The organism is Pararhizobium qamdonense (assembly GCF_029277445.1).
In the GTDB taxonomy this organism is placed as follows: Bacteria; Pseudomonadota; Alphaproteobacteria; order Rhizobiales; family Rhizobiaceae; genus Pararhizobium; species Pararhizobium qamdonense.
In genome coordinates this window covers 660,054-770,000 of sequence record NZ_CP119566.1, presented here as the reverse complement: position 1 = coordinate 770,000, position 109,947 = coordinate 660,054, and the positions used below count along the sequence as shown (strand labels likewise).

The window sequence follows — 109,947 nt, the reverse complement described above, 5'->3', positions numbered from 1 at the left end:
TCAAAGCGGCCCGCTACGCCTTCGATTCCGGGCCCTGGCCGAAATTCACCGGCGCCCAGCGCGCCGTCTATCTGCGGGCTATTTCCGCGAAAATCATCGAAAAACGCGAATTCCTCGCCAGGCTCGAAGTCGCTGACAATGGCAAGCCGCTGCCGGAAGCGCTGTGGGATATCGACGATGCCGCCGGTTGTTTTGCCTATTACGCCATTCTGGCGGAAGAGCTCGACCAGCACCCGGAAGAGACCATTCCGCTCAGCGAGCCGCGTTTTTCCTCAAGGGTCGTGCGCGAACCGCTCGGCGTGGTCGGCGCGATCACACCGTGGAACTACCCGCTCCTGATGGTCGCTTGGAAAGTCGCCCCGGCTTTGGCTGCCGGCTGCACCATCGTGCTCAAACCCTCGGAACTGACGCCGCTGACCGCGCTCGAACTCGGTGTGATCGCCGAAGACATCGATCTCCCGGCTGGCGTGCTCAACATCGTCACCGGCACCGGAATGCAAGCCGGCGAACCTTTGACCGAACATCCGCTTGTCGACAAGCTCGCCTTTACCGGCTCGGTCTCCACCGGCCGCAAGGTGATGATGGCAGGCGCCCAGGACATCAAGACGGTCAGCCTGGAACTGGGCGGCAAATCGCCTTTCGTGATCTTTGCCGACAGCGATATCGAAAAGGCCGTCGAATGGATCATGTTCGGCATCTTCTGGAACCAGGGCCAGGTCTGTTCGGCAACGTCGCGCGTACTGGTCGAAGCCGGGCTTTACGACGCCGTCGTTTCGCGTCTCTGCGAGGAAGCGGCCAGGATCAAGATCGGCAACGGTTTAGAGGAGGGCACGCAGCTTGGGCCGATCGTCTCGAAGGGCCAATATGACAAGATCACCTCGGCAATAGACCGCGCCCGCATCGATGGCGCCGAGGTCGCCTATGGCGGGGGCCGCCCGGCCGGTTTCGAGGCCGGGTATTTCCTGGAGCCGACGGTGCTCACCGGCATGAGCGAGGACAGCTATGTCTGGAAGGAGGAGATTTTTGGCCCGGTCGTCTGCATCAAGCCGTTCAAGGACGAGGACGATGCCATCCGCATGGCCAATGACAGCCGCTTCGGGCTTGCCGCCGCCGTGATGTCGAAGGACGTGATCCGCGCCGAACGCGTCGCCGAGGCTTTTCGCGCCGGTATTGTCTGGGTGAATTGCTCGCAGCCGACCTTCGTCGAGGCGCCCTGGGGCGGATACAAGCAATCCGGTATCGGCCGCGAACTCGGCCGATGGGGTCTGTCGAACTATCTGGAAACCAAGCAGATCACCCGCTTCAACAGCGATGAGCCCTGGGGCTGGTATATCAAGGACTGAAATTGGTTTTGTGAAACGGGCAGGACAATAACGCCCTGCCCCTCGTTAAACTCTGCAAAAGCTCGTCGATCAATACGGCGAGATGCACTGACGGCGGCCGCCATTATAGGGCTGGTACGTGTTGTCATAGGCTCTATAGGAGCGGTATCGCGCAGAGCACCAGTCGGCATGCGAACCGCCGGTGCGGTAATAACGGCGCTCACCGCCATAGTAACGCGGCTGGGCCAGCATACCGCCAATGATGGCGCCCGCAGCCAAGCCGCCAAATGCCCCACCGAAATTATCGTCATATCCGCGATATCCGCCGTAATAACGCCTGTGGTGGCGATAACCACCGTAACGGTAGTAGCCATCGTGGCGATAATAGCCGCCGTTGCGATAATGCCGCCTGATATAGGGGCCACGATGCCCGTAATGGCCGTGGCGCCAGGAATGGCGATAGTAATCGACCTGTTGAACATCGGAAACCTGGGGTTTCGGCCGCTCGATGGAGGGGAATGCCTGTGCCGGCAGAACGCTTGAAAAGGCGGTCGCCAGCGACAGACCAATGATTGCAAACATCTTCATGTGAATCACCATTTACCTTTCCTTGCGGAAACGTTTGAACGGTGATTTTGTGCCATGCGCGGTGAAATAATTTCCATCCGCCCAATGCGCTTGCGAGAGACGAACCCGCAGCCGCCGTCAATCCCGCCGCTTGAACGTCAACTTGAAGCTATAGTCGCCATTGCGCTTCACCTTGGCCTTGGTCCGCACCGTGACCGGACCGCCCAGCGCGATTTCCGCATCCTCGAACGCCTGGCGCACGCCGGCCATCGCCTGGTGATAGGCGCTGTTGTCGCGTTTTGGACTATCGGCGATCGCTTTCAAAAGGGCGATCGTGTCGAGCTTATCTTCGGCCATGAATTCCCGCCCCCGCTGTCGCAAGTCCACCCTCGAAGATCGGGGGCATTCTCTGATTCGTGCCACAACCGCACCGGCCGGATCAGTATCCCAACCAGTCTGGTGTCCTCAAGACAAACATCTGCGGCAAACATCAGGCTGCCGATCTATTGCCGGCGGGAAAAATATGTCACCAAGGCCCTCATGCATTCGCAATCAAACCGGCGCGTATCAATGATCCCTTTTCAAGGCCCCCATCCCGTCCGTTCCAATCTGTGCAGGATGGCGATCGTGTTGACAGCTGTTTTACAGCTTGCGGCCTGCGCGTCGCGTCCGACGGATGCTGTCTTGCAGCCGGAAAGTGCTGCGGGCGGCGAACGGCAGATTACGCTTTTGACGGCGACCGACAGAACCAAAGATGGGCAGGGCTTTGCAAGCGGCCGTGCCCAGTCGATGGCATTCGAGAAATTTTCGATTTCGATTCCGCCAACCCATCAACCGTCGAAAATCGAATGGGCAAAAGGCAAGCCCAATGCCAAGCGCGACTTCGTGGTGACGAAGCGGACCACGCTTGAGCGGCCGGCATTTTTGGCCTTGGCGGGAACGCCGGGCACCGACGGCTCGGTTGGCCTGTTTGTTCACGGCTATAATTACAGCTACCAGGAGGGCCTGTTCCGGCTGGCGCAGATCGCCGCAGACGCAAAGACCGGGGCGACACCGGTCCTGTTTTCATGGCCGTCAGAAGCCACCGTGACCGGCTATGTGGCCGACAGGGACGCGGCCTTGTTTGCGCGCGACGACCTCGTGGCCGTCATCACCGAGATGTCGCACCAGCCTAAGGTGAAGAAATTCGTTCTGTTCGGGCATAGCATGGGCGGCTTCCTGATCATGGAAGCGCTGCGGCAGCTGAAGCTCGAGGGTCGCGGCGAGGTGCTGGCCAAGCTTGTCGTCATCCTGGCTGCGCCCGATATCGATGCCGATGTCTTCCGCAAGCAACTGACGGTTATTGGGCCGCTGAAGACACCGCTGACGCTGTTTGTGTCCAAGGATGACAAGGCGTTGAGGATTTCCAGCTTTCTCGGCGGCGAACGGCAGCGCGCCGGCAGGCTGGATGTCGATGATCCCGTCGTTGAGGACGCGGCCGCGCGCTACGGCATCAAGGTTATCGATATCACCTCGGTCAAGGCGGACGACAGGCTTGGCCATGACCGCTACGCCAATCTCGCCGCCATCGGCCCGCAGCTCGTTTCCATCGAGCAGCGCGATGGCGTGTCGTCCAGACAGACCGGAGCCTTCGTTTTCGACGCCGCAGCCTCCGTGATTTCCAGCCCGTTCAGGCTGGCGGGCCGGGTGATCGCAGGGCAATGATCTGAATTTGTGCTCCATGGCGGGCGGGGGCGGTCGAATCGAAACCGCCCCCGCGCGTGCGCAGAAAGCCTGACGCTACTCCGCCGCTTCCACCCTTTGCACCGGCACATAGTTCAGGATCGGCCCCAGCCAGCGCTCGACATCAGCGATCGGCATATCCTTGCGTGCCGCATAGTCCTCGACCTGATCGCGCTCGACCTTGGCGACGCCGAAATAATAGGCGTCGGGGTGGCCGATATAGATGCCGGAGACGGAGGATCCCGGCCACATGGCAAAGCTCTCGGTCAGCGTCACGCCGATTTCCTCTTCCGCGTTCAAGAGATCAAACAGCGTTGCCTTTTCGGTGTGATCCGGCTGGGCCGGATAACCGGGCGCCGGCCGGATACCGGCATAGGGTTCGCCCGCCAGTTCGCCGGGCGCGAAGGTCTCTCCTGCCGCATAACCCCAGAGTTCCTTGCGGACATATTCGTGCAAGCGCTCGGCAAAGGCCTCGGCGAAACGGTCGGCGAGCGCCTTCACCATGATCGAGGAATAATCGTCATTGGCCCGCTCGAAGCGCTCGGCAATCGCCACTTCCTCGATACCGGCAGTGACGACGAAGCCGCCGAGATAATCCCGCTTGCCGCTATCGACGGGAGCAACGAAGTCCGACAGCGCCACGTTCGGGCGGCCGTCGCGCTTGGCCATCTGCTGGCGCAGCGTGAAGAAGGTGGCGCGTTCCGTTGAACGGCTCTCGTCGGTAAACAGGCGGATATCGTCACCGGCAACACCGGCCGGCCAAAAGCCCACAACGGCCTTCGGTGCGAACCATTTTTCAGTGATGACCTTGGCCAGCATCGCCTGGGCATCGGCAAAGAGGGCACGGGCAGCTTCGCCCTGGCGCTCGTCGTCCAGGATTTTCGGGTAGACGCCCTTCATTTCCCAGGTCTGGAAGAACGGCGTCCAGTCGATATACTCAGCCAGCTCCGCCAGGTCCCAATTCTGGAAAACCCGGGTGCCGAGGAAGGACGGCGTCTTGGGCTCGTAGAAATCCCAATCGACCTTCTGCGCATTGGCGCGGGCTTTGGCGAGCGGCAGACGCTGCTTTTCCAGCTCGTTGCGGGCATGCGCATCCGCCACCTTCTTGTATTCGGCCCGGACGGTGTCGATATAGCCGCCCTTCATCTCAGGCGACAGCAGGCTGGACACCACGCCAACCGCACGGCTGGCATCGGTGACGTAGATCGCCTGGCCCTGGTTGTAGCGGGGGTGGATCTTGACTGCGGTATGGACCCGGCTGGTGGTGGCACCGCCGATCAGAAGCGGGATATTGAACCCTTCGCGTTCCATTTCGGCCGCCACATGCGCCATCTCGTCAAGCGACGGCGTGATCAGGCCGGAGAGGCCGATAATATCGACATTCTTTTCGCGGGCGACCTCCAGAATCCTAGCCGAGGGCACCATGACGCCAAGGTCGATGATCTCATAGTCGTTGCAGGCGAGAACAACGCCGACGATATTCTTGCCGATGTCGTGCACATCGCCCTTCACCGTCGCCATCAGCACCTTGCCGGCGCTCTTGCGCTCGCCAAGGCCGCCACCGGCCAGCCGTTCGGCTTCCATATAGGGCAGGAGAATGGCCACCGCCTGCTTCATCACGCGGGCGGATTTCACCACCTGCGGCAGGAACATCTTGCCCGCTCCGAAGAGATCGCCGACGACGTTCATCCCGGCCATCAGCGGACCTTCGATGACGTGCAACGGCCGCTCGGCATTCTGACGGGCTTCTTCCGTATCGGCCTCGATGAACTCGGTGATGCCGTTGACCAGCGCGTGTTCAAGCCGCTTTTCGACACCCCAGTCGCGCCATTTCAGGTCCCGCTCCTTGGCTTCCTTGCCGGCGGTGCCCTTGAAGCGTTCGGCAAGCTCCAGCATGCGCTCGGTCGAATCGGCACGGCGGTTGAGAACCACGTCCTCGCAGGCTTCCTTCAGTTCCGGCTCGATCTGATCGTAGACCACCAGCTGACCGGCATTGACGATGCCCATGTCCATGCCTGCCTGGATGGCGTGATAGAGGAACACCGCATGCATGGCTTCGCGCACCGGCTCGTTGCCGCGGAAGGAGAAGGACAGGTTGGAGACGCCGCCGGAAATATGCACATGCGGCAGGGTGTCGATGATCTCGCGCGTCGCCTCGATGAAATCGACGCCGTAATTGTTATGCTCCTCGATACCGGTGGCCACGGCAAAGACGTTGGGGTCGAAGACGATATCTTCCGGCGCGAAATTGGCCTGTTCGGTGAGCAGCTTGTAGGCGCGGGTGCAGATCTCGACCTTGCGTGCCTGCGTGTCCGCCTGTCCCTGTTCATCGAACGCCATGACCACGACAGCGGCGCCATAGGCGCGGCAAAGCCGGGCATGGTGCAGGAAGGCTTCCTCGCCTTCTTTCATCGAGATCGAATTGACCAGCGGCTTGCCCTGCACGCATTTCAGGCCGGCCTCGATGATCTCCCATTTGGACGAATCGATCATCACCGGAACCCGGGCAATATCCGGTTCGGCGGCAATAAGATTCAGAAACTCGACCATCGCCTGCTTCGAATCGATCAGGCCTTCGTCCATGTTGATATCGATGATCTGGGCGCCATTGGCCACCTGGTCGCGGGCGACATCGAGTGCCGCCGCATAATCGCCAGCGGTGATCAACTTGCGGAACTTGGCCGAGCCCGTAACGTTCGTGCGCTCGCCGACATTGACGAAGGGAATATCCTTGGTGAGCGTGAACGGCTCAAGCCCGGACAGTTTCATCAGCCGCGGCACTTCGGGGATGGCGCGGGGCGCGTGTTTTGCCACGGCCTGCGCAATTGCGCGGATATGCGCCGGCGTCGAGCCACAGCAGCCGCCAACGATGTTGACAAGGCCTTCGCGGGCAAAGCCCTCGATCTGGGCCGCCATTTCATCCGGCGTTTCATCATACTGGCCGAACTCGTTGGGCAGGCCGGCATTCGGATAGGCGCAGACGAATGTATCGGCGACGCCCGAAATTTCGGCGAGATGCGCGCGCATCGCATTGGCGCCGAGCGCGCAGTTGAGGCCGATGGTGAAGGGATCGGCATGACGCACCGAGTGCCAGAACGCGGTCGGTGTCTGGCCCGACAGCGTGCGGCCGGAGAGGTCGGTGATCGTGCCGGAGATCATGACGGGCAGCCGGATGCCCATTTCGATGAACACTTCCTCGGTGGCAAAGATCGCCGCCTTCGCGTTCAGCGTATCGAAGATGGTCTCGATCAGCACGATATCCGTGCCGCCGTCGATCAGGCCGCGCAGCTGCTCGGCATAGGCGATGCGCAGGTCATCGAAGGAGACGGCGCGGTAGCCGGGATTGTTCACATCGGGCGAAATCGACGCCGTGCGGTTGGTCGGGCCTAAAGCGCCGGCAACGAAGCGGCGCCTGCCATCGACCTGCTGCGCCCGCAATCCGGCGCGCCGCGCCAGCCGCGCGCCATCGCGGTTGAGCTCATAGACCATCGCTTCCATGCCGTAATCGGCCTGGGCAATCGAGGTGGAGGAAAACGTGTTGGTCTCGAGGATATCGGCGCCGGCAATGGCGTAGTTATAATGGATTTCCTCGATCGCGCCCGGCTGAGTCAGCGTCAGAAGGTCATTATTGCCCTGTAGATGACATTCGCAGGCAACGAAGCGGTCGCCGCGAAAATGGTCTTCGCCAAGGCCGAGCTGCTGGATTTCCGTGCCCATCGCACCATCCATGATCAGGATGCGCTCGCGGGCGGCTGCTTTCAGCGCGGCCATGACTTCGGACCCGTCCGGTTTGGGTAAAACGGCACCGAAAAGTGCATCAATGGCGGACATGGGAAATCTCCCGTTCTGAAAACGACAATAAACTGCAAATCAGCAATCACATAAAGATATCTTTATGTCAATATATGAGTTTGCCCATCGATGTTTTTCGAAACTGAACGGCCCGCCTCTGTTCGAAGCGGGCCGCACCAAAAACATTAGTAGTCGCTTGGACTTACAATCGCTTCAGGCAATCGTCCAATTCGTAGATGGCGCACAGGATGTGATAGAAACTGCTGGCCGGGGCCGGCTCTTCGACGAAAACCCCATCCGCCTGCTGCTTGTCCCGCCAGAGGCCTTCGACCGGTGTATCGAGGAAGCTTTGCAATGCGGTTGCGGCGCGTACGGCAGAACGCAGGTAGCGCTCGCGCTCCTCTCCCTGCGTCAGCGCAGCAAAACGGATGGCCGATTTCAGCCATTCCGTCTGCGGCCAGAGCCGGGCAATCGGATCCGCCACCGAGAAATCATCCAGCAACGTCATGACGGCGACATCGCGCGGCTGGGCGATGCCATATTGCTCGCCGATTTCAAACAGCCGCCGCGCCTTGACCAGACCGTCGGCATTTCCGCGCCGCTCGGCCCAGCGCAACAGAAGCCAGGCCCATTCGAACTGATGGCCGGGCTCGACGATGCGGCCCTTGTCACCAGGCATCGGCGCCCAGTCCTGATCGAAGAATTCGCGCAAGGCGCCGGTTTCGCGGTCGATGAAATGATCCATGCAGAGGAATGCGATTTCATCGGCCAGATTGGTCCAGGCCACCGTGTCGAAGCCTTCGACCGTCTCGCTGGCAAGGCATGCCTCAAACAGATGCATATGCGGATTGGAGCAGAGCGGCAGTCGCGGCGGATTATCCTCCTCGAACCCCGCCACCGGATGTTTGCAATGGGCTTCAATCCGCGCGCGCAATGCATTGCTGCGCTCGATCATCTCTGCCTTGCGGCTGGGGAAAACCTGCGCCAGATAGGCAAAGGCCAAGAAGGCGAAGGCCTGATTGTAGAGATCGAAGGATGGATCGACAAGATTGCCATCCGCATCCGCCAGCGCGCCATAAAAGCCGCTTGGCTGCAGGTAGACCCGGTCGAAATAGGCAAGCCCATGGGTCGCGGGCGTCTGCCAATCGCCGGACCATCCGCGCCGTCCAGCCTCCGCAAAGCAATAGACCTGCCGCGGCTGGACGCGCGCGCGCCGGTTGGCCCGCGTCGACTGCCCCGCCATGTCGATCGTCTCGACAAAGCCGCCGCCGGCGCCGTCAAAGCCCTTGTCACGCCAGAGCGGCAGCGCCTTGTTGGCAAGCCATTCGTTCAGTTTTTCGGAAAACCCGGCAATATCCATTGAAATCTGTCCGTCCACACTCATTCGCCGAGTTTCAGCCCATCGATATCCTTGCCAAGCAGCGTGGCAAGGGCTTCGACCACCATGATGTGATCGTCACGCTGGGGCAAGCCCGAAACAGTGACGGCGCCGACGCAGCCGGTGCCCCTGACAACGATCGGGAAACTGCCGCCATGCGGCGCGAATTCCGCGTCCGGCAGGCCGAATTTCGCCTGCAGCGTGGTCTCCTGCTTCGCAAGCGACAAACCTACCGCATAGCTGCTTTTCAAAAAGCGGAACACGCTGTTGCGCTTGCGGCGCACCCAGTTCGGATTGTCCGGCGTCGAGCCTTCCAGTGCCGTATAAAACACCGGCATGGAAAACAGCGTCACGTCGATAACGACCCCCAGCTTGCGCTCCACGGCCATTTCACGCAGCAGCGATCCGAGCGCCCAGGCCGTTTCCAGACTGAAACTGTCGAATTGCAGCTCCTTTTCCTGAAGGGCAATCCGCTCCAGATCCGCGTCAATACTCATTCTGCATTCCCCTTCTACCCTCAATCTTTCCAGAGCCAGGCCGCCCCGCGCACCCCGGAACTATCCCCATGCACCGCCTTGCGGATCGGCGTCTCAAAACTGTCGCCGAAGATATATTGGACGATCAGGTCGGGCAATTCGTCGTAGATCTCATCGACATTCGACATGCCGCCACCCAGCACGAAGACATCCGGATCGATAATATTGGTCAAAAGCGCCAGGCTGCGGGCAAGCCGGTCGACAAAGCGTTCATAGACGGCAACTGCCACCGGCTCGCCATTGCGCTTGTCGGCGATGATGTCGCGGCCGCGCCGGTCAACGCCCGTGGTCAGCCGGTAATCCAGCTCCACCCCGGTGCCGCAGGCATACATGTCCAGGCAGCCATGTTTGCCGCACCAGCATTTATGGCCGGGATATTCATCCCTGGTCATCCAGGGCAGCGGATAATGGCCGATTTCGGCGGCAATGCCCTGATAGCCGGCATGCACATGCTTGCCGATTGCAAGCCCGCCGCCATGACCGGTGCCGACGATGACGCCGAACACCGTATGCGCATCCTTGCCGGCGCCATCGACCGCTTCCGAGATCGCCAGGCAATTGGCATCGTTGGCCAGGCGCACCTCGCGGCCAAGCGCCTGCCCGAGATCGCGCCCGAGAGGCTGGCCATTCAACAGCACGGCATTGGAATTGCGCACGATGCCGGTGCGCGGATTGGGACTGCCGGGAATGCCGATGCCGATCGTCCCAGTTTCCCCCGCCATCTGCTCGGCAGCCGCGACAAGCTCCTGTACGGCGCGGATACAGGCGTCATAGCCGCTGGTGGGCGTGGCGATGCGGTGCCTTGCCCGTGTTGTGCCATCGCGATCGAGCGCGATGACTTCCATTTTCGTGCCGCCCCAATCAATTCCAATGAACATGCCGGATCAAACTCTGTGGGTTTTCATCAAAAGCGGCGCCGTTACGGCCGGGTCTCCTCCCCGTTTCGCCGCACACTGCTTAACATCGGAAAAGCCTCCGGCGCCAGCCCCGGCCGGACATCACGCACATCGGAAAACCCTGTTCGGTGAAATGCATCAAAAGCGAGCCGGAAAACACTTGCCTTCCCGGAAAACACTTGGCTTCCGGCTGCGCCTTTTGTAAGTGTTCTTCCGGCTGGTCCCATAGCTCAGCAGGATAGAGCGCAGGATTCCTAATCCTGAGGCCGATGGTTCGAATCCATCTGGGATCACCACGCACCACAGATATCAAAATGCGGTGCAGGCAGATCCCCGGCAATAACGCTCGCTATCGGACCTTAATAGTTGATCCGCACACCGCCCGGATCGGACGCGCCGAAATCGGGCACCGGGCTATAACCCTGATACTGGGCATAGGTGGTGTTGGTGCCGCCCGTGCTTGCGCATCCGGAAAGAGCCAGGATTGCCAGCGCTGCAACGGCCATCAGAGATTTAAGGGGCATGGGTTTCTCCTGTCGAGGGGATCGGCCAGCGGGCCGGACGGCCTTGGCAAATGTTTATCCAGAGTATCTGTCCAGATCATCTGCCATGACAAGTAGGGCCATCTCAGCGAAAGGCGAGATACAAACGACAGCGTTAATGCAATTTGAAAAGAAACCGAGCGGCAGGAACCGCCGGAGCGCGCGCCCAAAGAAAAAGGCCGGGTAAGAACCCGACCTCTCCGACCCGTCTCGACAGCCATTGCCAGTACATCCGTGGTCAACCGCTGGAAACGAATTCCATGGGTGCAATATGGCAAGGGAATGTAACCATTTCAAGACAAAGCGAAAATTAAGAAAAAAATCGTTGCCCCCTCAAGCTGCGTCCAGCGCGATGGTCAGGTCGGCAATCAGATCGTCGGGATGTTCGATACCGATCGAAAGCCGGATGGTTGATTCCAGCACACCGATCCTTTGGCGAACGTCCAGCGGCACGCCGGAATGGGTCATGGTGGCCGGGTGGCTGGCGAGCGATTCCGTGCCCCCGAGACTGACTGCCAGCTTGAAGATCTGCAGGGCGTTCAGAAACTTGAACGAGGCCGGCTGGCCACCGGCGATATCGAACGAAAACGTCGATCCCGCGCCGGTGCATTGCGCGGCATAGGTCTTGCCGAGCGGCGACTGCGGATCGTGGTAGGGCAGATAGTGAATGCCCTCGACCTTCGGATGATCGCGCAGGAAATTGGCAATCTCGAGCGCATTGCTGTTGGCCTTCTCCATGCGGATCGACAATGTCTCCAGAGACCGGCCAAGCATCCAGCAGGAATGCGGATCAAGTTGCGTGCCGATGGCACCGCGCAGCGCCTTGACCTGCTTCATCACCGATTTTGCGCCCAGAGCCGCCCCCGCGATCAGATCCGAATGACCGCCGACATATTTGGTCAGCGAATAGAGCGAGATATCGGCGCCATGCTCGATCGGCCGCTGGAAGACCGGGCCAAGCAAGGTATTGTCGCAGGCGACAATCGGCGTATGCCCCTGTTTCGCACCGATCGCATCGGCAATCCTGCGGATCATCGCGACATCGACAAGGCTGTTGGTGGGGTTGGCCGGTGTTTCGATCAGGATCATCGACACCCGGCCTTTCGCCATTGCCTCTTCTGCCGCCGATTGCACGGACGCCTCGTTGACGCCGTCGGCAAACCCGACTGCCGCGACGCCCATGTTGAGAAACGTCTTTGCCAGCAGTGTTTCCGTTCCGCCGTAAAGTGGCTGCGAATGCAGAACGGCGTCTCCCGGCCGCACGAACGCCAGAAGCGTCGTTGCGATCGCCGACATGCCGGAGGAAAACAGCGCACAGCTTTCCGTGCGCTCGTAAACCGCAAGCCGGTCTTCGACGATCTCGCTATTGGGATGATTGAAACGCGAATAGACCAGCCCGGCGCCGGTGCCCTCCGGCGGTTCGCGGCGGCCGGACACGAAATCGAAGAAATCGCGCCCCTCCTCGGCCGACTTGAAGACGAAGGTGGAGGTCAGAAACACCGGCGGCTTGACCGCGCCTTCGGAGAGCTCCGGATCGTAGCCGTAGTTCAGCATCAGGGTTTCCGGATGCAGTTTGTGGTTGCCGATATGGGTCTTGGAGGGATGTGGAGCGGTCATGGCGATCTCCCGGATTTGCTGCGATTGCAGCAGTCTACATCACTTTTCGCCACGGCTTATTGCCATTTTCCGGGATTTTTCATCCGAAAATTGCGCTGCCGCTGCTCATGAGAGCCAAAACGCGGAAATGTCGGAACCGGAGCCAATGAACGGTGACGTCATCTCCGGCCCAACCCCATCAGCTGGCCGCGCCGCCCTGGACAATGCCGGGCACGTTCATCTTCTTGCGTTCGCGGGCCATGTCGCTGACGGCGGCGCGCAGGCGCGGATGCCGCGCCATGAAAATATTGAAATCCCGCCGGTCGAGTTTGAAGAAATTGCAGAAATCAACAGCGATCACATCGGCCGTGCGCAATCCGCCGCTGAGCAATGCCATCTCGCCGAAAAACGCCCCCGCCTCCAGCCGGATCGCATTGCCCGGCAAGCGGACCTCGGCGGCACCGGACGAGATGAAATACATCGCATCGCCCCGCTCGCCGACCCGGATGACCTTGTCGCCGGGCGAGGCGGAGGCTGGACGGAACAGCAGCAGAAGCTCCTCCAGCGCATGTTCATTGACCTCGGAAAACAGCGGGAAGGTATGGACCAGCTGCTGCTTTTTCAGCTGCTGCTTGCTTTCCTTCTCCTCGACGCGAGCCTTGATGATATCGAGGTCACGGGTCAACAGTTTGATTTTCCGTGCGCCATAGACCGGCGCAGCCCCACCCATTGCCGTCTTCAGCTTTGCCGCCGCCCAGAAGATCAGCGGATTGAGGGTGATCGACAGGATGGCACCGGCAAGAATGAGGTCGTAGCCCTCCTGCGACATGAGGCCCAGGGAAACACCAAGCCCCGCGACGATGAAGGAGAATTCGCCGATCTGGGCAAGGCTCGCCGCCACCGTCAGCGCCATCGACAGGGGATAGCGCAGCATCAGCACGAAACCGGCGGCAATCAGCGATTTTCCAACTGTGATCAGCGCCAGGATGGCAAGAACGGCCAGCGGCTGCTCGATCAGGATTTTCGGGTTGAACAACATGCCGACCGAGACGAAGAACAGGACCGAAAAGGCATTTTGCAGCGGCAGGGAATCAGCGGCCGCCCTGTGGCTGAGATGCGATTCGCTCATGACGACACCCGCGAAAAAGGCGCCAAGTGCAAACGAAACCCCGAACAGCATCGCCGAACCGAAGGCGATGCCAAGCGCGATGGCAAGAACGGTGAGCGTGAACAGTTCGCGCGAACCGGTGCGGGCAACCAGCGTCAAAAGCCAGGGAACGATCCGTGGTCCCAATACGATGGCGAGGACGGCGAAGGCGCCGAGCTTGACCAAAGTCAGCACGATCGTCAGCGCAACCGGCGTCGTAGCGCCCTCCGCCGCATGCGCCGCAGCCCCTTGAGCGCCCAAGACCTCGGCAACGATCGGCAGGAGAACGAGCGCGAGCACCATTGCCAGGTCCTCGACGATCAGCCAGCCGATCGCCACCCGTCCATTTGGCGAGTTGACCAGGTTGCGTTCCTCCAGCGCTTTCAAGAGAACGACGGTGCTGGCCACGGAAACGCTGAGCCCGAAAACCAGCCCCGCGCCGAGATCCCAGCCCCAGAGCGTACACAGGCCAATGCCAAGAAGCGTTGCCAGGATGATCTGGCCGATGGCCCCGGGGATCGCCACGCCACGCACGGCGATGAGATCTGCGGCGGAAAAATGCAGGCCGACGCCGAACATCAAAAGAATGACGCCGATCTCGGCAAGTTGTGTGGCGAGCGCCGTGTCAGCGGTAAACCCCGGCGTAAAAGGCCCCATCAGAATGCCGGCAAACAGATATCCGACCAACGGCGGCAGGCGCAGCCGGTCCGCAAAATAACCGCAGGCCGCCGCCAGAACGAAGCTGATTGCGACAGTTGCCACCAATGCCATATCGTGATGCACGCACTAACCCCCCGGCTGCTTTTCGTGTGCCAATCTGATCTATTGGCATCGTAGGCTGCCAGCAAGTCCTCAAACCAGTCAAAAAAGCCGGATTATCTTTCTTGCTGTCCAAACCGGGCTGCACAGCCGCTTCTGCAATCCGGCAATCTGCGGGTCTGCTTATGGAACAAGCCTTGCCTTCATACGTTTCCAGCGTGCTTAAACAGGAACAGTCCTATGCAAATGTCCATGCGCGCCGTTGTCTTCGTCATCGTCGGTTCGATCCTCAGCATCCTTGTGATCAAATATGCAGATAACGATCTGAGCGCTGCCGTGCCGATGATGGACCCGGCCACGGCGGCAGAGCCCGCCTGATCCCATCGCGATAAAAAACCGCCACAATCAATCGTCACTCGTATCGATCAACCGTAGCGCAAGCCTTGCCGAACGGTGATGCCGGCAGGTCCGGTGTTACCCGGCAACAGGAGACGAAGCATGACGAAATGGCGCAACGAGCCGATGCTCCCCGATCACGTGCAGCTCTGCCAGCGAGTCTTCGACCGTGCAAGAGACGCCCGCAAGATCGCGCCCGACAGCGACGCCAACGACCCGGTGGCAGCCCTGGTGCTGACCCTCTATCGCCACGGTGTCCGCGATGAGGAAGAACTGCTGACGCGTGTGCTTCTTGCGCTCGATGAGAAGTCCTGACATCACCCGCCACGATCCTGTCTAGGTTTATCAACACGGTAAAGGCTTGACCGTCGGATAATATTGATAAAAACTGTAGACTATCAAACGGCCAGCCAAGAAACGAAGACCAAGAAAAACGGCGAGACGAAAGGTGTCATGAACCAGTTGATCGTCACCCCGATGACATTGTCCGGCGCAGCCTCCGGCGACGTGCCGAACAAATCGCAGCCTGCGGTGGTCGCCATTATCGGCGGCGGCGTGTCGGGCGCGGCAACAGCCTTTCACCTCGCAAACGCAGCTGCAACGGCAGCCGCCACGATCGCTGCGCCCAAAATTATCGTCTTTGAACCGCGTGAAAACCTCGGCAAGGGGCTCGCCTATGACACGGCCGAACCCGCCCACCGCATCAACGTTCCCGCTGCGCGCATGAGCCTTCTGTCCGATGATCCCGAGCATTTCCTGCGCTGGATCGCCGAGCATGCGGCCACGGCTGGTGATAGCGACGCGCTGCGGCCCGACGGCACGTTGTTTCCCCGCCGCAGCGTGTTCGGTAATTATGTCAACGCCATGCTGCAGCCGCTGATCGCAAGCGGCGGTGTCGAGCATCGCCGCGCCGCCGTCGCACATGTGCTGCGCGATGGTGCGCGCTGGCTGATCATCGACGGCGATGGCACTGAAACCTGGGCCGATATCGTCGTGATTGCCACCAGCCACCCGCCACCGGTGGCGCCGGGACAGCTTCAGGCGGTGCTGAAGGACCATCCCCGTTTCGTGCCAGACCCGACCAGATCCGGTGCGCTTGCGGCCATCCGCCCCTTTGACCGGGTGCTTGTGGTCGGAAACGGCCTGACCTCGGCCGACGTGATTGCCGCGCTCGCCCTGAAGGGCCATGAAGGCCCGATCACCGCGATTTCGCGGCGGGGATTGCGCTCGCGCGGCCATGCGGCGGTGGCGCAGGACCCCGCCGGCGATTTCCTGGCGCAACCGGCTTTCACGGCGCTCACACTCCTGAAAAACATCCGCGCGGAAATCCGGCAAGCGGCTCTGGAGGGCCGGACCTGGCACGGCGTCATCGATCAGGTGCGGGCGCAGGGGCAAGCGCTGTGGCAGATTTTGCCGCTTGTTGAACGCCAGCGCATCGTCCGGCATTTGCGGCCGTTCTGGGATGTGCACCGGTTCCGGGTCGCGCCGCAGGTGGAGGCGGCGCTCGACGCGGCAATTGCGCAAGGGCGCCTTGAAATCCTGTCCGGCTCCGTTGCCGCAAGCCGTATCGAGGCCGATGCAATCCACTGCACGCTGCGTTTGCGGCGGTCTTCCGCAACCGTCGAGAAAACCTACGATGCCGTGGTGGTGACCACCGGTCCCGGCCATGGCGGCATTCTTGCAAGCCAGCCTTTCCTCGCCGAACTCACGCAAAGCGGCTATCTCGAACTCGATCCGACCGGGCTGGGACTATCCTGCACCCGCAATTCGGAAGCGATCGGCCCCGTGGCCGGTATTACGCCGTCCTTGTTGATCGCCGGACCGCTGGCGCGTGGCACGTTCGGCGAGTTGATGGGCCTGCCGCAGGTGACCGACCATGCCGTGTTTGTGGCAGAGGTGATCGCCAAATGCTTGCAGACCCAAACGCTACCGACGGCGCAAAACCCGCTTTAAGGAAAGACTTTTCTTAGTCCAGTCGATCTATAGAAATTATACTCTTATCTTTCCGCCCGACTTCTTCCACCCATGTTCCGTGCAAAAGGAGCGTGCGATGGAAACCATCTTGCAGTATCAGCCAATCGTCAAACAAACGGCCGGTCGCCTCCGCAGCGATTTTGAAGCCATCGAGACCGCCCGTGCGCTGGCCGCTGATTTCGCCATCCGCGCATCCGAGCGCGATGCCAATCGCACTTTGCCCTATGACGAACTCGATGAAATCGCCCGGTCCGGTCTTCTGGCGATCACCGTCCCTGCCGAATATGGGGGGCTGGATGTCTCCAATGCCATCCTGGCGGAAGTGACGGCCATCCTCTCGGAGGCAGACGGGTCGATCGGCCAGATCCCGCAAAACCATTTCTACATCCTCGAGGCACTACGGGTTGATGGCAGCGAGGAGCAGAAGCGCTTTTTCTTCGGCCGCGCCCTGGCCGGCGACCGGTTCGGCAATGCGCTCTCCGAGCGCGGCACCAAGACGGTCGCCGATTACAATACCCGCATCACGCCGGAAGGACCGGGCTACCGCGTCAACGGCCAGAAATTCTATTCGACCGGCGTGCTCTTTGCCGATTGGATCACCGTGTTCGCGCTCGATCCCGAAGAGCGCCTGACCATGTCCTTTCTCGCCAAGGGAACCGAGGGCATCGAGATCGTCGATGACTGGGATGGTTTCGGCCAGCGCACGACCGGCAGCGGCACCACCATTTTCAACGACGTCTACGTCAATGCCGATGCCATCGTCTTCCATCACAAGGGCTTCGAGCGGCCGACCACGATCGGTTCGGTGGGCCAGATCATCCATGCCGGCGTCGATCTCGGCATCGCGCGGGCAGCCTTCGCCGAAACCCTGGAATTCGTGCGGACCCAGAGCCGCCCCTGGAAGGATTCCGGCGTCGAACGCGCCGCGGACGACCCCTTGACCATCGCCAGGATCGGCGAAATCGCCATCAAGCTCGAGGCGGCAACGGCGCTGATCGAGCATGCCGGCCGCAAGGTCGATATCGCCCAGATGGATACGACCGAAGCCAATGTCATCGACGCCACCCTCTCGGTTGCCGCCGCAAAAGTGCTGACCACCGAAGTCGCCCTCGCCGCCTCCACCGCCCTGTTCGAACTGGCCGGCACATCCGCCACCCGCATCGGCCTCAATCTCGACCGCCATTGGCGCAACGCCCGCACCCATACGCTGCACGACCCGGTGCGCTGGAAAGCCCATGTTGTGGGCAATTATCACTTGAACGGGGTGGCACCCCCGAAGAACGGGGCTTTGTGAGGGGGAAGCGGAGGCGTTCTGCCCGATTTTATTACGAGAGTGGCAAACCACTCTCCTCAGTTTCCACCTTTGGAATTGTGACCGCAATCGCCGTCTTCCAAGGCATCGATTCGCCCACTCGAAACTTGACTGCAGCCAGAACCCGCTGGTCTATTTCCTCTGGTTATCTGCTATGGAGTGAAGGCCTTTCAACGATCTCCCCCTTCTCCCCAGCGGGGAGAAGTGCCGAGCGAACGCGAGGCGATGAGGGGGCGGTTCGGCACATTCCGAGCGTTTGGCCCCCTCATCCGCCCTTCGGGCACCTTCTCCCCGCTGGGGAGAAGGGGAAGCACCCTCATCAACTATACAGGCTCACCACCGGCACCTTGTCGTTCAGCACGAACTCGCCGACTTCCTTGGCCTTGTAAAACACCGGATCATGCAGCGTATGGGTCCGCACATTGCGCCAGAAGCGGTCGAACCGGTATTTTTCGGCGGTCGAGCGGGCGCCGGTCACTTCGAAGACACGGGCGGTGATGTCGAGGGCGACATGGGTGGCGTGGACCTTGGCGGCATAGGCTTCAGCGGCTGCTTCGCCGCGTTCGCGCGCGGTCACATCGTGGCCCTTCGCAAGCGACGTTTGCACCACGAGGGCGGCACTGTCGGCAAGCGCAACAGACGCTTTCAGCGCTGCGGTGAATTCGCCGACACGTTCGAGAATATAGGGATCGTCGGCCGCGCGCTCGACGCCCGATGTTACCCAGGGTCGTGTGGTGGTGCGGATATAATCGACAGCAGCGGCCAGCGCCCCTTCGGCGGCGCCCAGATAGAAATTGACGAAGACCAGCTGGATCAGCGGCGTGTTGAATGTCGCCAAAGCCGGCGGCGGGACATCTTCATTGGCCGGCGGCGCAATGAAATCCTCTTCGTAGACGGGAAAATCATGGAACTCGACGCTGCCTGAATCAGACAGCCGTTGGCCAAAATTGTCCCAATCGTCATTGGCGACATAACCGGGCCGGTCGGTCGGTACGGCAAAATTGGCGATCTTGCCCTCCAGCGTCGCATTGGCATTGATATAGTCGGACACCCGGGCCGCGGTGGAGAAGGATTTGCGGCCGTTCAGCACGTAGCCGGTGCCACGGCGCGTCAATGTCAGGCCGGGATCGCGCGGGTTGACCGCAGCTCCCCAGTAAAGGTTCTGCGAGACGGTTTCAGCCCCCAGAACCTGCGCGCGCGCCTGATCCGCAAATGACCAGTAGATCGACTGGCTGTTGACATAGTGATAGCCGAGCAATTGCCCGATGGAGCTTTCGCCGCGCGCCAGGATGCGAACGAGTTTCAGGCCATCGACCCAATCCAGCCCGCCACCGCCGATCTCGCGCGCATGCAAGGCGTTGAGCAGGCCGGCCTTCTTCAGCTTGACGATCTCGCCGATCGGCGGGCGTCCGTCCCGGTCGAGATCCGCCGCATGCAGCGACAGGTCATGGGAGATTTCAGCAGCGCTGGCAAACAGGCTGTCGCGCGTGACGCCGAGACCGGCTGCATAGACGACATTGGATTGGCTCATGAGGAGATGCTCCAGTTTCAACGAAGGAAAGCGGCGGATCCACCAGCGGCTCCGCCGTCGCACTGCAAAGGATCAGAACAGCTTGGCCGGGATCCAGCTTGCCGTAACGGCATCGCTGGCGCTGAAGGCCGGGATCTTGGCGGCAAGTTCCTCGATGGTTTTGACACCGGCGTCGCGCAGGCTTTTCTGGGTCAAAAGCGTCGGCTCGACGGTGATCTGGCGGGGAACCGGCTGCCCGGCAATTTCAAGCGCTGCGGCACGGATCGAGACCGCGCCCACCACCGCCGGATTGGTCGCAACCGTTGCGACCCAGGGGCTGCCTTCCTCGACGATCTCCTGGATATCAGCAGTCGAAACATCGGCCGAGTAAATCTTCAGCTTGCCGGAAATGCCAAGATCGGCCGCCGCCAGCTTCACGCCCCGGGCAAATTCATCATAGGGCGCGAAAACCACGGTAATATCAGGATTGGCCCGCAGCGCCGCCTTTGCCTGATCGGCCGTGCTGGTTGCCGTCGTGTCGCTGACATTGCCGAAGCGCGCCTTTTCGACGACACCCTTGTTTTCCGCCTTGAACGTGTCCCAGACCTCGTTGCGGCGATCGAGCGGCGCAAAGCCGGCGACATAGACGTAACCGGCATTGAAGCTGGTGCCATTGTCTTTGACGGCCTGCTCCAGAGCCTGTTTTGCCAGCGCATGGTCGCTCTGCTCGACCTGCGGCACCTTCGGATTGTTGAGATTGACGTCGAAGGCGACGACCTTGATGCCCTTGTCCAGCGCCTGCTGCACGACATCGCCAAGCGATTCGGGCACGCCGTGATCGACCACGATCCCTTCAACGCCGAGATTGATTGCCTGCAGGATCTGCTCGCGCTGTTCGGCCGCGTTCTGGCGGCCGGGGAAGACCCGCAGATCGATCCCAAGCGCCTTCGCCTGCGCCTCGGCGCCGGCCTGATAGGCCTGGAAGAAATCGCCGGCGGAAATATAGCTGATCAGTGCCAGCTTGACGCCGCCCTTGTCGAACGGGGCAGGCGCGCCGGCCACGCCATCGGCCTTGGCCGCTGAGACGAACAGGAAGGGAATGAGAGCGGCGGTTGCCGCCAGACGGAGAATGGTTTTCATGACGGCGTTCCTTCTGAAGACAATCGAACACGTCTCCGGCAAGCAGCCAGCCCTTCTCGGGACGCAGCATCTATTAGATATTCAATCCATAATTTTAATAGACTAATTAGTCCCATTTTTGCCGATTGGGGAGAAACCTGTTTCGCGCCAACTGGCCTGCGCGGCAAAGTCCTACCGGCGCCGTGCGATATCACTGGTTCTTAGTCAGGCGGCGCGAACGTTCTGTCTTCCCCTATCCGCCCGCAAAGAAATTACCGCCGCAGCCGGTTGTTCGCAAAGCTGTTCCGCCGCAACGGGTGTCATCCGCAACTGATATATGACAAATTATATAGACTATAAGTATTTCAGGATTTCCCGCCATGCCGCTGCTCCAGGTCGATGCGCTCAGCCGCAGCTTTCAGTCCACGCGCGCTCTCGCGAACGCGACGCTGACGATCGATGCGGGCGAGATCGTCGCGCTGATGGGGGCGAATGGCGCCGGCAAATCGACGCTGGTGAAAATCCTCTCCGGCGTCCTGCCGGCCGATAGCGGCACGATCACGCTGAACGGAAAGGCCTATACGCCACGCACCCCCGCAGACGCTGCCGCCGCCGGCGTGGTCACGGTTCATCAATCGACTGACCTGGTCGGTGCTGCCGGGCTTACTGTTGCAGATACGCTGCTTCTGACGCGCTTTACCCAGCGCGGCCAGCCGTTCTTCGTCTCCCGCGCCGGTATCAGACGTCAGGCGCAGGCGATCCTCGACACCGCCGGTTTCGATCTGCCGCTGGACCGGGACTTCGCCGATCTGACCGCCGCAGACCGGCAACTGGTGGCCATAGCCCGCGCGCTCGCCAACCGGGCAGACCTGCTGATCCTCGACGAACCGACGGCAAGCCTGTCGATCGCCGAAAGCCGGCGCCTGTTCGACATTCTCAAGCGCCTGCGCGACGGCGGCCTTGCCATTCTCTATATTTCGCATCGCACTGCCGATCTGCAGGCGATCGCCAACCGGGTCCTGGTGATGCGCGGTGGCGCGGTCGCCGGTGCTTTCCAGCATCCAATCGATTTCAACGCCGCCATCGAGACGATGATCGGCCGCAAGCTGCAATCGGCCCGGCCCGGCATACGTATTCCAGAGGGGCCGCCGGTCTTTGAAATGCGCGATGCGCAGCTCAGGCCCGGCGCCATTCCTTTCGATCTTACCGTCCATACCGGCGAAGTGGTGGCGATCACCGGCGTGCTGGGCGCTGGCAAGAGCCGCCTGCTCTCGGCCATCTTCGGCGCCGGCCGGCTTACCGCAGGAGAGATGTATCTTCATGGCCGCAGGCACCGGCCGGAAACACCGGCGCAGGCTATTGCTGCCGGCGTTGCCATGGCTGCGGAGGACCGGCACCGGTCCTCGCTGATGCCAGCCGGCTGGCCGGGAAGTTCTCTGGCAGCCACCATCAGCCTGCCGCATCTGGCAAAATGGTACCCGCACGGCCTGTTGTTCGGCGGCCGCGAACAGTGTGAGGCGGAAAAAGCGATCGACCGCCTGCGCATCAAGGCATCCGGACCGCAGGCGCCGATCGGGTCGCTGTCCGGCGGCAATCAGCAAAAGGCGGTTCTTGCCCGCTGGGAAGCGGAACCGAGCCTGCTTCTATTGCTCGACGAACCCTTCCAGGGCGTCGATGTCGGCGCCCGCCACGATATCATCCAGGCAATCCGCAGCCGCAACGACCGCGCCACCCTGATCGCCACCTCCGACCCCGAGGAGGCCTATGAGGTTGCCGACCGCATTCTCGTCATCGATCACCACAGCCTTGCCGCAGCGCCCAACGGCGCGCCATCCCGCCTCCCCCAGGAGAGACATGCATGACCTCGATCAGTGACGAAACCGCGCCGCCTGAGCCGCGCAACGCAAACAGCTGGGCCCGGCTTGCAGACCTCGGCGCGGCCTTGCGATCCGGTGCCGTCTTCATCCTTCTGGCAGCACTGCTCATCGGCTTTTCTGCGGCCGAGCCCGCCTTCGCCAATCTCGGCAATCTGATGAGCATCCTGCAGGCCGTCGCCGTCGTCGCCATCCTGGGGGCCGGCGTTACCGTCACGCTGGCCGTCGGCGGTTTCGATCTGTCGATCGGGGCGATTGCCGCCTCCAGCGTCATGGCCGCCAGCTATGCCATGATCGTCTGGGGGCTCGATACATTTGCCACCGTACCGCTGGTTCTCGCCTTTGGAGCGCTGATCGGTCTCGTCAACGCCTTCCTGATCGTCCGGCTGCGCGTTCCCGATCTGCTGGCAACTTTGTCGATGATGTTTCTGCTTTCCGGCCTGCAGCTCATCCCGACCGCCGGCCGCTCGATCTCCGCCGGCCTGATCCTGCCGGATGGCACGACGGCCACCGGCGCCTATGATCCCGCCTTCCTGCTGATCGGCCGTTCCAGCCTGTTCGGCATCGTGCCGGTATCCGTCGTGCTGATGGCGCTCGTCGCCGTCGCCCTGTTCGTGCTGACGGAGCGCACCCGCATTGGGCGCCTGCTGTTTGCCACCGGCGGCAACGAGGTCGCCACGCGGCTGGCGGGCGCATCGACGGCGCGGCTGAAGACGCTCGCCTATGTCATCTCCGGCACGCTTGCCTCCCTCGGCGGCATCGTCATTGCCGCCCGCGTCGGGCGCGGCGATGTCTCCTCCGGCGGCTCTCTGCTGATGGACGCGGTGGCAGCCGCGCTGATCGGCTTTGCGGTCCTTGGAAAGCGGCGGCCGAATGTGCTCGGCACCATCGTCGGCGCTGTCTTCGTCGGCGTTCTGCTCAACGGTCTGACCATGCTCAATGCGCCCTATTACACGCAGGACTTCGTCAAGGGCGCCGTCCTCGTCGGTGCCCTGGCGCTAACCTATGGCACGGGGCGCAGCATCTCGTCCTGACATTGTCCGCTGCCGGGATTTCGCGGTCTGGCGGCTTGCCCGGCCAAGTTTTCCGGCCGCCGCGCCATCTTTGGAAATTTCTTCCTCGGCTTTGGCAACAATGCACTTATTCTATAGACATTATTTAATCGGGGATTGACCATGACACAGGAAAAAGCGGCACCAAACGTCGGCCGCCGCGACCTTTTGAAACTCTCGGCCGTGGCGGGTGCGGCACTGGCCGGTGCGAGCCTGATTGGCAACCGGACAGCGGCAGCAGCGGATGGAGAGCTTTCGCTCAAGGGCAAGCGCATCGGCATCAGCGCCACCGGCACGGATCACTTCTTCGACCTTCAGGCTTACAATGCCCAGATCGAGGAAGTGAAGCGTCTCGGCGGCGAACCGATCGCAGTGGACGCCGGCCGCAATGACGGCAAGCTCGTCTCGCAGCTGCAGACACTGATTGCCCAGAAGCCGGATGCGATCGTCCAGATCCTTGGAACGCTCAGCGTCATCGATCCCTGGCTGAAAAAGGCGCGCGACGCCGGTATTCCGGTACTGACAGTCGATGTCGGTTCCACCCATTCGATCAACAACACCACCTCGGACAATTGGGGTATCGGCAAGGACCTGGCGCTGCAGCTGGTTTCCGATATCGGCGGCGAAGGCAATATCGTCGTGTTCAACGGCTTTTACGGCGTCACGCCCTGCGCCATCCGCTACGACCAGCTGGTCAATGTCGTCAAATATTTCCCCAAGGTGAAAATCCTTGAGCCGGAACTGCGCGACGTGATCCCGAACACGGTTCAGGACGCCTTCACGCAGATCACCGCACTTCTCAACAAATATCCGGAGAAGGGCTCGATCAAGGCGATCTGGTCGGCTTGGGACATTCCGCAGCTTGGCGCCACCCAGGCCCTGACCGCGGCAGGCCGCACCGAGATCCGCACATACGGCGTCGATGGCAGCCCGGAAGTACTTCAGCTGGTGGCCGATCCGAACTCGCCGGCCGGCGCCGACGTGGCGCAGCAGCCGGCCGAAATCGGCCGCACGGCCATCCAGAATGTCGCCAAGCTTCTCGCTGGCCAGACATTGCCGCGCGAAACCTACGTGCACGCGCTGATCGCCAACAAGGCGAATGTCAACGAAGTCACCAAGAAGCTCGGCATCGGCTAACGCCATCATGTCTCATGGCGATCCGGACAAGTTCCGGGTCGCCTTTCCAAACGGGGTCGATCATCAGGATATTCGCCATGAGCGCAGCTTCACGAGACGGAACCGGCGATGCCATTCATCTCGACCGGATCGTCAAGCGCTTTGATGGCGCGCTGGCGCTCAACCATGCCTCCTTGCGCGTCAAGCGCGGCACGGTCCACGGCCTGGTTGGCCAGAACGGTGCCGGGAAATCGACGCTGATCAAACTGCTGGCCGGCCTGCATCAGCCCGACGAAGGCCGCATCGAAATCGATGGCCAGACCTATGACAAGCTGACCCCGCACCGCGTTGAAGAACTCGGCATCCATTTCATCCATCAGGACCGCCTGCTCGTTCCGACCTTCACGATCGGGGAAGCCCTGTTCCTTGGACGCGAACCACGCATTGCCGGCACGCCTTTTCTCGACCGGCGCCTGATGCAACGCCGTGCCGGTGAAATTCTCGACGATTATTTCGGCGTCCGGCTGCCCAACAGCGCCCTGATCAGCGAACTCTCCACCGCTGAAAAACAGATCGTCCAGATCACCCGCGCGCTGCTCGACCAGCCCAAAGTGCTTGTTTTCGACGAGCCGACGGCAGCCCTTGTGCGCCGCGAGGCCGATATCCTCTTCCGTCTGATCCGCCGCCTGCGAGATGAGGGCGTGACGATCATCTACATCTCGCATTATTTGAACGAGATCGAAGAACTCTGCGACACCGTCACAGTGCTGCGCAATGGCGAAGATGTCGCCACCCTGCCGCTTCGTGAAACCTCGGCTGCGGCGATCGCGCGGCTGATGGTGGCGCGCGATATCGCCGACATGTTTCCAAAACGCAGCGTCCCGCCCGGCACGGACATCCTTGCCCTCAAGAACCTGTCGTCGCATGGAAAATACCAGGATATTTCCCTGACGCTGCGGCGGGGCGAGGTTCTCGGCCTGACCGGCCTTCTCGGCTCCGGTGCAAAAGACCTGATCCGCACCCTGTTCGGTCTGGAAAGCGCCACATCCGGCGCGATCACTATCGACGGCAAACCGGCACTCTCCGCAAACCCCGCACAGGCCGTTGATCAGCACCTCGCACTTGTTCCGGAAGACCGGCGCGGCAACGGCGTGGCGCTCGATCTCAGCGTCACGGAAAACATCACGCTCTCGTCGCTGAAGCGCTTCACCCGCCTCGGCTTCCTGGATTTCAACAGCGAACGGCAGGAGGCGGATGAGTTGATCCGCCGCCTTGAGATCAAGACATCGGGCCGCGATGCGCTGGTGCGCACGCTCTCGGGCGGCAATCAGCAGAAGGTAGCAATCGCCAAATGGCTGAGCCGCCATTCTGAAATCTACCTGCTGGACGAGCCGACGGTCGGCGTCGATATCGGCTCGAAGGTCGAGATTTACAATCTCATCGGCGATCTCGCCGCCCGCGGCGCTGGCATCATTGTACTGTCATCCGACCTGTCCGAACTGATCGGCATTACCGATCGCATACTCGTGCTTTTCCGCGGCAGCATCATCCGCGAATTCGTCTCGTCGCAGACCGCGCCGGACGACCTGCTGGCTGCATCCACCGGCGCTTCAGAGGCTCTTCGTCATGTCGGTTGATATCCAGCTTGCCCCCGCCATCCATTTCAAAGCGGGCGAACCATCAGCCAAGCCGGGCCGGGGTGGCACCCTCGCCGCCAGCGCGTTACGCGCCGGGTCCCTGCTTGCCTTCGTTGCCATCCTGCTCGTGTTTTCGCTGACCGCGCCCTATTTTCTCAGCGTCGGCAATATCGGCAATGTGCTGGGACAGTCGGCTATTTCGGGCGTGCTTGCGATCGGCCTGACCATCGTGCTGATCGCCGGCGGCTCCAATGTCGTCACCGGCGGCATCGACCTGTCGCTCGCCGCCAATATGGGCCTGAGCGCCGCCGTCTATGCGACGGCTGCACAACTCGGCTATGGCGATGCGGCGGCAGTTGCGGCAGCGCTTCTCACCGGCCTCCTGATCGGCGCGGTCAACGCCATCGCCGTTGTCGGCGCCGGCATCGTGCCGCTGCTCGCAACGCTCGCCGTGATGAATATCGTCGCCGGCCTCGAACTGGTGCTGACGCAGAATACCGTCATTCCGGCCTCGACGCCGCTGCTGAACGCGCTGTCCTCATCCGGTCCTCTGGGCATTCCGGCACTCGCCTATGTGCTTCTCGTCTTCACCCTGATCGCAGCCGCCTTCGTGCAATACACGCCGACAGGGCTGCGGCTCTACGCTGTCGGCGAATTTCCAGATGCAGCCCGCGCCGCCGGCCTGCCGGTTCGCCGGCTGGTCGCAGGCGCCTTCATCGCCAGCGGCCTCTGCGGCGGGTTTGCCGGTGTTTTGTCGGTCTCCAATCTCAGCGGCAGCACGACGGGCTCCGGCGAAATGCTGCTGCCCGTGGTGGTCACGGCCCTGCTCGGCTCGGTCTTCTCGCGGCGGCTTGTGCCGACGGTGACCGGCACTCTCCTATCGGCGCTGTTCGTCGGTTTCCTCATCAACGGTTTCCAGCTTCTCAACATTTCAAGCGTGCTGGTGAGCGGCGTCCAGGGCGTGCTGATCCTGCTCGTCGTTTCGGCAACGACCTTGCTGCGCAGGCAGGAGGCCTGATTCCATGACCCTGCAGACCCCGGCGCTCGAAGCACCCACACCCTTTCGCGCCGTCGCCGGCGTGATCGTCAACAATGCGCTCGTGCTCGCCCTCATCACGGTGTTTGCGATCTTCTCCTTCGCAAGTCCGACATTTCTGACCATCGCCAATCTTCAGAGCATTCTCGTCAACAACTTCACGCTTCTGGCCATCGTCGCCATCGCCATGACCTTCGCTGTCTCCGTTGGCGGCATTGATCTGTCGGTCGGCACGGCCGTCGATTTTGCAAGCTTCGCCTTTGTCTCGCTTGTCCTTGCCGGTCAACCGGTCGCCGTCGCAGCCCTGGCCGGTCTTGGCGCGGGCGCAGCGGTCGGCGCATTCAATGCAGTCCTGATTTCCGGCATCGGCATTTCGCCGTTTCTGGCCACGCTCGGCACGCTGTTCATCGGCCGCAGCATCCAGCAGCTTTTGACCAATGGCGGCAACCCGGTCTACCTGCCGCCATCCGGCGTTCCCGAAGCCTTTCGCTTTCTCGGGCGCGGCGCCATCGCCGGCATTCCGGTTCCGCTCATCATCGCCGCCATCATCATCATCGGTGCCACCGTGGTCCTCACCCGCGCCCGCTTCGGCCGCGTCGCGCTTGCAATTGGTATTCAGGCAAGTGTCGTGCGCTATTCCGGCATTGCGGCGCGCGCCCATGTCGCCGTCGCCTTCATCCTTGCCGGGCTGATTGCGGCGGTGGCCGGCCTGATCCTGTCTGCAACGGTCACCGTCTACATTCCCTCGTCCGGCAGCGCCTTCCTGCTCAACGCGATCGGCGCGACCTTCATCGGCACGACCCTCTCGCGCCTCGGCCGTCCCAATATTCCAGGCACCGTGCTCGGCGTGCTGCTGCTCGGCATCGTTGCCAACGGCCTCCTGCTCACCGGGCTTAACTTCTATTGGCAACAGGTCGGCACCGGCCTCTTGATCTTTGCCGTCCTTGCCCTGAGCTTCATCACCCGCCGCAAGGCCTCGTCCTGACGGGTTTATTCCACTTTCGAGCAGGCGATGCCTGGGTCGTTGTCGCCCTTGATCGTGTCGATCAGCGTCACATTCTCGCCTTTCGTCCACCAGACATATTGTCCGCCGGCATATTTCGCACCCGATCCCGAAAGCACGTTGGAGGCGACGACGAACTCGCTGCCGATGGTCAGCGTCACCAGCGAAACCGGACCGGCATTGATATAGTCGGCGGCAACGGCCTGGCCCGCACAATCGTAACTCACGGCTTGCCGCTCGACAGTGCGGGCGCCGGGAATATTGATCAGCACATCTGAGGACACGGTATGCGGCGCAAGCCGCAGTGCCGTCTTCGCATCGGCCGTTTTCAGAACCAGCTTCGTGTCTTTAATCTTGAACGAGAGGCCGGCCGTCAGGGCCGCAAAAAACTTCGTCTCCTGGTCCATCACCGCCAGCACGCACATTTTGCGTGTCGCACCCGCCGGCGCAAAAATGATCTCGCCGCCCTTCAGGTCGAATGTACCGGTGTAACTGTTGCAGCCGGCAAAGCCGGAATAGGTTCCGTCATCATTGATTTCCAGCGTCGTCTGCAGAAAATCGATGACGCCGCCGCCGCCGATATCTTCGGCGAGCCAAGTGCCGACCAGTTCGGACGGCACCGATTCGGCAGCAACGGTGGAAACCGATGTCGCATCGATCAAGACGCAGGAACAGGAAAGAAACAGCGCAAGTTTCAGCATAAGGACATCCTTTCCGGCAAAGAGCAGGATCCGCCCCACCCTGCGCCCGTGATTCGCAGCACCTGCGACCCTATCGCCCCCACCCGGAGCGAGGCTACCCTTGTTGGCATCGGCTTTCACCTGTAGAGGCTAACAGGAAAACAAAAATAACGGGATTTGGCCATGACCTCCGGCGCGCAAGGCAAACGCCGCTTGACCATTCTGGGCTCGACGGGCTCGATCGGCACCAACACGCTCGACGTCATCCGCCAGCTTGGCGGACGCGATGCATTCAATATTGCCGCCGTGACCGGCAATGGCAATATCGCGCTCCTGGCGGAACAGGCGAAGGTAAGCGGCGCCGAACTCGCGGTGACCGCCGACGAGACCCAGTATCATGATCTGAAAGCCGCACTTGCAGGCACCGGCATAGAGATCGCGGCGGGGCGCAGCGGCCTGATCGAAGCGGCCGAACGCGATGCCGGCTGGGTGATGGCCGCCATCGTCGGCACGGCGGGCCTCGCCCCGACGCTGGCTGCAGCCCGGCGCGGCGCCGACATCGCGCTTGCCAACAAGGAATGCCTGGTCTCCGCCGGCGATCTCTTCGTGGCCGCCGTCCAGGCCGGAGGCGGCAAGCTTTTGCCTGTCGATAGCGAACACAATGCCATCTATCAGGTGCTGGAAGAACATCAGCGCCATGCGGTCGAGCGCATTATCCTTACCGCATCCGGCGGCCCCTTCCGTCGCTCCACGCTGACCGAGATGCGCGATGTTACCGCAGCCACGGCGCGCGCCCATCCCAACTGGTCGATGGGCCTGAAAATCTCGATCGACAGCGCCTCGATGTTCAACAAGGCGCTCGAGATGATCGAGGCCAAGCATCTTTTCGGCATGCGGCCGGACCAGATCGAAGTGATCGTCCATCCGCAATCGGTCATCCATTCCATGGTCGGCTATAGCGACGGTTCCGTGCTGGCACAGCTCGGATGCCCGGATATGCGCACCGCCATCGGCTATGCCCTGTCGCACCCGTCGCGGCCGTCTCTCGATGTCGAGCGGCTGGATTTTGCCAAACTGTCGCGGCTGGATTTCGAAGCGCCCGACGAAGAGCGTTTCCCGGCCTTGCGTCTTGCCCGGCTGGCGATGCAGCGCGGCGGCATGCAGAGCGCGGTGCTGAATGGCGCCAAGGAAGTGGCCTTGGAAGCCTTCATCGACGGCAGCGTCGGCTTCCTGCAGATGGCGGAAATCACCGAAACCGTGATGGAAGCGCTGGTCGCAGCGCCGGCAGCAACCGGAATGGACGATGTCTTTGCGGTTGATGCCGAAGCCCGCCGGATCGCCAAAACCATCGTCGAAAGCGACGTGGCCGCAGCGTAAGACGTCACGCGGCGTAGACAGCCTCGACGATCCGGCCGGGGAATTCGCCCATGCAGCCTTCCAGCGCATTGTTGCTCATGTTGAACACCGTCAGTCCATTGGCCCGGTCGATGAACCAGTTGTGCCCGTAGACGCCACCCCAGCGAACGGTCCCGGCCGATTGCGGCGTGGCCGCCTCGGCAGGATTATCGACCACGGCGCCGAAATAGCCGAACGAGCAGCCGGGATCCGAGACCAATCCGCCAATCCGGTTGGAAAGGCCAAGATGCACCGTTTGCGGCGACAGGACAGCACCGCCCCCGGTCCGCAATGTCTCCAGGAAAACCAGGAAATCGCCCGCCGTTCCCACCATGCCGGCTCCGCCGGACTGAAATGCCTTGGGATTGAAAATACGCGACGGCGAGAACCCGAGCGTCCAGCCTGCCTCTCCCGGCGCGTAATAGGGATCGGTCATCCGGACCGCGGCTGGGTACGCGTCGGCATAGGGCGCGGCAAGGCGCGCGGGGTCGGTAACGTGAAAACGGCTGTCGGCCATCCCCAGCGGACCGGCAATATAGGTCACCACGGCATCTTCCAGCGACCCGCCATGAACCCTGGCAATCACCGCGCCCAAAATATCGGTGGCAAAGGAATAGGACCAGGCGGCGCCCGGAGCAAATGCCAGGGGCACGGCGTTATGACGGCTGAAATTGGCCTCGAAATCGAGATCGGTGTCCAGCAATCCGCAAGTGATGGCTTGTCCATCAGGAAGATGCTCAAGCGTCACATCATAGACCAGACCCGACGTGTGGGTCAGCAGATGGTGAACGGACATATCGGCCACGACGCCATCCGGCGTCTTCGGCTGGAACCAGGGCAGATGCGCGGCAACGCTATCGGATAAAGACATCAGCCCACGATCGATCATCGCAAGCGCGGTTGCCGCAACGATGGGCTTGGTCAGCGAAGCAAAGCGAAAGATCGTGTCGAATTCAACCGGCCTGCCCGCTTCCCGGTCGGCATAACCTGCGGCGCGGCGGAAAAGCGGTTGGCCATGCTGATAGGCAAGCACCACGGTCCCGGTGATTTTCCCCGATTCGAGAAACTGGTCGATGACCTGATTGAGCCTGCGCTCGATGCCCATGCGAAGTCCCCTTGAAAGCCTGCCAAGAATCAAAAATGCGGATCATCTTTCGACAATCCGCATTCCAACTTCAAGCCTTTGGCAGTTGTTTTACGCAACCGCCCTTGCCAGCGCACAGCGCGACCAGAGCTGGTGCAGCGCGCCGACCAGATGGTCGATATCGGCATCCGAATGCAGCGGCGTCGGGGTGATGCGCAGACGCTCGGTCTTCTTCGGCACCGTCGGATAGTTGATCGGCTGGACATAGACGCCGCAATTGTCGAGCAGAAGATCGGAGATCCACTTGCACTTGGACGCGTCGCCGACAATCACCGGTACGATATGGCTGGGATTGTTGAGGTGCGGAATACCGTTCTTGTCGAGCAGGTTGCGCAGCCGGCGGACACGCTCCTGGTGGGCGAAACGTTCGACCTGGCTTTCCTTCAGATGACGGATCGACGCAACCGCACCGGCAGCAAGCGCCGGCGGCAGCGCCGTCGTGAAAATGAAGCCGGAAGCAAACGAGCGGATGAAATCGCACAATGCGGTGGACGCAGCGATATAGCCGCCCATGACGCCGAAAGCCTTGCCGAGCGTGCCTTCGATCACCGTCAAACGGTGCATCAGGCCTTCGCGCTCGGCAATGCCGCCGCCGCGCGGACCGTACATGCCAACGGCGTGCACTTCATCGAGATAGGTCATCGCGCCATACTTGTCGGCGAGATCGCAGATGTCCTTGATCGGCGAGATATCGCCGTCCATCGAGTAGACCGATTCGAAAGCGATGATTTTGGGCGCACGCGGATCGGCGGCCTGCAGCTTGGCTTCGAGGTCTGTGAGCGAATTGTGCTTGAAGATGACCCGCTCGCATTTGGAGGAACGGATGCCTTCGATCATCGATGCATGATTCCCGGCGTCCGAAAAGACGATCACACCGGGAATCTTCGAACAGAGCGTTCCGAGCGCTGCCCAGTTAGACACATAGCCGGAGGTGAACAACAGCGCTGATTCCTTGCCATGCAGATCGGCAAGTTCGCGCTCGAGAAGCACGTGGTAATGGTTGGTGCCCGAAATATTCCGGGTGCCCCCAGCACCCGCGCCACACTGGTCGATGGCGAGTTTCATCGCCTCGGTGACCTTGGGATGCTGGCCCATGCCCAGATAGTCGTTGGAACACCAGACGGTCACGTCCTGTTTCTCGCCGGCCGAATTGTAACGGGTCGCCTTGGGAAACTGTCCACTCTGGCGCTCCAGATCGGCAAAAACGCGGTAGCGGCCTTCCTGATGCAGGCCGTCCAGCTCACCTTTAAAGAAACTCTCGAAATCCATCATTGTCTCCAGAACCTTGCCGTCTTTTTGATCCAAAGCACGGCGGCGTCAACCTCTTCAAAGGTTATCGCGGCCATCTGCGGCAAAAGGCCCCTAATTTTGAACAGTTCCAAACTATCCGTCATGGATTTCATTCCACTTAACCTTGATCTGTGTCAAGACCGCGCGACAGGGATGGAGTATCCCGTCCTTATATTCTGTTTCAATCGGATCAGCGGTAATCGTCATGCGCAGCAGGGCCTGGCGGGCGGGAAAACGCACCGGCCTGTCACGCAGGGAACAGCCTTCAGCTTCCGTTCAGGTTGAATAGCATTACTTGGCACCACGGGGATTGTGCGGGATGTCTGTAGACTTTCACAGACAGGCATTTATCTTTCGAAGGTGCAAGTTCGACCGGAGGGGGGACCTTAAAGTCCAGCTTCCATTCCTGGGGAGAAACGGACGGCGGGGAACTTGCCTCTCGCGTCCAGAATTTGGAGAAACAAATGAAGAAGGCCATCGTGCTTGTCCTGCTCGCTTTATCCGTCGCGAGCTGCACGCAGACTGAAAAGGGTGCCGGTATCGGGGCGGTTTCCGGCGCAATCATCGGCGGCGCCATCACCGGCGACGTGCGCGGTGCAGCCGTTGGCGCTGCGATCGGTGGCGTTTCGGGCGCCGTGATCGGCAACGTTTCTGAGCAGCCCGGCCAATGCTACTACCGCGACCGCTACGGCCGCCGCTACATCGACGACTGCCCGCGTTGATTGCAGGCGCGACCGGGAAAAGGCAGGCAGTTCGCCGCTTTTCCACGCTTAACCCCGGAGAAATCCGGGGTTTTTTGTTCCCCTCATGCCACACTTCAAGGGGTTTTCTATAAAAAGAGGGCAAAAAGCCTTCATCCTCCGGTCAATGCTGTGTAGGGTCATCGTTAACTAACGGCAAACCTTGTCATGCGATTGTGCCCCTGCCGTGATGGCAGGCAGGTGTTCGAAGTGGCCTGAACAGCGGAATGCGGAAATTATGCGTTTGCCGACAATGAGTGTTGCGTATCGGAAGGTTGGTGCTGCTTTTGCGGTCGCGGTTCTGGCTGCCTGCGGACCCCTGTCGGTGACCGACGCCTATGCCTTCAAGATCTTCGGCATGCGGTTTTTCGAAAAAGACGAAGAACCCAACGACATCGTCGATCCCGTCAATTTCACCCTAACACTGAACGAATCCTCCGCCGATCCAGACCTGAAAGAGGCGCTGGAAAACAGCTCGCGGCTGTTTCAGGACAAGGACAAGCCGGTTTCCGGCGATCTTGGCCTGGCCATCAAAGCGCGCGACGACCGCGACCGCCTGCTGGCAGCGCTTTACGAACAGGCCCGTTACGGCGGCACCGTCGCCGTCAAGGTCAACGGTCAGGATATCGACACGCTGCCGCCCGATCCCGTCTTTCCGGACGGCGCACCGGTGCCCGTCGAGATCACCGTGACCCCCGGCCCTGTTTTCACCCTTGGCGACGTCGTTCTGAAAGGTGACGCCGTCGGCCGCCGTCCCGACGAATATCTGAAGTCCGGCGCCAGGGCAGATTCGACGCTGATCATCAAGGCCGGCGAGAAGATCGTCGAGGATTTGAAGGAAGAAGGACGCCCGCTTGCCAAGCTGGTCGAGCGCAGCGTCGTCGCTGATCACGCCACCAACACCGTCGATGTCACGATCGCAGCCGAAGGCGGCCCCGTCGCTCCGGTGGGCACCGTCACCGTCAACGGCACCAAGACCGTGGACCCCACTTTCGTTGCCGATTATTCCCGTCTGAACGGCGGCAAGCCCTATTCTCCGGAAGCCCTGCGCAAGGCGTCCGACCGGTTGCGCCAGCTCGGTGTATTTTCCAGCATCACCATCAAGCAGGCAAACGAGCTTGCTCCTGACGGCACCATTCCGATGACCATCGAGGTTTCCGAAGGCAAGCAGCGCTATTTCGGCGCCGGCGCGCAATATTCCACCACGGACGGCTTCGGCCTGCAGGGATATTGGGGGCATCGCAACCTGTTTGGCCGGGCCGAATCCCTGCGCCTGGAGGGTTCGGTCAGCCGCATCGGCGAGACAACCGATGTCGGCAGCCTCGATTATTCCGCCGGTCTTCTGTTCGCCAAGCCCGGCGCATTCGGGCCGGCCTCCACTTTCAATGCCAGCCTGAAGGCGCAGCTGCTCGATCCCGACGCCTACAAGGCGACGATTTTCACGGGCGCGGCGGGGGCGACGTTCGAGCTGTCCGATACTGACACGGTCTCGGCCGGTGGCGAGCTTTCCTGGGCCGATGTCGAGGATGCGTTCGGAAAGAACGAATATCTGACCGCATCGATCCCGATCGAATATATCCGCGATACCCGCGACAATAAGCTCAATCCCACAACCGGCTACCGCGCCTCGATCAATGCCAAGCCGAGCTACGAGATCAACGGCCAGAGCTTCTTCAGTTCGTTTGAAGGGTCGGCGGCGGCCTATGTCGGGTTGGGTGCGGAAAACCGTTTCGTTCTCGCCGGAAGGCTCGGCGCCGGTGTGATTGCGGGTGGCGATGGCCTGGCTTCCATCCCCGCAAACCGGCGTTTCTATCTCGGCGGCGGCGGCACCGTGCGCGGCTATTCCTATCAGGAGATCAGCCCGCGCAACGGCGACGATGAAATCCTCGGCGGACGCTCCTATGTCAATGGAACGGTGGAAGCGCGCATCGGCATTACCGACACGATCGGCATCGTTCCCTTCATCGATGCGGGAACGGTCTCGGCCAAGACGGCACCGGATTTTTCCGATATCCGCGCCGGCGCCGGCATCGGCTTGCGCTACAATACGCCGTTCGGGCCGATTCGGCTGGATGTCGCCGTGCCGCTGAATCCCTATCCGGGCGGCACGAAATATGGAATCTACGCCGGTATCGGCCAATCCTTCTGATTGCCTGAGGCAGTCACCACGGCCTGATTCCGGATGCAAAGCGCCGGTTTTGGGGAACCGCAATTTCACCGCAACGCGACTTGCGCTATGGATGAACAATGAATCGTTTGCTCCGTTTTCTGAAAATCGCGTCGCGCTGGCTGGCTTATGGCGCAAGCTTTGCCCTGATCGCCCTCGTGCTTCTGGTCCTATTCGCAGGCTTTACCGCGCCCGGCGCGCGTTTTGTCGCCGCGATGATCGAGAAATATGCCTCGACCCCGGACCAGATCGTTCGCATCAACGACCCGAGCGCACTCCTGACCGGTGATTTCACCGCCTCCAGCGTAACCCTGTTCGACAGCAAAGGCGTCTATGCGGAAATCCGTGAAGTCAAGATCGACTGGTCGCCGACAGCTCTGTTCTCCAAGCGCTTTGATGCGGCAAACGTATCGGCAGGGTCCGTGCGCCTTGAACGGCTGCCGATCCCCTCGCAGGAAACCAGGGAAGTCCGCCAGTCTTTCGCCTTGCCGCTCGAGGTCAAGATCGATGCCTTTGATCTGGAAGAAATCATCATCGGCAAGGATATTGCCGGCGTCGATCAGTTCCTGAATGCGCAGGGTAAGCTGAATGCGACCAATGCCAGCATTGCCGCAGCTCTTGCGGTTGCGCAGCGCGACCGGCCGGAGGCCAAGGCGATTGCCGATATCGTCTTCAATCCGGCCGCCAACGAGCTGAAGCTCGAAACCACGATCAACGAACCGAAGGGCGGATTGCTGGCAAAGGCCATGCGCCTGCCGGGCGAACCGGCGGTCAGCATTTCGGTCACCGGCGATGGTCCGCTGACGAAATGGACGGGCACGGCCACCGCAGCACTGGACGGCAATGAAGTGCTGAAGGTGGACGGCGAGCACACGCTGGCTCCGGATGGATTTCGCACCCTGTCTCTGAAGGGCGGCGGCACATTCAGCGATCTCTTGCCACCCGCCTTCCGGCCGCTGTTTCAAGGCACGACCGACATCGATTTGTCGGCAGCGCTCGATGGCACGACCATGCGCATCAACAGAGGCAAATTCTCCACCGCCGCGCTGACATTTGCCGCATCCGGCACCTATAGCACAGCCGGTCAAAACGACCTGCAGGCAAGCCTGACGGGTACCAATGGCCCGATCGACTTCCGCCTGCCGCTGGCAAAGGGCGAGGCGCAGCTCTCGATCAACAATGCCAGCGTTTCGCTGATCGGCGAAGCCCAGGCCGCCGTCCTCGACATCGGCGCCGATATCGGCAAGGCAACGCTGCCGCAGGGCGAGATCGAGGCGATCAAGCTGCATGCCTTCAGCGACGGCTTCAATCTCTCGACCAAGACCGGCCCCTTGAAGACAGCGATCGAGACGGGCGCCACGCGCTTCGTCAGCGCCGATATCGACCGCCTGGTCAAAGGCCCCGTGAAAATCGACGGTACATTGTCGGTCACCCCCGAAACGGTCTCCTTCGATCCGTTGACGCTGGAGAGCGCCAGCATTGGCGGAACGCTCACCGGCTCCTACACCATCGCGGAAAACACATTTGCCACCGGCTTCAAGCTCTTCGCGCTGCCAGCCGTTCTCCCCCCGGCGCTTGCGGCAAAATTTGATACGACCATTGCGCTGACCGGCAATCTCGGCACCGGGGCGAATGGCAATGTCACGGTGAGCGATCTCGCGCTGAAGTCCGGAACCATCGAGGCAATGGGATCGGCGGCACTTGAAACCGGAAACCTGACAGCGGCCATCAGCGGCGTCGTCCCGGAAATCGGCAGGTTCCTTGCAGACGCCAAGGGTGCGGCCAATTTCAAGGCGGATGTCAGCGGCCCGCTCGATGCTTTGGCGATCAAGGCCGAGGTGACGGCGAATGGCGCAACGCTTGCCGGACGCACGCTCAACGATCTGGCAATCAACGCCGACGCAACAGTCGGCCAGAACGGCCCGAATGCGACAGTGACCGCCACCGGCGCTCTGGATGGACAGGCCATCAACGCCAAGGCCGAAATCGCGTCTGCCAAAGGTGCGACCAGCCTTCCCTCGATCGAAGCGACAATCGGCCAGAACACGCTGACGGGGGCGCTCGACCTGACGGCGGATTTCCAGCCGAACGGCGCGCTCACCTTCAACTTCCCCGACCTCGGATTGCTTGCCGCCATGGCGGGCCAGACCGCGTCCGGAGACCTTGCGGGCACGGCCAGCATCACGTCTGACAACGGCGTCACCTCGGTTGCCGTCAAGGCCAACGGGTCGGGCATCACGCGCGGCGATCTCGTCATCAGCAAACCCGCAGCCGACATTACCATCGCCGATCTGAAGGCGCTGGCGATCAAGGGCGCAGTCACCGTCGAAGAGATCAGCCAGGGCGACACGCGCCTTGCCGGGCTGAAGCTCGGCTTCGAGCAACAGGGGCCAAAGACGAACTTCGCCCTCGACGGCACCTATGACGCGGCCCCCCTGACAGCGCGCGGCGACCTTGAGAGCGCTGGCGGCAAGACGACGATCAATCTCCAGTCGTTTGCCGCAGCACCGAAGAAGATTCCGCTGCAACTGGCAGCACCAACGACGATCACGATCGAAAACGGCGCGGTCAATCTGCAGGAGCTGGCGATCGCCGCGTCCGGCGGCACGGTGACCCTGAACGGCAGCGCCGGTGAAAAGCTCGATATTACCGCGGCACTCGCCGGCATCGACGCACGCCTGCCGCTGGAAAACGGCGAGGCGCATGTCGTGCTCGATACCGGCACCGCATCGATCACCGGCAGCATGCAGTCCGCCATACTCGACGTCCGCGCCGATATCGGCCAGCTCGCCCTTCCGCAAGGCCGCATCGAAGCGATCAGGCTGACGGCTCGCAGCGACGCCTTCAACTTGTCGACCCAGACCGGCCTGATCAACACCCGCATCGAGACCGGCAATACGCAACTGACGAGCGCCGATCTCGACCGTCTGGTGAAAGGACCGTTGAAGGTCGAAACCGTTCTCGATGTGTCTCCGAACCGGATCGGCTTTGATCCCGTTACCATCGACAGCAACCATCTTGGCGGCACGGTCAACGGCGCGTACGAGATTGCTGCAAAGTCGCTGAATGCCGGGTTCAACCTCTCCATTCTCCCGGCCGGCCTTCCCACATCCGTTTCCACCAAGTTCGACACCCCAATCACATTGTCCGGCATGGTGACCACCGGTGCGGATGGTGCAGTGGATGTCAGCAGGCTGGCCGTCGGTTCCGGTACGATCCAGGCCGCCGGCTCCGTTGGCCTCAAGGATGGCGCTCTCACGGCCGCTTTGACCGGCACCCTGCCGGATCTCGGCAAGGTACTGGCGGATGCAAGTGGCATCGCCGATTTCAAGGTCGATGCCACCGGCCCGCTCGACAATCTCGCCATCAAGGCCGAAGTCACATCCAGCGGCGCGACGCTGGCCGGGCGGACCCTGAGCGACCTTCAGCTCACCGCCGATGCGACCGCCAACCCGGACAATCCGCAGGCAAAGATCAAGGCCACCGGCGCGCTGGGCGGCCAGGCGATCAACGTCAATGCCGACCTCGTCTCCGAGAATGGCCGCACCAGCCTTCCGGTTCTGCAGGTGCAGATCGGCGACAACAGGCTGAACGGCAAGATCCAGTTCACCACCGATTTCCTGCCGCAGGGCAATATCGACTTCACATTCCCCGATGTCGGCCTGCTGGCCGCCATGGCGGGCGAGAAAGCTTCCGGCGATCTGGCCGGATCGGCTTCGATCAACAGCGAGAGCGGCAAGACCTCGATTGCACTGAAAGCCAGCGGTTCGGGCATCAGGCGCGGCGATCTCGTTATCACAAAGCCCGTCGCAGACATCACGATCGCCGACCTCAAGGCTCTGGCGATCAAGGGCAATCTCTCGGTCGAGGCCTTTGCGCAGGGTCAAAACCGCGTCAACGGCCTGAAGCTCGACTTCACCCAGCAGGCTGGCAAGACCGACGTGACGCTCGACGGCCAGTATGACGGTGCGCCGCTCAACCTGCGGGCCGATATCCAGACGGCAAACGGCAAAACGACCGTCAATCTGGCGTCCTTCTCCGCCGCGCCGCGAAAAATCCCGGTCAAACTGTCGGCGCCAACGACGATCACCATCGAGAACGGCAGGGTCAGCCTGCAGAAGCTGACGATCGGCGCTTCCGGAGGTACGGTCGCCGTGACCGGCTCGGCCGGAGAAAAGCTCGATCTCGACGTCAACCTCAATGCTTTGCCCGCAAGCCTCGCCAACACATTCGTGCCGTCGCTCGGGGCCGATGGTGCCATCAGCGGCAAGGTCGATGTCACCGGAACATCGGCAGCACCTGTCGTCGCCTATGATCTGCGCTGGGCAAATGCCGCAATCGCGCAGGCGAAATCCGCTGGCGTCGGCGCGCTCGATATCGCAGCGAAAGGCCAGTTTGCCAACAATGTTGTGACGCTTGACACCACGCTGAATGGTGCAGGCGGCCTCGCCTTCAAAGCCGGCGGCAAGGTCGGCATCACCGGCAATATGCCGCTCGACATCAAGGCATCCGGCAATCTGCCCTTCGGCCTTGCCGCAGACCTCCTGGCCGCACAGGGCTTCACCCTGACCGGCGCGGCCAATGTCGATCTGTCCATCACGGGTGCCGCCACCGCACCGCAGGTTACCGGCACGATCTCCACATCAGGCGCACGCTTCGTTGATGTCCGGCATAATGTGGCGATCACCGATCTGACCGCCAATGTTGCGCTCGATGGCAGGCAGGCAAATATCCAGAAGCTTTCCGGCAAGCTCGCCAGCGGCGGCACGCTCGATGTCACCGGAACGGTCGGCATCGCCCCAGGATCCGGCTTCCCGGCCAATCTTGCCATACGCTTGGCCAAGGCAACCTATGTCGATGGCAGCCTGTTCACAGCCAGCGTCGATGGTGCGTTGACGTTGACGGGTTCCTTGACCGCAACGCCGGTGCTGGGCGGCAAGGTGACGATCAGCAAGGCCGCGATCACCATTCCGGAAAAGCTTCCCGCGTCGCTGTCGGAGATCGACATCAAGCACAAGAACGCGCCTGCCAAGGTAAGGCAGATGGAAGCGGACGTCCGCAAGGATACGGGCAGCGGCGGCAGCACCAAAAGCGGCGGCATTGCTTTCGATCTGGCCGTCAGCGCACCGAGCAAACTGTTTGTGCGCGGACGCGGTATCGATGCCGAACTCGGCGGCGACCTGACCATTCGCGGCACCGCAGCCGAACCCGCCGTCTCCGGCGCTTTCGAAATGCGGCGTGGCCGGCTGGAAATTCTCGGCAAGCGTCTCACCTTTGCCGATGGCACGATCAGCTTCGGCGGCAATCTGGTGCCCACTCTCGACCTCGACGCTACTTCCACCGCCGGATCGACGACAGTCACCGTCAACGTCGCCGGCCCGGCCAACAATCCGGCCATCACGTTCTCCTCGTCGCCTGCCTTGCCGCAGGACGAAATCCTGGCGCAGCTGATCTTCAACCGGTCGCTGTCCAATCTGTCGGCCCTGCAGATCGCGCAGCTCGCCAGCGCGGTGAGCGAACTGGCCGGCGGTGGCTCCAACTCGCTCTTGAGCGGGCTGCGCAACAAGCTGGGTGTGGATGATCTCGACGTTTCGACGGACGCGACCGGCGGCGCCACAGTGACGGCCGGAAAGTATCTCAACGACCGGACCTATCTCGAACTGCAATCGGGAGCAGAGGCCGGTGGCGGCAAGGCGATCATCAATCTCGATGTCGGCCGGGGCGTCAAGCTGCGCGGCGAAGCTGGCGCCAGCGGCGCTGGCGGCGGTATCTTCTATGAGAAGGAATATTGAGCGGCAAAGCCGCTCGATACCATACTGATTAAACCGCTGCTGAAATCTTGCTGGTCTTCAGGAGAATGTTCGTTTCCGTGAGGTTGATCCCGTCGATCAGCCGGATGAGGCGCAATGTCTCGTCGAATGTCGCAAGATCCTTGTCCTCCAGCTCCGCAATGAAATCCCACCGGCCATTGGTCGAGTGAAGCGCCCGCACCTGCGGCAGGCCGCGCAGCTGCATGGCGACACGGTCGGCCATCTTGCCGTGGATTTCGATCATGACGATAGCGCGCACGCCGCTGCCGGAAAGCTCCGCCCCGGTCCGGATGGTGAATGCGGCAATGGTGCCGGACGCCACCAGACGGTCGATGCGGGCAGCGACCGTCGCGCGTGATGCGCCGGTGGTCGCGGCAAGGGCGGAAACAGGCGTGCGGGCATTGTGACGCAGCGCACTGATCAGGGAATGATCGAGATCATCGAGACTTATCATTCTGTCCACTCGCGCTTCTCATACTGTCAATTATAGCTGCCTATTTGCCAGTTTTCCATCTATTTGCCAACGAACAAACCCGTATAATCCGCGCACAAACCGGGCAAACCGGCATCACGCGAACTTGCGGGGAAGATCATGGCTGAATCCAACAAGAACATTGTGCTCATCGGCGCACCACTGGAAGAAGGCTCCGGCCGCCGCGGCGCGGCCATGGGTCCGGCGGCCCTGCGCATTGCCGGTCTCGACACCATCCTGGCCGGCCTTGGCCACAACGTGACCGACGAAGGCGACCTGAGGCCGCTTCCTGCCCGCGATCTACCCAATCATCCGAAAGCCAACAATCTGCAGATCGTCGCGGCCATCACCCGCGCGCTCGATGAATCGGTGCATCAGGCTGCCCGCGCCGGCAAATTCCCGGTAATCCTCGGCGGCGATCATGCCCTGTCGATGGGCTCGGTCTCCGGCATGGCGCGCTATGCCAAGGAGCAGGGCCGTCCGCTCTTCGTCCTCTGGCTCGATGCCCATGCCGATTTCAACTCGCCCGCAACATCGCCGTCCGGCAACATGCACGGCATGCCGGTGGCTTTCTTCTGCGGCCAGGCCGAATTCACGCCGATCCTCGACAAGGACCGGCCGATGGTCGATCCGAAGAACGTGTTCCAGGTCGGTATCCGCTCGGTCGATGACCGCGAACGCGAGGAAATCGCCGCGCATGGCGTCAATGTCTATGACATGCGCGCCATCGACGAGACCGGCATGGCCCATATCATGCATGAGATCATCGCCACGATCAAAGCCGCCAATGGCCTGCTGCATGTCAGCCTCGACGTCGATTTTCTCGATCCCGAACTGGCACCCGGGGTCGGCACAACGGTTCCCGGCGGCGCGACTTTTCGCGAAGCGCATCTGATCATGGAAATGCTCTGCGACAGCGGCCTCGTCTCCTCGCTGGATCTGGTCGAGCTCAACCCCTTCCTCGACGATCGCGGCAAGAGCGCCCGCATCCTCGTCGAACTGACAGCCAGCCTGTTCGGCCGCCGCATCCTTGATCGCCCGACCCGTAGCGCCTGACCCAAACAAACGACCGGAGGAACCATGAACACGACCAACGCACTGATCGAAACCGAATACCGGCTGGGCGCACATAACTACAAACCGATCGACGTCGTCCTGTCGCGCGGCGAAGGCGTTTATGTCTGGGACCTCGACGGCAATCGTTACCTCGACTGCCTGTCGGCCTATTCCGCCGTCAACCAGGGCCATTGCCACCCGAAGATCCTTGCCGCGATGGTCGAGCAGGCAGGCAAGCTGACGCTGACGTCACGCGCCTTCCGCAACGACCAGCTCGCGCATTTCTACGAGGAACTGGCAGCCCTGACCGGTAGCCACAAGATCCTGCCGATGAATTCCGGTGCCGAAGCCGTCGAAACCGCCGTCAAGGCGGTGCGTAAATGGGGTTACGAGGTCAAGGGCGTTGCAGAGAACAAGGCCGAGATCATTGTCTGCTCCAACAATTTCCATGGCCGCACCATGGGCATTGTCGGCTTCTCGACCGATCCGGACGCCCGCTCCGGCTTCGGCCCGTTCGCGCCCGGCTTCAAGACCGTTCCGTTCGGCGATATCGAAGCCTTCCGCTCTGCTATCAATGAAAACACCGTGGCCTTCCTGATCGAGCCGATCCAGGGCGAAGCCGGCGTGATGATCCCGCCGCAGGGCTATTTCCCGGAAGTGCGCGCACTCTGCTCCAAGCATGGCATTACGCTGATCCTCGACGAGATCCAGACCGGCCTTGGCCGCACCGGTAAGCTGCTTGCCGAAGAACACGAGGGCATCGAAGCCGACGTAACCCTGATCGGCAAGGCGCTCTCGGGCGGCTTCTATCCGGTCTCGGCTGTGCTCTCCAATTCCGAGGTTCTGGGTGTCCTGAAGCCCGGCCAGCATGGCTCGACCTTCGGCGGCAATCCGCTGGCTTGCGCCATTGCCCGCGCCTCGCTGAAAGCACTGACAGACGAAGACATGATCGGCAACTCCGCCCGCATGGGGGATCGTTTCCAGGCGGGCCTCAAGGATATCCGCTCCAACATCATCAAGGAGGTGCGCGGCCGTGGCCTGATGCTCGCCGTCGAACTGGTTCCCGAAGCCGGCGGCGCCCGCAAATATTGCGAAGCGCTGAAAGAACGCGGCATCCTTGCCAAGGACACCCATGGCGACACGATCCGCATCGCTCCGCCGCTGGTCATCACGGCCGATCAGGTGGATTGGGCTGTCGAACAATTCGCCGGTGTTCTCACCGCACAGTGATTGGCGGCGCAAAGCCTCAAAATGCGGCTTTCTGCACCCTTTGAATGTGCCCGATTTTCACTCCATACCCGGCGTTGAGCCGGGTATTTTTAATTGTCATATTTTTGCCGATCCTGATCGGGAAACGCCAAATCTTAAATATCTGTTCAAGTTTTAACCCCTAGATATTGCTACGCGACCGGTCAGGACCGGGCATGACGCTTTCGCGCAACGCCGGTAACCCGGCATGACCTGACGGGACCTCACACGATGAGGGTACCGTTCCAGACGTGCGCATTTCCAAGCAACGCAACTTCGCCCCGATCGAGCGGCGCGCATCCGCGCGCCTTGCTTCGCCGTGCCATAAGGACCGACAGCCATGAGCAGTTTCCCATCGCCTTTCGGCCGCGATGCCAAGGCAATCCTGTCTGCGATGCAGCGATCGCAGGCCATCATTGAGTTCGATCTGCAGGGAAAGATTCTGACAGCCAACGAGAACTTCTGCAAAACCCTGGGATACGGCCTCTCCGAGATTATCGGCCAGCACCACCGCATCTTTGTCGATCCGGCCGATGCGGTTAGCCCCGAGTACAGCCAGTTCTGGCAGCGGCTTGCCCGTGGCGAGTTCGATCGCCGCCAATATAAGCGCATCGGAAAAGGTGGCCGGGAAATCTGGATCGAGGCATCCTACAATCCCGTCTTCCGGGGAGGAAAACCCTACAAGATCATCAAGTTTGCAACCGACGTCACCGAAGCAAAACTGAAAAACGCCGAGGATGCCGGCAAGATCGATGCGATCTCGCGCGCCCAGGCCGTCATCGAATTCACCCCGAACGGCGATATCCTGAGCGCGAACGAGAATTTTCTGGCCACGCTCGGCTACAAACTCTCGGACATCCAGGGCAAGCATCACAGCATGTTCTGCGAGCCCACCTATAGCCGCAGTGACGCATACAGGGACTTCTGGGCCAAGCTGCGCACCGGCGAGTTCATTGCCGACGAATTCAAGCGGATCGGTCAGGGCGGCAGGCAGGTCTGGATCCAGGCAAGCTACAATCCAATCTTCGGCCTGAATGGATCGGTCGTGAAAGTGGTCAAGTTCGCCACCGACGTGACCGGCCGCGTCAACAACAGCCAAGAACTGGCAGGCGCGCTGAAGGATCTGGCCGAGGGCAATCTCGATCAGCATCTCGACCGGCAATTCATCCCGGCGCTCGAAAACCTGCGTATCAGCTTCAACGAGTCCATCGACAAGCTGAAACAGGCCATGCGCGCCGTTGGCACCAATGCGCAGGCGATCACTGCCGGATCGAGCGAGATCCACAATGCGGCCGTGGATCTTTCAAAGCGTACCGAACAGCAGGCAGCATCGATCGAGGAAACTGCCGCAGCCCTCGAACAGATCACCACGACGGTGGCAGACAGCAGCCGCCGCGCCGAAGAGGCAGGCACGCTGGTGGCACAGACCAAGCTCGGCGCCGAGCGCTCCAGCGCTGTGGTGCAAAATGCCGTCGAGGCGATGGGCAGGATCGAAAACTCCTCGCGCGAGATTTCCAGCATTATCGGCGTCATCGACGAGATCGCCTTCCAGACCAACCTGCTTGCGCTGAATGCCGGCGTCGAGGCGGCCCGCGCCGGCGATGCCGGCAAGGGCTTTGCGGTGGTGGCGCAGGAAGTGCGCGAACTTGCCCAGCGCTCGGCAAAAGCAGCCAAGGAGATCAAGAGCCTGATCACCACCTCCAGCGATCAGGTGAAAACCGGCGTCTCCCTCGTCGGCCAGGCCGGCAAGGCGCTGGAGGAAATCCTGGCGCAGGTGCATCAGATCAATACCAATGTGACCGCGATTGTCGAAGGTGCGAAAGAACAGGCGACCGGTTTGAAAGAAATTAACCTGGCTGTGAATACAATGGACCAAGGTACACAGCAGAATGCAGCAATGGTCGAGCAATCCACGGCTGCCAGCCATGCCTTGGCAAAGGAAGCGGACAGTCTTTTCAGTCTGCTCAGCCAGTTCAAGGTCGGCGAGGCATCGCAGGGTCGCTTGGCGACAGCGCGGCAGGACGCAAAACCGGTCGCTTCCCCGGCCCGAACCATGGCCAACCGGGTAGCGAAGGCCTTTAGTTCAAACATGGCAGTTGCCGCCAATCGGGATAGCTGGGAAGAATTTTGATGAACACTACGATCTCTACAGGTACCTTTGGTCACGAAACACTCGAGATCATCGCCTTCCGTCTTCACGATCAGGAATTCTGCGTGAAGACCACGACGATCCGCGAAATCCGCGGCTGGGCGCCCTCCACCCCGATCCCGCATTCGCCGGCCGACGTTCTCGGCGTCATGAACCTGCGCGGCACCGTCATTCCGATCATCGACCTTGCCCATAAGCTCGGCATGAAGAGCACGGTTGCCAACGAGCGCAGCGCCATCGTCGTTGCCGAGGTCCACAACATGGTTATCGGCCTCGTCGTCGACCGCGTCTCCGACATCCTGACCGTTCGCGGTGACCAGGTGCAGCCGGTTCCGGAAATCACCACATCCTTCGACAAGAGCTATGCGGAAGGCATCATCGCCAACGAAACCGGCATGATCTGCTTCCTGAACCTTGCCCGCATGTTCAAGGATCGCGAGTTGGACGACGTCGCAGCCTGATCGCTGCCGCTCCATTCTCATCCATCAAAGAGCGGCTCCGGCCGCTCTTTTTGCATTCAGGCGACTGTCTTTGCGAGCCGTCTTGCTGGCCAAAATCAGGGCCGGATCTGCAAGGCAGGCACCTTGCCGTGGTGCAGAATGCAGGTCTGCGCGCGGAACAAAACCTCCCCAGACGTTGTTATCAGCGGTAACGTATTCACGGAGGCAATTGTTATGGAAGTCATCGGCACACAGGTCCATCCGCAACCGTCATCCGGCCTCATGACCGTCGAATTCGTCGGCGAAGGCGGCGACGTGATTTCAGTTCAGATGCAGCAGACGGAATCCGATGGCCTCAACCGGCTCAATGCCATCGCACGCGCCAAACAGATGATGCTGCAGGTGGCGAGCTTCGAGCAATCCGAGGAGGGCGAGGCAGATGCCGGCGCCAACGACGATTCTTCAACGGAATCACCCGCCGTGATTTCCCTGCGCAGCGCGCGGGCTGCCAGTGATACGGGGACGCTGGAAGAACAACTGGATGAAGGCCTGGAATCATCCTTCCCCGCCAGCGACCCGGTTTCGGTCACCTCCAGCTCGATCCCCAGCGGCCGCGCTGACACCGAGGAAGCCAAGAAGCAATAGCGTCGACAGCAGACGACAGTTTTTAATAGAGCGCTGGGCCAACTGCGAAGTTGGTCCAGCGCTTTTTTGTGTCTTTGACTATACCTCAAGGTTTGGCGCCCGCAGCAATCCTGCGATCGAAGCCATCCAGGATGCGCTTCACCAGCGCCGGATAGTCCTCATCGAAATGATGGCCGCCCTCGATGCCGATGACTTCGACGCCGGTATCCTTCAAGGTCGGGCATACATCGTCTTCTTCGTCCGTGCCATAGATGCACTGCACGAGCGCCGGCTTCATCTTGGTGATGTCATCCGCCGGATCGCCTGCCCCATCGGCGGCAGACGCACCCAGCCAGCCAAGCACCGAAATCTTGTAGTCCACCTGATGCGATACGGCGAGTAGCGACACCTGCGCCACGCGGTCGCGATCGGCCTGCGGCAGGAGATTGTAGGTCCTCGGCAGAATATCGGCGCCGAAGGAATAGCCGATCAGCAGGATGTGCTTGACGTTCCAGCGCTTGCTATAGAGCGCGATGATGCGGTGCAGGTCATCGGCGGTTTCCTGCGGTTGGCGTTCCGACCAGAAGTAACGCAGCGAATCGATGCCGACCACCGGCATGCCCTGCTTTTGCAGGACATCGCCGACTTCCTTGTCGATATCGCGCCAGCCGCCGTCGCCGGAATAAACGATCGCCATCGTATCGCGCGTCGGCTTGGCCTCAAGCACGGTCAAGGGCAGGCCGAGCGGATTGTCCTCACCTGCAGATGCAGTCACCAGCGCCGACAACGCATCGGAAAAGGCCGTCCACATGTCGTCATCCGTTTCGGTGATCTCGATATCGCTATGCTTGGCGGTCAGTTCCGCCACATGGGCGCGGCCATCGGCCGGTGCGTCCTTTGTGAACAGCACGGTGACCGGATCGGGAAGCGGCCCGTCGGTCAGGCCATAGAGCATGTGATCGCCCAGCTTTTTCTTCTCGGCAGGCGTACAGAGTTGCTTGCTCAGCGCGATCCCGGCCTCCGGATCGATCGCCAGCGTCTGCCCGATCGTCGCCGCCGGGGTCTGCGCGGCAATGGCAAGGGCCAACGCACCGCCCGCCCCCGCACCGGCAACGATCGGCAGCCGGTAGTCATTGTTTTTGGCCGCCCGCTGAACCTGCTGGCTCAGCGCCTCGATATCGGAGACCATGTAGATGCAGTCGCCATCATCCTTTGAGAGCGACGCCAGATAGCTTGGCAGATCGATACCGATGACCAGCGCCCCGCCATCCGTGAGGCTCTTGGCAAGCGTGTCTTCCTTGTCCGACCAGCCGGCCTTGTCGGAAATCAGGACGACGGCGGCAGCGACGTCGCCGGACGGCATGAGGATATGCGGCGAGGGGATCATGCCGGTATCGAAGGCGGCCGGATCTTGCGACCGCGCCGGGACTGCGGCAAGCAACAGACTGGCTGCAAAGGCGGCCTGGCAAAATGTCTTCAAGATCATTTCTTCACAATTCCCTTTACGCCGCCGCCAATCAGGAATGTTGCATCCATCAGTGCCAGAACGGGATTGATACCACCACCCGCCGCCATGTAGCGCGGCTGCCAGTGCGGATGGAATTTCGACTTGAAGGCCTTCAGGCCCTTGAAGTTATAAAAGCGTTCGCCGTGTTCGAAAACCGTACGGCCCACCTTGTCCCACACCGGCGACGACCGCCGTCCCGAAAGTCCGGCGAGCGGCGCCATGCCCAGATTGAACCGCTTGAACCCCTTGTCGCGCAGATATTCCATCAGCGATACGAACAGAAAATCCATCGAGCCCTTTGGTGCATCCGGCAGGAAGCGCATCAGGTCGATCGTCCCTTCCTCGCAGACATCGGTCACGAGAATGTTGGCAAAGGCGACGATCTTGCCGTTCAGCCTGAGAATTCCAACCGGCTGGGCGGCAATATAGCTGGCATTGAATGCTCCCAGCGAAAACCCCTTTTCCTTGGCACGGTGATGCTCAAGCCAGGCGTCGGAGACCGCAACCAGATCGCCCATGATGGCCGGGATGCCATCCGGCTCGACCACAGCGAATTCCAGCCCATCGCGCTGCGCCCGGCTGACGGTCTGGCGAAGGGTGGCCCATTTGCCGCCCTTGAGCTCGAACGTCGTCAGATCGGCCGTGGCAAGCTCGCCCAGGCGAAACGCCCGCAGCCCCGCATCCGCGTAATAGGACAGTCCGGCGGGAGACACCTGGTAAAAGACCGGGCGGCAGCCGCAGGACCGTGCCTCCTCGATGAACTGCCAGATCAGGTCCGGCCAGGCATCGCGCGGGCCGACCGGATCAAACAGCGCAATCCAGGACCGGGCCTGGCGGCCATACATGATGAAGGCGCGGCCATCGGTTGAAAACATCAGGCTCTTGTCGCCCATCCGCACGAGATTGGCGTCCGACATGTCCTGCGCCCTCGCGATGGCGATCGCCCTGTCGATATCGGCCATGGACGACGCTTCTCGCGGACCCTTGGCCGGCCGCAGCAGGCTCCAGAGTGCGGCCGCACCCGAAAAGATCGTCAAGCCGAGCACCGCACGCAGGCCACGCGGCGCTTCCTCCGACAGTTCGAACTGCCACCAGAGCGTATTGCTGTATTCGACGTCGCGATAGACGAACAACAGCACGATCACGGCGAAGGCGCAGAGCGCCAGCATCGCCGTCAGCCAAGGCAGCGTCAGCCGTTCGTTCGACAGGTTTGCCGGCCGGTCGAACAGGCGGTGCGTGGCCAGCAGGCTGACGATCAAGAAGGCCAGAAGGCTGGCCTCGATCAGCGCGACCGCCTTGAGGAGCGAAAACAGCAGGGCAATGACGGCAACCACAAGTGCCGCCCACCAGGCGCTGTCCAGCCGCCGCGCAAGTCCGCGCGCGACAATGACGAGAACGAGGCCAAGCAGGCTTGCCAGGAAATGCGTGCCTTCGATGATCGGCAACGGCACGTAATCCGACAGGAAGGCCAGGTTGCCGTCCGGCGTCGGCGTGACGCTGGAAAACACCAGCATGGCGGCCAGGATCAGCGCCAGCGTGGCAAGCAGCAACGGCGTCAGCCGCCCCGCAACCCGGCGAAGGCTGGAAGCCATCGGCTTGCGGTAGAGGCTGCGCAATTCGGCACCGATGACGAAGATGACGGCGAGAAGCAGCGGCAGGACATGGTAGATCAGGCGGTAAAGGACGAGCGCACCCAGAACCGTATCGACATCGACGGCCTGGCCAAGCGCTGCAACGATGACGGTCTCGAACACGCCAAGGCCGGCCGGCACATGGCTGAGTACGCCAAGCCCGACAGCCACCGCATAGATGGCCAGAAAGGCCGGCCAGCCGATGACGTTATCGGGCAACAGCACGTAAAGGACGGAGGCCGAGGCGGCGAGATCGAAGACGGTGACGAGAAACTGGCGGGACGCCGTGCGCGAATCGGGAACCCGCAGCGAAAATTGCCCCAGTTGCAGGGTGCGATTGTCCCGTCCCGCCACCATCAGCGCGGCAAGAACGGCGAGGATCAAAATCGCGATGGCGCGCAGCGCAGATGAACTCATGCCGACCAGCGGCGCCACTTCCGGAGCGATCATCAACAGGCTGAGTGCTGCGACGCTTGCCAGCCCCAGCCCGAAGGCAAGCGTGACAAAGGCGATGATGCCGCCGATTTCCTCAGGCTTCAACCCCAGCCGCGAATAGGCGCGGTAACGGATGGCGCCGCCGCTGAGCGGCCCGAAACCCGCAGTATTCCCGACGGCATAGGCCGCCGCCGCCGTCAGCGCCACATCCGCATAGGGCAATTTCTTCTTCAGATAGATCAACGCCCCGACATCGTAGAAGGTCAGCGCGAAGAAGCTCAAGCCGGTGAAACCGATCGCCAGCGCAATGGCCGTGGCGCTGGTCTTGTCCAGCGCCGACATCACGTCTTCGTAGCGGACTTCACTTGTCAGGTGGAAGATCGCGTAGCCCGCAAGGGCAAGGATGAGGATCGTGGCAATCGCCGTCAGCAGCCGGCCCTGAAGCCACACCCGCTGAACAAGGACCTGAGCGCCGCCGGGCTCATCGTTTCTATCGGCTGGATCGGACATGGAGCACCTGGTGGGGCATTGCAGACTGTGATTTCTCCAACGATATACATCCTGCAACAGCTAAATAAAGTGAACTTAATGTAATCTTCGTCTGCCGGATTCCAGCCGTTCCTGCGACGGTCAAAACGCCCGCGAATTCGAAGGCCATTGCGGCGAACAATGCCTGCGTCCCGCATGCGCAGCATTGACCGCTCCGGCGCACCAGCCTATCTCAATTTCATGACGAAGCACGCAAAGATTGATGAACCCGAACAACCGGTTTTGCAGGGTGTACGCGCCTGGCTGCGCATGCTCTATCTGGGCACCAGTCTGCGGGCCATCCGGTTCCAGATCACCATGGCGATCATCGATCTCGCCATTATCATCTTCTTCCTCGTCGGCCCCTATTTCGCCGCCGGCAGCACCTTTCTCATCATCGACTATGCCATCGCCGCCCTGATCGCCTTCGAGCTTGGCGCCCGGGCGCTGATCGCCTCGAGCTTCCGGCGCTGGCTGACCCGGCCGATGACCTGGGTGGATATTGCCATCCTTGCAACCCTGCTTTTTCCCGCGCAGTTTTCCAACTTCGCCTTCCTGCGCGCCCTGCGCATCTGGTCGCTGGGCCAGAGCAAGGTGTTCACGCTGCTGATCAAACGGGCAGGGTACGGCGAATGGGAAGAAGTGGTCCGCGCCTGCATCAACTTCGTCACCTTCCTGTTCCTCGTCACCGGTTTTGTCTACACCGCGTTCTTCTATCATCAGGCGGCGGGCATCGAGGGCTTCGTCGATGCGCTCTATTTTACCGTCGCCACCATCACGACAACCGGCTTCGGCGACATCACCCTGCCCGGAACGCTTGGCAAGCTGACCTCGATCATCACGATGATTTTCGGCATTTCGCTGTTCGTGCGGCTGGCGCAGGCGATCGTGCGGCCGCACAAGGTCGTCTTCCCCTGCCCGCAATGCGGGCTTCAGCGCCACGACGCCGACGCGGTGCATTGCAAGGCCTGCGGCCATGTCCTCAACATTCCCGACGAGGGAAGTTGACGAACCCGTCGCGGTTTTGAAATGGCGAAATTTGGCTTCTCGCGCAGAGCTGGAGGGAATGCTAATATTCCACGGGTTACACTTCGGGGGAAGACACAATGCCACGCATCGCAACGCTCTATTTCCGCACGGCCATCATTTTCCTGATCATCGGCATCGCTATGGGCCTGAACATGGCCATCTCGCAGGATCACAGCGCCATCGGCGCCCATGCCCATGCCAATCTGCTCGGCTGGGTGACCATGGCGATCTTTGGCGGATATCACGCGCTGAACCCTGCCAAGGCCCTACGGCGGATCGCGATGATCCAATATCTGGTCTATACCGCTGGGGTCGCCCTGATGGTGCCGGCACTCTACCTCATGCTGACCGGATACCCGGAGATGGAGCCCGTTGTCGCCATCGCATCGCTGATCACGTTCGCCGGCGTCCTGCTGTTTGCGGTGATCATCTTCGGCGGCGAAACATCGGCCAGCCGGGCAACCGCTCTGCAGTAAAAAGCAGAACTGAAGTCACGATGCCTGCGCAGGTTACCGGTGGCCATACCGGGATGAATCCGCATGAAGTCGGCTTTTTCCTGCGACAAACTCCCGAGCGTCACGCGATGGTGAGGCCTCCGTCATTTTTATACCTTGATATGTCTGTTTTTTCTCGACAATACCTATCGCCAGGGTAGCGGGAAGCGCCGGATGGCTAGGGCATGCGGATCGATGATGTCTAGGACTGGTGAAACCTGCGCGTTTCAGGTCTCGCCATGAACGTGCCGCGAAAAAACCGGTCCGGAAAAATTTTCTTCCTGGCTGCGGTCGGGCTGGTCTTTGCCGGCATTCTGGCGACGGTCCTGCTTGCCAACAATCACCGCAATCTCGATCTGCTGCTGACCTATCTCGGCTATCCCGGCCTGATCATCAAGCCCGCCCCGCCGCCACAAAAAGTGACGATCAAGCACAGCCGCGGCATACGGCTGCCGCCGGCGCGCATGGTCCTGCCGGTCTACGCCTTTGCCAATCTGAAGACCGCAGAGCAGCGCTTCATCCGCCTGATCCAGAGCGATCCAGGCACCCTGTGCGAGCAGTTGCGAGACGGCGGTTTTGGCCAACTGGAGTGGACGAGCAGCCGCGCCAACAATGAAAATTGGGAATGCTCCTCGTCGATAGACCTTCCGGCGGAAGGCGCCGCTCAAACCGTGCAATCGTCACTTTTCATCCTGATCAAGGGCGACGGGGAAAACCGCGTCACCTCCTTTCGCGTCAAACTGAATATCGAAAACACAGCCGACACGGCTAAAGTCGCCGATCTCGCCGGGAAAGCCGCCAACATCTTCCTGCATCAGGTTCGCTGGGGAAACCCGGAAGAGATCATTGCCAAAATCCAGGCGCTAGAACCCTTCGATGTCAGCAATTTCGGCAGCCGCATCCAGCTCAAACGGGAATTCGGCGAAATCCCGCGCTACAATTTCCTTGCCAATCAGATCAGCAAGCCGAACCGCAACGTGCCGGGAGACCTGTTCTTCGACCGGAGCAAATGGTTTCCGCTCACCGGTACGGATGGCCTGCCGATGATAGACGGCATGATGGCCGGCGAAAGCAAAGGCGGCCTTCCCCTGACAGAACCGGGCACTCCGGCACCTTAAAACCGGCAATCCGCCCGCAAACATCAAGCTCGTTGGAAGCCCGGCCGGGCAATTCCGGCCCGCCGCATATTAACCACGGCAACGGATTGGATTCGCGAGGCTTTCGCAAAGAGGCTATTCTTTAACAAATCGTTAAAATGGACGATATCGCGCCCAAGACGGAACAGTCCCGAAAGCATCTGACGCATCATCAGCTGCATTCGGCGCTCTGTACGACAGCAATCCGCCTCTGCCGCGAATTCTTCATTGAGAACGATCGACGCGACAACGGATTGCTTGTCCAAAGCCGACGAGATGTAAAATCATGACGGAAAAAACATTGCCGCAACCAACAGCGCTGATCCGCCCAGTGGACAGCGGCCCGCTGACCGCAAGCGCCGCGACGCTTCGCGGCGAGCAATCCCACGCGGACGGCAGCCAATTTTACCTCACCCCGGTCCGGGTCCCGAACCTGCCTGTTCAATTTGCAATCAAACGAACCATCGATGCCACCAGCGCACTTCTGGGGCTGATCGTGCTTTCTCCCGCCCTGACAGCCATTGCCGTCCTCATCAAGCTGGACAGCAGAGGTCCGGTTTTCGTCCGGCAGCTGCACACGGGCCTCGACGGCGCTCCGTTCGAACTTTTGACATTCCGCTGCAAGACGACGGATACCCTCGATCCTCCGTTCACGCCGCTGGGACGCTTCCTGACAAGGACCCGTCTCGCCGTATTGCCGCGATTGTGGAACGTGCTCTTAGGCGACCTCTCGCTGATCGGCCCCCGCCCGCATGTTCCCGACATGATGGCTGCTGGGCGCAGCTATGACGGCCTCGTGCGGGGATATGAAGACCGCAACCTGATGCGGCCGGGGTTGACCGGACTGGCGCAAACGCGCGGCCTCACTGGCCCGGCCGGCCAGCACTGGATGGCGATCCGCCAGATCATCTGCGATGCCGATTATATCCGGAATTTCTCGCTGTTCCTGGACATGAAGATCATCTTTCACACAGCGATCAATGCAGTGAAGCGCCAGACACGTTTCTAACCGCCGCACACCACACTTTAACAAACGAAAACCGCCCGGAAATCATCTCTCCGGGCGGTTTCATTTTCAACGGGTGCTGAAAGCGCGCTCCGGCGCCGGAATGACCCGGCGCCGGTTTGCTCGCTTGTTACTGCCAGCTCTTGACCAGTTCGTCATAGTTGATGGTAACCGGCTTTTCTTTTTCGTTCTCGATCTTCAGCTGGGGTGCGAGATTGCCCTTGGAAACGGCATCCTTGTTCCAGTATTCGAGATCGTGCTCTTCGGCGAGCTTCGGACCGATATCGCCCTGGACACCGGCGCGCTCAAGGCGCTGAAGCACCTTTTCCTGCTCGGCGCACAGCGAATCCATGGCTTCCTGCGGTGTCTTGTTGCCAGCTGCGGCATCACCCACAGCCTGCCACCACAATTGCGCCAGCTTCGGATAGTCCGGAACGTTGGTGCCGGTTGGCGACCATTGGACGCGGGCCGGCGAACGGTAGAACTCGATCAGACCGCCGAGTTCAGGCGCACGCTTGGTGAAGCTTTCATGGCGGATCGAGGATTCGCGGATGAGCGTCAGGCCGACATGGCTCTTCTTCACATCAACGGTTTTCGAGGTCACGAACTGCGCATAGAGCCATGCGGCCTTGGCGCGGTCTTCCGGTGTCGATTTCATCAGCGTCCAGGAACCTACGTCCTGATAGCCGAGCTTCATGCCGTCTTTCCAGTAGACGCCATGCGGCGACGGTGCCATGCGCCATTTCGGCGTGCCGTCCTCGTTGACGACAGGCAGGCCCTTCTTGACGGCATCGGCGGTGAACGCCGTGTACCAGAAGATCTGCTGGGCAACTTCACCCTGGGCCGGAACCGGGCCGGATTCGGAGAAGTTCATGCCCTGGGCTGCCGGCGGTGCATAAGCCTTCATCCAGTCGAGATATTTCTGGATGGAGTAGACGGCGGCCGGGCCGTTGGTATCGCCGCCACGCGCGACGCAGGAACCGACCGGCTGGGACTTCTCGTTGACCTTGATGCCCCATTCATCGACCGGCAAGCCGTTCGGAATGCCCTTGTCGCCATTGCCGGCCATCGAAAGCCAGGCGTCGGTGAAGCGCCAGCCGAGTGACGGATCCTTCTTGCCGTAGTCCATGTGACCATAGACCTTCTTGCCGTCGATCTCGCGGCCGGTGAAGAATTCGGCAATGTCTTCGTAGGCAGACCAATTGACGGGAACGCCGAGGTCGTAGCCGTACTTCGCCTTGAAGTCCGCCTTGTTCTTCTCGTCGTTGAACCAGTCATACCGGAACCAATAGAGGTTGGCGAACTGCTGGTCGGGAAGCTGGTAGAGCTTCTTGTCCGGCGCCGTCGTGAAGGACGTGCCGATGAAATCCGGCAGGTCGAGCGTCGGCGAGGTGACATCCTTGCCTTCGTTGGCCATCCAGTCGGTCAGGTTGCGAACCTGCTGGTAGCGCCAATGCGTGCCGATCAGATCCGAGTCGTTGACATAGGCGTCATAGATGTTTTCGCCCGACTGCATCTGCGTCTGCAGCTTTTCGACGACGTCGCCTTCGCCGATCAGGTCATGGGTGATCTTGATGCCGGTGATCGCGGTAAACGCCGGGGCAAGAACCTTGGATTCATATTCATGCGTCGTCAGGGTTTCGGAAACGACCTTGATATCCATGCCGGCGAAAGGCTTCGCAGCATCGATGTACCACTGCATTTCCTTCTCCTGGGAGGCGCGATCGAGCGACGAGAGGTCGCCGACTTCCTTGTCCAGGAACTGCTTTGCTTCGTCCATGCCCGCATATGCGGACCCGGTAAAGGCCAGCAGCAGAACTGCTGTCGATGTTAAAAGGTGCCGTCGCATAATTGTCCTCCCTTAAAGGTTTTGCGATTGCAGTATCGGACTGCCTCCCCGGCAATCCGTTTCAGTAATCTTGTCTCAAACCAGCTTGAACACGCCGATGGCGTAGACAACGGAAAGAGCAAGAGCCCACCACACGTTGGGACCGACAAGTCCCAGCCATGCGAGATGAATGAAGGCGCTGCCGAGCAGCGAGACGAACAGCCGGTCGCCGCGCGTCGTCTCAAACCGCAGGATGCCGACGCGCGGATTGCCGCCCGGGCTGGCATATTCCCAGACCGCCATCAGCGACAGAAGTGCAAAGATCGTCAGAAAGAACATGGCGCCGGGAAAGGACCAGGCCATCCAGCCGCCGCGGACCAGCGGCGCAAACCAGTCGCGCGCGCCGTCCTTGACCGGCAGCGCCATGATCAGCAGCCCGGTCAAGACAGCGTAGACGACGAGGACGGCGGCCAGTGCCAGCGGCCAGCGGTTGGTGCGTTGGGTGATAGCGGCCATTAGACCCTCCCCAGGGCGAAGCCCTTGGCAATGTAGTTTCTGACGAAATAGATGACGATCGCGCCGGGAATGATCGTGAGCACGCCGGCCGCCGCCAGCACACCCCAGTCCATGCCGGAGGCAGACACCGTCCGTGTCATGATCGCGGCAATCGGCTTGGCATCGGTCGTCGTCAGTGTCCGGGCGATCAGCAGTTCGACCCAGGAGAACATGAAGTTGAAGAATGCCGCCACGCCGATACCGGATGCGATCAGCGGGATGAAGATCCGGATGAAGAAGCGCGGGAAGGAATAACCGTCAATATAGGCGGTTTCGTCGATTTCCTTCGGCACGCCCGACATGAAGCCTTCAAGGATCCACACCGCCAGCGGCACGTTGAACAGGCAGTGCGCCAGCGCCACGGCAATATGCGTATCGATCAGGCCGAAGGCGGAATAGAGCTGGAAGAACGGCAGCGCGAACACGGCCGGCGGCGCCATGCGATTGGTGAGCAGCCAGAAGAACAGATGCTTGTCGCCGAGGAACCGGTAGCGCGAGAACGCGTAGGCCGCAGGCAGCGCCACCGAAACCGAGATGACGGTGTTCATCACCACATAGATGATCGAGTTGATATAGCCGTTATACCAGGACGGATCGGTGAAGATGACAGCATAGTTGCGCAGCGTCGGCGCATGTGGATAGAGCGAAAAAGCACCGGTAATCTCGGTATTCGTCTTGAAGCTCATATTGACGAGCCAGTAGATCGGCAGGAGCAGGAAGATGATGTAGATCGTGGGCACGATCCAGGAGAAGCTGCGGCCGGTCGAATGTGTTGCGGTGGTCATTGTTTTCCTCCCTCCGCCCGTCAGCTCTGCGCATCGCTATTGGTCATCACGGTGTAGAATATCCATGAGAGCAACAGGATGATCAGGAAGTAGATGAGGGAAAGTGCTGCTGCCGGACCAAGGTCGAACTGGCCGATGGCCGTCTTGACGAGGTCGATCGACAGGAATGTGGTGGCATTGCCGGGACCGCCGCCAGTGATGACGAAGGGCTCGGTATAGATCATGAAACTGTCCATGAAGCGCAGGAGGAAGGCGATCAGGAGCACGCGCTTCATCTTCGGCAGCTGGATATAGCGGAACACGGCCCAGCGCGATGCGCCATCGATCTTGGCTGCCTGGTAATAGGCATCCGGGATCGACACGAGGCCAGCGTAGCAGAGCAGCACGACAAGGCTCGTCCAGTGCCAGACGTCCATGACGATCAGCGTTACCCAGGCGTCGAAGACGTTGTTGACATAGTTGTAGCGAATGCCGATCGCTTCCAGCGTATAGCCGAGCAGGCCGATATCGACGCGCCCGAACACCTGCCAGATAGTGCCGACGACATTCCACGGAATGAGCAGCGGCAGCGACATCAGGACGAGGCAGACGGGAACGCCGAACCCGGTCTTTGGCATGTTGAGCGCGATCAGGATACCCAGCGGAATCTCGATCGCCAGGATGATCCCGGAGAAGATCAGGTTACGCGTCAGCGCATCCCAGAAGCGGTCGGACTGCAGCACCTGGATGAACCAGTCGGTGCCCGCCCAGAAGAATTCATTGTTGCCGAACGTGTCCTGTACCGAATAGTTGACCACCGTCATCAGCGGGATGACCGCCGAGAAGGCGACCAGCACCAGCACCGGCAGGACCATGAACCAGGCCTTGTTGTTCCAGGTCTTTTCCATGATCAGGCCTCCCCGCCTACACGCCAACTGTCGGCGTAGATATTGATGGCCGCAGGATCGAAGGTGATCTTCGGTTCCGCCGGGATCTCGCCGTCCTCATGCACGACGATGGCGATCGGCCTGTTGGCGAAGGTGGCGCGCACGATCTTCTGGCGGCCGATATCCTCGACCTTGGAAATCACAACCGGCATGCCCTCGCGGCCAAGCCGCACGAATTCCGGGCGTATGCCGAGCTCCGTCTTGGCGCCAGCTGCGAATTTTGGCGCAAACGACAGGGCGAGCGTCTCGCCACCGAGATCGACCGACGCGCCATCGATCTTTGCCGGCAGAACATTCATGCCCGGAGAGCCGATGAAATAGCCGACGAATGTGTGCTTCGGCTTTTCGAAAAGCTCGGCGGGCGTGCCGATCTGGACGATCTCGCCGTCATACATGACGACGACCTTGTCGGCGAAGGTCAGTGCCTCGGTCTGGTCATGGGTGACATAGACCATGGTGAAGCCGAACTGCTTGTGCAGCCGTTTCAGCTGCGAGCGCAGCACCCATTTCATATGCGGATCGATGACGGTCAGCGGTTCGTCGAACAGGATGGCGCTGACATCGGAGCGGACAAGACCACGGCCAAGCGAGATCTTCTGCTTCTGGTCGGCGGTCAGCCCTTGAGCCTTCTTCTTGGCACGGTCGGACAGGCCGATCATCTCGAGGATTTCCGTGACCCGGCGATCGACTTCATTTTCCGGAACGCGGCGATTGCGCAGCGGAAAGGCCAGATTATCGTAAACGGTCATCGTGTCGTAGATCACCGGGAACTGGAACACCTGGGCGATATTGCGCTCCTGCGTCGACAGATTGGTGACATCCTTGCCGTCGAACAGGATCTTGCCTTCGGACGGCTGCAGCAGGCCGGAAATGATATTGAGCAGCGTGGTCTTGCCGCAGCCGGACGGGCCCAGCAGCGCATAGGCGCCGCCATCGTTCCATTCGTGATGGACTTCCTTCAGCGAATAATCCGAGGGTTTCTTCGGGTTCGGGCCGTAGGCGTGGCGGATATGGTCGAGATTGATGCGTGCCATGATGTTTTCCTCACGCCCCCCGAACGGTCTGGCTTGCGGCAGAGCCGCCGATCGCGCGTCCATCCGGCCCGAAAGCCATCAGGTGGCGGGTATCGACGAAAAGCTCGATCGCCGTATCCGGCTCGATGTCGTGGATGCCGTGTTCGAGCATGACCCAGCGGGATCCCGCGCAATCGACATGGATGAAGCTTTCCGAACCGGCGATTTCCGAAATGATGATGCCCGCCTTCAGCGGTGCCGCTGTGTCGTGCGGGCGCGCCAGCGACAGGTGGTGCGGATGGAAGGCGATCGTATAGGCGCCATCGGCCATGCCGCTAAGATGCGCGGGCACCGGCAGGACGCTGAGCCCGCCACGCTCGAATGCATCGCCGGACTTCACCACGTCGAGCGTATTGAGCGGCGGATCGGCAAAGGTTTTCGCGGTGACGATATCGGCCGGCTTGCGATAGACCGAGATCGTCGGCCCGAACTGGCTGATGCGCCCCTGGTGCATCGTTGCGGTATGGCCGCCAAGCAGCAGCGCTTCCTGCGGCTCGGTCGTTGCATAAACGAAGATCGAACCGGCGGCGGCAAACAGTCTGGGCAATTCTTCGCGCAGTTCCTCGCGCAGCTTGTAATCGAGATTGGCGAGCGGCTCGTCGAGCAGGACGAGGCTGGCATTCTTGACGATGGCGCGCGCCAGCGCCGTGCGCTGCTGCTGGCCGCCCGACAGGTTGAGCGGCGTGCGCTCCAGATAGGGCGTCAGCTTCATCAGCTCGGCCGCCTTGCGCACTTCCCGGTCGATCGTTGCCGAATCCTTGCCGGAAATGCGCATCGGCGAGGCGATGTTCTCGTAGACGGTCATCGCCGGGTAATTGATGAACTGCTGGTAGACCATGGCGACGGAGCGATCCTGCACCCGCACGCCGGTCACGTTCTTGCCGTCGAAGGTGATGGTCCCGGTCGTCGGCTTGTCGAGACCGGCCATCAGCCGCATCAGCGACGTCTTGCCGGAGAGCGTCGGGCCGAGCAGCACATTGAGCGAGCCCCGCTCCAGCACAAGATCCGTCGGATGGATATGCGTATCCGCCCCCACGACCTTGGTTATGTTTTTCAGTTCCAGCATTCTCAGGCTTCCTCCCAGCCGCAGGCAGCGCCATCCCGGCGCGGCCCTCAGGCAACGTTGCGGATAGTCTCCCGCATGTATTCCTCCAACCCGGCGGCTTGCGCCTGGGTCAATGTCAATCCGAGCTTGGTGCGGCGCCACAGGATATCCTCGGCATGCCGCGCCCATTCCTGCACCATCAGCCACTGTACCTCGACCTCATAGAGATCAGCGCCGAAATGCCGCCCAAGATCCTCCGTCTTGCCGGCACTGCCGAGCAGACTTGCGGCCAGCGTCCCATAAAGCCGAACCAGGCGGCGGGCGTAGCGCTCGGCCAGAAAGGGATAGCGGCTCTTGAGCTTTGCCACCTCGGCCTCATAGCCGGTCGCCGGAAAATCGCCGCCCGGCAGAACGCTTTTTGCGGTCCACGGATTGCCCTTTGCACCGATCGCGCCGGCGATCTTTTCCAGCGCATGTTCGCCGAGACGGCGATAGGTCGTCAGCTTGCCGCCGAAGACGTTGAGCAGCGGCGCTTCGCCCTCTGCGCCATCGACCTTCAGCACATAGTCGCGCGTTGCTTCCTGCGCCTTCGACGCACCATCATCAAACAGCGGCCGCACGCCGGAATAGGTCCAGACAACATCGGCGGGCTTCACGGGTTCGGAAAAATACTCGCTCGCCGCATTGCAGAGATAGGTGATCTCGCCTTCGGTGATCTGGATGTTCTTCGGATCGCCGGTAAAATCGTTGTCGGTCGTGCCGATCAAAGTGAAATCGGTCTCGTAGGGGATCGCAAAGATGATGCGGTTGTCGGGGTTCTGGAAGAAATAGGCGCGCGGATCGCTGAACTTCTTCTTCACGACGATATGGCTGCCCTGTACCAGCCGGACATTATGGACATCGTTCTTGCGCACCGCATGGGACAGAACCACATCGACCCAGGGGCCGGCCGCATTGACCACCATGCGCGCCTTGAACGTGCTGACGGCACCGGTCGCCGTATCCTCGACATTGACAGACCAGAGGCCGTCCTTGCGTTCCGCCGACACAACGCGGCTGCGCGTCATGATCCGCGCGCCCTTCAGCGCCGCATCCTTCGCATTGAGCACGACCAGGCGGGCATCATCGACCCAGCCGTCGGAATATTCGAAAGCCTTGGTAAACAGCGCCTTCAACGGCTTGGCAGCGGGATCGCGCCGCATGTCGAGCGTGCGGGTCGCGGGCAGAAGTTTGCGGCCGCCGATATGATCGTAGAGGAAGAGGCCGAGACGGATGAGCCAGGCCGGGCGGATGCCACCCTTGTGGAACGGCAGCACGAAGCGCATCGGCCAGATGATATGCGGCGCCATCGCCCAGAGCACTTCGCGCTCCATCAAAGATTCGCGCACCAGACGGAATTCGTAATGCTCGAGATAGCGCAGCCCGCCATGAATGAGCTTGGTGGCGCGTGAGGATGTGCCGGAAGCAAAATCGTCCATTTCCGCCAGCGCAACCGAGTACCCACGGCCAACCGCATCCCTGGCGATGCCGCACCCATTGATGCCGCCACCGATCACGAAAATGTCGAGTACATCCTGCGCAGGCACTGCTTCCCCTCCCACATTTCGCATTGCACAATTTTGAGCAGATGCGAAAGCAAAAATAATTAAAGCGAAAACCGTACGAATGTCAAACGAATGTTTATAGAAAACAAGACGCCGCTAAAATCAGCAATTTCAGCGCGCGGTTTCGATCAGCCGCACATCCTGGTCCTGGCAGATATTGCGGACGTTCTCGATCGGACAAATATCGGTAATGAAGGTGTGAACCTGGGTAATATGACCAATCCGCACGGGTGCCGTGCGCTCGAATTTGGTTGAATCCGACACCAGAATGACATGCCGCGCATTGGCGATGATCGCCTGCGCCACTTTCACTTCGCGATAATCGAAATCCAGGAGCGCGCCGTCATGATCGATCGCGGATGCGCCGATGACGGCATAATCCACCTTGAACTGGCGGATGAAATCCACCGCCGCCTCGCCGACGATACCGCCATCGGCACCGCGCACGACGCCGCCGGCAATCACCACCTCGATCGAGGGGAAAACCCGCAAGCGATTGGCAACATTGATGTTATTGGTGATGACCATCAGCTCCGTGTGGTCGAGAAGCGCGTCACCGACGGCTTCGGTCGTGGTGCCGATATTGATGAACAGCGACGAATTGTTCGGGATCATCGCCGCCGCCGCCTGCCCGATCGCCTGCTTTTCCAAGGCCGCGATCGACCGTCTGGCCTCGTATTTCACATTCTCGTTGCCGCGCGGAAAGATCGCCCCGCCATGGATACGCGTCAGCACCCGGCCGTCACAGAGATCGTTCAGATCCTTGCGGATGGTCTGTGGTGTGACAGAGAAGCGCGCCGCCAGTTCATCGACGAGAACCCGGCCTTCGGTCTTGGCAAGGTCCAGGATTTCCGACTGGCGCCCCGTCAGATACATGTTTATTCCTCCCCGTCGTTTTCGTTTTCTTTCATAATAGGCAAAAACGAAAGCAGCGCAATTTCATAAACGCGGCGAGTGCTTGAAAATGAAGCCTTGGCACAGGAAGACGGAACCGCCGCGTTGCAATTCCGGTCATCATGCGACAGCCTGTCGGTCGCGGGAGGGTTTTCAATGTTTCATCCATCTCTGTTCAAGGGCCTCAACATCGTCGTCACCGGCGCCGGCCGTGGCATCGGCCTTGAGGTCGCACGCCAGTTTCTCGATTGCGGCGCCACCGTCTATCTGCACGGCGGCCGCGTGGCGCGCGAACCGCTGCCCGATTTTCTCGATGCGGCCCTGACCGAAGGCCGGGCGTTTCTCTCCTATGCCGATTTTTCGAGCGCAGGCGGTATCGAGCTTCTGGCGGCCGGCATTGCCAGGCGCTTCCAGGCGATCGATGTCCTCGTCAACAATGCGGGCACGATGGTCGGACGGTTTTTGGCCGGCGAACTGACTGACGAGCAATATGAGACGGTGGTTCAGCTGAACCAGACCTCCGTGGTGCAGACCACCCGCGCACTTCTGCCGCTCATCCGGCGCGGCACGCATCCGGCCATCGTCAACACCGTCTCCATCTCGGCACTCACCGGCGGCAGCGCCGGATCGGCGATCTATTCTGCCACCAAGGCCTTCGTCTCGACCTATTCCAAGGCGCTCGCCCGCGAACTGGCGCCGGATGGCATTCGCGTCAACTGCGTGTCGCCGGGAACGATCACCACCGATTTCCACGAACGCTATTCGTCCGCCGAAAAGCTCGAAGCCACCCGCAAGACCATTCCGCTGCAGCGGCTCGGCACGGCCGAGGATTGCGCGCCGGCCTATTTGTTCCTCGCGTCCAACGCGCTCTCGGGGTACATCACCGGGCAGGTGCTGGAAGTGAATGGCGGCCAGTTGATCTGCTAAAAGCAGATCTCCGCAGCGGGAGGGTGGCGGTTGATCGATAAGCTGGAATTCTTCATCGCGCTGGCGCAGGAGCGCCATTTCGGCCGCGCCGCCGATCTCTGCGGCATTACCCAGCCAACGCTATCGGCTGCGATCAAGCAGCTGGAGGATCAGCTCGGCGTCATGCTGGTCAATCGCGGCTCGCGCTACCAGAGCCTGACGCCGGAAGGTCAGCGCGTGCTGGAATGGGCACGGCGGATTGTCGGTGATAGCCGAACCATGCACGAGGAAATGCGCGCCGCCCGCCGCGGCCTTGTCGGTCATATCCGGCTGGCGGCGGTTCCAACCACGCTTGCCATGGTGCCGCGCATTACCGGCCCTTTTCAGGAGAAGCATCCGGACGTCACATTCTCCATTCTCTCCACCACATCCCTGAAAATCCTCGGCCTCCTGGAAAATCTGGAGATCGATGCCGGCCTCACCTATCTGGAAAACGAACCGCTCGGCCGCGTCACCAGCGTGCCGCTGCAGGTGGAGCGCTATCATCTGGTTACCGCTGCGGGCACCAGCCTTGCCGATCGCGAAACTGTGACCTGGAAGGAAGTCGGCGGTATTCGGCTTTGTCTATTGACGGCCGACATGCAGAACCGGCGCATCATCAACCAGCATTTCGCAGAAGCCGGCGTTACCGTGTCGCCGACACTGGAATCCAACTCGATGATCGTGCTCTTCTCCCATGTCCGCACCGGTCACTGGGCCAGCATCATGCCCTATAACGTCGCGAAATCCTTCGGTTTTCACGATGACATCAAGCTGATCCCGATCATCGAACCGGATGCCCGCCACACGGTCGGCCTGGTCGCAACGCATCGCGAACCGTTCACGCCGCTCGTTTCAGCCCTGCTGCATGAGGCCCGCATTCTGGCTGACGCTCAGGCCCTTTGATAGAAAACACCTATCGCTTAACGGAATACGCCTATTGACCCTCCTCCCACCTGCTGACACCCTGTGTTTTCAGTGTGTGGACTGCAAAACCGCGTGTTTCTGGCGCTTACCGGCCTGGAATACGGATAAACGAAGTTCTGGAGGGGACTTCGTTTGGTCAAAGGATCGCAGATCACGACAGATTGTTCATTTCAGTTCGGGAGGTCTGAACGTTGAACCTGCATGTATCAAGCCGTGATATCGGTGAACGGACGCTGGATATTGTCAGCGAGATGAAGTCGCTCGAAGGGCCGCTTCTGCCGATCCTGCACGAGATCCAGGCCGAGTTCGGCTATGTGCCGCAGGAAGCCCTGCCGGTCATTGCCCGCGAACTCAACCTGTCGCGCGCCGAGGTTCACGGCGTCGTCTCCTTCTATCACGACTATCGCGACCACCCGGCCGGCCGCCATGTGCTCAAGCTCTGCCGGGCAGAAGCGTGCCAATCGATGGGCGGCGATGCGCTGGCCGAACGGGTAAAATCTCTGCTCGGCATCGATTTCCACCAGACGACGCTCGACGGCGCGGTGACGCTGGAACCCGTCTACTGTCTCGGGCTCTGTTCCACCGCACCCGCCGCGATGCTCGACGGCGAGGTGCACGGGCGGCTCGATGCGGATGCGGTGCGTGACCTCGTTGCGGAGGTGCGGGCATGACCGTGCGGATTTTCGTCCCCCAGGATGCAGCAGCACTGGCCCTTGGCGCAGATCGCGTCGCCAAGGCGTTGTCGCAGGAGATCGGCACGCGCGGCCTTGACGCTACGATCGTGCGAAACGGCTCGCGCGGCCTGCATTGGCTGGAACCTTTGGTCGAGGTGGAAACGCCTGAAGGCCGCATAGCCTATGGTCCGGTCAAGGCCTCCGATATCGCCTCTCTCTTGGATGCAGGCCTCGTGACCGGCAGTCACCACCCGCTCTGTCTCGGGAAGACCGAGGACCTGCCCTTCCTGAAAAACCAGACACGGCTCACCTTTGCCCGTTGCGGCATCATCGATCCGCTGTCGCTGGAGGACTATAAGGCGAATGACGGCCTGAAGGGCCTGGCCAAGGCCGTGGCGATGACCTCCGCTGACGTGGTGGCGCAGGTCACCGAAAGCGGCCTTCGCGGACGCGGCGGTGCTGGTTTCCCGACCGGCATCAAATGGAAGACCGTTCTCGATACGGCCGGCGACCGCAAATATATCGTCTGCAACGCCGACGAGGGCGACAGCGGCACCTTCGCCGACCGGATGATCATGGAGGGCGATCCCTTCGTGCTGATCGAGGGCATGGCAATCGCCGGTCTTGCAACTCTTGCCACCAAGGGTTTCGTCTATATCCGCTCGGAATATCCGCACGCCATCGCAACGATGACCGAGGCTGTCGGCATTGCCCGTGCCGCCGGGATTCTGGGGCCTTCGGTGATGGGCTGCGGCCGGGCTTTCGACATCGAAATCCGCACCGGCGCCGGCGCCTATGTCTGCGGCGAGGAAACGGCGCTTCTCAACTCGCTGGAAGGCAAGCGCGGCATCGTGCGCGCCAAGCCGCCGCTGCCGGCGCATAAGGGCCTGTTCAACTGTCCGACCGTCATCAACAACGTCATCTCGCTTGCTTCCGTACCGGTCATCATGGACAAGGGCGCGGCCTTTTATAAGGACTTCGGCATGGGCCGCTCGCGCGGCACCATCCCGATCCAGATCGCCGGCAACGTCAAGCATGGTGGACTGTACGAGGCGGCCTTCGGCCTGACGCTCGGCCAGATCGTCGATGAGATCGGCGGCGGCACCGCAAGCGGACGTCCCGTCAAGGCGGTGCAGGTCGGCGGCCCGCTTGGCGCCTATTTCCCCCGCGCCCTGTTCGACACGCCGTTCGATTACGAGGCCTTTGCAGCCAAGGACGGCCTGATCGGCCATGCCGGCATTACAGTCTTCGACGACACCGCCGACATGCTGAAACAGGCCCGTTTCGCCATGGAATTCTGCGCCATCGAAAGCTGCGGCAAGTGCACCCCCTGCCGCATCGGCTCGACCCGTGGCGTCGAAACCGCCGACAAGATCGCGCAAGGAATCGAGCCCGAGAAGAACCTCGCCCTGCTCGCCGACCTCTGCAACACGATGAAATTCGGCTCGCTCTGCGCACTCGGCGGCTTCACGCCCTACCCGGTGACCAGCGCGATGAACCACTTCCCGGACGATTTCCGGCCGGTACCTCTGGTGGAGGCGGCGGAATGAGCGCGCGCCCACTTCGCGTTACCGGACAGCCCTGTCTAGGCGGCATCCTGGGTGGAGATGATAATCTCCTGCCCCAACGCCCGAAGGGCTTCCCGCAGGGGCCCGATTTTGGAGGCATGATCCGGATCCAGCAGCCGTCGCGCCTCATTTTCAGTCTTTCCAAGCCGACGCGCCAGTTCGCTTTTCGAAATGCCGGCTGCGATGAAAGCCTGGATCAGGGCGAGTTTGGCCGCAACATCCGGCTCGACGGGAACGAGCACTCCACCGGCACTGCGTGGTTCCGGTATCCTTCGCCCATCCTGCACGATGCCGCGCAAGGCCAGTCCCAGCGCTTCGCGCGCGTTCACAAGAGCGTCTTCCCGCGTCATGCCTGCAGTGATGGCTTCCGGCACATCGGCGAAGGTCACGACAAATCCGCCGTCGGGGTCGTCTTCCAACGTCGCGTGAAAAGCGTAAAACATCGATCGCTCCTTATCCGTATCTGGAACTCGCATTCATTCGAGACCAAGCTGCTTTCTGACCAGCCGCATATACATTGGCGTCAGATCCCCGGACTTCACCGTCGAAATCTTTCCGCCGCATTTTATCCGATAGTGCGAGCCCTTGCCTTTATCCTCAAAGATTTCCAGCTCGATTTGCCGGGTCTTGGCAAGCTTGCGCAAATCTCGAAGAAATTGCTCGCGTTTCACGTTGCCTCTCCGGCTGCCCCCATTGAAATTTCGCACAATTTTGTGCGATCCACAACCGGGCACTGGATAAAAAACAACATGCACCAGGAGGTTCGCAATGCCCCTCGTCTCTGAAATCGACTTCGGCACACCCGCCTCCCGCTCGGAAAAGATGGTGACGCTGACCATTGACGGCAACGAGATCACCGTGCCGGAGGGCACGTCGATCATGCGGGCCTCGATGGAAGCCGGCATCCAGGTGCCAAAGCTCTGCGCCACCGACATGGTCGATGCCTTCGGCTCCTGCCGTCTCTGTCTCGTGGAAATCGAGGGACGTAACGGCACGCCGGCATCCTGCACGACCCCCGTCGCCCCCGGTATCACCGTCCATACCCAGACGAGCCGTCTGAAGGACATCCGCAAAGGCGTGATGGAGCTCTATATCTCCGACCACCCGCTGGACTGTCTGACCTGTGCCGCCAATGGCGACTGCGAGCTGCAGGACATGGCCGGTGCCGTCGGCCTTCGCGATGTGCGCTATGGCTATGAGGGCGACAACCACGTCAAGGCGCGCAATAATGGCGATATCAATGCCAAATGGATGCCGAAGGACGAAAGCAATCCCTACTTCACCTATGATCCCTCGAAATGCATCGTCTGTTCGCGCTGCGTGCGGGCCTGTGAAGAGGTGCAGGGCACGTTTGCGCTGACCATCGAGGGCCGTGGCTTCGGCTCGCGCGTTTCGCCCGGCATGCACGAGAACTTCCTGGAATCGGAATGCGTTTCCTGCGGCGCCTGCGTCCAGGCCTGCCCGACTGCGACGCTGACCGAGAAATCCGTCATCGCCATCGGCCAGCCCGAACATTCGGTCGTCACCACCTGCGCCTATTGCGGCGTCGGCTGCTCGTTCAAGGCGGAGATGCGCGGCGAAGAGCTGGTGCGCATGGTGCCCTGGAAGGACGGACAGGCCAATCGCGGCCATTCCTGCGTCAAGGGCCGCTTTGCCTATGGCTATTCGACCCATAAGGAACGCGTCCTCAACCCGATGATCCGCGAAAAGATCAGCGATCCCTGGCGCGAAGTCAGCTGGGAGGAGGCGCTTGCCCATACAGCCAGCGAATTCCGCCGCATCCAGTATCAATATGGCCGCGAATCCATCGGCGGCATCACCTCCTCGCGCTGCACCAACGAGGAAACCTACCTCGTTCAGAAGCTGATCCGCTCCGGCTTCGGCAATAACAATGTCGATACCTGCGCCCGTGTCTGCCATTCGCCGACCGGCTATGGCCTCGGCGCCACCTTCGGCACCTCGGCCGGCACGCAGAATTTCGATTCGGTCGAATTTACCGATGTCGTCATCATCATCGGCGCCAACCCGACCGATGGCCACCCGGTCTTTGCCTCCCGCCTGAAGAAGCGCCTGCGTCAGGGCGCCAAGCTGATCGTCATCGATCCGCGCCGCACCGACATGGTTTCCTCGCCGCATATCAAGGCGTCGCATCACCTGCCGCTGCGCCCCGGCACCAATGTCGCGATCGTCACGGCGCTGGCCCATGTCATCGTCACCGAGGGCCTGTTCGACGAGACATTCATCCGCGAACGCTGCGACTGGTCGGAATTCGAGGATTGGGCATCCTTCGTGTCCGAGCCGCATCATAGCCCCGAAGCCATCGAGCAGCTGACCGGCGTTCCCGCCGAAGAGGTTCGTGGCGCTGCCCGCCTGTTTGCCACCGGCGGCAATGGCGCGATCTATTACGGTCTCGGTGTTACCGAGCATAGCCAGGGCTCGACCACTGTCATCGGCATTGCCAATCTGGCCATGGCGACCGGCAATATCGGCCGTCCGGGCGTCGGCGTAAATCCGCTGCGCGGCCAGAACAATGTTCAGGGCGCCTGCGACATGGGCTCCTTCCCGCACGAGCTTCCCGGCTATCGTCACGTCTCCGACGATGCGACCCGCGAAACCTTCGAAAAGCTCTGGGGCGTCACCATCTCCAACGAACCGGGTCTGCGCATTCCCAATATGCTGGACGCCGCCGTCGATGGCTCGTTCAAGGGTATCTATATCCAGGGCGAAGACATTCTTCAGTCCGACCCCGATACCAAGCATGTGCAGGCCGGCCTTGCCGCCATGGAATGCGTCGTCGTGCAGGACCTGTTCCTCAACGAAACCGCCAACTACGCCCATGTCTTCCTGCCGGGCTCGACCTTCCTGGAAAAGGACGGCACGTTCACCAATGCCGAACGCCGCATCAACCGCGTCCGCCGCGTCATGACGCCCCGCAACGGCTATGCCGATTGGGAAGTGACGCAGAAGCTGGCGCAGGCGATGGGCCTTGCCTGGAACTACGCCCATCCCTCCGAGATCATGGACGAGATTGCCGCAACGACGCCAAGCTTCGCCATGGTCTCCTACGATTATCTGGAAAAGATGGGCTCCGTGCAGTGGCCCTGCAACGAGAAGGCGCCGCTCGGATCGCCGATCATGCATATTGACGGCTTCGTGCGCGGCAAGGGCAAGTTCATCCGCACCGAATATGTCGCGACCGACGAAAAGACCGGCCCGCGCTTCCCGCTTCTGCTCACCACCGGCCGCATTCTCAGCCAGTACAATGTCGGCGCCCAGACCCGGCGCACCGACAATGTCGTCTGGCATGAGGAGGACCGGCTGGAAATCCACCCGCACGATGCCGAACTGCGCGGCGTGCGCGATGGCGACTGGGTGAAGCTGCAAAGCCGCTCCGGCGATACGACGCTGCGCGCGCTCATCACCGACCGCGTCGCAACCGGCGTCGTCTACACCACCTTCCACCACCCGACGACGCAAGCCAACGTCATCACCACCGACTTCTCCGACTGGGCAACCAACTGCCCTGAGTATAAGGTCACCGCAGTGCAGATCTCGCCGTCCAACGGCCCCTCGCAGTGGCAGATCGACTATGACGAACAAGCCCGCCAGTCCCGCCGGATTTCCGGCAAGCTGGAGGCTGCGGAGTAGCAGGTGACGCCGGACTGCGGCAAACTGCGACTGCAGAAGAACAAAGAATGATGAATGTGACGCATGCACCCCCCTCTGTCCCTCCAGGACATCTCCCCCTCAAGGGGGGAGATTGGTCGCTGCATGCGCGGCAAACTCCCCCTTCTCCCCAGCGGGGAAAAGGTGCCCGAAGGGCGGATGAGGGGGGCCGCAGGCCAGTTCCGCATACGCCGCTTCTCGCCAAGGCTGCCCAAAAAAACGATCCCAATCGCCAGGAAAAAATGGCTTCGCCCCCCTCATCCGGCGCTTTGCGCCACCTTCTCCCCGCTGGGGAGAAGAGGGAGTGCGCGGTATGACCCCGTTGAACCTCACCCAGACCGTTTCGGAGACTGCGCATCGCAGCGGCAAGCTCACGGCCGGGTCACGCGTGGTGCCGGAGGAAACGCCGATCGCGCTTTCCTATGGCGGCTCGACCCATGCCGTGATGATGGCCACACCCGGCGATTTCGAGGATTTTGCTGTCGGCTTCAGCCTGACGGAAGGGATCATCACCCATCCCGGCGAAATCGAATCGATCGAGGCCGTTGCCGATGAAAAGGGCATCGACCTGCAGATCACGCTGAAGAACGAGCAGAACGACGCGCTCGTCTCGCGCCGCCGCCACATGGCCGGTCCCGTCGGCTGCGGGCTTTGCGGCATCGAATCGATCGAGCAGGCCGTGCGCAAGACGCCGTCGGTCTCGGCCTCGGCATTGCGGCTGTCGCAACAGGAGATCATCGAGGCCGTCGCCCTCCTCAACGGCCAGCAGCCGCTGCATTTCGAAACGCGCGCCGTGCATGGCGCCGGCTTCTATGTGCCCGGCAAGGGCCTGATCGCCGTGCGCGAGGATGTCGGCCGCCACAATGCGCTGGACAAGCTGGTAGGGGCTGCGGCCCGGGCCGGGCACGCAGGATCAACCGGCGCCGTTGTCGTCACCAGCCGCGTCTCCGTCGAGATGGTGCAGAAAACCGCCATCATCGGCAGCCCGTTCATCATCGCCATATCGGCACCGACGGCGCTTGCCATCCGCACCGCGGACGAGGCGGGAATGACGCTGATTGCGCTGGTGCGCGGCGCCGATTTCGAGATTTTCACGCAACCCCACCGCATTCAATCCGGAGCCATCGCCGATGTCGCTTGATAACACCAATGGCAAACTTGTCCGCATGGCCAACCAGATCGCCACCTTCTTCAAATCGCAGCCAGAAGACGAGCGCGTCGAGGGCGTGGCAACCCATATCAACAAGTTCTGGGAGCCACGCATGCGCAAGGCTTTCTTTGAGCTGATCGAACAGGGCGACGCCGGCTTCGATCCGCTCGTCATCTCCGCCGCCGCCATCATCAAGCCCCCCTATTCCGGCTCCGAGGGCGTCGGCACCGGCAGCGATGCGGCCGCTGGCGCGCCCGGCGGCAAGGGCACGGCGGCAGGCGAATCCCTGTCCGAACCGAGCATTCCGGAAAAGGCCTGAGACCCGTTCGAGCGCCTCATCTTTAATCGGAAGCCGCCGGCGGTCACGCCTGGACCAGCTGGCTCACAAGCCCATGCAGGACCCTTTCCAGCTCCGGGTTGAAATTTTCCGTCAAGGCCTCCAGCCCGATGACCTGGCGCATGATCTGGATTCCGGCCACAAGCGACAGGAGCACGGCCGCCCTCTGCGGCCCCGCCTCGCCTGAGAGCGCCAGGCTGACGTTTTTCTGGTGGTGATCCTCGATCACATTCCGGGCGATCGCCAGCGCCCTTTCATTGGATGCCGATCGCAACATGATCAAAAAGCCGTCCAGTGCCGTGGCGCCGGGTTGCGTGAACTGCAACAGCGCCTTGCTGATTCTGGCAGCCCTGTCGGGTGCGTTCAGCGTTTCTGCGGTGGCGATGATCGGGCTCTGGTTTGCGCGTGCCAAAACCTCCTCAAACAAAGCTTCCTTTGAGCCGAAATAACGATTGATCAGCATGGCGGTAACGCCTGCCCCCTTGGCAATATCGCGCACGCCAGCTCCGTCATATCCCGACGTTACAAACGCATGACGCGCTGATTCAAGGATCGCCGCGCGCGTGGCGGCGGCATCGCGCGAGCGGGTTGGCTTGCGGCAAAACATCGTGATACCTCTTTTAATCTACACCTGTAGACTTATCGTTATTTCCGAAGTATACAGCTGTAGACAATCGACTGCAACGACGCCGCAGCGTTTCCAACGGAAAACGAGGAACTGCCTTTGACCCATATATGCACCCCATCCGATCGCTGGCATTTCTTCCGCACATGGGCGTCAGATCCGTTCCGCGTCGCAGCGATTGCGCCCTCCAGCCAGTCTCTCGCCCGTTTGATCACGAAGGAAATCGTTCTGGCAAACGCGCCTGTCATTGAGCTCGGTCCAGGAACCGGGGTCTTCACCAAGGCGCTCCTCGACAGGGGCCTCTCCCCCAATGATCTGGTCCTGATCGAATATGGTGCGGAGTTCACCGGCCTCTTGAAGCAGCGATTTCCGCAAGCCAGCGTGTTCAATCTCGATGCCGCCCATCTTGGAGACAGGCGGCTGCCGATCACGCAGGAGGCCGGCGCCGTGATCAGCGGCCTGCCGCTGCTGTCCATGTCGCCGCGCAAGGTGATGTCGATCCTCAATGGTGCCTTTTCGCGGATAAGGACCGGCGGTCATTTCTATCAGTTCACCTATGGACCCCGGTGCCCCGTGCCCAGGCCGATCCTCGACCGGCTTGGCCTGAAGGCAAGGCGGATCGGCACGACCTTGCAAAATCTGCCGCCCGCATCGGTCTACCGTATCAGCCGGCGGCATGGCATTTCCGGTCTGATCCATCCGGCCGCCGCCACCAGCCCTTCATCCACGGAGCAGTAATCGTCATGGCAACGGTCCTCGTTACCGGCGGCACCGGCTATGTCGCCAAATGGTGCATTGTCGAACTGCTCCGGCAGAACCACCACGTCCGCACCACGGTGCGCGACCTGAAGCGGGGGCCGGACATTCGCGATGCGGTGAAGCGCGTGGTCGAAAACACCGAACGGCTGTCCTTCGCCGCAGCAGACCTTTTGCAGGACGAAGGCTGGGACAGCGCGATGGCGGGCTGCGATTACGTTCTCCACGTGGCTTCGCCGCTTGGGGGCGGGGCGGAAGGCGACCAGAATTCGTTTGTCGCCCCGGCACGCGACGGCACGATCAGGGTTTTGAAGGCGGCCGTGGCTGCAGGCGTCAAACGCGTGGTCATGACCTCTGCTGCAGCGACGGCGCGGCCGCCGCTGGATTCCGGACGCATCAGCGACGAAACGATCTGGGCCGATCCCGATGACCCGCAATTCGATGCCTACCGGGTCTCGAAAATCCTCGCCGAACGGGCGGCATGGGATTTCATGGCAGAACATGGCGGCGCAACAGAATTCACAACCATCCTTCCCGGCGCGGTTTTCGGCCCGGTGCTGACAGACGGCAATCTCGGCTCGGTCAAGATCATCGCCGATCTCGTCGAGGGGCGGCCGAAAGCCATGCCGAAACTCGGTTTCTGGGTCGTGGACGTCCGCGATCTGGCGGATATCCATATCAAGGCAATGCTCTCGCCACATTCAGCCGGCGAGCGCTTCATTGCCGCTTCGGAATTCATGTGGATGGCCGATATTTCCGGGGCGTTGCGCGAAAGCCCCGGCCAGCTTGGACGCAAAGCACCGAAATACCAGTTGCCGACGGCACTTGTCCGGTTGTTACTGCCCTTCCTGCCAAGCTTGAAACCCCTTGCACCCCTGATCGGCCGCAAATTCCTCCTGGCTGGGCAAAAGGCGCGCGATGTACTGGGTTTCCAGCCGCGCCCCGGCAAGACAACCATTATCGATTGCGCCGAAAGCCTGGCCGCGCGGAGTTGGGCGCGATGAAGGCGTTCCGGGCTACGCGGATCCATGACAATTTGCCCACCCGCCGTTGAGCCAGACCGGCATCCGGGTGAGCCGCCCATACCGAAAAAGTTCGTCCGGTTCCGGTCCTTGCCGTCAGCAGTCTATGGTGCTTGCCGCGTTTCCACGATACCGGTTCGATCAGCAGTGGCCGGCAAGGTGAGTGGTCCTGCGCCATGTGTCCTCGGTCACCAACAAGGAACAGCGTCATGGCCACCGCCCCGGACCCGATTTTACCGGCCAATATCATCGAGAACAGCGAGCTTGATCGCAACGCGGTCGAACGCCTTTCGAAAACCGGTCTCCCGCACCGGCTCACAGCCTGCGTGCTGGAGGACGCTGATCTTTCACGCCTGATGCTGGAGGGCTGGATCCTTGAGGATTGCAACGTCAAGCAGGTCAATTTCACCGGCGCAAAGCTCAGCGGCACTGTCTGGAAGAGCTGCAAGGGCGGCCTTGCCGATTTTACCGGCTGCGATTTCTCCGAGAGCCGGATCGAGGGATGCGACTTCAACAACAGCAATTTCCGGGGCGCGACGCTGACCGGTGCTGAGATCGTCCGCAGTAAATTGACCGGCGCGAACCTGTCGGAAGCAAAGACCCTCAACCTCACCTTCACAGAAACCCGCCTGGCCGACGCCCGCCTGCCCGGCCTGTCGTTTCGAAAGGCCCGTCTCAATGGCCTCGATTTCCAGATGGCGGACCTCAAGAAATGCGATTTCCGCGACGCGATCTTTCAGGATTGCAGCCTGCGCGACGCCAATCTCGTCGACTGCCGCTTTGAAGGCGCCGACCTTCGCGGCGCCGACCTCGGCGGCATCCGCCTTTTGAACGCCAAGCAATTCAAGGGCGCAACCATCTCGCGCGATCAGGCAGGTCAGCTGCTTGCGGAACTGGGCCTGAAAGTGCGGTAAGTGCCCTCCTCAGCAAGCCCCGCAACGCCCCTACCAGCCGGCCCGCCCTAACCAATCCCGCTGTTTACCGAAACAAACGCGAAACCGCTTGGTCCCTGCCGGTCAGCCTTGCTATGGTCGGCCTTGTCAAAAGAGGGAGAGACTTTTGCAGGGAGAGGCAGCGCGAAAAACGTCCATGCCGGAGCGGGATCCCGAGTTCGGTCCGTGGCTTGCGCAGGCATCCATTCTGATTGTCGATGACGAGCCGGGCATGCGCAATTTCCTGGTCCGCACGCTCGGGCCCCGCTGCAAACGGATCGAGGAGGCGGCCGATACCGACGAGGCCTCGCGCAAGCTCGACGCGCATCATTTCGACGTGGTGATCCTCGACAATATCATGCCCGGCAAGAACGGCGTCGATTGGCTGGCCGAGCAGCGCGCCATCGGCTTTTTTGCCGAAGCCATCCTGATCACCGCCTTTGCCGACCTTGAAACCGCGATCCAGGCGCTGCGCGCCGGTGCCGTCGATTTTGTCTTGAAACCCTTCCGCTCCAACCAGATCCTCAATTCCGTCGCCCGCTGCCTTGATCGCATGCGGCTGCAGCGCGAAAATTTCGTGTTGCGCTACGAGCTGAAGGCTACGTCCGATCATATCCTCCTGCGCGACCGGCTGATCGGCACGTCACGGGTGATCGGCGATGTCCGCGATACCATTGCGCGCGTCGCCCCGCTGCCGACCTCCGTGCTTTTGACCGGCGAATCCGGCACGGGCAAGGAAGTTGCCGCCCGCTCGCTGCACACCTTGTCCGACCGGGTGGACAAGCCGTTCGTCCCGGTCAACTGCGCCGCCATTCCCGCCGACATGATCGAAACCGAGCTGTTCGGCCATATCAGGGGGGCCTTTACCGGCGCTGAAAACAACCGTGAAGGCCTGTTCACCCATGCCCAGGGCGGCACGCTGTTTCTCGATGAGATCGGCGAAATGCCGCTCGCCACGCAAAGCAAGCTGCTGCGCGTCATCGAAGACCGCCGCGTCCGGCCTGTCGGTTCCGAACGCGAGGTTCCCGTCGATCTGCGCTTCGTATTCGCCACCAATGCCGATCTGCAGAAGGAGGTCGAGAAAGGCCGCTTTCGCGCCGATCTGTTCTATCGCATCAACGTCATGCAGCTCCATCTGCCGCCGCTGCGCGACCGGGGCAATGACGTGCAGGAACTGGCAGACCTGTTCATGCAGAAACTGTCGCAACAGCTGGGCATGCCGCCGGTGCCGATCGACGCGCCGGTGCGCGCGACGCTTACGCGCTACGCCTGGCCCGGCAATGTCCGCGAGCTGCGCAATCTCATCGAACGCTCGCTGATCCTCGGCAAATTTCCCGAAGATTTCCGCGGCGGCCGCACGCAGGAGGCTGACCTCGCCGGCGAAACGCTGGACGATGTCGAGCGGCGGCATATCCTGGCCGTCCTGGAGGAAACCGGCGGCAACCGCGATGAGGCGGCCCGCCGTCTTGGCATTTCGCGCAAGACCATCGACCGCAAATGCGCTGCCTGGAATGGCTGAACAGCCTCGCCTTAAGGAGCGCCCTGCCCGCTCCATCCGCTTCAGGCTTCTGGCCATCGCGCTCCTGCCGACGCTGGTCATCCTGCCGCTGCTGCTGGGTATCGCCATTACCCGCTGGAACGCGAAATTCGATGCGCTGCTGATCACCAAGGTCAATGGCGACCTCACCATCGCCCATCAATATCTCTCCCGCATCCTCGAAAACACCGGCGAGCATATCCAGGCGCTGGCCGTCTCCGCCGCATTTCGCGACACGGTAGGCGGCGGTGACACAGCGGCCCTGCCAAACTTCCTGGAAGACAGCCGCCGGACGCTCGGCCTCGATTTCCTGATGCTTGTCGATGAAGAGGGACGGCCGCTGCATGCGCAAGGGCCGGCACAGGGCGCGTGGCCGGTCGTGGCCGCGGCACTGAATGGCACATCCTCGACCGCCATCGATATTTTCTCCAACGAGCAGCTAGCCGCACTCTCGCCCGCCTTTGCCGAGCGCGCCCGCATCGAGCTGGTCGAAACCCCGAACGCTGTGCCGACCGGCCGCAAGAGCGAAACGCGCGGCATGACCGTGCATTCGGCCAGTCCGGTAACACTCGCAAACGGCTTAAAGGCCGCATTGGTCGGCGGCATCCTGCTCAATCAGAATCTCGTCTTCATCGATACGATCAACGATCTCGTCTACCGTGAGGCGAGCCTGCCGGAAGGCAGCAAGGGCACCGCGACGCTGTTTCTCGATGACGTGCGCGTCAGCACCAATGTGCGTCTTTTCGAGGATCGCCGGGCGCTGGGAACCCGCGTGTCCGCCGCCGTGCGCACAGCCGTTTTGGGCGAGGGCCGCACCTGGCTCGACAGCGCCTTTGTCGTCAACGACTGGTACATCTCGGCCTATGAGCCGATTGTCGACAGTTTTGGCAAGCGCGTCGGCATGCTCTATGTCGGCTTTCTGGAGACGCCCTTCCGGCAGGCGAAATACACGACGCTGCTCACCATCGTACTCGCCTTTCTGGCCGTCACCGCCGCCAGCGTGCCGATCTTCCTGCGCTGGGCGCGGGCGATCTTCAAGCCGCTGGAACGCATGAGCGATACCATCACCCGCGTCGAAGGCGGCAATATGGGCGCCCGCACAGAGTTGAGGGCGGCAAGCGACGAGATCGGCCGGGTGGCACTGCATCTCGACGGCCTGCTCGATCAGCTGCAGCAGCGCGATCGCGAGCTGCGGCAATGGAACGAGGAATTGAACGACCGCGTGGCCGAGCGCACCAGCGAATTGGAGCTGGCCAACCGCCAGATCGAGGCGACCACCAAGCAGCTGATCATGTCGGAAAAACTCGCCGCCATCGGCGAGATCACCGCCGGCGTCGCCCATGAGATCAACAATCCCATCGCCGTCATCCAGGGCAATCTCGATGTGGTCCGCAGCGTTCTCGGCGCAAGGGCCGACGAAGCAAAGGTCGAGTTCCGGCTGATCGACGAACAGATCCACCGCATCAGCCAGATCGTCACCAAGCTCCTGCAATTTGCCAAGCCCGAGGAATATGCCGGCTATGTCGAGCGCCATGCGCCATCGGACGTGATCTCCGACTGCCTGCCGCTGGTCCAGCATCTGCTCCACAAGGCCGAGATCAAGCTCGTCCGCGACGACCGCGCCCGGCGGCTGGTGCTGATGAACCGCACCGAACTGCAGCAGGTGGCGGTCAACCTGATCGTCAATGCCATCCATGCCATGCCGAAAGGCGGCGTGCTGACGATCCGCATTTTGGATCAGGATTTTGAGACGCGGCCCGGCGTGCGCATCGACATCGCAGATACCGGCGTCGGCATGACGCCGGAGCTGATCGGCAAGATCTTTGACCCGTTTTTCACCACAAAGCGCCAGGAAGGAACGGGCCTTGGCCTCTCCATCAGCCAGCGCCTGATCGCGCGCCAGAACGGCCAGATCTCCGTTCAAAGCGAGCCCGGAGAAGGCACGACCTTTTCCATCTGGCTGCCGGAAGCCAACTAAACCGGACAAAATGTCCGCTGCTTTCCGGACATTTTGTCCAATCCCTGCCACGCCGCCGCCATAAGTCATTGAAATCTTGAATGGCCCGATTTGGCACGCCGATTGCTCTGTGATGGTAGGGACGGCAGGGCGACCAACGCGTGGAGGAGCGCGTGTGGGCGATACACTCGGCCATTCCCCGACATGACATTCACTGGGAACGCCCAACGGGACAGGGGCGAATGGAGGAACAACGAACATGGCAGCAACAACGCAAACCCTTGGCAATGGAGGCTCGGTCGGCCTGCTCGACCGCGAGCGCATCATCGCTCAACCGGGCTTCAATCGCTGGCTCGTACCGCCCGCAGCGCTTGCCATCCATCTCTGCATCGGCATGGCCTATGGCTTCAGCGTCTTCTGGCTGCCTTTGTCCAAGGCCATCGGCCCCGCGCCCGATACCTGCTCCACCATGAACCTTGCCTCCGCCCTGTTCACCACCAGCTGCAACTGGCGTGTCTCCGATCTCGGCTGGATCTACACACTGTTCTTCGTGCTTCTCGGCTGTTCGGCCGCCATCTGGGGCGGCTGGCTGGAGCGTGCGGGGCCGCGCAAAGCCGGTTTCGTCTCGGCCTGCTGCTGGTGCGGCGGCATTCTCGTTGCTGCCCTTGGCGTCTACACCCACCAGCTCTGGCTGATGTGGCTTGGCGCCGGTGTCATCGGCGGTATCGGTCTGGGCCTTGGCTATATCTCCCCGGTTTCCACCCTGATCAAATGGTTTCCCGACCGGCGCGGCATGGCGACGGGTATGGCGATCATGGGCTTTGGTGGCGGCGCAATGATCGGCGCGCCGCTTGCCAACCTTTTGATGACCTATTTCCGCACCGATATGTCGGCGGGCGTCTGGCAGACCTTCGTCGTCATGGCCATCATCTATTTCGTCTTCATGATGGGCGGCGCCTTCGGCTACCGCATCCCGCCGGCCGGCTGGCGTCCGGAAGGCTGGACTGCCCCCGCCTCCAAGAGCACGATGATCACCACCAAGCACGTGCATCTGCGCGATGCTCATAAGACGAAGCAGTTCTGGCTCATCTGGGCCGTGCTCTGCCTCAATGTCTCGGCCGGTATCGGCGTCATCGGCATGGCCTCGCCCATGCTGCAGGAGATTTTCGCGGGCTCGCTGATCGGCCTGCCGGATGTCGCCTTTGCCGATCTCGACACCACGCAAAAGGCTTCGATCGCGGCGATTGCCGCAGGCTTTACCGGGCTTCTCTCGCTGTTCAATATCGGTGGCCGCTTCTTCTGGGCATCGCTGTCGGACAAGATCGGCCGCAAGAACACGTATTTCTGCTTCTTCGTGCTTGGCATCGTGCTCTATGCGCTGGCTCCCACGCTGGCCGGCCTTGGCAACAAGGCGCTGTTCGTGCTGGCCTTCGGCATCATCCTGTCGATGTATGGCGGTGGCTTTGCGACTATTCCCGCCTATCTCGCCGATATTTTCGGCACCCAGTTCGTTGGCGCCATCCATGGGCGTCTGCTGACGGCCTGGGCAACGGCAGGGATCGTCGGCCCGGTTGTGGTCAACTATATCCGCGAAGCGCAGATCTCGGCCGGCGTCGCCCCCGGACCGGAACTCTACACCGGCACGATGTACATCCTCGCCGGCATGTTGGCGCTCGGCCTGATTGCCAATGCGCTGGTGCGGCCGCTCTCGGACAAGTGGTTCATGAAGGACGAGGAAGTGGCAGCCCTGCAGGCCAAGACCGCTGCGGCCAATGCCGGCCCGACCGGCTCCTTCGGCATCGGCACGGGCGGCTTCGATGGCAAGGCCCTGATCGCCTGGGCGATCGTCGGCATCCCGATGCTCTGGGGCGTCTGGGTGACGCTGCGGGCGAGCATGGTGCTGTTCGGGTAGAGAAACTTGCGGGGCACCTTGCCCCTCATCCGCCCTGTCGGGCACCTTCTCCCCGTCATGACGGGGAGAAGGACCTTGCCGCAATCTCCGTCATCCCCTCTCCCCGCCTGCGGGGAGAGGGCTAGGGTGAGGGGCAATCCCCGCACACCTCAGCCGAATGTTCACCTGTTGATCCGCGTCGACAGAATGATCGACGACAGCGTCTTTTCCACGCCGTCGATCTCGCCGATCCGGTCGATCACCAGATCGAGTTCGCTGATCGATGACGCCGCAACGATGGCGATGAGATCAAAGCTGCCGCTGACCGAATGCAACGTGCGCACATCCTCGATATCGTGCAGCTCCTGGGTCACCCGCCCCAGCGCTTTCGCGGCCAGTGTGATCAGCACATGCGCCTTGACCAGTCCCTTCTCGAAATCATCCGACAGCCGGACGCCATAGCCGGCAATCACGCCGTCCCGCTCCAAGCGTTCAAGCTTGGCCTGCACCGTGGTGCGCGACAGGCCGAGTTTGCGCGCCAGGAGCGCCGTCGGCATGCGGGCATTCTCGCTGAGAATCGCCAGAAGATGCCGGTCCTTGTCTGCCAACGTCATTATGAACATCCTTATCGGCACTATGCCGACTAATGACCGGCATTTTTATCAGATCACCGCTTCAGATCAACCACCAGACAGACGACAATGGACGCTCAGACAGTTTAATTCGGGGGGACCCATTATGAAAAACATCGTTGTCATCGGCGCCGGCAAGATCGGCTCGACCATCGCCCGCCTTCTCGCCCATTCCGGCGACTACCAGGTGACGCTGGCTGACCGTAGCGCCGAACAGCTCGCCATGATCGAAAAGCACGATGCTTTGTCGGTCGCGCAGATCGACATCTCCGACAGCGCCGCCATGATCTCCCTGCTGACAGGCAAGTTCGCCGTCCTCAGCGCCGCCCCGTTCCACCTGACGATCGCCATTGCCGAAGCCGCCTCCACGGCCGGGGTGCATTATCTCGATCTGACCGAGGATGTTGAATCTACCCGCCGCGTCAAGGAAATCGCCGAAACCGCCAATACCGCCTTCATCCCGCAATGCGGCCTGGCACCGGGCTTCATCTCGATCGTCGCCAACGACCTTGCCAGCCGCTTCGACACGCTCGACAGCGTGCGCATGCGCGTCGGCGCCCTGCCGCAGTACCCGTCCAACGCGCTCAACTATAACCTGACCTGGAGCACCGACGGCGTCATCAACGAATATATCGAGCCCTGCGAAGCCATCGTCGAAGGTCAGCTGATCGAAGTGCCGGCGCTGGAAGAGCGCGAGGAATTCTCGCTCGACGGCGTCACCTATGAGGCCTTCAACACGTCGGGCGGGCTCGGCACGCTCTGCGAAACGCTGAAGGGCAAGGTGCGCACGCTCAACTACCGCACCATCCGCTATCCCGGCCATGCCGCGATCATGAAGGCGCTTCTCAATGACCTTGGCCTGCGTCACCGCCGCGAAGTCCTGAAGGACATCTTCGAAAACTCGCTGCCATCGACCATGCAGGACGTCGTCATCATCTTCGTCACCGTCTCCGGCCGCAAGGAAGGCCGCCTGGTGCAGGAAACCTATGCCAACAAGGTCTACAGCGCCGTTGTTGCCGGCCGCATGATGAGCGCCATCCAGATCACCACGGCAACCAGCATCTGCGCCGTTCTCGACATGCTGGCCAAGGGCGAACTGCCCACCAAGGGCTTCATCCGCCAGGAAGAAATCGGCCTCGACGCCTTCCTCAAGAGCCGCTTTGGACATCACTACGAACAGCGCGCCTATGCCGACAAGCTGGCCAGCTGACCTGCGGGGATAAAAAGACTTCGAAACCGCAGCGCCCGGGATCCCACGATCCCGGGCGTTTTTGCGCCGGCTTGGTCAATGAACCGCATTGACCCTCCAGCCATCATAAACATCTAGAGAATAGGACTGCCGGGCGCAACGCCGGGCTCCCTCTTCTCCCCCGCGGGGAGAAGTGCCGAGCGCAGCGAGGCGATGAGGGGGCCACACGTTCAGGGGGTAACTCCCCCTCATCCGCCCTTCGGGCACCTTCTCCCCGCTGGGGAGAAGGGAGTACAGGAAACGCACCGCGCAAGCTCCGGACAATAAAAAACCCCGCCGAAGCAGGGTTTGAAATCCAGACCGTTCATGCCTTTCAGGCGGCGACGACGATCTCGTTGAGCTGTGTCAGCTCGGCAAGGAAGCTTTCGAGACGCGTCTTGTGCTCGTCGCTATGCGAGCCATCGTCGAGTTCCGACTTTGTTGCCTCGATGCGCTTGTCGATCAGCTTGGCATCGACTTCGCTGACGGGAACGGCAGATTCGGCCAGCAGCGTGCAGCCGGTCGGCAGGATATCGGCGAAACCGCCAAACACGACATAGCGCGTCACGGTGCCATCTGCAGCCTTGACGCTGACGACGCCCGGCTTGATGGTCGTCATTGTCGGCGCATGGTTGGCCATGACGGTCATTTCGCCTTCCGTTGCCGGAAGAACGACTTCGCTGACGCGCTCGGACAGCAGCAGCCGTTCCGGGGAGACGAGTTCGAAATTGAAATCAGCCATGATCATTCGCTTCTTTTGGCGCTACCGGCGAAAAACCCCGGCAGAAAATCCCGTTCGGCGCGGCCGGATCGTGCCAGCCGCAGCGAGTGACGGCCGGGGCACCGCAAGGGCGCCCCGGTCGAAAGTCATTACGCGGCTTCGGCAGCCAGGCGCTTTGCCTTTTCGATCGCTTCTTCGATAGAGCCGACCATGTAGAAGGCGGCTTCCGGAAGGTGATCGTAATCGCCGTTGACGAGGCCCTTGAAGCCCTTGATCGTGTCTTCGAGCGCAACCAGCTTGCCCGGCGCACCGGTGAAAACTTCGGCGACGAAGAACGGCTGGCTCAGGAAGCGCTCGATCTTACGGGCGCGGGCAACGGCCAGCTTGTCTTCTTCAGACAGTTCGTCCATGCCCAGGATGGCGATGATGTCCTGGAGCGACTTGTAGCGCTGCAGGGTCGTCTGCACCTTACGGGAGATCTCGTAATGCTCTTCGCCGACAACCATCGGGTCAAGCATGCGCGAGGTCGAGTCGAGCGGGTCAACAGCCGGGTAGATACCCTTTTCAGCGATCGAGCGCGACAGAACGGTCGTTGCGTCCAAGTGGGCGAACGATGTTGCCGGTGCCGGGTCGGTCAAGTCGTCGGCCGGAACGTAGATGGCCTGAACCGAGGTGATCGAACCCTTGGTCGTCGTGGTGATGCGTTCCTGCATCTGGCCCATGTCGGTCGCAAGCGTCGGCTGATAGCCCACAGCCGAAGGAATACGGCCGAGAAGAGCCGACACTTCGGAACCTGCCTGGGTGAAGCGGAAGATGTTGTCAACGAAGAACAGAACGTCCTGGCCTTCGTCACGGAACTGTTCGGCAATCGTCAGACCGGTCAGAGCGACGCGAGCGCGGGCGCCCGGCGGTTCGTTCATCTGGCCGTACACGAGGGCTGCCTTGGAGCCTTCGCCGCCGCCGTGCTTGTTCACGCCGGATTCGATCATTTCGTGATAAAGGTCGTTGCCTTCGCGGGTGCGCTCACCCACGCCGGCAAATACCGAATAACCACCATGCGCCTTGGCGACGTTGTTGATCAGTTCCATGATCAGAACCGTCTTGCCAACGCCGGCGCCGCCGAACAGGCCGATCTTGCCGCCCTTGGCGTAAGGCGCCAGGAGGTCGACGACCTTGATGCCGGTAACCAGGATCTGCGCTTCCGTTGACTGCTCGACGTAGGAAGGTGCTTCCTGGTGGATCGAGCGCTTGCCCGAGGTGATCAGCGGACCTGCTTCGTCAACCGGCTCGCCGATGACGTTCATGATGCGGCCGAGTGTTTCCAGGCCAACCGGAACGGTGATCGGAGCGCCCGTGTCCGTGACCGGCTGACCGCGAACCAGACCTTCGGTCGAATCCATGGCGATCGTGCGGACGGCGTTTTCGCCGAGATGCTGGGCAACTTCGAGAACAAGGCGGTTGCCGTTGTTGTCGGTTTCCAGCGCGTTGAGGATCAGCGGCAGATGGCCTTCATCGAAGGTCACATCGACGACGGCGCCGATGACCTGCGTCACGCGGCCGACCGCGCCGGTTGCCGTCACGGCGGCCTGGGCTGCCGGTGCCTTCTTCGCCACAGCGGTTCTCGCTGCTGCTGCCGGCTTTTCCGCTGCTGCCTTCACTGCTGTCGGCTTCTTCACCGCTGCTGTTGTACTGGGGGTAGCTGCCTTAGCCATAATCCTTACCCTCTTTCCGTAACCTTAGAGCGCTTCCGCGCCCGAAATGATTTCAATGAGTTCCTTGGTGATCTGAGCCTGGCGCTGACGGTTGTAGGACAATGTCAGCTTGTTGATCATTTCACCGGCATTGCGCGTGGCATTATCCATCGCGCTCATTTTGGCACCCATTTCACCCGCAACATTTTCGAGCAAAGCCCGGAAAACCTGCACCGAAATGTTGCGCGGAATAAGATCGTTGAGGATCTCGCCCGCATCTGGCTCGTATTCATAGATCGCCGCAGCGGATGCTTCGTCGGTTTTGGCAACTGCAGGAGCAGCGGCCGGGATCAGCTGAAGCGCTGTCGGAACCTGACTGATGACCGACTTGAACTCCGAATAGAACAGAGTGCAAACGTCGAATTCGCCCTTTTCGAACAGGCTGATGACCTTCTTGCCGATCAGGTCGGCATTTTCGAAGCCGACCCGCTTGACTTCACGCAGATCGACACGATCGATGATCAGCGATGAAAATTCGCGGCGAAGGATATCGAAGCCCTTCTTGCCGACGCAGATGATCTTAACCGTCTTGCCTTCGGCGAGCAGTTTGCGCACGTGATCGCGGGCAAAGCGGGCGATTTGGCTGTTGAAGCCGCCGCAAAGTCCGCGTTCTGCCGTGCAGACCACCAGCAGATGCGTCTGGTCGCGGCCATTGCCCGTCATCAGGCGAGGCGCGCTATCGTCCGTGCCCACGGCTTCGGCGATGTTCGCAAGAACGATCGCCATCCGCTGCGAGTAAGGCCGGGCAGCCTCGGCCGCCTCCTGCGCACGCCGAAGCTTCGCCGCGGCGACCATTTTCATCGCCTTGGTGATCTTCTGCGTCGCCTTGACGGAGGCGATCCTGTTTTTCAGATCCTTAAGTGAAGGCATCCGTTGTCCGTCCTAACTGGTACCCGATCAGGCGAAGGATTTCGCAAACGTGTCGATGGCAGACTTGAGCTTGCCCTTGACGTCGTCGCTGATTGCCTTCTCCTTGCGGATAGCCTCGAGAATGTCCTTGCCTTCCGAACGCATGTACGACAGCAGACCCTGCTCGAACGCGCCAACCTTGTTGACGGCGATCTTGTCGAGGTAACCGTTCACACCGGCGAAGATGACTGCGACCTGTTCTTCCGTCTTCAGCGGCGAGAACTGCGGCTGCTTCAGGAGTTCGGTCAGGCGTGCACCACGGTTCAACAGGCGCTGCGTTGCAGCGTCGAGGTCGGAACCGAACTGGGCGAATGCCGCCATTTCGCGATACTGGGCAAGCTCACCCTTGATCGAGCCCGCAACCTGCTTCATCGCCTTGATCTGAGCGGCCGAACCCACGCGGGAAACCGACAGACCGACGTTAACGGCCGGGCGGATACCCTGGTAGAACAGGTCCGTCTCAAGGAAGATCTGGCCGTCGGTGATCGAAATCACGTTGGTCGGAATGAACGCCGAAACGTCGTTGCCCTGGGTTTCGATAACCGGCAGAGCGGTCAGCGAGCCTGCGCCATTTTCGTCGGAGAGCTTTGCAGCCCGCTCGAGAAGACGCGAATGCAGGTAGAAAACGTCGCCCGGATAAGCTTCGCGGCCCGGAGGACGGCGCAGCAGCAGCGACATCTGGCGGTAGGCAACGGCCTGCTTGGAAAGATCGTCGTAGCCGATCAGCGCATGCATGCTGTTGTCGCGGAAATATTCGCCCATCGCGGCACCGGCGAACGGTGCGAGATACTGCATCGGAGCCGGATCGGACGCCGTGGCAGCGATGATGATCGAATACTTCAGTGCGCCGCGCTCTTCGAGCACCTTGACGAACTGGGCAACCGTGGAACGCTTCTGGCCGATAGCGACATAAACGCAATACAGCTTTTCAGCATCCGGGCCATTGTCGTGAATGGCCTTCTGGTTGAGGATCGTGTCGAGAATGATGGCGGTCTTGCCGGTCTGACGGTCACCGATGACCAGCTCGCGCTGGCCGCGGCCGACCGGGATCAGGGCGTCGATCGCCTTGAGGCCTGTCGACATCGGCTCATGAACCGACTTACGCGGGATGATGCCCGGAGCCTTGACATCAACGCGCGAGCGCTGCTTGGCATTGATCGGGCCCTTGCCGTCGATCGGGTTGCCGAGCGCGTCAACGACGCGGCCGAGCAGTTCCGGACCAACCGGAACGTCCACGATGGAACCGGTCCGCTTGACGGTGTCGCCTTCCTTGATGCCACGGTCGGCACCGAAGATAACCACACCGACATTGTCGGCTTCAAGGTTCAGCGCCATGCCGCGAATTCCACCCGGGAATTCAACCATCTCGCCGGCCTGGACATTGTCCAGACCGTAGACGCGGGCAATACCGTCACCGACGGACAGCACCTGGCCAACCTCGGAGACTTCTGCCTCCTGGCCGAAGTTTTTAATTTGATCTTTGAGAATTGCGGAAATTTCCGCGGCGCGGATATCCATCAGCCGACCTCTTTCAGTGCAAGCTTAAGGCTAGAAAGCTTTGTGCGAAGGGAAGTGTCAATCTGGCGGGACCCGACCTTGACGATCAGACCACCGAGAATAGAGGGTTCAACCGTGACGTTGAGCGTCACGTCTTTGCCGGTGACGCCCTTGAGCGCCGCCTTCAATTCAGTCTGCTGCGCGGCCGTCAGGGCATGCGCCGACGTCACATCGGCAGAAACTTCGCCACGATGACGGGCGGCGGTTTCGCGATAGGACTTGACGATGCCAGGCACTGCAAACAGGCGGCGATTGCGCGCAACCACCTTGAGGAAATTACCGACCAGACCCGTGATGCCGGCCTTCGCGATCAGCGCGGAAATGGCCTTGAACTGGTCGTCGGCAGAAAAGATCGGGCTGACGATAAGGCGCTTCAGATCGGCGCTCTCGTTGATCAGCGACTGGAATTTGTCCAGATCCGCCGCCACGCTCTCTACCGAACCTGCTTCCAGGGCCAGATCGAAAAGCGAAGACGCGTACCTTTCTGCAACACCGGAAATAAGCTGGGATGTGTCTGCCACGGGCACAAGCTTCTCTTATTTTAATTCAAGGGCGATGTCTGCGGAGAACCGTAAACCCAACACTTTGAATTTGTTGCTATATTTTAAAGGACATACAGGCCGGGCGGCCTGTTTCCCCCACAAGTCGCGGTTCGTCTAGCATAGGATATCTGGACTCGCAACACGCGAACCGCACGAATGCGCTTAAGATCGCCCGGTTTGGCCAAATTTTGACAAAAATTGGGTATGAGCTGACGAGGTCCGCTCTGTAGTCCGCGGCTGGCCGGGCTTAGATAAAACCAAAGACATAGGCCAAGGGTAAAGCCGAAAGCACGATCTGAACGATCAGATACAACCAGTTCACAACTGTATTGCCGCTGTCCGACAGCATCGACAGGATGCGCCCAAACGCCGCAAGCGCAAAGGCAGCGCCCAGCGCCAGATAGACCATCGGCTGCGCAAGCAGCAGTGCTGCAATACCAAGCCCCAGATGAAACCCGCCCATCGTCGAGCGCGCCTCGGCATACCCCCCGCGACGCCCCTCGCGCAGATCAATCCCCAAGGCCCGAAACGCGATACCCGGCGCAAACAGGAACACGAGCCCGAGCAGCGACGTCACCACGGCGGCACAAAACGCCAGGAATTCTCCCGTTTCGGTCGGAATGTAGAATTCCATCACGCAATGCTCCTCGCTCGATCAGACGAATCGCTTATCGCACAGACGGATATGTCCGGGAAGACGATCCGATTTCTGCATCCACCTGAAATAGAACGCATTATCCCTTCTGCGTGAAAATCTAGGCCCAGAGGGATAATGTGACGCGCAGACCATGCAGGTAGTAGGCCTTCACAAAAAACTCTGCGGATCGATATCCAGCTGCACGCTCACCGAGCCGCGCATCTTCGGCCCGTTGGCCATCATCGTCTTTACGAATGCCTGCATGTCGCTGTTGCGGCGGCCGTGGACGAGAAGCCGGAAACGGTGGCGGCCGCGGATTAGCGCCAATGGCGCCTCCGCAGGCCCCAGAATGCTGATGCCGCTGACCTTGGGCGCCGCCTGGCGCAGGCCGCGCGCATGTCCCTCCGCATCGGGTCGGGTATCGGCGGAAACGATAATCGATGCGAGGCGCCCGAAGGGCGGCAAAAGCGCCTTTTCCCGCTCGCTGATTTCGCGCTCGTAGAATGCATCCGAATCACCCGAGACGATCGCCTGCATCACCGGGTGCTGCGGCTGGTAGGTCTGCAACAGGCCCAGGCTCTTCAGGCCGGTTCGCCCGGCCCGGCCCGTCACCTGGCTCAGCAGCTGGAATGTGCGTTCGGCCGCACGCGGATCGCCATTGGCAAGGCCGATATCCGCATCGACGATGCCGACAAAGGTCATCATCGGAAAATTGTGCCCCTTGGCGACCAGCTGCGTGCCGACGACGATATCGGCCTCGCCCTTGGCGATGGCTTCCAGCTCCAGCCGCAGCCGCTTGACGCCCATCAGATCGGAGGACAGCACGATGGTGCGCGCATCGGGAAAATGCCGGTCCACTTCCTCCGCAATCCGCTCGACGCCGGGCCCGCAAGCCACCAGATGATCGAGCGTGCCGCATTCCGGGCAGCTTTCCGGCGTCTTTTGCGCATAGCCGCAATGGTGGCACTGGATCTGGCCGCGAAACCGGTGCTCGACCAGCCAGCTGGAGCAATCCGGGCATTGGAAGCGATGACCGCATACGCGGCAGAGCGTCAGCGGCGCATAGCCACGCCGGTTGAGAAACAACAATGCCTGCTCGCCCCGCTCCACTGCCTTGCCGATATAGCGCAGCATCACCGGCGACAGAAAGCCGCCGCGCTCGGGGGGATGTTTTCGCATATCGACCAGGCCTAGATCGGGCAGCGCGGCATCGCCAAACCGCGTCGGCAGATGGATCGGATTGTAACGGCCGAGATCGCCATTGACCCTGCTTTCCACCGATGGCGTCGCTGAGACCAGCACGACCGGAAAGTCGCCGATCCGCGCCCGCACCACCGCCATGTCGCGGGCATTGTAAAAGACGCGGTCTTCCTGCTTGTAGGCCGGATCGTGTTCTTCATCGACGACGATCAGCCCGAGATTCTCGAACGGCAGGAACAGCGCCGAGCGGGCTCCGGCCACGACCCGCACGCCCCCCTCCGTTACCTGCCGCCAGACTTTTTCGCGGGTGCGCGGTGCCAGATCCGAATGCCATTCGGCCGGCTTTGAGCCGAACCTGTCCTGGAAGCGCTCCAGAAAACTCGCCGTCAGCGCAATTTCCGGCAGAAGGATCAGCACCTGCTTGCCGGCCTTCAAGGTGGCGGCGATTGCCTCGAAATAGACCTCGGTCTTGCCCGAACCGGTAATGCCGTCGATCAGCGAGACGGAAAAACCGCCGGCATCGACGCTTGCAAGAAGATCGAGCGCCGCCTGTTTCTGCGGTCCTTCAAGCCGGTGTTCCACATAATCAGGATCGGGCACAGCCACCACCGGCGGCGGCGGCATGAACACCGTCTCGAACACGCCTTGCGCCGTCAGTCCGTCGATGACGCTGGAGGATGTTCCCGCCGCATGCGCCAGTCCCGGCCGCGTCCAGGTCAAGCCGTTTTCGGCCATCGCAATCACCCGCTCGCGCGCCGATGTCATCCGCTCCGGCCGGGCATCCGTCAGCCGCAAACCCTCGATCATCGGCTCGGGATCAAACGCTGCGGGCGCCCGCAGCGCCATGCGCGCGACGAGACCGGGTGGCGAAACCGTATAGGTGGCGACCCAATCGAGAAAGGTGCGCATGTCCTTTGTCAGCGGCGGGCAATCGAAAACGCGGGTAATGGCTTTGAGTTTTTGCGGATCGACGCTGCCGTCGTCGATCCCGTCCCAGACCACGCCCAGCACCTGCCGGGGACCAAGCGGCACCTGGACGATCGATCCGGGCTCGACGGCCATTCCCTCCGGCACGGCATAGGAGTATGGTTTCGGGGCGGGCATCGGCACCAGAACGGGCACGACGCGGCGGGCGAACAGGTCGTCAAACAAATCGGTCGAATCTTCAGTCATCGGCCGTGACCTTGCCTCCGGATTGCGTTAAAGAAAACCCCGAAACAACAGAGCAGCCCGCGCATCGTCCGCCCGAGCGCCGAAAGGGAGAATTCCATGAAGTTTTTTGTCGATACAGCCGATGTGAATGAAATCCGGGAGTTGAATGACCTGGGCCTCGTCGACGGCGTCACGACCAACCCTTCGCTGATCCTGAAATCCGGCCGTAACATCGTCGAAGTGACCAAGGAAATCTGCAGCATCGTCGAAGGTCCGGTTTCCGCAGAAGTCGCGGCCACCGAATACGAGCAGATGATGAAGGAAGCGGCTGTCATTTCCAAGATCGCCGACAATATCTGCATCAAGCTGCCGCTGACGCTCGATGGCCTCAAGGCCTGCAAGAACCTCTCGTCCGATGGTCACCTGACCAACGTGACCCTGTGCTTCTCGGCCAACCAGGCCCTGCTCGCCGCCAAGGCCGGCGCCACCTTCGTTTCGCCCTTCGTCGGCCGCCTCGATGACATCGCCGTCGATGGCATGGACCTGATCCGCGAAATCCGCCAGATCTTCGACAATTATGGCTACGAGACCGAAATCCTCGCCGCCTCGATCCGCACGGTCAACCACGTCAAGGAAGCCGCCCTCATCGGCGCCGACGTCATCACCGCCCCGCCGGCCACTTTGAAAGCCCTCGTCAAGCACCCGCTGACCGACAAGGGCCTCGAAACCTTCCTGGCCGACTGGGCCAAGACCGGCCAGAAGATCGCCTGATATTTTTCAGGTATGGAATGAAAGACAAGCCCTGCGAGATGATCGCGGGGCTTTTTGTTTTCAATCCTCCTCCTCATCGATCACGCCCGTCAGACGCATGCCCTCGATCCAGGTCGCGCCGTCGTTGCGGATGACCCGTTTCGGGCGGGCGCCGCAGCGTTTTTGGATTTCGGCCGCCAGCAGTTCCGAATGCGTGACGATCCAGATCTGGCTGTCGCTGGAGGCTTGGGCGATCATGTCGGCAAGCGCCGGCAGCATGTCCGGATGCAGGCTGGTTTCCGGCTCGTTGAGCGCGATGAAGCGGGGCTTGCGGTAGGAGAGCAGTGCCCCGGCAAGCGCCAGAAACCGCATTTGTCCATCCGACAGTTCGCGCGGCGAAAACTGGCGCAGCGGGAAATCCGGAAAGACCAGCGAAAATTCGGCAAATTCTTGCGGTTGCGGCACGATAAGCCTGGCGCCGCCAAAGGCATCGGCAATGGCGCGGTCGAGATCGACCGTATCCTGCCGGGTATGAAACAGCGTTGCAAAGACGGCAGCGAGATTGGAGCCGTCTTCGTCCAGCATCGGCGCGGTAACGGCAAGGCAGGGGGAGCGCAGCGGCGAATCGCGGTCCGTGCGGAAACCATGGAAAAAACGCCAACCGTCGATCGCGCGGCGGAACGTGCCGATCTCCGGATAATGCCCGGCATCCCCCAACAGCGCGATTGCGGTTTCCGAGGTCAGCGCCTGCTCCGGATATTCCTCCATCCGGCCTGCAGCGTTGCGGACGAAGATGCCCGGCCCCGCCCGTTTCATCACGGTCACCGGCCGGCCGGCATCAACCCTCAGTTCCTCCTCCTTCACCTGCGGTTCGAACGCGAAACCGGCAGCCGCTTTTGGTGGCCGCAATCCGGCCTCCACCCGGTAAAGGAAACTGAGCGCCTGGACCTCATCGAGCAATTCGACCTCGAGCTTGATGCGCACGGGATCGCCGCTGCGGCGCTTGCCGCTCCACAATGCAGACGCCATGCCGCCTTCGCGGGCAATCTCATGGGCAAGCCGCCCGCGCACGGCAGCCTGGATCAGCTGCAGGGCGCGGTAGAGATTGGATTTGCCGACGCCGTTCTCGCCTATGAACAGGTTGACGCCAGCCATATCCATGCGAATGGATTTGAGCGACCGGTAATTGGCGGCGAACATCGAGCGAATCTGCATCACGCAGATTTACCCGATCATCTCCGGCAACGGAACCGGGTTGGAGAACCGCGCATCGCCGTCAAGGGCGAGATCGACGACGGTATGCCGCTCCAACGCCCGCGTCACCGCCATGGGATCGCCATCCAGCACTTCCGGCGGAATCAGGTTGCCGATGGTGAAATCGAACAGGTCGCCCTTCTTGTTCAGGAGCTCGTGAAACACCGTCATGTCGCGCAGTTCCGTCGACCATTTCGCCAGCCAATAGAACAGCCCGGAATTGCGCGCCGACATATGCACCGGCAGGATCGGCAGATTGTATTTGCGGGCAAAGCCGACAGCCGAGGTTTTCCAGGGCCGCTCATTGAGCCGTCCATCCGCCCAATAGGCGATCCGGCCGGAGGGAAACAGCACCGTCGCCTTGCCCTCCGAGATCGCCCGGTTGGTGATCTGCAGGGTTTCGCGCGCCTTCAGCTTGCTTTTGTAATCCTCGCGCCATTCGACCGGGATAACCATCTCGACGAAGCGCGGATTGACCCGGATCGCATCGCGATTGGCAAAGAACATCATGTCGGGTCGGCGGCTTTTCAACAGATCGAACACCGCGATGCCATCGGCAATGCCGGTCGGATGGTTGCTGACCAGGAGGAAGCCACCTTTTTCGGGAATGCGCTCTTCATTGCGCACGCGGATATTCAGAGACAGGGTCCGGCTCAGATGCTCGAAGGCCTGAAAGCCCGGCGCATTGGCGACGGCATCGGCAAACTCGATCGCCTTGCGGTAATTCAGCACCGTATAGAGAAACGGCCGCAGCACCGGCCAGAGCGGATGCTTGACGATGCGCTGTCCGCGTTCGGCAATCAGCGTATCGACGATATGGCCGGGCTGGCCATGCGACACCAGCGCCAAAGTCTCCGCGAAATGGGTGAACCCGCCTGCCGAATCCCGTCGCGCCATCGCTTTTCCGCCTCGTCTGCGCTTGAGCTATCGCAGTTGAATATGATCCAGGCATGACAAATTCCAAGAGCCGTTAGGAAAAACATAACCGGCGGGAGCGCAGAGTCTGCCATCTCGAACGCGCGGAGCATGGCTGTGAACGAACTCCTGATCATAGGTCATCCCGAACTGATGGCCGAGCGCCAGCGCTGGCTCTCGGGCCTTGGCGAGGAGCGGCGCCTGTCGGGCAAAACAGTCGAGGCCTATGAGCGCGACACACGGCAATTCCTGCATTTCCTGACCGGCCATCTCAGCGGTCCGGCGAGGCTCAGCGATATCAGCGCGCTGCGCCCCGGCGACCTGCGTGGCTTCCTCGCATCCCGCCGCAGGGACGGCGCCGGCGCCCGAACGCTTGGCCGCGGGCTGGCGGGCTTACGCTCCTTTTTGCGCTATCTGGAAAAGAAGGGTCTCGCCAATGCCGCCGGCGCTTCCGCCGTACGCTCGCCCAAACAGCCGAAATCGCTGCCGAAACCGCTGACATCGGTCGATGCCCTGATGGTCGTCACCAGCGACGCACAGCTTGCCGAGGAGCCCTGGATCGCCACCCGCAACGCGGCGGTGCTGACGCTGCTTTATGGCTGCGGCCTGCGCATTTCCGAAGCGCTGGATCTGACCCCCGCCGATTTTGCGGGAACACCAAGCGCGTTGCGCATTCATGGCAAGGGCGGCAAGACCCGCGTCGTGCCGTTGATATCGGCGGCGATCGATGCCGTGCGCGCTTATGAAAAACTCTGCCCCTATCATCTTAACCCGGAAGGCCCGCTCTTTCGCGGCGCCAAGGGCGGCAAGCTGCAGGCGGGGATCATTCAGCGGGAAATGCAGAAGATGCGCGGCGCGCTCGGCCTGCCGGATACGGCCACGCCGCATGCGCTGCGCCATTCCTTCGCCACCCATCTTCTGGCCGGCGGCGGCGACCTTAGAACCATCCAGGAACTTCTCGGCCATGCGAGCCTTTCGACCACGCAGGTCTATACCGGCGTCGATTCGGCAAGGCTGCTTGAAATCTACGACCGCGCCCATCCGCGCGCTTGAATTTCGGCCGTTAACCATCATTAACCAGTTTTGTTAAACAGGCCGTGAGGCCTGGCCAGCTAGAATCGCCGGATTGATATTTCGCAGACGGGATCGACGATGTTTCAGCACTGGGTAAAACCGGCACGCAGCCTGGCAGACCGATTGACCGGCCGGTTCGGCGACAACGTCCTTGCGCTGATCGCCACGCTGCACGTCTTGTTTGCGCTCAGCCTCGTCGTCACGCTCCTGTCGATCACGCCAGCCCGGGCAGAGGATGCCTCCTGCGGCGGCAAGAACCTGATTACCGAAATGAAGGTCTCTGATCCGGCCAGGTTTGCGGCGCTGGAAACAGAAGCGGCGGCCATTCCCAACGGCAAGGGCACGTTCTGGAAGATCGAGAAGCCGGGTATCGCGCCATCTTATCTGCTCGGCACCATGCATGTGACCGATCCGCGCGTTCTGGCCATGCCGGCAGGCGCCAGCCAGGCCTACGACACGGCCAAAACCGTCATCGTCGAATCCGACGAGATCGTCGATGACCGCAAGGCAGCGGCGGCGATCATGATGCAGCCGGGTCTGACGATGTTTGCCGACGGCAAGACGATCAAGGATTTCCTGAAACCCGGAGACACGGAAAAACTGGAGGCCGGCTTGAAGGCGCGCGGCATCCCGCTGACGCTGGTGGCCAAGATGAAGCCATGGATGATTGCCAGCTTCGTTGCCCTGCCTGCCTGCGAAATGAGCCGCAAGGCCGCAGGCGCTGCCTTCCTCGACAAGAAGCTGGCGCAGGATGCCTTAAGCCAAGGCAAAAGCCTGAAGGGTCTGGAAACCCTCGTCGAGCAATTGCAGGCCATGGACGCGCTGCCGGTGCAGTTTCATCTGGAAGCGCTAATCGAAACCTTGGCGCTCGGCGACACCGTGACCGACGTGATGGAAACGACGACCGAACTCTATCTATCCGGCGATACCGGCATGATCATGCCGATGATGAAAGCCGTTTCGGACGAAAAATCCTCTGGCGATGACGCAGGCTATGCCGATTTCGAGCAGCGCATCATCACCGACCGCAACAAGACCATGGCGATGCGCGCCAAACCGATCCTCGACCAAGGCGCCGCCTTCATGGCCGTCGGCGCCCTGCATCTGCCCGGAACCGAAGGCGTCATCGAACTGTTGCGAAAAGACGGCTTCACCGTCACCAGCATGCCGGCTGCGAACTAAGCCCTGCGCTCTTTTCCCTTCTCCCCTGCGGGGAGAAGTGCCGAACGCAGTGAGGCGATGAGGGGGCGGCCCGGCACATTCCGCACCTGCGGTCCCCCTCATCCGGCCTTTCAGGCCACCTTCTCCCCGCCGGGGAGAAGGGACAGATACCCCCCAGAAACTTCGCCGGCACAGCAATTTTAGCTGTGACTCTTGCACCAGCGCCGTCTCTCTGCCTTTTTGCCAGCATAACCTGCGGCAGCCTGATTCGCGCCCGCTCCGCTTCGCATTCGATGCAGCCCCCGGAACGCGCTTCCATTTGCCGGGGCCGCGCTTACGTCCAAGGAGACAAGATGACAGAGATCAAGAAACCCGTGATTTCGGAAATGAGGCCGAAGATCACAGTCATCGGTGTCGGCGGCGGCGGCGGCAATGCCATCAACAACATGATTACCGAGGGCCTGCAGGGCGCCGAATTCGTCGCTGCAAACACCGATGCGCAGGCGCTGACCATGTCGAAGGCGACCCGGCTGATCCAGCTCGGCGCGCAGGTGACCGAGGGTCTCGGCGCCGGCTCGCTGCCGGAAGTCGGCCGCGCGGCAGCCGAAGAATCGATTGACGAGATCATGGATCATCTCGGCGGCACGCATATGTGCTTCGTCACCGCCGGCATGGGCGGCGGCACCGGCACGGGCGCAGCCCCCGTGATCGCGCAGGCCGCGCGCAATGCCGGTATTCTCACGGTGGCCGTCGTCACCAAGCCGTTCAGCTTCGAGGGCAAGCGCCGCATGCAATCGGCCGAGGAGGGCATTGAGCGGCTGCGCGAAGCTGCCGATACCGTCATCGTCATTCCCAACCAGAACCTCTTCCGCATCGCTGACGCCAAGACCACCTTTGCCGATGCCTTCGTCATTGCCGACCGGGTGCTCTATTCCGGCGTCGGCTGCATCACCGACCTGATCGTCAAGGAAGGCCTGATCAACCTCGACTTCGCCGACGTCAAATCGGTGATGAAGGGCATGGGCCGCGCCATGATGGGCACGGGCGAAGCGAGCGGCGAAAGCCGCGCCTCCAAGGCCGCCGAAGCGGCAATCGCCAATCCGCTCTTGAGCGAAGTATCGATGAAGGGCGCCAAGGGCGTCTTGATCTCGATCTCCGGTGGCTCCGACATGACGCTGTTCGAAGTCGATGAGGCCGCCACCCGCATCCGCGAGGAAGTCTACGAGGATGCCGATATCGTCGTCGGCGCCATCTTCGACAAGAGCCTGGACGGCGTATTCCGCGTTTCCGTCGTTGCCACGGGCCTTGACGCCCAGGCCGCCGGCACGGGCGCCAATGTCGCCGTCGAACAGCCGGCCCAGCTGCAGCCGCGGACGCTGCAGTAAGCGGCTGATCGCGCGGCCGTTGAATTTGAGATCGGGATCGGCTTACCCCCCTCTGTCGGCGACGCCGACATCTCCCCCTCAAGGGGGGAGATTAATCGCTAGCTCTGTCGCCAAAAGGGAAAAAGAACAATCTCCCCCCTTGCGGGGGAGATGTCACGAAGTGACAGAGGGGGGTGGGCCTCCCCAATTTCCGGCGGGGCGGCCGGAACAACTTTGTCTCAACCCAACGCTTCCAACTGCACCGCCGGATCGAACCGCACCTTAAATGCGCTGACCGGATGAGCGATATTCTTCACCTTCAGAAAGCCCAGATCGTCGAACGTCAGGTGCCTCTGCTTGCGGATATGATCGCGCACCGCGCGTGAAATGCAGATGCCGCCGGGATCGGCCATCGGTTCCAGCCTGGCCGCCACATTGACCGTATCGCCGAAGACATCGCCATCCTGCACGATGACATCGCCGACATTGATGCCGATGCGGAACATCAGATGATCGGCCTCCGGCAGTTCCTCATTGTCGGCCGCCATTGCCCCTTGTATCTCCACCGCACAATCGATCGCCGACAGTGCGCTGGCAAAGGCGACCAGCACGCTGTCGCCGGCCGTGGTGACGATGCTGCCGCTATGGCTGGCAATGATCGGATCGATGCGGTCGCGCACGTCTTTGAGCCGCGACAGCGTCTGGGTTTCGTCGCCCTCCATCATCCGGCTATAGCCGACGATATCGGCGGCCATGATGGCCAGGAGCTTGCGGTCGAGATGCTGCAACAGCTCGTCGCGGGACGCCTCCGCCGAGCGCGCACGCCGCAGCGAGGCCCGCACTGCGATCACGCCCAGAAGCGCCGTCAGAAGCGCCAGCCCGATGACCATCATCTCCAGCACGAACCCGGCGCGGCGCGCCTGGTTGGCCCGCACTGTCATCAGGCTTTCCTCTTCCACGCGCATGCGCTCCAAAACGTCGCGCACCCCGTCCATCAGCACCTTGCCCTGCCCGTTGCGCAACACGGCAACGGCTGCGGCTTCATCGCCGGCACGCCGGCGCTCGACGGTCTGGCGCAGTTCCGACAATTTCTGCGCCGCAAGCGAGCGCAGCACGGCAACATTGCCATCCTGGCGGCGATTGTCGGAAACGCCGACCGCAAGGCTTTCCACGCTGGCGCCCAGCCCGCTGAGGGCCTTGTCATAGGGCTCGAGATAGAAGGGATCGCCGGTCAGGAGATAGCCGCGCTGGCCAATTTCCGCATCCTGGAGCTGGGACTGCACGACCGAGATCAGCCGCTCATTGTGGACCGTATGCGCCACGGCCTCGTCCGCCTCCTGCCCCTTCTTGGACACCCAGAAGGACGCCCCCAGAAGCAGGATGATGAAGACTGCCACGCCAACGGTGATCAGCCGCAGGTTCTGCCCCGCCTCATAGCTGATCCGCCGGATGACCGTCGAGGTTTTGGGGCGGGAGAGTTTGGGCGCACTGAAATCGGATGCCACGGATACCTGCCTTGGGCCACCGGCACCGGTTGCGCCGCCAAGGAAAAATGGTGCTGAACCTTGGCTTTACAAGGGCGGATCGACGGCGAAAAAGAATATCCGGCTCAGCTTATTGAAGCGAGAGGACGGGCAAGCCGCGCCAGCATGGTCTTGACGATCAGCCGGTGAAACGGCGTGATGACGGCGATATAGATCTTGCCCAACAGGATCTTGCGGCGCACCAGCGTCGTGACGCTGACGCGCTGGGCAAGTTCGCCTGCCTGGCGCACATCGACGACGATGCGGAAATCCAAATGCGTGTCGTCAAAGCCGAGCACGGCCTGTTCGCTGGATTGCGAGATGATGGGGAAGAAACCGATCATCTCATGCTTTCCCCCGGCACCCGACCCCTTTAGGCCGAAGGGGCTGACAACGGCGTTTCGCAGCCACATCAAGGCGCGGACCCAGGCCGGAAAATCGCCCAAGGCCCGTCTTGCGGCAGAGATCGCGGTGGTCGCCTGTCCCGGGACGAGAAGCTCGTAACAATCCGCCCAATCGGCCAAAGGCAAGGCCGGGTGCGGGAAAGTGACCGGAACTGAGCGGGGGCTTTGCGGCATGGCGGCACTCCTTGAATGCGCCGATCCTAGACCGCGCATGGCAGAGCCGCAAAGGGGCCGATTGTCACGGCCCCCTCCGGTTTTCGATATGATGTTTCTCACATATGGATCGGCTTGAAGAAGGTGGCGAGGGCTGCCTCCTTCACCGCTTCCGACATGGTCGGATGCGCATGGCAGGTGCGGCCGAGATCTTCCGAAGAGCCGCCGAATTCCATCAGAACGGTGATTTCGTGGATCATTTCGCCGGCACCGAAGCCGACGATATGACCGCCGAGAACCCGGTCGGTGTCCTTGTCGGCCAGGATCTTCACGAAGCCGTCGGTGGCCAGCATGGCGCGGGCGCGGCCATTGGCGGTGAACGGGAATTTGCCGACCTTGTAGGCGATCCCGGCAGCCTTCAGCTCTTCCTCGGTCTTGCCGACGGAGGCGACTTCCGGCTGGGTATAGACGACGCTCGGGATGACGTCATAGTTCACGTGACCCGCCTGCCCGGCGATGATCTCGGCAACGGCAACACCTTCATCCTCGGCCTTGTGCGCCAGCATCGGGCCGCGCACGACGTCACCCAGCGCGTAGATGCCGGGCACGTTGGTGAGGAAATGATGATCGATTTCGACGCGGCCGCGCTTGTCCAGCACAACACCGGCTTCGGCAAGGCCGAGACCGTCGGTAAATGGCTTGCGGCCGGTGGCGATCAGGACGACATCGGCATCGATCGTCGCGGCATCGCCGCCCTTGACCGGCTCATAGGTCACCTTGGCGCCCTTATCGGACTTTTCAACGCCGGTCACCTTGGCGCCGAGCTTGAAATCGATGCCCTGCTTGACCAGCAAACGCTGGAACTGCTTGGAAACCTCGCCGTCCATGCCGCCGAGGATGGTATCGAGATATTCGACCACGGTGACCTTGGCGCCGAGACGCGACCAGACCGAGCCGAGTTCGAGGCCGATAACGCCGCCGCCGACCACGACCATGGTGGCCGGGACCTTTTCGAGCGCCAGACCGCCGGTGGACGAAATGATGATCTTTTCATCGATATCGACCTCGACGCCGGGAATGCCGGCAACATCGGAACCTGTCGCGATGACAACGTTCTTGGTCTCGATGATCTGCTCTTCACCCGTGTCGCTGGTGACGGAGACCTTGCCTTCGCCGAGCACCTTGCCGGTGCCCTGGAATGTATCGATCTTGTTCTTCTTGAACAGGAAGGCGACGCCATCGACATTGGATTTAACGGTCGCGTCCTTGTGGGCGAGCATCTTTTCCAGGTTCAGCTTCGGTGCGGCGACTTCGACGCCCAGCACATCGATGCCGTGGCCGGTCTGGTGGAAGACTTCAGACGCATGCAGCAGCGCCTTCGATGGAATGCAGCCGATATTGAGGCAGGTGCCGCCATAGGTGGCGCGCTTCTCGATGACGCCGACCTTGAGGCCGAGCTGGGCCGCCTTGATGGCGCAGACATAGCCGCCGGGGCCGGTACCGATAACGATGAGATCATAAGCCATAGAAAAGTCCTTCCTGAGAGCGGCTAGCGTCCGCCGCTGACGTTGAGAATGGCGCCCGTTACATAGGACGACGAAGGCGAAAGCAGATAGAGAACGGCGTCGGCAACCTCTTGCGCGGTGCCCGGCCGTTGCATGGGAATGGTTGGTCCAAGATCGCGGGCGCGGTCGGGAAGCCCGCCGGACGCGTGGATATCCGTATCGATGACGCCGGGGCGCACCGCATTGACGCGAATGCCGTCTGCGACGACCTCGCGCGCAAGCCCGACCGTGAACGTGTCGATCGCGCCCTTGGAGGCGGCATAATCGATATATTGCCCGGCGGACCCGAGCACGGCGGCCATCGAGGAAATATTGACGATGACGCCGCCCTTGCCGCCATGACGCACCGACATGCGTCGGATCGCGGCAGAGGCACACAGGATCGAACCGGAGACATTGATCCGCAGCATCCGCTCCAGCCGCTCCGCCGTGATCTCATCGATCCGCACGGGAACATCGACAATACCGGCATTGTTGACCAGACCGTCGAGCCTGCCAAACGCTTTGTCCACTGCAGCAAAGATACTGTCGATCCCAGCCTGGGTGCCGACATCGCCTTCCACGGCAATGGCCATCCCGCCATCCGCTTCGATTGCGGCCACGACCGCGTCGGCGGCAGGGCGATTGGAGGCATAATTGACGGCAACCGCCCAGCCCTGCGCTGCGGCCGACCGGCAGATGGCCGCACCGATGCCGCGGCTGCCGCCGGTCACCAGCAGAACGGGCACCAGCAGAACGGGCACCAGCAGAACGGGCACGTCATCGCGCGTCATTGGCCGCATCCCTTGAGGGTGAGAGCGTCCCACGGCGCGACCGTCGCTTTGCCCCAGATCGGCGAATTGCGGATCGAGGGGCCGAAATCGGGCAAAAGCACCTGTGAGGCAGCCGCAATACCTTCGCCCGGCAGCGAGGCAACCTTGCCGTCGGCACCGACGGAATAGATGACGCCCTGCCAGACGGTGCAGGCGGCGATATCGTCGCCGGTCACATCGCCTTCCGGGCAATTGTTCATGATCATGCCATTGGCGCGCTCGGGCTCGCCGGACTGCATGACGATCCCGTCCAGCACCAGGCCGGTCTTGCCGACCATGACCTTGAAATGATTGCTGGTGACCGCACTCGTCGAGCCGACCGGCTCGAAACGCAGCTCGTAGGCACCGTCCGCGTCACCGTAAATGGCCCGCTCCTGCAGGCAATCGGCAGCCATTGCCGGCGAAACCGCCAACAATGCGCTCAAGATCGATGCGGAAACGGCAAGGCGCATGCTCAGGCTGCCTTTTCGGTGGCGAGCTTCAAGCCGAGCGCAATGAAGACCAGACCGCTGGCGCGATTGATCCATTGGCTGGCGCGCGAAAACGCGGCGCGCATCTTCGGCGTCGTCATGAACAGGCTGACGCCCACGAACCAGAGGATCAGGCAGCTCGCCATCACCAGGCCATAGCCGAACTTGACCATGATCGGCGTGTGGGCACTGACCACCGTTGAAAAGATCGACAGGAAGAAGAACACAGGCTTCGGATTGAGCGCATTGGCGGCAAAGCCGAGACCAAAGGCTTTCAGTCCGGATTGACGCTTTTCGCTGGCCGCAATGCCGTCAGCCTGCGTGGTCATGTCGGTCTTGCCGGCGCGCAGAGACTTGATGCCTATATAAAGAAGATAGGCGACACCGCACCATTTGACGATGTTGAACAGGTAGATCGACTGCGAGATCAACAGCCCGAGCCCGAGGATCGTATAGGTCACATGAAACATCAGCGACGTGCCGACGCCAAAAGACGTGATGACGGCGGAGCGGCGGCCGTTGACGATCGACTGCCGCATGACCATGGCAAGATCGGCACCGGGCGAGACAATGGCGAAGGAGAAAATCGCCATCAGGGAAGCAAGTTCGAACAGATAGGGATGCACGGCGGTGTCTCCGGTCGTTTACGGGTTCCGATATCCGTCAGAAGATAAGCACGGCCGTCATGACGAGCAAGCCGATCAACGATCCAACCCAGACGAGCGAGCGGATATAGGGAATGCCTGCCAGGTAGAGCGGGATATAGACGATCCGGCAGACGAGCCACAGCCACGCGCCAACCAGGCCCCAGCCGCTGAGATCGCCGGTAATCGCCAGCGACACGGCAAGACCGATAAAGGCCGGGTAGGTTTCGCGGAAATTGGCGAAGGCCCGTTCCGCACGGCCGGCAAACACGCCGGACGGCTTTTGCCCGTCGTCACGCGGGCCAGCGTTCCAGGACGAGCCCAGCTCCAGCGTGGCAGGAATGCTCTGCAGCCCGATATGGACCAAAAGCAGCACTACGCTCCAGGCGAGAAGCGTGATGAAAGGCGATACGGCCAGAACTGCTGCGTCCATTGAAGACTATTCCTTTTGATCGGCTGGGCTCTCGTGTTGAGAAGTGCCCCTCACCCTAACCCTCTCCCCGCTCGCGGGGAGAGGGGATGACGGAGTTTGCCGCTTGTCCCTTCTCCCCGCAGGCGGGGAGAAGGTGGCCGCAGGCCGGATGAGGGGCCTTGAGCCCCAAGATCGTCCAATTACAGATCGAGAACGAGACGTTCCGGATCTTCCAGGCTTTCCTTGACGCGCACCAGGAAGGTCACGGCTTCCTTGCCGTCGACGATCCGGTGATCGTAGGAGAGCGCCAGATACATCATCGGACGGATGACGATCTGACCGCCGACCACGACCGGGCGGTCCTGGATCTTGTGCATGCCGAGAATGCCCGACTGCGGCGCATTCAGGATCGGCGAGGACATCAGCGAACCGTAGACGCCGCCATTGGTGATGGTGAACGTGCCGCCCTGCATGTCGGCCATGGAGAGCGCACCATCGCGGGCAAGCTTGGCGAGACGGCCGAGATCCTTCTCGACTTCGGCGATCGACAACGTGTCGGCATCGCGGATGACGGGAACGACGAGGCCCTTGTCGGTGCCGACGGCCATGCCGATATGGCAGAAGTTCTTGTAGATGATGTCGGTGCCGTCGATCTCGGCGTTGACGGAGGGAATTTCCTTCAGGGCATGCGTCACCGCCTTGGTGAAGAAGCCCATGAAGCCGAGCTTGACGCCGTGCTTCTTCTCGAAAATGTCCTTGTACTTGGTGCGCAGGCTCATGACGGCGCTCATGTCCACCTCGTTATAGGTGGTGAGCATCGCAGCCGTGTTCTGTGCGTCCTTGAGGCGCTTGGCAATCGTCTGGCGCAGACGGGTCATCTTGACGCGCTCTTCGCGCGGTGCGTCCTCGGCAGCCGAAGGGCCGCGCGTCACGGCCTTGACCGGCTCGGACACGGCTGCAGGTGCCGAAATGCCCTTGGCAACGGCGGCGATGACATCGCCCTTCAGAACCTGGCCACGCTTGCCCGAACCATCGACCTGTTCAGCCGAAAGGTTGTTTTCTGCCAGCATCTTGGCAGCAGCCGGTGCTGCCGGCATGGCAGAAGCGGCAGGCGTTGCGGCGGGTGCCGCAGCAGCGGCTGCGGGCGCGGCAGGCGCCGGCTCGGCCGCCTTCTTTTCAGCCGCAGCAGGCGCTGCGGGTGCAGCACCCGCCGCACCTGCGGTGATGTTGCCGAGCAGTGCGCCGAGGCCGACGGTCTCGCCGGCGGCAGCCACGATTTCCGACAATACGCCGGCGGCAGGTGACGGCACTTCGATCGTGACCTTGTCGGTTTCGAGTTCAAGCAGCGGCTCATCGGCCTTGACGGTATCGCCGACCTTCTTGAACCAGGTGCCGATGGTGGCTTCGCTGACGGATTCGCCCAGAGTGGGAACGCGGATTTCTGTGGCCATGATTTTTTGTCGTCCGTTGATCGGGTGTCTGTTTCTGGTGAGGCAGATGAGGGAGGCCTTTCAGCCTCCCGTTTTTCAGCCGCCAAGCGCGTCTTCGAGGAATGCGGCAAGCTGGGCGAGATGCTTGGACATCAGGCCCGTTGCCGGCGAGGCAGCGGCCGGACGGCCGGTATAGCGCACCCGCTGGTACTTGGCATCGATATGGGCAAGCACCCATTCCAGATAGGGGTCGATGAACGACCAGGCGCCCATGTTCTTAGGCTCTTCCTGGCACCAGACCATTTCGGCATGGCGGAAGCGCGAGAGTTCGTTGATGAGCGCCTTGGCCGGGAACGGATAGAGCTGTTCGACGCGCAGCAGATAGACATCGTCGATGCCGCGCTTTTCGCGCTCTTCCAGCAGATCGTAATAGACCTTGCCGGTGCACAGCACGACGCGACGGATCTTGGCGTCCTTCTGCAGCTTGATCGGACCATCCTTGATGACCTCGGCATCGTCCCAAAGCAGACGGTGGAACGAGGTCTCGCCGGCCATTTCCGACAGCGAAGAGACAGCGCGCTTGTGGCGCAGCAGCGACTTCGGCGTCATCATGATCAGCGGCTTGCGGAAGTCGCGTTTCGTCTGACGGCGCAGGATGTGGAAATAGTTGGCCGGCGTCGTGACGTTGGCCACCTGCATATTGTCTTCGGCGCACATCTGCAGCCAGCGTTCGAGCCGGGCCGAGGAATGTTCCGGACCCTGGCCTTCGTAGCCGTGCGGCAGCAGGCAGACGAGGCCCGACATGCGCAGCCACTTGCGTTCGCCCGACGAGATGAACTGGTCGAACACGACCTGTGCACCATTGGCGAAGTCCCCGAACTGGGCTTCCCAGAGCGTCAGCGCATTCGGGCGCGCCAGCGAATAGCCGTATTCGAAGCCAAGCACCGCCTCTTCCGAAAGCATCGAGTTGATGACTTCGTAACGGGCCTGGGCCGGCGAGAGGTTGGCGAGCGGGATGTAGCGTTCTTCGGTTTCCTGATCGTAGAGAACCGAATGGCGCTGCGAGAACGTGCCGCGTTCGCAATCCTGGCCCGACAGGCGGATCTTGGTGCCTTCGACGCAGAGCGTGCCGAATGCGAGTGCTTCCGCCATCGCCCAGTCGATGCCTTCACCGGTCTGGATCATGTTGGCGCGGCCGTCCATGAAGCGCTGGATGGTCTTGTGGGCGGCAAAGCCGGCCGGAACTTCCGACAGCTTGCGGCCGACATCCTTCAGCACCTTCATCGGCACCGAGGTCTTGCCGCGGCGCTGCTCATCCTGGTTGTCGGCAGCGCGAAGCCCCGACCAGACGCCATCAAGCCAGTCGGCCTTGTTGGGCTTGTAGGACTGTCCGGCCTCAAATTCCTGCTCCAGACGCGCACGCCAGTCGGCACGCATCTTTTCCAGTTCGCCTTCGGAGATCAGGCCTTCTGCGATCAAGCGTTCGCCATAGATCTGCACGACCGTCTTGTGGGCGCGGATCACCTTGTACATCTTCGGCTGCGTGAACGACGGCTCATCACCCTCGTTATGGCCGAAACGGCGGTAGCAGAACATGTCGACGACGACAGGCTTGTGATACTTCATCCGGTATTCGGTGGCGATCTTGGCGGCATAGACAACCGCTTCCGGATCGTCGCCATTGACGTGGAAGATCGGCGCTTCGATCATCTTGGCAACGTCGGACGGATAGGGCGACGAGCGCGAAAACGCCGGATTGGTGGTGAAACCGATCTGGTTGTTGATGATGAAATGCACAGTGCCGGCGACGCGGTGGCCGCGCAGACCCGACAGGCCGAGAATTTCAGCCGTGACACCCTGGCCGGCGAAGGCCGCGTCGCCATGCAGCAGAAGCGGCATGACCTGCGCCCGCTCGGACAACGGAATGACGTCGCCTTCGAAGATCTTGGCCATCTGGTCCTGCTTGGCGCGGGCCTTGCCCATGACGACAGGATTGACGATTTCCAGATGCGACGGGTTGGCCGTCAGCGACAGATGCACCTTGTTGCCGTCGAACTCGCGGTCTGACGAAGCACCCAGATGGTATTTCACGTCGCCGGAGCCTTCGACATCGTCGGGAGCAGCCGAGCCGCCCTTGAACTCATGGAACACCGCCCGGTGCGGCTTGCCCATGACGTTGGTCAAGACGTTCAGACGGCCGCGATGGGCCATGCCGAGGATGATTTCCTTCAGGCCTTCCTGGCCGCCGCGCTTGATGATCTGCTCGAGCGCCGGGATCAGCGATTCGCCGCCATCGAGGCCGAAGCGCTTGGTGCCCTTGTACTTGACGTCGATGAACTGCTCGAAACCTTCGGCCTCGATCAGCTTCTGCAGGATGGCCTTCTTGCCTTCCGGCGTGAAATCGACACCCTTGTCCGCACCTTCGATGCGCTCCTGGATCCAGCCTTTGATTTCCGGATCGGAAATATGCATGAACTCGACGCCGAGCGTCGAGCAATAGGTGCGCTCGAGAATATCGACGATCTCGCGCAGGGTGGCATATTCCAGGCCCAGCACGTTGTCGATGAAGATCGGGCGGTCCATGTCTTCCGGGCCGAAACCGTAGTTGGACGGCGACAGCTCATGATAATCGTCGACCGGAGCGGCAATCGCCAGCGGGTCGAGCTTGGCATGCAGATGGCCGCGCATGCGGTAGGCGCGGATCAGCATGATCGCGCGCACGCTGTCGCGGGTCGATTGGTGTACGTCGGCGGGTGCTGCGGCAACGCCGGTTTCGACGGCCTTGGCTTCTGCCTTCGCCTGCACCTTCTTTTCGATGACCTTTTCGACCGTACCCCAGTCGCCGTCCAGCGCCGAGACCAGGTCGCCGCTCGCCGGGATCGGCCAGTTGGGCTTCTTCCAGGAAGCGCCCTTGGCGGCCTTGATCACGTCTTCCGGCTGCTCCTGCAGCGCCTTGAAGAACGACTGCCACTCGCCGGAGACCGACGACGGATCGTTTTCGTAGCGCGCATAGAGCTGATCGATATAGCCGGCATTCGCTCCATCAAGGAACGAAGTCAGCTGAAATTGCTCGTTGGCTTCTTGCCGTGCCATGGTGCTCTGCGGACCTGTCCGTCCGCCTCCTGACTTGTTAACTCTGCCGGGTGCTGGCCCCGGTAAACCGCATTTGCGAAAGTAAACCGCATTGTCGAAAGCGCTTGATGCGCCTTCACATCTTCAAATGGTGCAGACCGGGCCATCCGCAATGGGAAGCCCGGTCACGTCTTGGTATGGTCTGTCTCAGCCCTTGAGGACTTCGACCAGCGTCTTGCCCAGGCGCGCCGGGGAAGGCGAGACCTTGATGCCAGCCGCTTCCATGGCCGAAATCTTCGATTCCGCATCGCCCTTGCCGCCGGAAACGACAGCACCGGCATGGCCCATGGTCCGGCCCTTCGGCGCCGTCCGGCCGGCGATGAAACCTGCCATCGGCTTCTTGCGGCCTTGTCTCGCTTCGTCGATCAGGAACTGTGCCGCATCTTCTTCAGCCGAGCCGCCGATTTCGCCGATCATGATGATCGAGGTCGTGGCGTCGTCGGCGAGGAACATTTCCAGCACGTCGATGAATTCCGTGCCCTTGACCGGGTCGCCGCCGATGCCGACAGCGGTCGTCTGGCCAAGGCCTTCGTTCGAGGTCTGGAACACGGCCTCATAGGTCAGCGTGCCGGAGCGCGAGACGATACCGAC

General features: G+C 61.4%; 92 protein-coding genes and 1 tRNA gene (2 of these 93 running past the window's edge). 44 read left to right on the top strand and 49 right to left on the bottom strand.

Annotation, left to right across the window (positions count from 1 at the left end; all coding sequences use genetic code 11):
* Nucleotides 1-1,343, top strand: partial view of an aldehyde dehydrogenase family protein gene (locus PYR65_RS03690; RefSeq protein ID WP_276119939.1) — the 3' portion only. It extends 136 nt beyond the left edge of the window; 1,343 of the gene's 1,479 nt are visible here — the last part of the coding sequence; the start codon falls outside the window, past its left edge; the stop codon is at nt 1,341-1,343.
* Nucleotides 1,344-1,412: 69 nt separating this feature from the next.
* Here the strand turns inward: PYR65_RS03690 and PYR65_RS03685 are convergent, their stop codons facing one another.
* The gene (locus PYR65_RS03685; protein ID WP_276119938.1) at nt 1,413-1,910 is read right to left on the bottom strand and encodes a BA14K family protein; all 498 of its coding nucleotides are present in this window, start codon (nt 1,908-1,910) and stop codon (nt 1,413-1,415) included.
* Nucleotides 1,911-2,027: 117 nt separating this feature from the next.
* Nucleotides 2,028-2,246: a hypothetical protein gene (locus tag PYR65_RS03680; RefSeq protein WP_276119937.1), complete on the bottom strand. Its 219-nt coding sequence runs from the start codon at nt 2,244-2,246 to the stop codon at nt 2,028-2,030.
* A gap of 261 nt (nt 2,247-2,507) precedes the next feature.
* Here PYR65_RS03680 and PYR65_RS03675 point away from each other — a divergent pair, with 261 nt between their 5' ends.
* Nucleotides 2,508-3,593, top strand: coding sequence for an alpha/beta hydrolase (locus PYR65_RS03675; protein ID WP_276120954.1), 1,086 nt, complete (start codon nt 2,508-2,510; stop codon nt 3,591-3,593).
* A gap of 75 nt (nt 3,594-3,668) precedes the next feature.
* Here the strand turns inward: PYR65_RS03675 and metH are convergent, their stop codons facing one another.
* From metH to PYR65_RS03655, 4 genes are all read right to left on the bottom strand, one after another.
* Nucleotides 3,669-7,442 (bottom strand): methionine synthase, encoded by a 3,774-nt coding sequence (metH, locus tag PYR65_RS03670; protein WP_276119936.1) that lies wholly within the window; start codon nt 7,440-7,442, stop codon nt 3,669-3,671.
* Nucleotides 7,443-7,605: 163 nt separating this feature from the next.
* Nucleotides 7,606-8,763 carry an AGE family epimerase/isomerase gene (locus PYR65_RS03665; protein WP_407951303.1) on the bottom strand — a complete coding sequence of 386 codons (1,158 nt, stop codon included), beginning with the start codon at nt 8,761-8,763 and terminating at the stop codon, nt 7,606-7,608.
* A gap of 20 nt (nt 8,764-8,783) precedes the next feature.
* Nucleotides 8,784-9,278, bottom strand: coding sequence for a heme-degrading domain-containing protein (locus PYR65_RS03660; RefSeq protein WP_060639087.1), 495 nt, complete (start codon nt 9,276-9,278; stop codon nt 8,784-8,786).
* 20 nt (nt 9,279-9,298) lie between these two features.
* Entirely contained in the window at nt 9,299-10,195 is an 897-nt protein-coding gene (locus PYR65_RS03655; RefSeq protein WP_276119935.1) for an ROK family protein, read from the bottom strand.
* Nucleotides 10,196-10,432: 237 nt separating this feature from the next.
* Between PYR65_RS03655 and PYR65_RS03650 the strand changes: the two genes are divergently transcribed.
* Nucleotides 10,433-10,509, top strand: a tRNA-Arg gene (locus PYR65_RS03650).
* A gap of 63 nt (nt 10,510-10,572) precedes the next feature.
* Here the strand turns inward: PYR65_RS03650 and PYR65_RS03645 are convergent.
* From PYR65_RS03645 to PYR65_RS03635, 3 genes are all read right to left on the bottom strand, one after another.
* A complete protein-coding gene (locus tag PYR65_RS03645) occupies nt 10,573-10,737 on the bottom strand; it encodes a hypothetical protein (protein WP_200953608.1) in 165 nt (54 codons plus the stop codon).
* Between the two features lie 351 nt (nt 10,738-11,088).
* Nucleotides 11,089-12,372 carry a cystathionine gamma-synthase family protein gene (locus PYR65_RS03640; protein WP_060639085.1) on the bottom strand — a complete coding sequence of 428 codons (1,284 nt, stop codon included), beginning with the start codon at nt 12,370-12,372 and terminating at the stop codon, nt 11,089-11,091.
* Nucleotides 12,373-12,550: 178 nt separating this feature from the next.
* Nucleotides 12,551-14,269 (bottom strand): cation:proton antiporter domain-containing protein, encoded by a 1,719-nt coding sequence (locus PYR65_RS03635; protein ID WP_407951302.1) that lies wholly within the window; start codon nt 14,267-14,269, stop codon nt 12,551-12,553.
* 228 nt (nt 14,270-14,497) lie between these two features.
* Here PYR65_RS03635 and PYR65_RS03630 point away from each other — a divergent pair, with 228 nt between their 5' ends.
* From PYR65_RS03630 to PYR65_RS03615, 4 genes are all read left to right on the top strand, one after another.
* Entirely contained in the window at nt 14,498-14,635 is a 138-nt protein-coding gene (locus tag PYR65_RS03630) for a hypothetical protein (protein ID WP_276119933.1), read from the top strand.
* A gap of 120 nt (nt 14,636-14,755) precedes the next feature.
* Nucleotides 14,756-14,968, top strand: coding sequence for a hypothetical protein (locus tag PYR65_RS03625; RefSeq protein ID WP_060639083.1), 213 nt, complete (start codon nt 14,756-14,758; stop codon nt 14,966-14,968).
* A gap of 138 nt (nt 14,969-15,106) precedes the next feature.
* The gene (locus PYR65_RS03620; RefSeq protein ID WP_407951272.1) at nt 15,107-16,606 is read left to right on the top strand and encodes an FAD/NAD(P)-binding protein; all 1,500 of its coding nucleotides are present in this window, start codon (nt 15,107-15,109) and stop codon (nt 16,604-16,606) included.
* 97 nt (nt 16,607-16,703) lie between these two features.
* On the top strand, nt 16,704-17,921 hold the full coding sequence (locus PYR65_RS03615) for an SfnB family sulfur acquisition oxidoreductase (protein WP_276119932.1): 1,218 nt from the start codon (nt 16,704-16,706) through the stop codon (nt 17,919-17,921).
* Between the two features lie 337 nt (nt 17,922-18,258).
* On the opposite strand, the gene PYR65_RS03610 is transcribed toward PYR65_RS03615, so the two are convergent.
* The gene (locus tag PYR65_RS03610) at nt 18,259-19,470 is read right to left on the bottom strand and encodes an acyl-CoA dehydrogenase family protein (protein ID WP_276119931.1); all 1,212 of its coding nucleotides are present in this window, start codon (nt 19,468-19,470) and stop codon (nt 18,259-18,261) included.
* 72 nt (nt 19,471-19,542) lie between these two features.
* Nucleotides 19,543-20,589 carry a substrate-binding domain-containing protein gene (locus PYR65_RS03605; protein WP_276119930.1) on the bottom strand — a complete coding sequence of 349 codons (1,047 nt, stop codon included), beginning with the start codon at nt 20,587-20,589 and terminating at the stop codon, nt 19,543-19,545.
* 359 nt (nt 20,590-20,948) lie between these two features.
* Here PYR65_RS03605 and PYR65_RS03600 point away from each other — a divergent pair, with 359 nt between their 5' ends.
* The 6 genes from PYR65_RS03600 (at nt 20,949) to PYR65_RS03575 (ending at nt 28,268) form a co-directional block, all read left to right on the top strand.
* Entirely contained in the window at nt 20,949-22,430 is a 1,482-nt protein-coding gene (locus PYR65_RS03600; protein ID WP_276119929.1) for a sugar ABC transporter ATP-binding protein, read from the top strand.
* Nucleotides 22,427-23,476, top strand: coding sequence for an ABC transporter permease (locus PYR65_RS03595; RefSeq protein WP_276119928.1), 1,050 nt, complete (start codon nt 22,427-22,429; stop codon nt 23,474-23,476). The genes PYR65_RS03600 and PYR65_RS03595 overlap by 4 nt, the downstream gene beginning before the upstream one ends.
* 141 nt (nt 23,477-23,617) lie before the next feature.
* Complete coding sequence (locus PYR65_RS03590; RefSeq protein WP_276119927.1) at nt 23,618-24,631, top strand: sugar ABC transporter substrate-binding protein; 1,014 nt, start codon at nt 23,618-23,620, stop codon at nt 24,629-24,631.
* A gap of 77 nt (nt 24,632-24,708) precedes the next feature.
* Entirely contained in the window at nt 24,709-26,247 is a 1,539-nt protein-coding gene (locus PYR65_RS03585; protein WP_276119926.1) for a sugar ABC transporter ATP-binding protein, read from the top strand.
* Nucleotides 26,237-27,265 (top strand): ABC transporter permease, encoded by a 1,029-nt coding sequence (locus PYR65_RS03580; RefSeq protein ID WP_276119925.1) that lies wholly within the window; start codon nt 26,237-26,239, stop codon nt 27,263-27,265. Before PYR65_RS03585 ends, PYR65_RS03580 begins: the two co-directional genes overlap by 11 nt.
* 4 nt (nt 27,266-27,269) lie before the next feature.
* Nucleotides 27,270-28,268 (top strand): ABC transporter permease, encoded by a 999-nt coding sequence (locus PYR65_RS03575; RefSeq protein WP_276119924.1) that lies wholly within the window; start codon nt 27,270-27,272, stop codon nt 28,266-28,268.
* A gap of 5 nt (nt 28,269-28,273) precedes the next feature.
* On the opposite strand, the gene PYR65_RS03570 is transcribed toward PYR65_RS03575, so the two are convergent.
* Nucleotides 28,274-28,987, bottom strand: coding sequence for an META domain-containing protein (locus PYR65_RS03570; protein ID WP_276119923.1), 714 nt, complete (start codon nt 28,985-28,987; stop codon nt 28,274-28,276).
* Between the two features lie 162 nt (nt 28,988-29,149).
* Here PYR65_RS03570 and dxr point away from each other — a divergent pair, with 162 nt between their 5' ends.
* Nucleotides 29,150-30,343, top strand: coding sequence for a 1-deoxy-D-xylulose-5-phosphate reductoisomerase (gene dxr, locus PYR65_RS03565; RefSeq protein ID WP_276119922.1), 1,194 nt, complete (start codon nt 29,150-29,152; stop codon nt 30,341-30,343).
* 4 nt (nt 30,344-30,347) lie between these two features.
* On the opposite strand, the gene PYR65_RS03560 is transcribed toward dxr, so the two are convergent.
* Entirely contained in the window at nt 30,348-31,466 is a 1,119-nt protein-coding gene (locus PYR65_RS03560; RefSeq protein ID WP_276119921.1) for a serine hydrolase domain-containing protein, read from the bottom strand.
* Between the two features lie 90 nt (nt 31,467-31,556).
* Nucleotides 31,557-32,774, bottom strand: a complete 1,218-nt coding sequence (gene hemA, locus PYR65_RS03555; protein ID WP_060639071.1) for a 5-aminolevulinate synthase — start codon at nt 32,772-32,774, stop codon at nt 31,557-31,559.
* Between the two features lie 485 nt (nt 32,775-33,259).
* On the opposite strand from hemA, the gene PYR65_RS03550 reads away from it, so the two are divergent.
* The 3 genes from PYR65_RS03550 (at nt 33,260) to PYR65_RS03540 (ending at nt 41,494) form a co-directional block, all read left to right on the top strand.
* Entirely contained in the window at nt 33,260-33,517 is a 258-nt protein-coding gene (locus tag PYR65_RS03550) for a YMGG-like glycine zipper-containing protein (RefSeq protein ID WP_060639070.1), read from the top strand.
* 256 nt (nt 33,518-33,773) lie between these two features.
* Nucleotides 33,774-35,684 carry an autotransporter assembly complex protein TamA gene (locus PYR65_RS03545; RefSeq protein ID WP_276119920.1) on the top strand — a complete coding sequence of 637 codons (1,911 nt, stop codon included), beginning with the start codon at nt 33,774-33,776 and terminating at the stop codon, nt 35,682-35,684.
* Nucleotides 35,685-35,782: 98 nt separating this feature from the next.
* Nucleotides 35,783-41,494: a translocation/assembly module TamB domain-containing protein gene (locus tag PYR65_RS03540; protein WP_276119919.1), complete on the top strand. Its 5,712-nt coding sequence runs from the start codon at nt 35,783-35,785 to the stop codon at nt 41,492-41,494.
* Between the two features lie 28 nt (nt 41,495-41,522).
* On the opposite strand, the gene PYR65_RS03535 is transcribed toward PYR65_RS03540, so the two are convergent.
* Entirely contained in the window at nt 41,523-41,966 is a 444-nt protein-coding gene (locus PYR65_RS03535; protein ID WP_060639102.1) for an Lrp/AsnC family transcriptional regulator, read from the bottom strand.
* Nucleotides 41,967-42,104: 138 nt separating this feature from the next.
* Here PYR65_RS03535 and rocF point away from each other — a divergent pair, with 138 nt between their 5' ends.
* From rocF to PYR65_RS03510, 5 genes are all read left to right on the top strand, one after another.
* Nucleotides 42,105-43,040, top strand: coding sequence for an arginase (rocF, locus tag PYR65_RS03530; RefSeq protein WP_060639067.1), 936 nt, complete (start codon nt 42,105-42,107; stop codon nt 43,038-43,040).
* Between the two features lie 24 nt (nt 43,041-43,064).
* Nucleotides 43,065-44,270, top strand: coding sequence for an ornithine--oxo-acid transaminase (gene rocD, locus PYR65_RS03525; protein WP_276119918.1), 1,206 nt, complete (start codon nt 43,065-43,067; stop codon nt 44,268-44,270).
* A gap of 358 nt (nt 44,271-44,628) precedes the next feature.
* The gene (locus PYR65_RS03520) at nt 44,629-46,419 is read left to right on the top strand and encodes a methyl-accepting chemotaxis protein (protein ID WP_276119917.1); all 1,791 of its coding nucleotides are present in this window, start codon (nt 44,629-44,631) and stop codon (nt 46,417-46,419) included.
* On the top strand, nt 46,419-46,898 hold the full coding sequence (locus PYR65_RS03515; RefSeq protein WP_060639064.1) for a chemotaxis protein CheW: 480 nt from the start codon (nt 46,419-46,421) through the stop codon (nt 46,896-46,898). Before PYR65_RS03520 ends, PYR65_RS03515 begins: the two co-directional genes overlap by 1 nt.
* 213 nt (nt 46,899-47,111) lie before the next feature.
* Entirely contained in the window at nt 47,112-47,522 is a 411-nt protein-coding gene (locus tag PYR65_RS03510) for a hypothetical protein (protein WP_276119916.1), read from the top strand.
* An 85-nt stretch (nt 47,523-47,607) separates the two neighbouring features.
* Here PYR65_RS03510 and PYR65_RS03505 read toward each other — a convergent pair whose 3' ends face one another.
* On the bottom strand, nt 47,608-48,987 hold the full coding sequence (locus tag PYR65_RS03505; protein WP_276119915.1) for a virulence factor family protein: 1,380 nt from the start codon (nt 48,985-48,987) through the stop codon (nt 47,608-47,610).
* Complete coding sequence (gene mprF, locus PYR65_RS03500; protein ID WP_276119914.1) at nt 48,984-51,584, bottom strand: bifunctional lysylphosphatidylglycerol flippase/synthetase MprF; 2,601 nt, start codon at nt 51,582-51,584, stop codon at nt 48,984-48,986. The genes PYR65_RS03505 and mprF overlap by 4 nt, the downstream gene beginning before the upstream one ends.
* A gap of 219 nt (nt 51,585-51,803) precedes the next feature.
* Here mprF and PYR65_RS03495 point away from each other — a divergent pair, with 219 nt between their 5' ends.
* From PYR65_RS03495 to PYR65_RS03485, 3 genes are all read left to right on the top strand, one after another.
* Nucleotides 51,804-52,610 carry an ion channel gene (locus tag PYR65_RS03495; protein ID WP_082546794.1) on the top strand — a complete coding sequence of 269 codons (807 nt, stop codon included), beginning with the start codon at nt 51,804-51,806 and terminating at the stop codon, nt 52,608-52,610.
* A gap of 98 nt (nt 52,611-52,708) precedes the next feature.
* Nucleotides 52,709-53,107 carry a heme-copper oxidase family protein gene (locus PYR65_RS03490; RefSeq protein WP_060639060.1) on the top strand — a complete coding sequence of 133 codons (399 nt, stop codon included), beginning with the start codon at nt 52,709-52,711 and terminating at the stop codon, nt 53,105-53,107.
* Between the two features lie 257 nt (nt 53,108-53,364).
* Nucleotides 53,365-54,243 (top strand): DUF6030 family protein, encoded by an 879-nt coding sequence (locus PYR65_RS03485; protein WP_276119913.1) that lies wholly within the window; start codon nt 53,365-53,367, stop codon nt 54,241-54,243.
* A gap of 23 nt (nt 54,244-54,266) precedes the next feature.
* Here the strand turns inward: PYR65_RS03485 and PYR65_RS03480 are convergent, their stop codons facing one another.
* Nucleotides 54,267-54,443 (bottom strand): hypothetical protein, encoded by a 177-nt coding sequence (locus tag PYR65_RS03480; RefSeq protein ID WP_276119912.1) that lies wholly within the window; start codon nt 54,441-54,443, stop codon nt 54,267-54,269.
* Between the two features lie 104 nt (nt 54,444-54,547).
* Here PYR65_RS03480 and PYR65_RS03475 point away from each other — a divergent pair, with 104 nt between their 5' ends.
* A complete protein-coding gene (locus PYR65_RS03475) occupies nt 54,548-55,270 on the top strand; it encodes a sugar transferase (protein ID WP_276119911.1) in 723 nt (240 codons plus the stop codon).
* A gap of 127 nt (nt 55,271-55,397) precedes the next feature.
* Here PYR65_RS03475 and PYR65_RS03470 read toward each other — a convergent pair whose 3' ends face one another.
* The 8 genes from PYR65_RS03470 to PYR65_RS03435 form a co-directional block, all read right to left on the bottom strand.
* Complete coding sequence (locus PYR65_RS03470) at nt 55,398-57,116, bottom strand: ABC transporter substrate-binding protein (RefSeq protein WP_060639058.1); 1,719 nt, start codon at nt 57,114-57,116, stop codon at nt 55,398-55,400.
* Between the two features lie 75 nt (nt 57,117-57,191).
* Nucleotides 57,192-57,611, bottom strand: a complete 420-nt coding sequence (locus tag PYR65_RS03465; protein WP_276119910.1) for a DUF2160 domain-containing protein — start codon at nt 57,609-57,611, stop codon at nt 57,192-57,194.
* The gene (locus PYR65_RS03460) at nt 57,611-58,435 is read right to left on the bottom strand and encodes a carbohydrate ABC transporter permease (protein WP_060639057.1); all 825 of its coding nucleotides are present in this window, start codon (nt 58,433-58,435) and stop codon (nt 57,611-57,613) included. Before PYR65_RS03460 ends, PYR65_RS03465 begins: the two co-directional genes overlap by 1 nt.
* A 20-nt stretch (nt 58,436-58,455) precedes the next feature.
* Nucleotides 58,456-59,322, bottom strand: a complete 867-nt coding sequence (locus PYR65_RS03455; RefSeq protein ID WP_276119909.1) for a carbohydrate ABC transporter permease — start codon at nt 59,320-59,322, stop codon at nt 58,456-58,458.
* 2 nt (nt 59,323-59,324) lie between these two features.
* Nucleotides 59,325-60,395 (bottom strand): ABC transporter ATP-binding protein, encoded by a 1,071-nt coding sequence (locus PYR65_RS03450; RefSeq protein WP_276119908.1) that lies wholly within the window; start codon nt 60,393-60,395, stop codon nt 59,325-59,327.
* Between the two features lie 10 nt (nt 60,396-60,405).
* Complete coding sequence (locus tag PYR65_RS03445; RefSeq protein ID WP_276119907.1) at nt 60,406-61,500, bottom strand: ABC transporter ATP-binding protein; 1,095 nt, start codon at nt 61,498-61,500, stop codon at nt 60,406-60,408.
* Between the two features lie 47 nt (nt 61,501-61,547).
* Nucleotides 61,548-63,089, bottom strand: coding sequence for a glycerol-3-phosphate dehydrogenase (glpD, locus tag PYR65_RS03440; RefSeq protein ID WP_276119906.1), 1,542 nt, complete (start codon nt 63,087-63,089; stop codon nt 61,548-61,550).
* Nucleotides 63,090-63,194: 105 nt separating this feature from the next.
* Nucleotides 63,195-63,959: a DeoR/GlpR family DNA-binding transcription regulator gene (locus PYR65_RS03435; RefSeq protein ID WP_276119905.1), complete on the bottom strand. Its 765-nt coding sequence runs from the start codon at nt 63,957-63,959 to the stop codon at nt 63,195-63,197.
* Between the two features lie 174 nt (nt 63,960-64,133).
* Between PYR65_RS03435 and PYR65_RS03430 the strand changes: the two genes are divergently transcribed.
* The 4 genes from PYR65_RS03430 (at nt 64,134) to PYR65_RS03415 (ending at nt 68,073) form a co-directional block, all read left to right on the top strand.
* Nucleotides 64,134-64,904, top strand: coding sequence for an SDR family NAD(P)-dependent oxidoreductase (locus tag PYR65_RS03430; protein ID WP_276119904.1), 771 nt, complete (start codon nt 64,134-64,136; stop codon nt 64,902-64,904).
* Nucleotides 64,905-64,934: 30 nt separating this feature from the next.
* A complete protein-coding gene (locus PYR65_RS03425) occupies nt 64,935-65,828 on the top strand; it encodes a LysR family transcriptional regulator (RefSeq protein ID WP_276119903.1) in 894 nt (297 codons plus the stop codon).
* A 272-nt stretch (nt 65,829-66,100) separates the two neighbouring features.
* Entirely contained in the window at nt 66,101-66,520 is a 420-nt protein-coding gene (locus PYR65_RS03420; RefSeq protein WP_407951301.1) for a formate dehydrogenase subunit gamma, read from the top strand.
* Nucleotides 66,517-68,073 (top strand): formate dehydrogenase beta subunit, encoded by a 1,557-nt coding sequence (locus PYR65_RS03415; protein WP_276119902.1) that lies wholly within the window; start codon nt 66,517-66,519, stop codon nt 68,071-68,073. Before PYR65_RS03420 ends, PYR65_RS03415 begins: the two co-directional genes overlap by 4 nt.
* 35 nt (nt 68,074-68,108) lie before the next feature.
* On the opposite strand, the gene PYR65_RS03410 is transcribed toward PYR65_RS03415, so the two are convergent.
* The gene (locus PYR65_RS03410; protein WP_276119901.1) at nt 68,109-68,534 is read right to left on the bottom strand and encodes a type II toxin-antitoxin system HicB family antitoxin; all 426 of its coding nucleotides are present in this window, start codon (nt 68,532-68,534) and stop codon (nt 68,109-68,111) included.
* 33 nt (nt 68,535-68,567) lie between these two features.
* On the bottom strand, nt 68,568-68,762 hold the full coding sequence (locus PYR65_RS03405) for a hypothetical protein (protein WP_276119900.1): 195 nt from the start codon (nt 68,760-68,762) through the stop codon (nt 68,568-68,570).
* 97 nt (nt 68,763-68,859) lie between these two features.
* Here PYR65_RS03405 and fdhF point away from each other — a divergent pair, with 97 nt between their 5' ends.
* The 3 genes from fdhF (at nt 68,860) to PYR65_RS03390 (ending at nt 73,226) form a co-directional block, all read left to right on the top strand.
* A complete protein-coding gene (gene fdhF / locus PYR65_RS03400; RefSeq protein ID WP_276119899.1) occupies nt 68,860-71,739 on the top strand; it encodes a formate dehydrogenase subunit alpha in 2,880 nt (959 codons plus the stop codon).
* A 331-nt stretch (nt 71,740-72,070) separates the two neighbouring features.
* On the top strand, nt 72,071-72,898 hold the full coding sequence (gene fdhD / locus PYR65_RS03395) for a formate dehydrogenase accessory sulfurtransferase FdhD (RefSeq protein WP_276119898.1): 828 nt from the start codon (nt 72,071-72,073) through the stop codon (nt 72,896-72,898).
* Complete coding sequence (locus PYR65_RS03390; RefSeq protein ID WP_276119897.1) at nt 72,888-73,226, top strand: formate dehydrogenase subunit delta; 339 nt, start codon at nt 72,888-72,890, stop codon at nt 73,224-73,226. The genes fdhD and PYR65_RS03390 overlap by 11 nt, the downstream gene beginning before the upstream one ends.
* A gap of 43 nt (nt 73,227-73,269) precedes the next feature.
* Here PYR65_RS03390 and PYR65_RS03385 read toward each other — a convergent pair whose 3' ends face one another.
* Nucleotides 73,270-73,851: a TetR/AcrR family transcriptional regulator gene (locus PYR65_RS03385; protein ID WP_276119896.1), complete on the bottom strand. Its 582-nt coding sequence runs from the start codon at nt 73,849-73,851 to the stop codon at nt 73,270-73,272.
* Between the two features lie 117 nt (nt 73,852-73,968).
* Here PYR65_RS03385 and PYR65_RS03380 point away from each other — a divergent pair, with 117 nt between their 5' ends.
* The 6 genes from PYR65_RS03380 to PYR65_RS03355 all read left to right on the top strand — a co-directional run bounded on the left by PYR65_RS03380 (nt 73,969) and on the right by PYR65_RS03355 (nt 81,985).
* Nucleotides 73,969-74,607, top strand: coding sequence for a class I SAM-dependent methyltransferase (locus tag PYR65_RS03380; RefSeq protein WP_276119895.1), 639 nt, complete (start codon nt 73,969-73,971; stop codon nt 74,605-74,607).
* A gap of 5 nt (nt 74,608-74,612) precedes the next feature.
* Nucleotides 74,613-75,629 carry an NAD-dependent epimerase/dehydratase family protein gene (locus PYR65_RS03375; RefSeq protein WP_276119894.1) on the top strand — a complete coding sequence of 339 codons (1,017 nt, stop codon included), beginning with the start codon at nt 74,613-74,615 and terminating at the stop codon, nt 75,627-75,629.
* Between the two features lie 227 nt (nt 75,630-75,856).
* The gene (locus tag PYR65_RS03370) at nt 75,857-76,561 is read left to right on the top strand and encodes a pentapeptide repeat-containing protein (RefSeq protein WP_276119893.1); all 705 of its coding nucleotides are present in this window, start codon (nt 75,857-75,859) and stop codon (nt 76,559-76,561) included.
* 175 nt (nt 76,562-76,736) lie between these two features.
* Nucleotides 76,737-78,098 carry a sigma-54-dependent transcriptional regulator gene (locus PYR65_RS03365; RefSeq protein ID WP_276119892.1) on the top strand — a complete coding sequence of 454 codons (1,362 nt, stop codon included), beginning with the start codon at nt 76,737-76,739 and terminating at the stop codon, nt 78,096-78,098.
* Nucleotides 78,091-80,094 (top strand): sensor histidine kinase, encoded by a 2,004-nt coding sequence (locus PYR65_RS03360; protein WP_276119891.1) that lies wholly within the window; start codon nt 78,091-78,093, stop codon nt 80,092-80,094. Before PYR65_RS03365 ends, PYR65_RS03360 begins: the two co-directional genes overlap by 8 nt.
* A 238-nt stretch (nt 80,095-80,332) precedes the next feature.
* Nucleotides 80,333-81,985: an OFA family MFS transporter gene (locus PYR65_RS03355; RefSeq protein WP_060639040.1), complete on the top strand. Its 1,653-nt coding sequence runs from the start codon at nt 80,333-80,335 to the stop codon at nt 81,983-81,985.
* Nucleotides 81,986-82,146: 161 nt separating this feature from the next.
* On the opposite strand, the gene PYR65_RS03350 is transcribed toward PYR65_RS03355, so the two are convergent.
* Nucleotides 82,147-82,578: an Lrp/AsnC family transcriptional regulator gene (locus tag PYR65_RS03350; protein ID WP_060639039.1), complete on the bottom strand. Its 432-nt coding sequence runs from the start codon at nt 82,576-82,578 to the stop codon at nt 82,147-82,149.
* 124 nt (nt 82,579-82,702) lie between these two features.
* On the opposite strand from PYR65_RS03350, the gene PYR65_RS03345 reads away from it, so the two are divergent.
* On the top strand, nt 82,703-83,806 hold the full coding sequence (locus PYR65_RS03345; protein ID WP_276119890.1) for a saccharopine dehydrogenase family protein: 1,104 nt from the start codon (nt 82,703-82,705) through the stop codon (nt 83,804-83,806).
* A gap of 352 nt (nt 83,807-84,158) precedes the next feature.
* Here PYR65_RS03345 and PYR65_RS03340 read toward each other — a convergent pair whose 3' ends face one another.
* The 7 genes from PYR65_RS03340 to PYR65_RS03310 all read right to left on the bottom strand — a co-directional run bounded on the left by PYR65_RS03340 (nt 84,159) and on the right by PYR65_RS03310 (nt 92,314).
* Nucleotides 84,159-84,566 (bottom strand): F0F1 ATP synthase subunit epsilon, encoded by a 408-nt coding sequence (locus PYR65_RS03340; protein WP_060639096.1) that lies wholly within the window; start codon nt 84,564-84,566, stop codon nt 84,159-84,161.
* A 128-nt stretch (nt 84,567-84,694) separates the two neighbouring features.
* Nucleotides 84,695-86,257 (bottom strand): F0F1 ATP synthase subunit beta, encoded by a 1,563-nt coding sequence (gene atpD, locus PYR65_RS03335; protein ID WP_060639037.1) that lies wholly within the window; start codon nt 86,255-86,257, stop codon nt 84,695-84,697.
* Nucleotides 86,258-86,281: 24 nt separating this feature from the next.
* Entirely contained in the window at nt 86,282-87,166 is an 885-nt protein-coding gene (locus tag PYR65_RS03330) for a F0F1 ATP synthase subunit gamma (RefSeq protein ID WP_060639036.1), read from the bottom strand.
* A 27-nt stretch (nt 87,167-87,193) separates the two neighbouring features.
* Nucleotides 87,194-88,723, bottom strand: a complete 1,530-nt coding sequence (atpA, locus tag PYR65_RS03325; RefSeq protein ID WP_060639035.1) for a F0F1 ATP synthase subunit alpha — start codon at nt 88,721-88,723, stop codon at nt 87,194-87,196.
* Entirely contained in the window at nt 88,723-89,289 is a 567-nt protein-coding gene (locus PYR65_RS03320) for a F0F1 ATP synthase subunit delta (RefSeq protein ID WP_060639034.1), read from the bottom strand. Before PYR65_RS03320 ends, atpA begins: the two co-directional genes overlap by 1 nt.
* A 262-nt stretch (nt 89,290-89,551) precedes the next feature.
* Nucleotides 89,552-89,938 (bottom strand): AGROH133_08824 family phage infection protein, encoded by a 387-nt coding sequence (locus PYR65_RS03315; RefSeq protein WP_276120951.1) that lies wholly within the window; start codon nt 89,936-89,938, stop codon nt 89,552-89,554.
* 171 nt (nt 89,939-90,109) lie between these two features.
* Nucleotides 90,110-92,314, bottom strand: a complete 2,205-nt coding sequence (locus PYR65_RS03310; RefSeq protein WP_276119889.1) for a primosomal protein N' — start codon at nt 92,312-92,314, stop codon at nt 90,110-90,112.
* A gap of 96 nt (nt 92,315-92,410) precedes the next feature.
* On the opposite strand from PYR65_RS03310, the gene fsa reads away from it, so the two are divergent.
* On the top strand, nt 92,411-93,064 hold the full coding sequence (fsa, locus tag PYR65_RS03305) for a fructose-6-phosphate aldolase (protein ID WP_060639031.1): 654 nt from the start codon (nt 92,411-92,413) through the stop codon (nt 93,062-93,064).
* 60 nt (nt 93,065-93,124) lie between these two features.
* On the opposite strand, the gene PYR65_RS03300 is transcribed toward fsa, so the two are convergent.
* Complete coding sequence (locus PYR65_RS03300; protein ID WP_276120950.1) at nt 93,125-94,258, bottom strand: AAA family ATPase; 1,134 nt, start codon at nt 94,256-94,258, stop codon at nt 93,125-93,127.
* A gap of 9 nt (nt 94,259-94,267) precedes the next feature.
* Nucleotides 94,268-95,194, bottom strand: coding sequence for a GNAT family N-acetyltransferase (locus PYR65_RS03295; RefSeq protein WP_060639029.1), 927 nt, complete (start codon nt 95,192-95,194; stop codon nt 94,268-94,270).
* Between the two features lie 129 nt (nt 95,195-95,323).
* Between PYR65_RS03295 and PYR65_RS03290 the strand changes: the two genes are divergently transcribed.
* The 3 genes from PYR65_RS03290 to ftsZ all read left to right on the top strand — a co-directional run bounded on the left by PYR65_RS03290 (nt 95,324) and on the right by ftsZ (nt 98,832).
* On the top strand, nt 95,324-96,265 hold the full coding sequence (locus PYR65_RS03290; protein WP_276119888.1) for a tyrosine recombinase XerC: 942 nt from the start codon (nt 95,324-95,326) through the stop codon (nt 96,263-96,265).
* A gap of 99 nt (nt 96,266-96,364) precedes the next feature.
* Complete coding sequence (locus PYR65_RS03285) at nt 96,365-97,468, top strand: TraB/GumN family protein (RefSeq protein ID WP_276119887.1); 1,104 nt, start codon at nt 96,365-96,367, stop codon at nt 97,466-97,468.
* A 332-nt stretch (nt 97,469-97,800) separates the two neighbouring features.
* A complete protein-coding gene (gene ftsZ / locus PYR65_RS03280) occupies nt 97,801-98,832 on the top strand; it encodes a cell division protein FtsZ (protein ID WP_060639027.1) in 1,032 nt (343 codons plus the stop codon).
* 218 nt (nt 98,833-99,050) lie between these two features.
* On the opposite strand, the gene PYR65_RS03275 is transcribed toward ftsZ, so the two are convergent.
* The 10 genes from PYR65_RS03275 to sucD form a co-directional block, all read right to left on the bottom strand.
* Nucleotides 99,051-100,316: a CHASE3 domain-containing protein gene (locus tag PYR65_RS03275; RefSeq protein WP_276119886.1), complete on the bottom strand. Its 1,266-nt coding sequence runs from the start codon at nt 100,314-100,316 to the stop codon at nt 99,051-99,053.
* Between the two features lie 104 nt (nt 100,317-100,420).
* Nucleotides 100,421-100,912: a DUF2867 domain-containing protein gene (locus PYR65_RS03270; RefSeq protein WP_276119885.1), complete on the bottom strand. Its 492-nt coding sequence runs from the start codon at nt 100,910-100,912 to the stop codon at nt 100,421-100,423.
* Nucleotides 100,913-101,010: 98 nt separating this feature from the next.
* On the bottom strand, nt 101,011-102,417 hold the full coding sequence (gene lpdA, locus PYR65_RS03265) for a dihydrolipoyl dehydrogenase (protein WP_060639024.1): 1,407 nt from the start codon (nt 102,415-102,417) through the stop codon (nt 101,011-101,013).
* Nucleotides 102,418-102,440: 23 nt separating this feature from the next.
* Nucleotides 102,441-103,229, bottom strand: a complete 789-nt coding sequence (locus PYR65_RS03260) for an SDR family oxidoreductase (protein ID WP_276119884.1) — start codon at nt 103,227-103,229, stop codon at nt 102,441-102,443.
* Nucleotides 103,226-103,720: a hypothetical protein gene (locus tag PYR65_RS03255; RefSeq protein ID WP_276119883.1), complete on the bottom strand. Its 495-nt coding sequence runs from the start codon at nt 103,718-103,720 to the stop codon at nt 103,226-103,228. Before PYR65_RS03255 ends, PYR65_RS03260 begins: the two co-directional genes overlap by 4 nt.
* 2 nt (nt 103,721-103,722) lie before the next feature.
* Complete coding sequence (locus tag PYR65_RS03250) at nt 103,723-104,364, bottom strand: LysE family transporter (protein WP_276119882.1); 642 nt, start codon at nt 104,362-104,364, stop codon at nt 103,723-103,725.
* 37 nt (nt 104,365-104,401) lie between these two features.
* Nucleotides 104,402-104,815, bottom strand: a complete 414-nt coding sequence (locus PYR65_RS03245) for an MAPEG family protein (RefSeq protein WP_276119881.1) — start codon at nt 104,813-104,815, stop codon at nt 104,402-104,404.
* Between the two features lie 179 nt (nt 104,816-104,994).
* Nucleotides 104,995-106,245 carry a 2-oxoglutarate dehydrogenase complex dihydrolipoyllysine-residue succinyltransferase gene (odhB, locus tag PYR65_RS03240; RefSeq protein WP_276119880.1) on the bottom strand — a complete coding sequence of 417 codons (1,251 nt, stop codon included), beginning with the start codon at nt 106,243-106,245 and terminating at the stop codon, nt 104,995-104,997.
* A 75-nt stretch (nt 106,246-106,320) separates the two neighbouring features.
* On the bottom strand, nt 106,321-109,317 hold the full coding sequence (locus tag PYR65_RS03235; protein ID WP_276119879.1) for a 2-oxoglutarate dehydrogenase E1 component: 2,997 nt from the start codon (nt 109,315-109,317) through the stop codon (nt 106,321-106,323).
* A gap of 186 nt (nt 109,318-109,503) precedes the next feature.
* Nucleotides 109,504-109,947, bottom strand: the 3' portion of a protein-coding gene (gene sucD, locus PYR65_RS03230; RefSeq protein WP_060639017.1) for a succinate--CoA ligase subunit alpha. It continues 459 nt past the right edge of the window; 444 of the gene's 903 nt are visible here — the last part of the coding sequence; the start codon falls outside the window, past its right edge; the stop codon is at nt 109,504-109,506.

Bases quoted from the DNA above. Each gene is read 5' to 3' on its own strand.
- PYR65_RS03685 (WP_276119938.1), bottom strand. From the start codon at position 1,910: ATGAAGATGTTTGCAATCATTGGTCTGTCGCTGGCGACCGCCTTTTCA.
- PYR65_RS03680 (WP_276119937.1), bottom strand. From the start codon at position 2,246: ATGGCCGAAGATAAGCTCGACACGATCGCCCTTTTGAAAGCGATCGCC.
- PYR65_RS03675 (WP_276120954.1), top strand. From the start codon at position 2,508: ATGGCGATCGTGTTGACAGCTGTTTTACAGCTTGCGGCCTGCGCGTCG.
- metH (WP_276119936.1), bottom strand. From the start codon at position 7,442: ATGTCCGCCATTGATGCACTTTTCGGTGCCGTTTTACCCAAACCGGAC.
- PYR65_RS03665 (WP_407951303.1), bottom strand. From the start codon at position 8,763: ATGGATATTGCCGGGTTTTCCGAAAAACTGAACGAATGGCTTGCCAAC.
- PYR65_RS03660 (WP_060639087.1), bottom strand. From the start codon at position 9,278: ATGAGTATTGACGCGGATCTGGAGCGGATTGCCCTTCAGGAAAAGGAG.
- PYR65_RS03655 (WP_276119935.1), bottom strand. From the start codon at position 10,195: ATGTTCATTGGAATTGATTGGGGCGGCACGAAAATGGAAGTCATCGCG.
- PYR65_RS03645 (WP_200953608.1), bottom strand. From the start codon at position 10,737: ATGCCCCTTAAATCTCTGATGGCCGTTGCAGCGCTGGCAATCCTGGCT.
- PYR65_RS03640 (WP_060639085.1), bottom strand. From the start codon at position 12,372: ATGACCGCTCCACATCCCTCCAAGACCCATATCGGCAACCACAAACTG.
- PYR65_RS03635 (WP_407951302.1), bottom strand. From the start codon at position 14,269: ATGGCATTGGTGGCAACTGTCGCAATCAGCTTCGTTCTGGCGGCGGCC.
- PYR65_RS03630 (WP_276119933.1), top strand. From the start codon at position 14,498: ATGCAAATGTCCATGCGCGCCGTTGTCTTCGTCATCGTCGGTTCGATC.
- PYR65_RS03625 (WP_060639083.1), top strand. From the start codon at position 14,756: ATGACGAAATGGCGCAACGAGCCGATGCTCCCCGATCACGTGCAGCTC.
- PYR65_RS03620 (WP_407951272.1), top strand. From the start codon at position 15,107: ATGAACCAGTTGATCGTCACCCCGATGACATTGTCCGGCGCAGCCTCC.
- PYR65_RS03615 (WP_276119932.1), top strand. From the start codon at position 16,704: ATGGAAACCATCTTGCAGTATCAGCCAATCGTCAAACAAACGGCCGGT.
- PYR65_RS03610 (WP_276119931.1), bottom strand. From the start codon at position 19,470: ATGAGCCAATCCAATGTCGTCTATGCAGCCGGTCTCGGCGTCACGCGC.
- PYR65_RS03605 (WP_276119930.1), bottom strand. From the start codon at position 20,589: ATGAAAACCATTCTCCGTCTGGCGGCAACCGCCGCTCTCATTCCCTTC.
- PYR65_RS03600 (WP_276119929.1), top strand. From the start codon at position 20,949: ATGCCGCTGCTCCAGGTCGATGCGCTCAGCCGCAGCTTTCAGTCCACG.
- PYR65_RS03595 (WP_276119928.1), top strand. From the start codon at position 22,427: ATGACCTCGATCAGTGACGAAACCGCGCCGCCTGAGCCGCGCAACGCA.
- PYR65_RS03590 (WP_276119927.1), top strand. From the start codon at position 23,618: ATGACACAGGAAAAAGCGGCACCAAACGTCGGCCGCCGCGACCTTTTG.
- PYR65_RS03585 (WP_276119926.1), top strand. From the start codon at position 24,709: ATGAGCGCAGCTTCACGAGACGGAACCGGCGATGCCATTCATCTCGAC.
- PYR65_RS03580 (WP_276119925.1), top strand. From the start codon at position 26,237: ATGTCGGTTGATATCCAGCTTGCCCCCGCCATCCATTTCAAAGCGGGC.
- PYR65_RS03575 (WP_276119924.1), top strand. From the start codon at position 27,270: ATGACCCTGCAGACCCCGGCGCTCGAAGCACCCACACCCTTTCGCGCC.
- PYR65_RS03570 (WP_276119923.1), bottom strand. From the start codon at position 28,987: ATGCTGAAACTTGCGCTGTTTCTTTCCTGTTCCTGCGTCTTGATCGAT.
- dxr (WP_276119922.1), top strand. From the start codon at position 29,150: ATGACCTCCGGCGCGCAAGGCAAACGCCGCTTGACCATTCTGGGCTCG.
- PYR65_RS03560 (WP_276119921.1), bottom strand. From the start codon at position 31,466: ATGGGCATCGAGCGCAGGCTCAATCAGGTCATCGACCAGTTTCTCGAA.
- hemA (WP_060639071.1), bottom strand. From the start codon at position 32,774: ATGGATTTCGAGAGTTTCTTTAAAGGTGAGCTGGACGGCCTGCATCAG.
- PYR65_RS03550 (WP_060639070.1), top strand. From the start codon at position 33,260: ATGAAGAAGGCCATCGTGCTTGTCCTGCTCGCTTTATCCGTCGCGAGC.
- PYR65_RS03545 (WP_276119920.1), top strand. From the start codon at position 33,774: ATGCGTTTGCCGACAATGAGTGTTGCGTATCGGAAGGTTGGTGCTGCT.
- PYR65_RS03540 (WP_276119919.1), top strand. From the start codon at position 35,783: ATGAATCGTTTGCTCCGTTTTCTGAAAATCGCGTCGCGCTGGCTGGCT.
- PYR65_RS03535 (WP_060639102.1), bottom strand. From the start codon at position 41,966: ATGATAAGTCTCGATGATCTCGATCATTCCCTGATCAGTGCGCTGCGT.
- rocF (WP_060639067.1), top strand. From the start codon at position 42,105: ATGGCTGAATCCAACAAGAACATTGTGCTCATCGGCGCACCACTGGAA.
- rocD (WP_276119918.1), top strand. From the start codon at position 43,065: ATGAACACGACCAACGCACTGATCGAAACCGAATACCGGCTGGGCGCA.
- PYR65_RS03520 (WP_276119917.1), top strand. From the start codon at position 44,629: ATGAGCAGTTTCCCATCGCCTTTCGGCCGCGATGCCAAGGCAATCCTG.
- PYR65_RS03515 (WP_060639064.1), top strand. From the start codon at position 46,419: ATGAACACTACGATCTCTACAGGTACCTTTGGTCACGAAACACTCGAG.
- PYR65_RS03510 (WP_276119916.1), top strand. From the start codon at position 47,112: ATGGAAGTCATCGGCACACAGGTCCATCCGCAACCGTCATCCGGCCTC.
- PYR65_RS03505 (WP_276119915.1), bottom strand. From the start codon at position 48,987: ATGATCTTGAAGACATTTTGCCAGGCCGCCTTTGCAGCCAGTCTGTTG.
- mprF (WP_276119914.1), bottom strand. From the start codon at position 51,584: ATGTCCGATCCAGCCGATAGAAACGATGAGCCCGGCGGCGCTCAGGTC.
- PYR65_RS03495 (WP_082546794.1), top strand. From the start codon at position 51,804: ATGACGAAGCACGCAAAGATTGATGAACCCGAACAACCGGTTTTGCAG.
- PYR65_RS03490 (WP_060639060.1), top strand. From the start codon at position 52,709: ATGCCACGCATCGCAACGCTCTATTTCCGCACGGCCATCATTTTCCTG.
- PYR65_RS03485 (WP_276119913.1), top strand. From the start codon at position 53,365: ATGAACGTGCCGCGAAAAAACCGGTCCGGAAAAATTTTCTTCCTGGCT.
- PYR65_RS03480 (WP_276119912.1), bottom strand. From the start codon at position 54,443: ATGCAGCTGATGATGCGTCAGATGCTTTCGGGACTGTTCCGTCTTGGG.
- PYR65_RS03475 (WP_276119911.1), top strand. From the start codon at position 54,548: ATGACGGAAAAAACATTGCCGCAACCAACAGCGCTGATCCGCCCAGTG.
- PYR65_RS03470 (WP_060639058.1), bottom strand. From the start codon at position 57,116: ATGCGACGGCACCTTTTAACATCGACAGCAGTTCTGCTGCTGGCCTTT.
- PYR65_RS03465 (WP_276119910.1), bottom strand. From the start codon at position 57,611: ATGGCCGCTATCACCCAACGCACCAACCGCTGGCCGCTGGCACTGGCC.
- PYR65_RS03460 (WP_060639057.1), bottom strand. From the start codon at position 58,435: ATGACCACCGCAACACATTCGACCGGCCGCAGCTTCTCCTGGATCGTG.
- PYR65_RS03455 (WP_276119909.1), bottom strand. From the start codon at position 59,322: ATGGAAAAGACCTGGAACAACAAGGCCTGGTTCATGGTCCTGCCGGTG.
- PYR65_RS03450 (WP_276119908.1), bottom strand. From the start codon at position 60,395: ATGGCACGCATCAATCTCGACCATATCCGCCACGCCTACGGCCCGAAC.
- PYR65_RS03445 (WP_276119907.1), bottom strand. From the start codon at position 61,500: ATGCTGGAACTGAAAAACATAACCAAGGTCGTGGGGGCGGATACGCAT.
- glpD (WP_276119906.1), bottom strand. From the start codon at position 63,089: ATGCGAAATGTGGGAGGGGAAGCAGTGCCTGCGCAGGATGTACTCGAC.
- PYR65_RS03435 (WP_276119905.1), bottom strand. From the start codon at position 63,959: ATGTATCTGACGGGGCGCCAGTCGGAAATCCTGGACCTTGCCAAGACC.
- PYR65_RS03430 (WP_276119904.1), top strand. From the start codon at position 64,134: ATGTTTCATCCATCTCTGTTCAAGGGCCTCAACATCGTCGTCACCGGC.
- PYR65_RS03420 (WP_407951301.1), top strand. From the start codon at position 66,101: ATGAAGTCGCTCGAAGGGCCGCTTCTGCCGATCCTGCACGAGATCCAG.
- PYR65_RS03415 (WP_276119902.1), top strand. From the start codon at position 66,517: ATGACCGTGCGGATTTTCGTCCCCCAGGATGCAGCAGCACTGGCCCTT.
- PYR65_RS03410 (WP_276119901.1), bottom strand. From the start codon at position 68,534: ATGTTTTACGCTTTTCACGCGACGTTGGAAGACGACCCCGACGGCGGA.
- fdhF (WP_276119899.1), top strand. From the start codon at position 68,860: ATGCCCCTCGTCTCTGAAATCGACTTCGGCACACCCGCCTCCCGCTCG.
- fdhD (WP_276119898.1), top strand. From the start codon at position 72,071: ATGACCCCGTTGAACCTCACCCAGACCGTTTCGGAGACTGCGCATCGC.
- PYR65_RS03390 (WP_276119897.1), top strand. From the start codon at position 72,888: ATGTCGCTTGATAACACCAATGGCAAACTTGTCCGCATGGCCAACCAG.
- PYR65_RS03385 (WP_276119896.1), bottom strand. From the start codon at position 73,851: ATGTTTTGCCGCAAGCCAACCCGCTCGCGCGATGCCGCCGCCACGCGC.
- PYR65_RS03375 (WP_276119894.1), top strand. From the start codon at position 74,613: ATGGCAACGGTCCTCGTTACCGGCGGCACCGGCTATGTCGCCAAATGG.
- PYR65_RS03370 (WP_276119893.1), top strand. From the start codon at position 75,857: ATGGCCACCGCCCCGGACCCGATTTTACCGGCCAATATCATCGAGAAC.
- PYR65_RS03365 (WP_276119892.1), top strand. From the start codon at position 76,737: ATGCCGGAGCGGGATCCCGAGTTCGGTCCGTGGCTTGCGCAGGCATCC.
- PYR65_RS03360 (WP_276119891.1), top strand. From the start codon at position 78,091: ATGGCTGAACAGCCTCGCCTTAAGGAGCGCCCTGCCCGCTCCATCCGC.
- PYR65_RS03355 (WP_060639040.1), top strand. From the start codon at position 80,333: ATGGCAGCAACAACGCAAACCCTTGGCAATGGAGGCTCGGTCGGCCTG.
- PYR65_RS03350 (WP_060639039.1), bottom strand. From the start codon at position 82,578: ATGACGTTGGCAGACAAGGACCGGCATCTTCTGGCGATTCTCAGCGAG.
- PYR65_RS03345 (WP_276119890.1), top strand. From the start codon at position 82,703: ATGAAAAACATCGTTGTCATCGGCGCCGGCAAGATCGGCTCGACCATC.
- PYR65_RS03340 (WP_060639096.1), bottom strand. From the start codon at position 84,566: ATGGCTGATTTCAATTTCGAACTCGTCTCCCCGGAACGGCTGCTGCTG.
- atpD (WP_060639037.1), bottom strand. From the start codon at position 86,257: ATGGCTAAGGCAGCTACCCCCAGTACAACAGCAGCGGTGAAGAAGCCG.
- PYR65_RS03330 (WP_060639036.1), bottom strand. From the start codon at position 87,166: ATGCCTTCACTTAAGGATCTGAAAAACAGGATCGCCTCCGTCAAGGCG.
- atpA (WP_060639035.1), bottom strand. From the start codon at position 88,723: ATGGATATCCGCGCCGCGGAAATTTCCGCAATTCTCAAAGATCAAATT.
- PYR65_RS03315 (WP_276120951.1), bottom strand. From the start codon at position 89,938: ATGGAATTCTACATTCCGACCGAAACGGGAGAATTCCTGGCGTTTTGT.
- PYR65_RS03310 (WP_276119889.1), bottom strand. From the start codon at position 92,314: ATGACTGAAGATTCGACCGATTTGTTTGACGACCTGTTCGCCCGCCGC.
- fsa (WP_060639031.1), top strand. From the start codon at position 92,411: ATGAAGTTTTTTGTCGATACAGCCGATGTGAATGAAATCCGGGAGTTG.
- PYR65_RS03300 (WP_276120950.1), bottom strand. From the start codon at position 94,258: ATGCAGATTCGCTCGATGTTCGCCGCCAATTACCGGTCGCTCAAATCC.
- PYR65_RS03295 (WP_060639029.1), bottom strand. From the start codon at position 95,194: ATGGCGCGACGGGATTCGGCAGGCGGGTTCACCCATTTCGCGGAGACT.
- PYR65_RS03290 (WP_276119888.1), top strand. From the start codon at position 95,324: ATGGCTGTGAACGAACTCCTGATCATAGGTCATCCCGAACTGATGGCC.
- PYR65_RS03285 (WP_276119887.1), top strand. From the start codon at position 96,365: ATGTTTCAGCACTGGGTAAAACCGGCACGCAGCCTGGCAGACCGATTG.
- ftsZ (WP_060639027.1), top strand. From the start codon at position 97,801: ATGACAGAGATCAAGAAACCCGTGATTTCGGAAATGAGGCCGAAGATC.
- PYR65_RS03270 (WP_276119885.1), bottom strand. From the start codon at position 100,912: ATGCCGCAAAGCCCCCGCTCAGTTCCGGTCACTTTCCCGCACCCGGCC.
- lpdA (WP_060639024.1), bottom strand. From the start codon at position 102,417: ATGGCTTATGATCTCATCGTTATCGGTACCGGCCCCGGCGGCTATGTC.
- PYR65_RS03260 (WP_276119884.1), bottom strand. From the start codon at position 103,229: ATGACGCGCGATGACGTGCCCGTTCTGCTGGTGCCCGTTCTGCTGGTG.
- PYR65_RS03255 (WP_276119883.1), bottom strand. From the start codon at position 103,720: ATGCGCCTTGCCGTTTCCGCATCGATCTTGAGCGCATTGTTGGCGGTT.
- PYR65_RS03245 (WP_276119881.1), bottom strand. From the start codon at position 104,815: ATGGACGCAGCAGTTCTGGCCGTATCGCCTTTCATCACGCTTCTCGCC.
- odhB (WP_276119880.1), bottom strand. From the start codon at position 106,245: ATGGCCACAGAAATCCGCGTTCCCACTCTGGGCGAATCCGTCAGCGAA.
- PYR65_RS03235 (WP_276119879.1), bottom strand. From the start codon at position 109,317: ATGGCACGGCAAGAAGCCAACGAGCAATTTCAGCTGACTTCGTTCCTT.